Below are 114,320 nucleotides of genomic sequence, written 5' to 3' on the forward strand. Positions count from 1 at the left end.
ATTAGGCCTGCCGCTAGCGTTCATCCTGAGCCAGGATCAAACTCTCCATTGTAAAATGTTTTGTTTGTATCCAGACCCTATTATAATAATAGAAATCTGTTTTTTGATGTTATTGTCAGCCGAAGCCGACCATCGTGTATCTTTATACAGATCCTGTTCGTTTTGTTAATATAACCATCGTACAATTGTGCGATCGTTACACTACATGATATCCATTACTTAAAAGAACTTTTTCGCGTCACCATCTCGGCTCGGCTTTTATGTTTTGCGGTAATTAAACCGTTAAACTTCTTATTTCAATTTCGCCTTCCGTTGCGGTCAGCTTTCCTTTTCGTTTCTTTTTGAAGTTTCCTTCGTTCGTTTCGGGAGTGCAAAGGTAGGTTTTATTTCATTCATGCCAAATATTTCTCAAATAAAATTTCAAATAATTCGCAAGGCACTCATTTACAGTGCAATATTTTTGAATGAATTTATAGGCGCTATCAGCTACAGATCCAAAAACTCCTTTTTATAATCGTTAGGCCGTTTTTTCATCACTTCTTTAAAAAGTTTATTGAAGTTAGACATGGTACCAAAACCCGACCTTTCGGCTATAACCGCTATGCTCAGATCCGTTTCAACAAGCAATTTGCAAGCGTATTTCACTCTTAACTCTGAAATGAACTTAGAGAAACCCTTATTAGTAGCCGTAGTAAAATACCTGCTGAATGATGTGGGTGTCATATATAACATATCGGCAAGGTCATTCAAACGGATCTTTTTGCGATAGTTCTTTAATATATACTCGTAAACGCTGCTCATCCGGTCGCTCTCCTCCTTCTTTACCGGGTCAGCGTATTCGGTGTGGGACAGGTATTGATAGTCTTTAGTGGTCGACAATAGGTTCAGTATCCTTAATAGATGTATAAAGGAATTCAGCCCGCTTAGCTCAATTAGTTCGTGCATCAAGCGGATCACCTCCTCTTTAACATCACCATAAAAACTCAATCCCCTACCCGACCGCTTGAACAATTTTTGCAATTGCAGCATTTCTTCTTTAGCCATCAGGTGCTCTCCTAATAAGCTTTCCTGCAGGTAGATCACCACCCCTTTTACTTTAAGGTTACTTCCTTTTTCAAAATAAGCTTCGTCGCTCCGCCAAAGGTGTGGCAGATTAGATCCGGTCAATACCAACTCGCTCGGACCGAACGATCTGATGCTATCACCTATAAATAAAGTGCCTGTACCTTCCAGCGGAACGAATAGCTGATATTCGGAGTGCGAGTGCCATACAGGGTCAAAATGTTTATCCTCCAGATACTTCACCATAAACACTTGCGACTCGGGGATGGATGATTTGTGTATGGCGGGCTTCATACTCGTTATTTTTTGCAGCGATAGCCGACCAAATTACAAGATCAATGATAAAATACAGTCAATATCTGATAAAAAACAAAAAGCGTTGCCCTGCATATTTGTATATCCCATCGCCAATAATGGGACAGAACCTCTTTAAATTGCTTTCATGAAAAAATACGTTGCTATAGCGGCCGTTTGCCTGGTCGCCATTATTAGTTTTAACGGCATCTACAAAAAGGCCGAGGGGCCGCACCGTTTGGAGATATTGCTGCTCGGCCATAACTCTGAGCATCATAACTCCGAAAAATTTGCCGAGATCGTTCAGCAAGCTTTTTTTAAGGACGGTATCAACATTAGTTACACTACGGATCCTAATGACCTGAACGACGCCAATCTTGCGCATTACGACGGTTTGATGATCTACGCCAATCACGATACGATCACTCCGTCGCAAGAAAAAGCACTGATCAACTATGTAAAAAGCGGCAAGGGATTTATCCCGGTACACTGTGCATCTTGGTGTTTCCGTAATTCTGAAGAATACATTAAGATGGTGGGTGGACAATTCAGTACGCATAAAACGGATACGTTCACTACGGTCATCGTCGACAAAAAACACCAGATCATGAAAGGCATCACGCCTTTTAATACTTGGGATGAGACCTATGTACACAGCAAGATCAACAAAGACATACATGTACTGACCGAACGTGTAGAAGGCGACCATCACGAACCTTACACCTGGACCAACCAATATGGTAAAGGCCGCGTTTTCTACACCGCTTACGGTCACGATCAACGTACCTGGAAAAACCCGGAGTTTTTGAAACTTTTGGAGAACGGCCTCGTTTGGGCTGTCGGCAAAAAAGCAGCTAAGGACTTAGCAAAACTGTCAAAACCAACCCCGGCTTACACCGATGCCGATATCCCTAACTATGAGAACCGCAATCCAAAGCCGAAATTACAAGCGGCACTCTCCCCCGCCGAATCGCAATTGCTAACGCAGATACCGGTAGGTTTTAAAATGCAATTATTTGCTGCTGAACCGGATATTGAAAAACCGATAGCCATGGCTTGGGACGAAAAAGGCAGGTTGTGGATATTAGAAACCATCGATTATCCAAATACTGTTCGAGAGGATAAAGGACAGGGTTTGGATCGTATTAAAATATGTGAGGATACCAATGGCGACGGCAAAGCTGACAAGTTCACCATTTTTGCCGATAAACTTAATATCCCTACCAGCATTGTATTTGCTCGTGGCGGTGTGATCGTATCCCAAGCACCGGACATGATCTTTTTAAAAGATTCCGACGGCGATGACAAGGCTGACGTACGCGAGAAGATCGTCAGCGGCTTTGGCACTTTCGATACGCACGCAGGCCCGTCTAACTTAAAATATGGCTTTGATAACAAAATATGGGCTACCGTAGGTTATTCAGGATTTAAGGGTACCGTTGGTGGTCAACGTTTTGATTTCAATCAGGCCGCATTCCGTTTTACTGCCGATGGTAAATGGATGGAACATTTAGGCACTACCAGCAATAATACCTGGGGCTTAGGTCTGTCAGAGAAGAATGATGTCTTTATCTCTACAGCTAACAACTCGCATAGTGACTATTTGGGTATACCATTTTCGTATCTTAACCGTGTAGGAATGCCGGGATGGGAGTCAGTTAAGAAAATAGAAGGCCATTACGGTATGCACGTAGTGACCAAAAATTTAAGGCAGGTAGACGTTTTCAACGGCTTTACCGCTGCCGCCGGGCACAACTTGTACACCGCAAGGAATTTCCCTCAAGAGTACTGGAACAAGATCGCCTTTGTGAACGAGCCTACCGGCCGTGTGATCCACCGCGCTGTGCTCGAACCTGACGGCGCCGGTTTTAAAGAAAAAGATGGTTGGAACTTTTTAGCAAGTGCCGATGAGTGGTTGGCACCCGTACAAAGCGAAGTTGGCCCTGATGGTGCTGTTTGGTTAGCTGATTGGTATAACTTTATCATCCAACACAACCCTACCCCGCGGGGATTTGAGAACGGTAAGGGTAACGCCTACATCAACCCGCTGCGCGATCGTACGCACGGCCGTATCTATCGCATCGTTTACGATGGCGCTAAGCCTTCAGCTATAACCAAGTTGGATAAGAACAACCCGGAAGAACTATTGGCTGCGTTAAAGAACGATAATATGTTCTGGAGGATGACAGCGCAACGCCTGATCGTTGAAGGTGGCTACAAACAGTTAGCCGCCCAGCTATACGCGATGATACAAAATAAAGACCTTGATGATATTGGCAATAACCCTGCTGCGTTGCACGCCTTATGGACCTTACATGGTTTAGGCTTGATCAACGCAAACAATGCGGAGGGAATGAGGGCTGCCGAGCAAGCATTAAACCATACTGCCCCTGCCGTACGTAAAGCCGCAATACAGGTTCTGCCTTTGACTGCGTCATCGGCCAATAGCATTGTGAGCGCAGGTTTACTAAATGATATTAACCTTAACACCCGCCTTGCAGCGGTATTAGCAATTGCTGATATGCCGGCATCCGACGCGATCGGAGAGCGCTTGTTAGCCGCACAAAAGGTACCGCAGAACATGAACGACTATTGGTTGACCCGTGCTTTTAAAATTGCGATCACCACACACGTAAAAGGTGCTTTGGAAAAGTTGAGAGCTGCCACTGCTGAAGCTGCCAGCAAAGCTGACCTCGCCCGTACAAGACCGGACCAGATAGTTAAGATCAACGTGGTACAGAATGCCATGAAGTATGACATCAAGGAGTTTACGGTAAAAGCCGGCAGCATGATCGAGGTAGAGTTCAAAAACCCTGATTTTATGCAGCATAACTTATTGATATTGCAAAGAGGTAGTTTAGAGAAAGTTGGCCTTGCCGCTGATAAATTAGCACAAGACCCTAAAGGCCTGGAGCAAAACTACATCCCTAAAATGCCCGAGGTTTTATTTGCCACCAAGCTGATCAACCCTCAGGAGACCATTAAACTCAAATTCAGGGCACCGGCCGATGCGGGCGACTATCCATTCATCTGCTCTTTCCCGGGTCACTGGAGGATCATGAGCGGTGTAATGAAAGTGACTAAATAAAGATCAGCTATGCCATCAAACATAACCTTCGGGGTGAGCACATGGCTGTTCACCTCTCCTTTCCAAACATCATCAATAGACGAACTATTCCCTAAAATCAAAGCCATGGGCTTTGACACAGTTGAGATAGCAGTAGAAGATCCCGCATTGATAGACGGACAAACCGTTAAAGAGGCGTTGGATAAATACCAGTTAAAAGCGATCGTTTGCGGAGCCTTTGGACCAACACGCGACCTGACGAGTGAAGATCCGGCTGTGCATGCTAATTGTTTCAACTATATAAAAGAATGCATGGACCTATGCGCACTTTGGGATACCAAATTCTTTGCCGGGCCAATGTATTCGGCAGTGGGCAAAGCAAGGATGTTATCGCCCGAGAAGCGAAAGATGGAATGGTATTTGGCCGTAGCCAACTTGCGCAAAGTTTGCCAAATGGCTGCCGACCGAGGTTTGGAGATCGCGATAGAACCGCTGAACAGGTTCGAGTCGGATCTGGTCAATACCGCTGCCGATGCCTTACGGATGGTAAATGATATCGACCATTCGGCTGCTAAGATATTGTTGGACGGTTTCCACATGAATATCGAGGAACCAAGCATCGAGCAAGCCATCAAAACAGCGGGCGATAAACTGATCCACGTACAAGTAGCCGAGAATTATCGCGGCACGCCTGGAACGGGGCAGGTTAATTGGGATGCTTATAAGCGTGGATTGGACGCTATCAATTATCAAGGCACTATCTCGATAGAAAGCTTTACACCCGATAATAAAGAGTTGGCACAAGCGGTATGTATTTGGCACCCGTTAGCCGAGAGTCAGGATAAATTTGCCTCGGAGGGATTAGCGTTCCTCAAACAACAATTCAGTTAGACCATCATTCAAAACATTCGATATGGAAAATAAAAAGATCAACATAGCCATCGTGGGCTTAGGTTTCGGTGCGGAATTTATCCCGATCTACCAACGTCACCCTAACGCAAATATGTACGCCATTTGTCAGCGCGACCATACCAAGCTGCACCAGATCGGCGATAGCTACGGTATTGAAAAACGCTACACCGACTTCGATGAGTTATTGAAAGACCCTGAGGTTGACGCGGTACACATCAATACCCCTATCCAAAACCACGCCGAGCAATCATTAAAAGCTTTGCGTGCAGGTAAACATGTAGCTTGTACCGTACCCATGGCTACATCGGTAGAAGATTGCCGCCTGATCGTTGAGGCGGTTAAAGAGACCGGCCTCACCTACATGATGATGGAGACGGTGATCTACAGCCGCGAGTTCCTTTTCGTAAAAGAGCTTTACGAAAATGGCGAATTAGGCCGATTGCAATTCCTCCGTGCATCACATCAACAGGAAATGGCCGGATGGCCGGGCTATTGGGAAGGTTTGCCGCCCATGCATTACGCCACCCACTGCGTCGGCCCAGTATTGGCTTTGGCTAAAGCTGATGCGGAATATGTGTCATGTTTTGGATCGGGACGTATTGATGAAGAGCTGATACCTAAGTATGGATCACCATTTGCTATCGAAAGTTGCCATATCAAATTTAAAGATTCTGACCTGTCCGCTGAGGTGACGCGCTCGCTATTCAATACTGCTCGTCAGTACCGCGAGAGCTTTGATGTTTATGGTTCTAAAAAGTCTTTCGAGTGGACATTGGTAGAGCATGAACAATCAGTGATCCATACCGGGGAAACGCCTGAAAAAGTAACTATTCCAGATTACGCGCATTTGCTACCTGCCGAGATACAAGCCTTCACCACCGGCGGTGTTTATAACGATGATGAGAACCAGCACCTTTCATTTATCCAAGGATCCGGTCACGGCGGATCACATCCGCATTTGGTCAATGAGTTTGTGATGGCTTTGGTGGATCAGCGCCAACCGTTCCCGAATGCGCGGCAGTCGGCTAATATTACCTGTGTGGGGATCTTGGCGCACGAGTCGGCTATGGCGGGTGGCGAGAAGATCAGTTTGCCGGATTTTACCTTGGTCGACTGACAGCACATACAGAAGGTCATCTACTCTAAACACAATATTGTTAAAAGCCATCCCTTAAACGGGGTGGCTTTTCGTGTTGGATCACTGGCGTTCGATCAGTAAGCCATAATACAGAAATACACTTATCGTTCAAGGTAAAAATTTAAAGTAAAAACATTCCCAAAAGATGTTTTTACTTAATTTTAGGCGGACAAATTTTATTGGGACCATTGCACGCATCTAACTATTTTCTGAAGCTAAAAAAGATCGTTGCCGGTCACCCGGAAAAGTTCCCGCTTACCGATCGTATCTTCCATTCGTTGCTGGCCATTAGTATGGCGGCGCTGATCTACAATATCCCGCTCAATATATTCGTCGGTCTGCCCTTGATCGCAGTTGCGAGCGCAGTATCGTGTGGGTTGGTGGCTTTTATCTACTACCTTTCCCGGTATCGCCACAAAACTGCCGTTGCCAGGCTATTGTATTGCATTACCGGCACTACCTTATTTTTCATCAATTACTTTCTCAACTCAGGTATCGACGGACCTACGGGCTATTTCTTTATCCTCATTATGGTGGCCAACGTGGCTATTGCCCCGGTTAAGGAATACTGGTTTTGGGTCGGCGGCAATATCCTGATCGTTGCGGGTTTGCATGCTATACAATACTATAACCCATCATCAGTCCCGTACACCTACCCTGCCAAGATCGACAGGTATGTGGATAACGCCTCTGCCTATGCTACCGTAGTGCTGGTGATACTTGCCTGCTTTTACGCTATCCGTAAACATTATGATGCAGAGCGTTTAGAGGCCCAGCAGAACGCGGCCAAACTAAGCCAGCTGGATGCGGAGAAGAACAAGCTATTCTCTATCATCGGTCACGATCTGCGCAGTCCGCTGGCGCATATTCAGGGATACCTGGAATTGTTGGCCGAACATGACCTGACCGATGAGGAACGTCGCGACATCAAAGCCCAATTACTTGCCTCTACCCGGGGGACTTTGGATATGCTTAACAACGTCCTCAACTGGTCTAAGAACCAGATGAGCGGGGTGACATTCCTTAAAGAGCAACTGGATGTTAAGCAGTTATTGGAACAGCAAATGCAGTTGGCAACCAACATTGCTATGCGTAAGCATATCGATCTGATCACAGAGATAGAACCACATGCCGGTATTTGGGGTAACGCGGATATGGTGCAGCTGATCGTACGCAACCTGGTAAACAATGCCATCAAATTTACCCTGCCCAACGGTTGGATCAAGCTTAACGTCACTACCAAAAAAAGTAAAACGCTTATCGCGATATCAGATAGCGGCACCGGCAGCCCCGAGCAATTTGGCGAGCAGGTATTTCAACTAAGCGGGCGCAGCAGTGTAGGCACTGCTAACGAGAAAGGCGTAGGCCTGGGTCTGGTACTGTGCCGCGAATACACCTTAGCGCTGGATGGTAAGATATGGTTCGAGCATGATGCATTAAGCGGGACCACCTTTTATGTAGAACTGCCTGCTACGGTTTGATCATTCACCGATCGTTCACGCGTGAACACGAGGCACCCGACTAATGCAACTATTTGACTGTCAATATCAAACTTTTTCGTCGTGAACGATCGGGGATGAACGCCAAACTTCAACTAATTGAATATTAGTTTATTATAAATAAAATGGCGGGATACACCCGTGAACAACCTTTTGCGACAAAAGAGGATTGTCAAAGTAAATGTCAGACATAAATTCGCTATGACAGAAAGTGGCTAATTTGCACACGTCGTACTTTTTCTTGATAAAAAGTACCAAAGATCAAGACAGCGCTAATGCTTCTGCGCACAGGCCTCTCCCCTGCAGCCGACCAATTGCCCGTACCGCACATACCAAATGCATTGGCCGACTCACCCGAAGCCAAACCGCTGTCGGGAAAAAGAGACCTATTCAAGCTCCCCCACTGGCTCCTTCATCGGCAGATCATAAATATCCAGCGTTTGCTGCAATTGCCGTCTGATCTGCCTGACCAAAGCCCGCGGACCTAATACCCGCATCTTGGAGCCGAAACCTAACAACTCGCGTTCCAACTCAAAATTCAGGATCACCCGGATGCTGAATATCGTACCGCTATCGTCCGCGCTTAGTATTTTTTGAGAGTGGTGCAACGGCTTGGTGATCACATAGGGCGCGTTAGCTTTGTCTATCCAAAATACCACTTCGCAGTCGCGCTGGTTAATGGTCTTGGTCACGCCGATCACGTCGTTGTAGTAATTCGCAAAGTCCACCACGGTGTTCTCGCGGTAAGGCTCATCGCCAATGGTTACGGAATGGATCCTGTCCAAAGCCAAATTAAGCAGCGGACTATTCTTTTTATGCGCCACACCCAGTACGAACCATCGGTTACGGTATTCCTTCAACAAATAGGCACTAAAACAAAAAGTACTAGCATCCCTGGCCCTGAACGATTGATAGGTAACGCAAATGCTCTGCTTAGCCACGATCAGCTTCCGGATCACCTCTATCCATTCCAGCCCCTTCAGATTGTCGTTCTTTTCAAAATCGATCACCGGGGCGCTGTGCGTTTTTTGGGTATAGATCTTATCCTCCAGCTTGCTCACCATCTCGTTCAGGTCGGTAAAGTGGTTAAAGCCTTTAAATTGTTTCAGCAGATCGGATACCTCGCCCAACACCTGCAGATCGTGGTTATTGAGGGGGATATTGGTGATACTGTAGTTCTTATCGCTATAGGTATAATACTTTTTATCGATCACCTCGATCGGTGCCTCGTAACCCAGCTTATTGCTGCGCATCATCTCGATATCGCCCTGCACAGTGCGTCGGCTTACGCCGCTATCGATACCCTGATACTCGTACAAGGCATGGCCACACGCATTGATCAGATCGTCCAGCGTCCATTTCTTGAAGCGGTTTTGCAAGCACTGGTCTATGGTGCGATAGCGAATAAGGGCGTTGCGGTTTACGGGCATACTTATAAAGGTCTATGCATTAAATACCTTAATGGCCCTGCCTTACCACCATCATGATTGGTATCCATCGGCAGAATATGATCGATCTGCCAGCCGATCATCGACATGTAGTTAAGCGCGTCCACCAGATCAAAATAATCTTTAACCTTCAGGGTCTCAGCTATCAGACCGGCGTTATCCGTAATAAGTTCTTGGTTACGCTCGCCAAAAACCACGTTGATCTCTTTATCGCCTCCCCAAAATTTATCAAAGATGAGCAAGATGCAATATTGTTGGCGTGCCGAAGCGTTGATAAAGTTCGAGGTCATTTCAAACAGTGATATTTAGATTTAGACATATGGCAGGTATCTACCGGCAAATAAAATTATAAAAAAACTTTTCACTACGCAAATACACTGCGCACTTGATGTTTCTCTTTGTACTGTCGAAAGGCTGAACGCGTTCACGAACGCCCCCTCTCCTGCTTTGGGGAGAGGGGTTTTAGCCCGGAGACACGAAATACCCCTTATCAACGCCACCGCAAGTTGCACTGCCGCTACTTTCCCCTAATTTAGGGGAATACTACCGATAGTGCTATGGCAGGGATTATAATAAGGGGTCGAATTTAAAAAGAACTAAAAACACCATGAGCACACAAGATAACACGCAAACGATCCCTCTTCAGGGGGCCGGGGGGCAAAAAGAAAAAATAAGCAACAACAACCTACAGGCCCTCGGCATTACCGAGCCGGAGGTACTGGCCAACTTTAGCCGCGTTGCTAACGGCTTGCTTAAGCACAATGTAATGAGCAAGGCCGAGATACTGGCTAACCTGGAAGCGTTGATAGACGACCCGATGCCGTACGCTATGAAAAAAGGCGGCAAGTTCAAGAACCTGGCCGAGGACGTGATCGCCCTACGTAAGGAAGGCAAATTTGTAAAGCAACAACGTACCAACTTTAAGCTGAAAGAAGAGATAGCCCAATTCCCGACCTGGGGTATAGAGAACATTGAGGTTGGCGCGCTGGCGCAGATGCGTACCGCTATACAGCTGCCCATAGCGGTCGCCGGCGCGCTGATGCCCGATGCGCACCAGGGTTATGGCCTGCCAATTGGCGGGGTGCTGGCTACCACGGCCAATACCATTATCCCCTTTGCGGTGGGTGTGGATATTGCCTGCCGTATGTGCCTGAGCATTTTTGATATGCCTGCCGAAGCCGTCGATACCGAGAACGACCTGCTGAAGAAGCTGCTGTTGGATAATAGCTACTTCGGGATCGGGGTGAGCACTAAGTCGTACTTTGATAGTTCGCTGTTCGATAGCCCGACCTGGAACGAGACCAAGGTGATCCGCTCCTTAAAGGATAAGGCCTATGCGCAGTTGGGTACCAGCGGCACCGGTAACCACTTTGTGGAATGGGGCGAGCTGAACATTGCCGACGGCGTCCTCCACGGCATCCCCGCCGGGCGTTACCTGGCCTTGCTGTCGCACTCGGGATCGCGTGGATTTGGGGGTTCGGTGGCGGACCATTATAGCAAGATAGCCATGACCAAGACCAAGTTACCGGCCGAGGCCAAGCACCTGGCCTGGCTGGATCTGGATAAAGACGAAGGGCAGGAATACTGGATAGCCATGAACCTGGCCGGCGAATACGCCAGCGCCAACCACCACGAGATACACAACAAAATAGCCCGTGCGCTTGGCCAACAACCGCTGACGCGTATAGAGAACCACCACAACTTTGCCTGGAAGGAACAACTGGCCGACGGTAGCGAGGTAATGGTGCACCGTAAAGGCGCTACCCCGGCCGGCGAGGGCGTGTTGGGTATCATCCCCGGCAGCATGAGTACGCCCGGCTTTGTGGTGCGTGGCAAAGGCGATGCCACCAGCATCAACTCGGCCAGCCACGGTGCAGGGCGGACCATGAGCCGCAGCGCGGCCTTTAAAACGCTGGACCGCCAAGTGATCGCCGCCAACCTGGTAGACAAGCGTATTACCCTGATGGGCAGCGACATGGACGAAGCCCCGATGGCCTACAAGGACATCCACAAGGTAATGGCCGCTCAGCGCGATCTGGTAGACGTACTGGCCGAGTTCCACCCGAGGATCGTCCGCATGGCGAACCCGAAGGAGAAGCCGGAGGATTGATTCATGAAGTCTTAAGTCAGGAGTCGGAAGTAAGTTTGGTTTTGACTTTTGACTTAGGGCTTAAAGATTCAGACTTAAAAATATCTTTATTTTAATTTGATTTTATAAAGAATAATCTTTATATTTGTATTTATAATATCGACCCTCCCTGGAAGCAATTTAGAGATATTATTTCATGACCGTTTGAAAACGGACGGTCTGTGGTGCTTCGGTCACGGTAGCCCCGCTATCCGCTACAAGCCCTCCTTGGGTCGGGGCTTTACGCTACTATTGGGTTTATTTGAGAACGGGCAGTGCAATAAATTAAACTATGAAACCTATACCATCTACAGCAGAAATATTAGCATTTAGAATGCTTGAACGCCCCGTAGACAAACGATGGACCGACTGGGCTTATGAGATGCTTTGCGCAGGTTTTGAGACCGAGAACATGGTTATGCTTGCCGGTGAAACGGAGCCGTATAACCAGTTTGAATTGCGGCTTTTAGCGGATAAGGTGTTTGCCGAATTTGGTTTGACTTGGGATGATCGCGAATTAGTTTATCGCAATTACATACGCTATCTTATTTCGCAAGTCATTGAAGGTGACAGGGCGCCGCTATCGGCGCTCTTGATACTTAAAGACATTTATGATGGGGAAGATATGGATGGATCGCTAACAGACTTTGCTTTATTGTATTGGGCACATGGCGATCTTGACTACAGCGATGTGCAATATTATTGGGATGGCGCTACCCGCGAGAATATTGATGAGATGACGAGAGCTTATTTTGTGGAGTGGCTGGAGAAGAATAAGAGCAGTGGCTGATCTGGATAGTTGTCCGAACGCGGAGACGTTCGGACTTCAAATAGTGGGAAACGAGTAAACAAAAAAAGATTAAACATGGAAAATTCAGAAGACAGGTTTTATAAATTCAGGACACTATTCGAAACGAGTGACAACAAACAAATGCACGATCTTCTTTTCGAGAGGTTTGATAATACAATGCCCAGTGGGGCTTTCGGCGTCGTAAGACATGAAATTCGCAATTGCTTGATATATGGTATGTTTCAAGCAGCTTTAACACTTACAAATCACTATATGGAAAGGTTTCTGAAAGTTGCATTGATTAACTCAGAAGTATCCGTCATGATGACTGAATTTCAATTATTCAACGACCAACGTAAAGCAGCTATAAAGAAATTTGGTGACAAGAATTTAGGCGAAATATTACATCGGCTTATGATAAAGGCCTGATCACTGAAAATGAAAGAATTGCGCTGATCCAATTCAAGAAATTATATCGAAACACATTTTCTCATTTCGACCATCAATCTCTAATTGAAGACAGTGACGTCCAACTTCATCAATTCAGCTTTACTCAGCCCGGCGAAGTGTCCCAAGGGAAAATTAGTGCCAAAAACCTCCTTTTTGATATGGGCTATCATGACGCAGACTTTGCTAAACAAAACGCATTATTGTATTTTCTGGCAATCGATGATATTGCGATGCGCTATGAATTGAAACAAACTCCAGAGATGGTAGATATCTTGCTAAGACATGGATTTGACGCTGTAAAGATTTTTAATCAAGTAAAATTTCTTGGCAGACAAGTATAGCCCCCAACAATAGTTATAACAATTGTAAAGTCACCGCAAATTCTCCCATGCCCACTCAACCCTACCACTCTCTCCTCCAAGTCTTCTACTTCGGCTTAGTACGCGGCATTGTGACCAAACAGGAGATAAGTGCTTGGGCCGATAGCATCATCATCGCCCAGGAGGAGCCCGAGTATTTCTTTATCGAACTATCTATAGCAACGGACATTAACGAGTTGTTCACAGCCATTAACAGCGTTGGGGATACGGCATTAACGCCGCTTTCGGCAAGGGCGGTGTTAGGTTTGATCTGGCATCGGCTCGAGGCTGGGGCTATTGATATTGAAGAGGCTATCAGCTTGTGTTCAACACTTACGAGTTTGGATGTTTTAACATGGGCGGAAACTTCGGAGATTTACGAGTTTGAATGCGATCTTTATCCTTACATATTTATAGATGAGGAATCCGATGAGATCCGCAGAGAAAGCGGTATCCGGTTCTTAAGTTCTTATGCTGCTTTCAGCCTGGACAATTATCCCGAATGGGAAGAAATACACACTCGCATATCCCGCACCCTTGCCGACGTGGAGGCGGACCATCAGCTGAGGTTAGCTGAACGGCGTGTCGAACAGGAACAGGAACATATAGCATCCGAACGTAAAACCAAGGCTTTCTCTGTGATTAGTTATAGTTTGGGCGCGGTCACTTTTTTCTTCGCGGCTATTGGGCCATCACTACTGGCCAGCGAGCAGACTCCGTCCAACCTGTTTATATTTATCTGGATAGCATCTGCATTATATTTCATGTTTTTTGTGTGCTACCATATCGTCTTGGCAATCAGATTTGTGTTGCGCAAACTATTCCCGGATTATTTTTGAGCCATCTGGTAAGTCACGAGTAACCGGACGCCCAGTCTCCACTATATACTTGCCCCCCACCTGGCGCGAGTATGTAGCGGTGGGATGCGGGAAGCGTACTCGTGCCTATTGTTGACCTCAGTAGACCCCGGACCTTGCATGGACATCGATCTTTAATATCCCAAAAAGACCGCACAAGGTCAAGACCTTCAATATTTTATTAAATATTTTTGTTAAAATAAACTAACATCCTAACTTCATAGCATAAACTTTAAACGTTACAAAAATGAAAAAGAACCTGTCACTTGCACTCTCATTAATATTGTTGCTATTCGCCGCTTGTAAAAAAAATGCTCCGGTAGCTTCGGGAGAATTAGCCTCTACGTCCGGCGAGCTAAAGATCACAAGTGTAATAGCTGAACTTAAAAATTTGCCGACCGCACAATTAAGAAGACTCGCTTACTCAACTTTGTCACCTAAGGAAAAATACGCTGCATGGAAAGATAATGCAGTTCAATTGTCTACATCGTTTACCGCGGAGCAAAAAGTGGTAGCTGCCGAACTGACCAATTTTATCTCGCCCGATCTGTTCGTCTCATTCTCTCCGTTAAAAACCATGCTGTTCATAGATCAGTGGTTGATCAAGGCAAAAAAAGTTTTCACTGACGCTCAGATCCGTTCGTTAGCTTTTGACCTATATGCGAAACCCGATGTTGTGGCTGTAAACGAGGCAGAATTAAGGGTGAACACCGAAGACGGCGGAGGTACCGAGTGTAATTGCAGCGAAGCCTCTAATTTTTGTGGGGACAAGAAAAAATGCGACGCAAACAGCAACTGCAGGGAGCCATCAAGCCACTGTGGTGCCTTTTGGCAATACAAATGTGATAATGTTTGCGCCGCGAGTAATCCCGAATAAAAACAAACAGCGTGGATCACTTTTAATTGCCTTTGCGGGCACATTTATTTCCTCTTTTAGAATTTTCACTGCTAAATATCCGATCTAATTACAGATCTACTGATCATGAAAAAAACCTATTTTATTATCACGATCATCATCATTTCTATCGTTACCGAGATAATAGTATCACCTGTTCGGGCTTTCAGTGTAATAGTATCCAGCGTGACAGGGTTTTGCGCCTTCTTAGCGTTAACTTATTTCCTTTTAAAGAAATATGCGCCAACACAGCCGGCCTACCTGATCTGCTTAGCGGTACTGACCGGTTTACTGGCACTTAATTTACCGATAAGGATATACTCCCGATCTACCGATGGGACTTTGTTAGATTTCCTGACGCATGTTTTGGGGATCGCTGCCGGCTACTTCACCTTCTACCGGCAAAAGGCGGTGCATAAGGTGAACTTGTCGGTCTCGGTTCTTATTGTGCTGTTCGTTTACTTTTACGGGTACGATCGCTGGTTGTTCAAGCGTAATTATGGCACCTTTACTGGCGAGGCCCACTTTAAAGCACCTACATTGAACCTATTGAAAGACGCGAACGGACAAACCGTAACTTTGGCCAAAAACAAAGTTACCGTGTTGGACTTTTGGTTTATAGGCTGCGGCGCCTGCATGGCCGAATTCCCGCAATATCAAAAGTTATATGATCAATATAAAGATAACAAAAACGTACAATTCTATTCGATAGATGTCCCCACCATGCGCGACAAGGGTGCCAACCCTATCGCTTACCTAAAAAGTTTTGGTTACACTTTCCCTATGCTGATATCTTTGGATAAGAAAGTTGCCGAGGACATGACGATAACCAATTACCCAACCATTTTCATTATCGATGCTAAAGGCGATATCATTTACAAAGGCGATATCGAGACCGTGAAACAACGTTTAGAGAAAATGCTCTGATCGGTTGAATTTCTCCCCCTGCTACCGCAAGCCCCACAACTGGCGCGAGTATGTAGCGGAGGGATGCGGGAAGCGTACTCGTGCCTATGGTCAGTCACGAGTAACCCAGGCTTGGCCTTTCGCTTCATACTCGCGCCAGTTGAGGGAAGCATCCTCGTGCCGATGGTTGTACCCAGGATTGGCCATGCCGCAAACTCGTGTCAATTGGAAGCAAAACACTTAAAACTAAATTTGCAGTTTTAAAAAGGATGATTTATTTTGCTCATGCCAACCATCATAAACTTTCATTTATGCCTGCCCCATACAAAAACTCGTTGCTCATCCCTGCTTTGCTTTTGTTCTTTGGAATAAACGCGTCAGCACAAAAACTACCTAATAAACAAAAGGAAAATTTATGGACATCAAACGTTAAGGTTGATGGTAAGTTAACCGAAGCCGAGGCTGGTTTCAGGGCTTATAATACGGCCGTCGAGGCGTTTTACACGTTAGCTAATGACGATGCTAATTTGTACCTCACGGTAAAGTCGGGCCATGGGGCCATTGTAAAGCGGATACTTAATGGCGGCCTTACGCTAACCGTGAAACCAACCGGTGAAAAGAAAGGCACCGGCGTTGCGGTAGGCTATCCCTTCTATGAAGGTATCAACCGGATGACTTTTTATAATTGGGTTTTGAAAGACAACCGCATGGTTAGTCCGGAGGGTGCAGAGTTGGATTCATTGATGAAGTTGAATAACGATCGAATGTCGCAACGGGCAAAAGTAATTAGGGTTGCCGGTATAGTTGGAGTAGATAGCCTGATCTCCGTTTACAACGAGCATGGCATTAAGGCTGTGGGTGGTTTTGATGGTCAGTTGAACTATGTTTACGAGGTATCCATTCCCTTGCGATACCTTACACCGTTATTGAAAGCGGATACAAAGTTCGCGTACCAGATAAAGATCAATGCCACAAAAGATGCAAACATTGTATTCACGTATCATCCTGACGGTAGTGTTGCAAGCATGACAAAGAAAGCCGGGGCAGTAGGCGCACAGGAAGCTACAGATCTTTGGGGCGAGTACGCATTAGCAAAGAAGCTTTGACAGGCGATGCAAGTTGCTAATTTATCTCCCAAGTGGCGCGACTATGCAGGGCTGGAATGTGTGAAATGTACTCGTGCCTATCATGTCACGAGTACCTCTAAGCTTAAGCCAACGCTGCATAATCAAGTTGAAATGAGTATTGCTATTTGCGGTCTTTAATGTTGAGCATATATATATCTCCTTTAACGCCTCAAACTAAAAGCATCCTGATCAGTTGAATATCCATGAAGATAAAAGTGGTCATTTTGCTGGCACTAAGCATTACCTGTCAGTTCGCGGTAGCGCAGAACGCAAGCTCTATCATCCCGGATAGCGTGAAACGCCGGGATACTATTAACCAGACCGACCTGATCGACATCGCTAAGACCATTATTCATATTAAAGGCAAGCGACCGGAGGAGGATCGTGATAAGCGATTCACATTCTCTTTTCTGCCTGTCAGCACTGTGCCCGGTGGTACGGGACGCGCATTAGTCACCAGCACTACGGCGGGTATTTACCTGGGGCCTAAAAAGACCACAAATCTAAGCAGCGCAACCTTTGCTCCTTACTGGAATTTTGGTAGCCGTTTTGGTCTGCCATTGCGTAACAGTGTTTGGCTTCCCAATAATACCTGGACCATTCAAGGGGACATTCGTTTTCTGCGATACCCGCAATTTACATGGGGACTTGGAACAGCTAAAGGGCAGGACGACGGGATCTTGGTCAATTACAACTACATCCGTTTCCATCAGGCCGCGTTAAAACAGATCCGGCCATACTTTTTTGCCGGTGTTGGTTACGCGCTCGATTTTAGATCAAACATCGGTGCTGATGACGAGGCGATCGATCTGGAGCAGTTCACCGGGTACAGGCACGGCACAAGCGGCAGCTCTTTAGCTTCCGGTGTGACGTTCAATTTATTATATGATACGCGCAGCAGCGCTGTTAACCCAATGCCCGGCAGTTACGCTAACGTGGTCTATCGCCTAAATCCTACCGTTTTAGGTAGCAATAATTTTTGGCAATCGGTTTATATAGACCTGCGAAAATATATTCCCCTTGACCCTTCGCGGCCACGCCGACAAAACACATTGGCTTTTTGGAGCTATCTTTGGACCGCTTTTACAGACAAAGCACCTTATCTTGATCTGCCAAGTATTGGATGGGACCCTTACAACCGATCCGGAAGAGGCATCGATCAGAACCGTTACCGTGGGCAAAGTTTGTTCTATTTCGAGACCGAGTACCGCCGGGATATCACTAATAACGGGCTTTTAGGATTTGTACTGTTCACTAATATCAATACTGTTAGTGGATCCGGAAATATGTTTACTTCCTGGCATCCGGCGGCCGGTAGTGGCATGCGGGTAAAATTCAATAAAGCAAGCCGGACCAATTTAGGTGTTGATTATGGTTTTAGCAAAGGATACAGCGCCTTCCAACTCAATTTGGGGGAGACGTTTTAAATACCGTAAACTGTTCGTGCCTATCGTTGGTCACGAGTACCATTGTGATCTAGCCAACGATGCATACTCGCGCCGGCTAAGGGATGTGTGAAGCGTAACTCGTGACTACGTCAGCCGCGAGCAGACAATTTATAGATAAGTGTTCAGCGCCAAATTTACCGCAGCGCGGACTGCCAAAAAATACCTATAGATAGGTGTTTTTTTGATGGTTTTGATCGGCAATGGACTCCCAGCCGGCGCACATGCCGCGTGTGCCTTAACTCATAAGGCACGCTCCACGCCTCTTCACAAACCAAAAGTGCGGAACGCGCTATGTTGGCAGACACACGCCACATGTGTGCCAACAAGCGCTTTTGTTCATTTAACGATCACACCCCTATAAACCGGATCGAACACTACTTTTGAAATTTCCGCACTAAAACATCTAAAACCAGATAAAGTTTTAATTTTAAGTTATCTTAATGTCACAATTTAAATAAAAATTATATTTTTGCGCTAATGAACGCCCCCTACGTTTTGCAAGGTTGGTGTTGGCCGTCGCTAAATTTAACGGTAACACTATCCTACATTTTGCGTAACAAGCTTTATTATTGGTTAAACTCATTCACAAAAAACACTCAATGAAAAAACTTTTACTTTTTCTGTTGCTTTTTGCCGCCGTTAACCGGGTGTCAGCGCAAAAAGCCCCTGTTGATACCGTCAGCAGGCACCAGCAAACCATCAGCATCCAGTTAGGTACCCAGGGTATCGGCGCGGAGTACCGTTATGGTTTATTTAGTCAACTGAACCTGAGAGCGGGTATAGCTACCCTGCCTGTAGATCAAAAGAACGTTTTCGATATCGACGACGTAAACTCTAAGAACGACCTATCGGCCAAGTTCACCAACATCCACTTGTTAGCCGAGGTTACACCTTTTAAAAGCTTTCAATTTTTACGTGTAATTGCCGGCGCTGCCAGCATCCTTAAAGGTAATGGACACATTGACATTACCCCTACCGATACTTACAAGTATGGCGACATTACCCTTACGCCCGAGCAAGTTGGTAACCTGCAAATGGATATTAACTGGGATGGTATTTGCCCTTACTTTGGTTTAGGTTTGGTTAAGGCTTTCCCTAAAAACAGGTTCAACATTAACGTAGATCTGGGTACTTATTACTTAAACAAACCTACCGCCACGTTTGCAGGCAGCGGCATTTTTGCAGGTAACTCATCGCAGTCGGCCCAATTACAAAAAAACGTTGAAGATTACAGGTGGTTACCGGTGGTTCAACTAAATTTCAACTTTAAGTTATAATACATAGTAATGATGAAAAAGCTTTTGAACTTAAAAACCATATTGCTTGCCGTGATGGTGCTGGGCGCATCGGCCTGCAAAAACCCTACTACCGATATTAAAGTAACGGTAGATATGAATATCATGAAATACTCGGCCCTGGTACGCGTAACCGATAATAACGGTATGGTGATCCCGGGTGTTACTTTGGCTGTGAGCGGCACCAACGCTGCTTCGGTTTACGAAATTTCGGGCAAAAAGAACTTCACCGTTAAGGACGGTATCGTTACTTTAGGCCTGGATCCTGCATTTAACATTAACGGTGGTAACGCTGCATTTGCAGTAACGGTATCAGCACCGGGTTATAAGTCTTTCACGCAAAATGTAACCTTTACTAAAGGTACTTTGCAGCAAACTATTAATCTTGGTTTGGCACCAACCATCTCAACATCGCCGGGTGGTACTTATACGCCACCTGTTCCGCCAAAAACCAGCACTCGTTTTGTGTTAGATTTTAACGGACGTTGCGCTAACAAAAGTAACCTTAACGTTAGGCCAAGTTTGTACCTGTTCTTTAGAGAGAGCACTGCCAACAACAGCAATCCTTTTGTGATGTTAGGCTACATGGAGAACGGCCACATAGAGACCGATTACCTTGCCTTAGGCAAAAAATACGATTTCCAGATCACTTACGCCGGCGAATCATACACTGTTACTCAAACTATTGATGTTGCCAGCTACACGCTGACATTTGATATGGGTACTTCTATCTGTAACTCTTTCTAAAGAGCGGCCGATATACTTATTTTAAAAGGGGCATGACCGATGGCGGTCATGCCCCTTTTTTGTTGCGGGGCTCAGCCACACAAAAGCTCTTCTTTACAACTCCACTTTAAAGTTGATGTGCAAATGATTCGTAAGGCTGTGTGACTTATTGTAGTCGGCAAGCAGGATATAGATCATGCATTTGGGCGTGTATTCGTAATCTAATTTCGATACACGCATGGTGTACACCGCGTAATAATTGTCAACCTCCATGATCTTAAAATCGTTGCCGGGATTTTTCACATTGTACAAGTACACAATGCCGTCCAGCAGCTTTGCCTCGTAATTATTGGCTGTTGCAAATTGCACAAAGCTGTTCAGGATATCCATAGCTGTTGGTTCGTTTTGTGTTAACACAAGCGCCCAAACGGCCGATAGTTTCATATAAACGATAATAAAAAATAAGCAAGCGGGATACATTTCAAATAGCCATTATTTGACCTATTATAACCCCGATAATTGACTATTATCATTTGTAAACATTCGTTGCAAGTATTATCTTGTACCCACAATACAACCCTTTAACCCTTATGCCAATTTACGACCTTGTTTTTGTAGGCAGTGGCTTGTCGTCGACAGCTACTATTACCAATTTGTTGACCAGCCTGCAAAACCGCCCCATTTTAGCCCAACCTTTACGTATTGCCGTGATAGAAAAAAGCGGCGAATTTTGGACCGGTATCGCCTACGGTAAACGCACGTCGGTACACTCGCTCACCATTAACCCTGTTAAAGACTTTTTTCAGGACGCGGATAAACCCATTTTTTTTGACTGGCTCACCAACATGCGCAACCAGGGCTGGCCGGGCCTGACCGACGAGAAACGCGGCATAGCCGAAACCTGGTCGACAGGTAATTCGGATAAAATCACCGCATCCGACCTGGAGGGGCTTTATATCCCGCGTTTCCTTTACGGTGTATTCCTTACACAGCATGCCGAAAAATTGGTAGCCGACTGCGCCACAGCCGGCATAGCCACCGTTGATCTGATCACCGGAGAGGCTGTTGACGCTGATAAAACAGATGACGGTTATCTGCTATCGGTAAACAATGCAGGACCGATCATTCAATTACACACCCGCGATCTGGTGCTGGCGACAGGTAGCTTGGACGCGCGGCTCATCAACAATGGCCTGCAGCATAATTATGTTTGTGTGGATGACGTGTACGGCCCGTCACTGAAAGACAATTTGGACAAGATATCCGAAGGCCTGTCAAAATTAGAACCCGGTAAGCGAGATATCCTCATTATTGGATCTAACGCCAGCGCATCCGAAGTGGTGCATATTCTGGCTAAAAACATCAAGACCGATGCTGATGGCTTTGATAAGATCTATATCCTATCGACCAGTGGTTTGCCGGACAGATTGCACGTTAACTCGGACTATGACCACCTGATGCATAACCTAAAAGCGTTGGACGAGAGCGGCACTTACGATGCCGATAAACTGATAGCCGCCATTCAGGATGATGTTAACCATGCCGCTACCCAGGGCTTATCTGTGGGTAAGATCCACTACAGCCTGGGCGAACGTGCGGTTAAGATCCAGCAAAAACTACCCGCCGATGAAGCCCTGAAATTCTTTAAAGACCACGGCTGGACCTTCACCCGCATTACCCGCCGCACCAGCGAGAATTATTACTTCACCGAAAAAGAACTGGCTGATGCCGGTCGATTAGAATTCATCAACGGACGTTTTGTAAGATTCGCTGCTGAGCAGGATGACCCTAACGGATTGACTTTCATTTATACCGAATGCAAGCAGGGCGATCCAAAGCCATATCAAGGCGCATTTGCCGTGGTAGTAAATTGCTCGGGCGCCGAACACATTACCGAGACCACCTCAAAACTGATCCGCAATATGTTGGACAAAAGCATTGTCAGGATAAATGACACCAACATGGGTGTAAGTGTGAATGAACATTTTGCCGCTAACGATCACCTGTATATCATTGGTCCGTTGATGGCGGGGATATATAACAGTAAATTTAAATTCTGGCATTTAGAGAATGCCAAGCGATTGAATAGCTTGGCGCCCATGTTGGCGAAGACGCTGTTGGCAGAGAGGTAAATATGTCCTTTTCCCTCCTTGGGGAGAGGTGTCCCGGAAACGAGCGGTAGCAGGGAGGGGTTTAGCCACAATGCAAAGCGGCGAACCCCTCCCTGCCATTTCAACACAAAGCCAACGCGCCCCTCCCCGAGGAGGGATTTAAGAATAACATCATAATTTACTTTCCGTTCCCTCCTCACCTACGTCAACTGCCTTTTCACCTTACTGAACACGATACCAACCTTTTTGAACAAGCGGCGCATCTCGCTGATCTGTTTGGCATCGGCCCAGGCGGTTTGGTTAAGGTAGCGGAAGAATATCTCTTTAAATATCTCTTTACCGGCATAGGTGGTATGTATAGGCTTGCGCGATATGTAATGGATAATGCCCTGCTCGCCCTGGTATTCCTCGGTCGAGAAGTAGTTCCATTTTTTATCCAGCTGCAGCCATTTGATGCTGGGCAAAATGGTGTTCATAGCGTATTGCTCGGCGTATTGGGCAAACTTTTGGTTATCGTTAATAGCCTTGATCACGCGCTCGGCCATTTGGGCTTCGCGGTATTTCTCTACGTTCATGATCTGCAGGCCGCTGTTCACATAGGGGTGTTTACCATCCAAACCTAAGGCTTGGTAGTTAAGTACGCCACCCCAATCATTATCAAGGGTGGTTACGCGGCAGTCTACCACGGCAGCGGTAACGTAATCGGTTACGTCGGTGTTCCAAATGTTGCTGATATCTTCCAGACAGATCATGTCTACATCAAGGTAAAGCACCTTTTTAACATCGGCCGGCATAATGTATGGCATAAACAGGCGCATGTAAACCGTAGCCGGGAACAGGTTACGGTCGTACGGCAACGCCATCCCTTTGGGGATCATCTCCTTCAGCGTTTTCCAGTGTATGGTGAACATTTTTGGATCTATCGAAGCAAGCATTTTCTTTTTGCTCTCTTTGGTGATGTTGGGGCCGGCCATATATACCTCAATATGTTCGCCACTTTTGTGATGGACCTCAATAGATTTTAACAAAGCCGCCATGAGTATGATATAATCGTTATCACAATTCATGGTGAGGATAATGTTGTTATTAATTGCCATGTATATCAGGGGTTATTCAAGATCAATTGTATTGTTGTACACGTAACAGGATGCGGCAGATCATATCTATCTCCTCGTCCTGTAGTTTATGGTAAAGCGGCAGGCAGAGTATGCGGCTGGATACCTCGTCGGATATGGGCGTGTCGCATTTTTTAACATACGGCAGCACGCTTAACGACGGGTAAAAATACCGACGTGGCACTACGTATTGCTCCTGCAATTCGTTAATGCTTTTCAGCAGCAGGGCCTCGCTCTCAAAATAAAGGGGAAAGTAGGCGCAATTAAAATCGGCATCCTTGTTTATGGTCAGCTGAATGCCTTTATGCTGTCGCAATTTTTCTGTATAGCGGGCGTATTGCCCTTTACGGCGGGACATGATCTCGTCGATATGATCGAGATTGACCAGCCCGAACGCGGCATGGAACTCGCTGTTCTTGCCGTTAATGCCTACGCCAAAATAATCAACCCGGCCATCGTGCCCAAAATTTCGCATATAGGCCATGGTCCGCAAAACGTCGGGGTCTTTGGCAAATACAGCGCCACCCTCTACCGTGTGGTAGATCTTGGTGGTATGGAAACTGGTGGTGCTCACGTTGCCGTGATCGAAAACGCTGCGGCCTTTATAGGTAGTGCCAAAACAATGCGCGGCATCATAGATCACCTTTAGGTTATGTTTTTTAGCAATGGCGTCTATCGCGTCAATATCGCAGGGGTTACCGTAAACGTGCGTGGCAATGATGCCTGTTGTCTTGTCGGTTATTGCCGCCTCTATTTTAGTTGGATCAATATTGTAGCTATCCGGCTCGATGTCTACAAAAACGGCTTCGCAGCCCTCCCAAACAATGCTTGATGTGGTAGCCACGTAACTGAAAGGCGTGGTAATGATCTCGCCCGTCAGGCCCAAAGCTTTAATGGCCAGCTGCAGGGCAATGGTACCATTATTAACGTATAGCAGGTGCGATATATTGAGGTAGCTTTTCAGCCGCAACTCCAGATCGTTCACAAGCGGGCCATTGTTGGTAAGCCAGCCACGTTCCCAAATACCGTCTAAATACTTCACATATTCCGACATGTCCGGAATAAAAGGTTTACTAATATTGATCAAGGTGCAGGAGTATAATTGTGTTACAGGTTTTAATTTATGGGATGAAAATTATTAAAAACAACATGTATTTACAAGTCCCGAAATAAAGGTTACCTAATAATCACAATTATGTTACAAAATAAACCGAACAAATTCCGCTTTCCTACGTAAGGGACCCCGGCATTAAGCTACAATTTCGCCAATAGCCAATATTTAACGATATTTATCACCTTTATCTCCGTTGCCTAATGGCGCTTTCGCTGCAAACGGGATGATACGCCTTACATGACAAAAAACTTGATACTGGGTACGGGTACCAATTACAAATACGAGGATCTGCAAAACTTTGTAGTGTCGTTAAAGCGTATCCATTTTGATGGGGAAGTGGTCATTCTGGTCAGTTCGGGCATTGATGAGTACACCAAAACCAAGCTACAGGCAGATGGCGTACACCTGATCTACGCGGGAGATAACTACCTGAAATTTTCTAAGCGATATGCCAACTCGCGTTTGTGGAAGGTCCACTATCCTATCCATAAACTTATTTTTAGTTTACTGAACAAGCGCAAGGACAACCTACGATCGCTGAACAATTACGTAAAACGTTTCCACCTGATATCCGGTTCCCGTTATTGTTTTTATCACGACTTTTTAGCCGCCAACATAGCCCGGTTCGATAACGTTTTGTTGACCGATGTTCGGGACGTGGTATTCCAGTCCGACCCATTTAAAGACCTGCATGTTGACCAAGCACTTAAATTTTATTGCGAGGACAAAAGCATCGGGGATAGTTTTTACACCGCCTATTGGATAAAGCATGCCTTTGGGGCTAAAGCCCTTGCTCAAATTAAGGATCATACCAGTATCTGTTCGGGTACAACCATGGGATCGGCAGGCAACATCCTCTTCTATTTAGAGCAGATGATCCGTACCCAGGCCCGCATCACAGCCGGCCTGACCGGCCTCGGTGGCTTTGACCAGGGTGTACACAATTACCTCATCTACAATAATTATTTCCCTAACTCCACTGTGCTGACCAATATCGAGGGCGAAGTAGCCACCCTGTCCGACCCCAGGAGCGTCAGCTTAAATACCGAACAGGAACTGACCGACAGCATAGGCCGCGTTATCCCTGTCATCCATCAGTACGACCGCATGCCCGAACTTAAATTTAAGGCGATAGCTCGCTGAGAGTATCATTCTCGACCGGTTATCTCCTTACCCCGCACAATACCCGTTTTATCTCTGCCTCGGTCTTCACTTTCAGCAATTTATATTGCTTGGATGCCGGCCCGAATTGACATTTACGGCATTTGGCAACCGACCTGTTTTTCAGGTATCTGATCACTTTGCTGTTGTAGATGTAAGATCGGTATTCGTTCTTTTTGATGCAGCCTTCGCAAGCGGGGCCACCTTCTACAAACTCGTAAACAAAAATGAGTTTACCGTTCTGATAATAATGATCCTCGCAGGCGTACACATCGCCGATGGTGCCATAGTCGAGAGATATTTTTACGATCTGCCCTTTGTCGTAGTAATAGTCAACCTTCATTTTTTCGTCGCACATAAACTCGTAGTGCTTGCGTTGCAGCTGGATGGTATTGACACGGGTGACATGTTTGCTGATGTTGGCTATCTGCTGAGCAGTGGTTTGCGCGGACAGTTGGCCGAATGAAAGAAATATAATGGCGATGGTGATGCTCAAATGCTTTATCATAACCATAAGCAAGCAATAAGCAAGCCACCGTGGTAAATAACCACCGATCGATATGAGGAACCCCTTAAACCTAAACCCGATAGAACGAAAAGCTTTTGCGAAGCGTAGGCCTGTGCGGGAGGGGCACAACTTGCAGGGATAGCGGGGCTACCGTCCGCCAAAAATCACAAACCGTTCGTTTTCAAAAATTGATCAACCGATCAGCCACTTACCCTTAGGCAGGTACGACAGCATTTTAACCAGCAATGTCGTGCCGATGAAAAAGGCCACGGCTATGACGGGGATCTTGACAGCGGCGGTGCTAAATTCGGTGTCTATCAGTTCGTAAACGGTATTCAGTACGATGATGTGGGCCAGGTAAATGCCGTAGCTTTTGGCGGCAATGTCGGTCATGATGCGCATCCACCAGCTGTCGGGATCGCCTAATTTGATATTCTTTATGATGAGCAGCACCCCGGCGGTCATCATGGCTACGTTGACGGTATCAAAACCCCAGGATAGCTCCAGCGTTCAAACTTTTTCTGATATAGGCAAACGCCATTGGAAAGTTAAAGCGGTAATGAGGTAACCAACAATGATGAGTGCGGCGCCCAAATAATAGTTCCATTTGCGGGCCGGCATGTGGAACCTTTTGATGTAAGCAGCCAAGATCACATACCCTAACAAGCCCGAAAAGTAATATAACAAGGGTGTCCGGTTCCACCAAACCTCGCCCCAAACTGCGGGGAATAACAAGTGGATGTAAGGCAAACTACAGGCAACGGCCCAAATGACCAGGTAAAACTCCATGCCCTTGCGAGTGGCCGTTTGTACCCACGGCGATATAATGGGCGCGAAAAGGTACAGGCCGATCAGCATATACACATACCACAGGTGCCCCACTTCTGATCCGTAATTTATGGGAATATGGGTTAGGTTGATCAGGGTCTCCTCAATGGTGGCATTCTCGCGCACGTAATGCCCGGCGGCGTAAATGCTGCACCAAAGCACAAAGGGCACCAATACCCTGCCCAGCCTTTTCTTAAAAAATTTAGCACTATCGCCCACGGGGAACATGAAAAAACCTGTCATGGCAACAAAAAGCGGCACACAGATACGGAAGAGTGAATTATACCAACCCACTATCGAGGCATCGGCTGTGTGCAGCACATCGCCATCTTTATGGATATAGTAAAATTCGCCGGCGTGTACCTGAATTACCATGTAGCACGCCAGTACGCGTAACAGATCCATGCCATAGTTGCGGGTGGGGGTGTTAATGGCCATATCAGTGTTAAAGCGGCAAAATAGCCTGTTTGTTATAACTTTGGGGTAAGGTTATACCCTCTTTTATACGGCGTTTACAACCTTATTGTTTAGGCGCTGCTTCAATTATCCATTTATTCAGCGTGTTATACTGCCCCTCTAATACCACTTTGTAAAATGCCGATGGATACTTTATTACGTCTATTAAAACGTGGCCCTGCTGCACGGGGACTTCGGCCATCAACTGATATTCGTCTTTACCCCCGGTCTTTACGTTGTTGGTGGTGGCCAGCCATACTTTTACGTTCTCTTCGCCTGCCAAGGGAATCCAGCTCACATCTATCTTATCCTGAAAGTGATTTACCACCAAGTTAGCTACAGATATTGGTCCGGTGAGTGGTGTGCCATCTACCTCGCGCAGCACATCTATCGGGATATTCACCTTCATGAAGCGGGCTATGGTAGGCATAATATCTACAATGGCCGGTTGATAGTGCCCCGCATAACTGTTCAGGTTGTGTTTATTGGTCACCATCCAGGTGGTACGTTGACGCTGGCTTTGCCCGCCGTGGCCTTTACCAGTTCGCTCATCGCGACCGTGATCGGTAGTGATCACCATCAGCCAATCTTCTTTAAAACGTGTTTTGCGGTAGGTGATGGCATCGTACAGTTTACCCATCTGCTCGTCCAGCATTTTTACAGCGGCTTCCATTTGGCGGCTATCGCCATACATGTGGCCCATATCGTCGGTATATTCCAGGTACACCCATGATAGGTCGGGCGCATCCTTACGGATGGTGGCGGTAGCGTCGGCTATTACCTGCTCATCTATGCGATGCATGTAACTTTTCTCTTTATCGTGCTTAAAGCGGATGGTATCCAACTCGTAACCGTCAAAATGGAAGTCGGTCTTAAAACCACCCACTTGCGGCAAACCATCGGCCAGCAGCTTGGTGCGGTTATCTAACCAACTCGAAAATATGGCGGTCTTTTTATCCGGGTATTGTTTCTTAAGCAGACTGAAAATATGCGGATAGTTATAGTTCGGTTCTTTAATATCGTTATCGGGCACGTTGTGCTTGTTGTACCAAACACCCGTCAGCAAACTATTATACCCCACAGCAGATATGGTCGGCGTTTGATCGTAACCACCCTTGGTACCGCCCACATGCATGCGGGTGTAAGCCCCCGCGCTGATGATCCGCTTGAAGTTCGGCAGATCCAAGCGTTCCAACACATCGGCCGGGATACCGTCGGCGATCACATAAACAGTTTTGGGTTTGCCTTGGGCGAATACGCTGGTACAAATAGCTATAAAAAGCAGCACAAGGATAAGTTTACGCATAAATAGATGAAAGTTTTAAAGGTGCCACCAAGATAAGGCTTTGTGCGTGGACTATTAAAAAGAATTAGAAAACGAGCGGCAGTAGTGCTTCGCAAGCAGCAGCCCCGCTATCACTGCAAGTTTTGCCCACACGCACAAAGCAGATGCTTCGCAAAAGCTTGTCGTTCTATCGGGTTCAGGTTGAAGGGACGGTTAACGATAACTCCGGTCGCTTGCGCGAGCGACAGGCAACCCTTAAGATCTCTGATCGCTAAACATAAGGGCAAAACAACTGTATTACTTATAGGAGTATCTTTTCAACTTACGTTGTACACAAATAATGGCTGAGCAGGACAAAAAGGACTGGCAATTTCATCTTCACGAGATCATTTACGAATCGAACACCAAAGCCGGCAAAGCCTTTGATGTTGGGTTGCTCATCGCCATTTTTACCAGCGTTATTGTGGTAATGCTGGACAGTGTTCAAAGTCTACATGGCCAATACGGTGTACTGTTTAACCGGCTGGAATGGATCTACACCATCGTGTTCACTGCCGAATATATACTCCGCCTCGTCAGCATTAAAAAACCATGGCGTTACGTCTTCAGCATATTAGGTTTGATAGACCTTATTGCGCTTATTCCATCTTACCTAAGCATCTTTTTTGCCGGCGCCCAGGCGTTGTTGGTATTTAGGGCCTTACGTTTATTGCGCGTGTTCCGCATATTTAAGTTAGGTGAGTTTTTGAGCGAGATCAACTTTATGACCACCGCATTAAAAGGTAGCGTCAGAAAGATCAGTATATTTCTATTGACCGTGCTTACGCTTACAGTTATCCTGGGCTCGATCATGTATCTGGTCGAAAAGCGAGAGAACGGATTCTCCAACATCCCCGAAAGCATTTACTGGGCCATAGTGACCATTACTACAGTAGGTTATGGCGATATTTCGCCCATAACGCCCATGGGTAAATTCGTAGCTTCTGTAGTGATGCTGATCGGTTACGCCATCATCGCCGTACCTACCGGGATAATAACACATGATATTGCGGTTGCCGCCCGACAAAAAAAGGAATTGCCTGAATCCTGCCCCAATTGCGGCCGCGAAGGGCACGATAGCGACGCGCTTTTCTGCAAACATTGTGGTGCATCGCTATTGCTTTGATCGCTCATGGCGTAATTTATGCCGATCATCGATACATCATAAAAGCCTCTTCCTCGCTCCCCACCCATTGATACAAATGCAAAACAGTTTGCTGCTGCCCGTCCTTATCTTTCGAGTTGTGCGAGATGTAGAATTTACCGTCGCCCATAGGGCACAGCCTTGTAGACCCCCATTCAAAACGCCAGCCACGGATCCCCGTTGCAGGGTCTTTTAGCCCGGCGGCTGATAGTGCTAACATCTTCACCTGTTCGCCGTCCGGTATCAATGTACGTTTGACAGGCTTTTGCCGACCATCTATCATAAACAGATCGTAATTGGGGTAGCGCGACTTTTTACCCTTATAAACCGCTGCGAAGAAATTACCTGTCGATGCATCATAGGCCAAATTTTGGATGCCATAGTTGGTAGCTCCTGTGCGGATAAAATACTTATCCAATGGCTTTGCAGGCCCGGCGGTATGCAGATCATCCTGACTCAGTGGGCGGGCGTATCTGCCCCAATCTTTAACATCGTAACGTAAGATCACCTGGTGATCGTTATCGGTCCGGGTAGTGTCCCCATAAATGCCGTAAGCCACATATAAATATTGTTTACTGTCTTTAATTGCACCGAAGGCCGGACCAAAGGTCAGCCCATCAATTCCCGAACAGGCATATCGGTGCGCCAGCTTTTTACCGTCGACGATAACGCTATCCTTATGATCCTTCACCGCTTCCCGAATGCAGACTGTTTGCAACAGGTCCTCCTTTTGGGCATCCATATTGGGCCGAACGATGCGTGCGGCATCAAATATCGCCACGTAAAAACCTACCTGATCTTTCTTTTCGGCTACGCCCAGTTTATTACTGATGTTTTTGCCGATGGCATCGTTCTTATATTCCAGGGATCCGTAGATCTTGTTCTCGTCCACCTTCAGATCAATATCGCCCAAGTGGCCGGTGAGGCCGGTAACACTGCCGATCAGGTTGCCTTGGCGGTCGGTCTTGACCAGTTTATCCGTGAACGAGAAGTAAACAAAACCATTCACCTTATCTATCGCCACACCTTGCACATGGAATTGCCCCTGCTTGCCGCTTGGGATGTTTAACGGAAAGTTGAAAGGTTGTGCGTACACACCAAAACTGAGTAAGATGCCAAGCAATACAAGGCCAAGCTGTTTTTTGCTAAGCATAGCAGTCGATAATATCTTCTATCAAACGGTAACGGAATTACTTTGACCAGCGGGTCAAAAAATGCTTGCAAGGCCTCAATTAGGGAGACCTTGCAAGCATTAAAAATAAAGCGCTTAACGTGTTTCTTGTTCTGTTTCAGCAATAGTTGTTTCGGCCGATGTATTTTCTGCCACGATCGGTTCAGTAGAAACATCTTCGGCCGCGCCGTTACCATCAGTTCCGTCCTCTGCCACGGCCTCCTCTTTATCTTTTTTGCCGGTAAAGAACTTTTTAATAAAGCTAAAAGCCGCGATCACACCGATCATGATGAATTTCCAAAACTTCACCAGTAACGCAAAGAAGCCCACCTTGGCCAGTATTTTACCGGCCACCAAACCCCCGATCGTCCAGGCCGCTACATTATCAATATCGGGGTTAAAATCGTTGTAATTATAGCCATCGGTAAAGTTAACGATGTTCAATACGTGAGGTATATCGGCTTTAACGATGCTGAGGTCGCGCGTGGTGGATATGGCGTTGAGCACCAGCACACCTTTACGGCCAAGCACACGCACATTATAGTTGAGTGTGTTGATGCTATCGGTGCCAAATTTTATCTCTTTTGCCCAATGCAGGATATGCCGCTGGCCATCATAAAATGGTTTAGATGCCCAGCCAACCAGCGTCATTGGCGGGTAGCCCGCCTTTTCGCGTTCGGCATTAGCCTCGTTAGTCTCTTTTTGCATATTGGTGAGCAGCTCCTCATAATCAACATCCTTGGCATCATCGTCTTTTACGTAACCAATGGGGTCGTATTGGATGTTAAATACGTAGCCGCGTTCGGCCAGTACACTCTGCTTCTCGGGCAGGATAAAGCCCAGCGTCATGTTGGGTTCTTTAGGGTTATTCCAGATATGGGTAAGTACTTTTAAGGCCTGTACCGAATCCAGGTACTTAAACCCGGCCGGGACAGTGATGGTACCTATGCCATTGCCGATCTTGACGGTGCCATGCTGGTACTTGAACATTTTATCGAGCGAATCGATATTAAAAGCTACCGAAGAGGTGTCTTGCGCAGAAAGGCGCGCTAAAAAAATGATTGTAAAAAGGACAAGGGTAAAAATTTTCTTCATTGCGATGATATGGTTTTTGTCCTATAAATATATAAAAGGATCCGGATCGTTCGCCATCTTTTATCAGATCTTTTTCGAACGATAGCATTACGAGCGGACTGTGACTACCAATAGACCATAGTCATTGTACGCGCCCATATCATGTACAAAGACTACCCTTAAGGTCGGCTTTTTTATTTATTTTTGCCGGCACTACTATGATCAAACACATCCATCGGCAGGTACGCAAGGCGCGATACATTGTCTACAAAGAAACTCTTGTAAATTACCGCGAGCATTTTTGGACATTCATTGGCTCATTTGTCGGTATTGGGTTGATCGGGCTGATCAGCAGCGAGTATTTTACAGCTTACGATAATTTGTTCATGGTAGGCTCGTTCGGGGCATCGTCGGTGCTGATCTATGGGGTGATCAATAGTCCGCTGGCGCAGCCAAGGAACCTGATCGGCGGGCATGTGCTGTCGGCCATTGTGGGGGTGACCATGTTTAAACTCTTCGGAACCGAGATCTGGTTGTCGTCGGCACTGGCGGTATCTGCATCCATCGTGGTGATGCAAATGACCAAGACCCTGCACCCGCCCGGCGGTGCGACCGCGCTGATAGCCAACGTAGGTTCGGCTAAGGTGCATGCGCTGGGGTATTTTTATGTGATCAGTCCGGTTTTGAGCGGTGCGGTGATCCTACTGATCGTCGCTCTGATCTTTAATAACATGACCAAACACCGCCATTATCCCAACAACAAGCACTGGTATAAAATATGGCGAAGATATAAGCGAACAGCAAGGCATCAAGCCGGGCAATAGCGGAGGGATCTGTTCCATCACGATGATCCACCGATAAAATAGTGCCGTTGACCGACTTCTTACCACGGTTCGGCTTTGTCGTCTTTGCCAAACATCCTTAGCGCGCTACCTTTGGGTACATTTTAAAAAGATCACCAAAAACTAACAGCCATGGACGCTAAAGACGCTTATATGAATTTCCCGGGAATGACATCGCAAGAACTGACCATGCTGCAACGCGCAACGGCCGGACTTACCGCTGAACAGGAAGCCTATTTCCTGAACATCTACGCCACCAAGCGCAAAAACCCCGAGGATATTAAGATGTATTGTATAGCCAGTATCCTTGTGCCCGGCTTGCACCGTTTGATGTTAGGACAGACCACCTGGGCAATTATGTATTTCTTTACCGGCGGTTTCTTTTTTGTGATGACCGTGATGGACCTGATCAATTACGAACAATTGACCATAGACCATAACGAGGACGTAGCTTACGAAGCTTTCGCCATCACGCAAAACTCTTTTAGCGCGGCGGTTTAATGTTATTCCGCCCCCGTTGTCTGTGTCCCAACAGGCAACTATAACACCGTGTCAATGGTCGTTTGTGAGGACACCAACGACGGGAGCAAAATTAATTTAGCGCGGCGGCTTGGCTACAACAACCCATTACGCTCAAAAAATTTTTGCAGTGTATCCGGCGCGGTCATCAAAAAGGTCTGTATCCCCAAAGCCTCTGCCCCTACCAAATGTTGCGGACTATCGTCTATAAATAAGGTTTCGGCAGCTACCAGTCCGTTCTCATCCAGCAATTGCTGAAAAAAGGCAGTATCAGGCTTGCGCTTGCCTACCAGGTGCGAGTAATAGGTCCGTTCGAACAAATGATCGTTACCCTCGAATTGGAAATCGCGACGCAGGTAATTCATGATGTGCGAGTAATGGATATCATTGATATTACTCATTAAGAATGTGCGGTATTTATCTTTCACCTTCAATAACAGATCGTGGTTGCCTTCGGCGATGCCAAGGAGCATACTGTTCCAGGCGGCATCGATCTGTTCGTCGGTAATAGCGGGGTTAGCGGCTATCTCGCGGATGCGATCGCGGAATTGGGCGGCGGTTATTTCGCCTTTGTCAAACGCGTCGAAAATAGCGTCCTGCTGACGGTGGCCGAAGAATTGGTCGGCGTTGCCGATCCCCAAGTCTGTGAAGGCCTGCTGGGCCAGTTTAAAATCGATGCTAAAGATAACGTTACCGTAGTCGAATATGATGTTTTTGATGTTTTGCATAACCAATATGATGTTGGCGCAAATATAACATATCCGGCTACGGCTATGGTCGGTCAAGCTTATTTATTGCCGGCCATTCTTTTGATATCGAAATGTAGTCCCGGCGTTAACCAATACAACAAGATCACCCTCGAATACCTAAAACTAATGGGCGATGCAGCAAAGGCCGGGATCAGCAAAGTGGCCAGATATAACCAAGGGTTCTCGCTATGGGTCAATATATAGGTACCTACACCCATCGTAACCAATAGGGCAACATTCATGGCATAGCTAACGAACATGGCCACGTAAAAGTAACCCGGCTCCACTTCAAAACGGTAGTTGCAGTGCGGGCATTCCTTATGCATCTGCTGGCCCGAGAAGCTATACATGCCGTTAGCGAACATATTCCCCGTGCGGCATTTAGGGCACTTAGCGTGCAGAGCCGACTTAAATTCGCCGGGAACTAAACTCAGCTGTTTATTGTTGTTGGATACGGTATTCATATCGTTGCGTTTTTTATTTTATTCCTAAATTCTTCGGGCGATAGGCCGGCCTGCTTTTTAAAGAACTTGCTGAAGTAAGAATTATCTGCAAAGTTCAGCCTTTGGGCTATCTCGGTTATCGTCAGATCGAAGTTGATAAGCAGGCGTTTAGCTTCCAATGCTACCCGTTCGCGGATCACCTCTCCCGCCGGTTTTTGCAGCAAATTATTGCTAAGAGCGTTCAGGTGGTTGGGCGTGATGAACAACAGTTCGGCATATTGCTTAGGCAACTTCAGGATATGATAATTGGCTTCTACCAGCTTTTGAAAGTTCTTTAATAAGGTATAATTGTAACCCGTAACCGAAGGTGTTTGCCTTGGACCAACGATCCTGCCTACCTTAATAAATAACTGCAGCAACAGCGTACGGACCATATCAGTAGTTTGTTGTTGGGGTTGGGCAGCCTCTTGCAGGATATTTTCGAACAGATCAATAATCGATGCACGAAATGCCTCCGGGATGTTGATCACGGATCTATCGGGGATACCGTTGAAGAAGGAATACTGCTCCAGATGATCGTGTTTCAACAAAAAGCTTTCTAAAAACGGTACAGAGAAATTGATCACATAACCATCTACATGCTCCTCAAAGCTCCAGCTATGCGCCTGCCCGGGTATCATAAAATAGATCTGATATGGCAAAACCGGATATTGCTCGAAATCGATAGCGTGCGTACCACCACCTTCGGTAAATAATACCAGGTGGTAAAAATTATGCTTGTGTGGTAATTTTAAATTTTGATGCACCTGCAAATAAGGCGCAAAGCGGCTGACCAGAATGTCCTCGTCCTGAGCATCGGACAGGGAACATATATCATATACAGGGAACCGCTTATTCATTGTACTACAAAGGTACGCCAAGTGTTTTTACACACCATGGCATCAATTGTAGTATTTGTGGCACTTTTTACCGATATGGTATTTATTACTTAACCGATGCTTCCTTTACCTCGCTTTGCTCGTCTGCAAAAACCATATCAGGCCTGTCCTTGTGGCGGACACTGTAAATTAGGTAATAGTATATCAGGCAACTTAATCCCAAAAGGAAAGGGACCAATGTAAGTTGTTTATAAGTTACTTTGCCAATGGCCTTTACCTCGTCCAGTTCTAAAAACTCCATGCACATCCAGTAAGAGTTGGCGCTTATCCAAAAAGCCATGGCCAGGTTGTGGTACAATTCGGCCGCCATTTCGCGCGTACGCCAGGCGATCACCAGTGCAATGATCAGCGTAGGGAAGATCATGACTATGCCCAGCGGTTTACAGATCAAACACCAACCGATATCCTTTAGCAACCAAAAAACGATGTGGAGGTTCTCCATTTTACGGTACTTGAGTGGGATGCGGTATTCGGACATGGTGCTACAATTAAGGCTACTAAATTAATGGAATTTGCCAATAATACGGTAAGATATCCAACATCCGCCCTGCCCCTTCTGCCGTATATGTGGTTTGCAAGATCATTACGTAAATGCTATCTTGTCACACAATAATTACGCGATCAAACCCTAATGCAAACTGAACTGAGGCTTTATAAAAATATAGCACCGTTGGCCGGCCTTGGTATTTGGGAGCACGACCTTGTAAAAGACGTGATATATTGGAACGATGTAGTACGCGTGATATTAGAATTAGGTGAGGTGGCTTACCCTTCTGTCGATGAAGCTTTGTCATATTACAAAGATCCCGTAAAAGCGAGGCATTTGATAGACAGGGCCGTATTATCCGGGTCGCCTGAATCTGCTGATCTTGAACTTATCGGGGCTAAGGGTACGCATAAATGTGTCAATATCCGCATTCAGGCTGAGTACTCAAAAGGTAAATGCGTGCGGATCTATGGCACTATACAGGACATTACAGCGCATAAAAAATTATTAAAAGCACTTGAAGAGCGTGAGCAACGCTTTGCCAACGCTTTCGACCACGCCCCTATAGGGATGGCGCTGGTATCATTAACGGGCGGATGGATCAAAGTGAACACGAGTTTATGCGAACTATTCGGTTACGCCGAAGAGGACTTTTTGCAACACACATTTCAGGATTTTACTTTCCCGGCCGATCTGGATGCCGACCTTAAACAGTTGCAGCAACTAATAGCCGGCAAGATCAGTACATACAGCATGGAGAAACGCTACTACCATGCCGATGGCCGTTTGATCTGGGCGCTGCTCAATGTATCGTTAGTACGCAACGATCTGGGCGAACCGCTATATTTTGTATCGCAGATAAAGGATGTTACTGAGCGCAAGCGTAATATGGAGATCATCCGCGATCAAAATGGCCGCTTGCTTAACTTCGCGCATATCGTATCGCATAACCTCCGCTCCCACTCGGGCAATATCCGCATGCTCACCAGCATGATCCAGCAAGAGGAAGACGAGGCGGAAAAAGACCAGATGTTGCGCCTGTTGGATGACAATGCCGCTAATCTTTTAGAGACATTAGAACACCTGAACGAGATCGTACGCATACATGCCGGCGAAGAAAAAGAACGCCCCGAACTACCACTGACCCGCGAGTTGGACCGTGTGCTTACCATACTATCGCCAAGCATTATGGCCAGTCAGGCTAATATTATTAAGGACGTTCCGGATGATGTTAAGGTGGCTTTTGACCCGGCTTATCTGGAGAGCGTATTGGTCAACCTCATCAGCAACGCTTTAAAATACCGTCATCCCGATCGCCGGCCCGAGCTGATCATCCGCACTATATTTTGCGATGGTGTTCCGCTGCTATCTGTAGCCGACAACGGCTTGGGTATAGATCTTAAACTGCATGGCCATAAGCTATTTGGCATGTATAAAACCTTCCACCGACACCCGGATGCACGCGGCATGGGCTTGTTCCTGGTCAAGAACCAGGTAGAGGCTATGGGCGGCCAGATCTGGGCAGAAAGCCAGCCCGGTGTTGGCACAACCTTCTTTGTACAATTCAACCCTGTCTACGTATGAAAAAATTCGACATCGCCTGTCTTATAGACGACGATAAGATGTTCACCTTCCTCATGTCCAAGCAAATGCGGCTGATCGATTTTTGCGACAGCATACTGGTATTTAATGATGGTGACGAAGCACTGCGCTACCTTAAACCGATCATGCATTCGCCCGAGACCTTGCCTTCCGTAATCCTGCTGGATATCAATATGCCGGTGCTGGATGGCTGGCAGTTCTTAGATGAATTTGTTAAATTCGATATCCCTAAAAAGATCACTGTTTACATCGTCAGTTCTTCTATAGACCATGCCGACCGCATAAAAGCGGCAAGCTATCGCGAGGTATCTAACTTTTATGTAAAGCCCATCACCAACGCCAATTTAGTCGAGATGCTGAACGAGATAGAGGTTTAAAATAGTGACGAAGGTCATTTTAGGGGATGACCGTAGTTGCCGGGTACGTTTTGATCAACGCGGATATTTGTATTAACAAAAGCCACAAGATCATGAATATCGCCAACCATCCCCACGACCCCGAACTGACAAAAGAACTACAGGAACTTTACTTTACCGGCCAGCACTGGCTGAACGAACTGGCCCATACCGAGGACGAAGCCATGGCTTTACTAAAGGCCATTCCCGACGTCAACCTGGCCGACCTTTATAACAATGCCTGCCACGACAGGGCTTTGCTTAGGCGCAACATTGCCATCTTCATGAACAAAGTTTGCCTGTTGCTGGTTGATGAGGAAGAGGCTGTGGAAGTTGGCCTGATCGAGACATTTATCGGTCTGCAAACAAAGATCGGGCTTATACTGACCGAATTAAATGATATTAAATTTACGCTAACGGGGCGCACACAGGCCGCCTGATGCGTACCTTTGCAACAAACTCGCTACTGTGACAAAAAGCATCTTCATTTCTTCTGCCGAACCGTATAGCGGTAAATCCATGATCGCGCTCGGGCTGGTAAACATGCTTTTGGGCAAGGCCCAAAAGATAGGTTATTTTAAACCCGTAGTTAACGGCGACGAGCAAAAGGATAGCCACATTGATACCGTACTCACCCATTTCCAGCTGCCGCAAACTTATGATGATGCCTGCGCCTTTACCCGGCAAGAGGCGTTAGACCTGCTGCAACACCAAAAACAGGGCGAGATGCTGGACACTATCATCAGCAAGTTTAAGGCCTTAGAAGCCGCGTCGGACTTTACGGTGGTAGAGGGTAGCGACTTTGCAGGCCAGGCTACCGCTTTTGAATTTGAGACCAATAAACTCATCGCCAAAAACCTGAATGCGCCTGTGATACTACTGGTATCGGGACAGGATAGCAGCATAGCCGAAATTATGCAGCAGGCCATGAACTTTTGGCAAGCTTATCATCAGCAGGATATCCAAGTGGTAGCGCTGATCGTTAACCGTGTTAAGCCTGAACAGGCCGATGATATCCGCGCTTTGCTTACAGCCCAATTGCCGGATACGGTGTTAGCTTCGGTGATCCCAACGGATAAGTCCTTGGAGAACCCTACCGTTGCCGAGATCTTTGAACATTTGGACGGCCGTGTATTATTTGGCGAAGCCCAACTGGAAAACCCGGTAGATAACTTTGTGACCGGGGCCATGCAGGTGCCTAACTTTTTAAATTATTTAAAAGAGAACGTATTGATCGTCACCCCCGGCGACCGTGGCGATATCATCATAGCATCCCTACAGGCCAATATGTCGTCCAGCTATCCACGGGTGGCCGGTATCGTACTAACGGCAGGTAGTGTACCCGAAGAACCAGTAATGCGTCTTATCGAAGGTCTGCAACATATCGTGCCGATCATGTCGGTAGGGACAGGTACTTTCGAGACCACTAATCGCATTGCCTCCGTTCGGTCAAACATCCGCCCGGGGAATACAAAAAAGATACAACTGGCGATAGAGACCTTTAACCGCTATGTAAATGTGGAGGCTTTGAACAAGCAGATCATGACCTTCCACTCGGATGCCATGACCCCGCACATGTTCCAGTATCAATTGACACAGTGGGCCAAGCGTCAGAAAAAGATGATCGTACTGCCTGAGGGCAACGACGACCGCATCCTGCAAGCATCAGCCCGCTTGATCGCTCAAGATCTGGTAGACCTGACCATCTTAGGCGACCCGACCGAGATAGCCGCATCGGTAAAACGTTTGGGCTTAGATCTTGACCTTAATCGGGTGCGCATCGTGAATCCGGCACAATCCCCGCAATACGAGGACTATGTGAACACGCTTTACGAGTTACGTAAAAACAAGAACGTGAACATGGAAATGGCCCGCGATATGATGACCGACGTGTCTTACTTCGGTACCATGATGGTACACAAAGGCGAAGCCGATGGCATGGTATCCGGCGCGGTACACACTACCCAGCATACCATCCGTCCTGCATTACAATTCATCAAAACACGCCCGGGCATATCTACGGTATCATCCATCTTCTTTATGTGTTTAGCCGATCGTGTTTCGGTATTCGGTGATTGCGCTGTAAACCCAGATCCAACATCCGAAGAACTGGCCGAAATAGCCATATCATCTGCAGATAACAGTAAACGGTTCGGTATCGAGCCAAGGGTGGCCATGCTCTCCTACTCATCCGGCACATCAGGCTCTGGCGAAGATGTGGACAAAGTACGCCGCGCAACTCAGATCGTTAAAGAAAAACGTCCGGATATTCATGTAGAAGGGCCGATACAATATGATGCGGCGGTAGACCCTGTCGTTGGCAGGCAAAAGCTACCGGGATCGGCTGTGGCAGGTCAGGCCAGTGTATTGATCTTCCCCGACCTGAATACCGGTAACAATACTTATAAAGCAGTTCAGCGCGAGACCGGCGCTTTAGCAATTGGCCCAATGCTGCAAGGCTTGAACAAACCCGTGAACGACCTGAGCCGTGGTTGTACTGTTGACGACGTATTTAACACGGTGATCATCACCGCCATCCAAAGCCAGGGGACAGAACTTTAATTCTTACACTACCACATGTACATACTTGTTATCAATTCCGGAAGTAGTTCCATCAAATATCAACTCTTTAAAGGCGACTCGGATACGCCGATCTGCAAAGGACTTGTAGAGCGTATCGGCTTAGACGGTAGTCGCGCCGTGCACGAGGTAACCTTGAATGGTGAAGACCAAAAGATCATTGCCGAACGATCTATAGCCGACCATCAAGAGGGCATGCAGGTACTTGCCGCCTTATTGGTACGCGAGGATATTGCCGTGTTGGCAGACCCGGCACAGATAACCACCGTTGGCCACCGTGTGGTACACGGCGGCGAAACGCTTACAGCTACAACCAGCATTACTGAGGAGGTTAAGGATAAGATCAAAGCTTTATACTCATTAGCCCCGCTGCATAATCCCGGCCACATCAAAGGCATCGAGGTTTCCGAACAGATGTTCCCGCAGGCAATCCAGGTGGCGGTTTTTGATACCGCCTTTCACCGCACCATCCCCGAAAAAGCTTTCCGTTACGCCATCCCCGAAGAATTTTATACTGAAGATCATCTTAGGGTTTACGGTTTTCACGGTATCAGTCACCAATATGTTTCTGCACAAGCTTCAGCTTACCTTAATAAGCCGGATGCCAAGCTGATCACCATACATTTGGGTAACGGTTGCAGTATGGCGGCTGTGGATGGCGGTAAGTGCATTGACACCAGCATGGGCCTCACCCCTTTGGACGGGCTGATCATGGGCACACGCACCGGAACTATCGACCCGTCGATATTGATCTGGCTGATGGAGCGCAAAGGATATTCGTTGACCGAAGTATCGGACCTGTTGAACAAAAAGAGCGGTATGCTTGGCCTTACCGGATCCAGCGATATGCGCGACGTTGGCAAACTGTACAACGAGGGCAATCACGCAGCGGTTACTGCCTACCAAATGTATGCTTACCGCGTTAAAAAGTTCATTGGTGCTTATGCAGCTGCGTTGAACGGTTTAGATGCCATCATCTTCACCGCCGGTGTTGGCGAGAACGATTCCTTTGCCCGCGAACTGGTTTGTACTGATATGGACTTCTTCGGTATCGACATCGACAAGGAAAAGAACGCCACCCGTGCCCCCGGCATACGCGATCTAAATATCGCCGGAACAAAAACCAAAATATTGGTGATCCCTACGAATGAGGAGCTGGCTATCGCGCAGCAGTGCAGGGAATTGTTAGATACTCAGTAAATAGTTACTGTTTGCGTGATAATGAGCGGTAAAACAAAAAAGCAGTTACTTCTCAGGATATTCATGGCGCAATTTAGCGAAAGGGAAAATGCTGTTCAAATCGCCAGGGACCATCTAAATAGGTCCATAGGTCCAAACCTGTCGCCCGAAATGTAAAAGGTTTAAAATCATCGGACAATTCCGCTATTAAAGCACGTGCGGCTTCCGGCGTGGTTTTATTCATGATGGTTACATGCGGCCGAAAACCTTGGCGGTCTTGCGGGATCAATGTAAACTGTTTGCTCAAAGACCGGTGTAATAAATTCAGTTCCTCGCTTTCGATCCGGTACGCGACGCCTGCGCCTAAGTTCATCAGGCCGGTAACCGCCAATGTAAATGGCACCTGATTTACACTGGTCAAAACATGATAAGTGGCCGCTTCATTCGGCAACTGGTGAAAAAGCATGATGTGCGCCGCCAAATAATTCCGTTCCGGCGGAAAGTTTAATTTACGCTGCGCATCAAAAAAAGCTTGGCTTTCTTCATCCATCCGTAAGGTCAGTATTAGCGGTTGATCCTGCATTTATCCGAACAATATTTAACTTCTTCCCAAACCTTTTCTCATTTCTTGCGCCAGGTGAACGGCGGGCTGCAAACCACGCAGATCTTTTGTGGCAGGTTCTGCTTGTTAACCCCTTTCATGCGTCCATTGTTTTTTCCTCGCCGCATAGGTCTCATTCGCTTCATCGACGATCCAAAATAATTATCTAGTCGTACATCTATTGGGAACCGTTCGCGGAAGCGCGGCAATACTATGAAGCTGCACTCAACGCAGTAGTCAAAACCGGGGAAGCCTATCATGCCGATGAGGTCGAACTGAAGCTGATCCGCCACGGCAAGGAAGAGCATATCGATGTCACCTTTGTTTATGCACCAGTTAAGAATGCGGATGACCGGGTGAGCAAGGTGGCCGTTTGGTTTTTTGAAAATACCCGGCAGGTGAAGGAACGCCAGTTCATTGCGGCCAGTGAAGAACGCTTTCGGGCGTTGGCTACGGCCACCTCGGACGTGGTTTACAGCCTGAATGCTGATTGGGAAGTGATGCGCCCGCTGGACGGGCGCGGTTTCTTACTGGACACCCAGGAGCCGATCTCCGGTTGGCGGGAGCGCAATATATTTGCGGATGATCTGGAAATGGCCAATGCCGCGATCAAAGAGGCAATAGCTAAAAAGCAGATCTTTGAACTGGAACACCGGGTCAACAGGGCTGATGGCTCCACCGGCTGGACCTTCTCGCGGGCCGTACCTATCCTAAATGCCAAGGGCGAAATTACAGAATGGTTCGGGACGGCCAGTGACATTACGGAGCGCAAGCGAACCGCGCAGCAACGTAAGGACGAACAGCAACAATTGCAGTTGATCATCAATATGCTGCCGGCTTCGGTAGTGGTGATCCGTGGGGATGACCTGATCGTTGAAATGATCAACCAGGCCAACCTGGACTACTGGCATAAAACCGCAGCAGAAGTGGTCGGCAAACCATTTTTAGAAATATTACCTGATCTGGCCGACCAACCATTTGCCGGGCAATTACGCCAGGTAATGGCGACCGGCGAGATCATTGATGTCAAGGAAAGCCCGGTGCTGTTTGAAAACGCCGACGGTTCCATCCGCGAAACTTTTGTGGACTATACCTATCAACCCTTAACGGACGCAAGCGGTCAGCGCAATGGCGTATTGGTCATGTCCTTTGAAATTACCGAACGGGTGGCCGCGCGCAAGCTACTGGAAGAAACTAATGCCCAGCTGGCGCGCAGCGAAGCCCGCTTCAAATACCTGATCCAAGACGCACCGGTAGCCATTGGTGTCTTGCACGGCCGGGAACTGCTCATTGCCTCGGCGAATAAGATGATCCTGAAGGTCTGGGGCAAGACCAGATCGATCATGGGACTTCCAGTGGCCGTAGCTTTACCGGAGATACAAGGGCAACCCTTTTTGCAATTATTGGATGAAGTGTTCACCTCCGGTCGCCCTTATTTCGGCAGCGAGGTCAAAGCACTGCTGGAAAACGAGGGGCAGTTGCAGGAGATCTATCTGAACTTTGTTTACCAGCCGATCACGGATGGCGGAACGGACACCACGGATATACTGGTCGTGGCCGTGGACGTCACTGCCCAGGTGAACGCCCGCGAGGAACTGCAGCACATCAACGAGGAAATGGCAGCGGCGAATGAGGAACTGGCGACCACGAACGAAGAATTGACCGAAATGCAGCAGCTTTATCAGGCTGTTAATCGCGAGTTGGAAACCAGCGCTTCCAGGCTGCGCATGGCCATCGAATCCACCAGCCTGGGCACTTGGGAATATGACCCGCCAAGTGGCGACCTTTACTGGTCCAAGGAATGCCGCGAGGTTTACGGCATCGCCGAAAATGAAACGCCCACCTATGCCGACTTTGCCGAACATATCCACCCGGGTGACCGCACACGCGTCGAAGCCGTGATAGCGCAAGCGATGGACCCGGCCGGGCAATGGCTCCTATGGCCTCAATTACCGCATCAAGCGTTTTGATACCGGGGAAACCCGCTGGATCGAAGCGCAGGGCAGCGTTTATTTCGAGCAGCAGCAAGCCGTGCGGTTTATCGGCACAGTGGTGGATATCCACGATCTGAAAGAAGCCGAAGAGAAAAGCGCCAAGCTTGCTGCCATCATTGAATATTCCCATGACGCGATCATCAGTAAAACGCTGGAGGGCGTGATCACCAGTTGGAATGCCTCTGCCGAACGGCTGTTTGGTTTTACAGCGGAAGAAATGATCGGCGAAAGCATTTATAAACTGATCCCAAAAGAACGCCATGCAGAAGAACCGCGCATCCTGGCCACCATCGCCCGGGGTGAAAGTATCGATCATTTTGAGACCCAAAGGCAGACTGGCGATGGCAGGCTCATCGATGTGTCGGTGACCGTTTTTCCCATCCAGGATAAGACCGGCCGTATTATCGGGGTTTCCAAGATCGCGCGGGATATCACCGAAAAAAAACTGGACGAAAACCGTAAGAATGATTTTATCGGTATGGTGAGCCGCGAACTGAAGACACCGCTAACTTCGCTGGGAGCGATCATACAGGTGGCCAACGCCAAATTAAAAACCAGCGAGGATACCTTTCTGGCCAGTGCAATGGAAAAAGCCGGTATTCAGGTCAAGCGTATGACCGCAATGATCAACGGGTTCCTGACTATTTCCCGATTGGAATCCGGTAAGATCCATATTGATAAGCAAGTGTTCGATATTATTGACCTTATCACGGATGCCATTGAAGAGGCCAGCCTGACCGCGGGTAACCAGGAGATCCAGTTTAAAGGATCCTCGCCGATTCAAGTATTGGCAGACCGCGACAAAATAGGTCCGGTGATCTCCAACTTGCTCAGCAATGCGCTCAAGTATTCGCCTAAAGCAACCCGCATCGAAGTCAGTTGCATGGTAAAAGACGGGGCGGTGGTTATCAGTGTGTGGGATCATGGGATGGGCATCGCCCGAGAGGATCTGGCTAAAATATTCGACCGTTATTACCGGGTGGAAGCCGCGCAAACGCAACACATTGCCGGTTTTGGCATCGGACTCTACCTGAGTTCCGAGATCATCCAGCGCCACAATGGCAAAGTATGGGCGGAAAGCGAACCGGGTGAAGGATCAACTTTTTATTTCAGCCTACCGCTTGGTGATTAACCAGTTGCACAACTTTGCCGATCATATCTTCCAGATCAAAAGGCTTGCGCACGTAATCATTGGCTTCGCATTCCGTCGCGATCAGTTCGATATCATTTGCGGTAGACAGGATAATGACGGGGATAGCTGCCAGTGCCGGGGTCTGTTTGATCTTTCGGCATAAACGGTGGCCATAGTGGTTATTAATAAACTCATCCAGCAGGATGAGGTCGGCATTAAAAGTGATGAGTTCGCTGATTTCCTGCGGCTCGGGAATACTTAAAGTTTCAAAACCCTGGTTATCTAAAATGTACGTTACGATCTGACGGATATCCTGGTCGTTCTCTATGATCAACACGCGCTTCTTTTCCAATATCCTATAATTTGCGATAAATGTAAGTCTTTTAAATTCAAAAACATAAACGTCATCTCGGCTAAGCCACCAGCGCCTTATCCAGCAACTGCTGAAGATCGCGATGATCATTAAATGGCTTCAGCAAATACCCATCCGCCTCACAAAGCGAGGATAATTTGCATATTTGATCGAATCATTTTTTTCTAATTTCACCTATAAATTAGCAGTTATTCAGTCATAAACATCAGTGGGAAATAATTGCAGACAGTTACTTTGAAACAGATGGTAACATTGGTATGGAGTCTGTAAAACATAGCCAGGTTACGTGTCAAAAACGCGACATGATAGCCGATAAGGTAGAGCACCCTACGTACGGGACCAAGATCACCTTGATAAGCGCCGAAACTTCATCTTACGTATCAGCTATTCCAACACCAAACTCTTCTGAAGAGGTCTCTAAAAAATAGTTTTTGACCCGACAAAATCCGATGGAAGGCCATGGAAATTACTATACGTTTCGACGTTGCGATATCTGCGATGGCGACTAAGAACGGAAAAAAAAAGGGAGCTCGATGGTTCAAAATGCCGTTAGGAACGATATCGACTTGGTATTCTCGGACCTGAAACAGTATTAAATAGCAGAAAAAAACTATAAGCCGCTGGCCAGCTTGTGCAGGTCGTCACGATCACTGACCACCCGGTCCTGATGGATCGGGTGATGGAAATCCTCCAGCTTTTGCAGCAGGTGTTGGAGGACAAGTTTTTCGGCGAAAGTGAGTTTCCCGGTCACGACCTTGCCAACATCGCTCGTGTGCTGAAAGATGCGGTATAATAACGCCCGCCCGGTTTCCGAAATGGCGATGCGCTTGCTGCGTCTATCCGAGGCGTGGGCACTTTCAATGATCAGTCCGCTGGCGATCAGGCGCCGGATGACCTCGGTGCCGGAGGTCTTCTCCTGGATATTCTTTTCGATCAGTTCGCTTTTGGTCAAATGTTCGTGGGTGAGCAGGATAGCCAGGGCGGTGAACTCTTCGGGGGTACGCAAAGGCGTGCCTTCCAGGGCCTTTTTCAAGTAATGGCGGGCGTAACGGTTCATGAAGATCACCAGTCGGCTGATATTGTTGTCCAGTTGGAAAGCTATCTCCTGGGCAGGGAACTCGACCTGTCCGAAACGGACCTCGGTGCCGGTAGCAACGGTGTTCTGCCGCTGTAGATCGCTCAGCAGAAAGGCCGCGAAATCGCTTAGCGAGACGGCCTTTTCGGGCTGCCCCTGGTCGAACCTTTCCAAGAGGTCGATGAGCTGGCGTAATAAATGATAGGACCTCATTCGTGCTTGGTTAGTGAGCGATAGATGACCACATTGCCTAGGATCAGCGCCATACCGTAGAAAACGTCTTCGAACGGGATCGTCAGTATCCTAATGCCGAGGTTCTCGGCATTGTTGTACCATACCACGGGCTCATCGGGTCCGGTGCCGGTCAGCAGACCATTGACGATCAAAAAGGGGATCAGCAGGACAAGGTAAACCTGGTAAAAGCGGGCTAGCCAGGTCACCTTTAGTACGTATCTTACCAAGGTAAGGGTCAGTGCCAGAGCGGAGAAAGCCCAGGACGTATACATTCGGTCATAAAAGCAAATAGCGGTGAAGACACTGGCGCCTATCAACAGCGGCGTGATCAGCCTTTCCATGGGCGCAGTGATCCCGAAATTCAGGTAGCGATCCAGACAGAAATATGAAAAAACGCAGGCATAAGGTATGCAAATGAAGAAGAGTACCTCTTCCAAGGGTAAGTTCAGGACCTTAATGCCTAACAAGTATTTCGGGTTGAAGCCCCAGACCCCGATATGCGTAAAGTAAGCATCCCAGGCTAAGAAGAGGACGCTAGTGATCAGCATGGCTGGCAGCAAAGCCCGCCAGGTTCTGTAAAAGCTCAGTCTGGGATGGAAAGAGGCCAGCAAAGGCACAGAAAGCGATCCCAGATCGATGAAAAGGTAAGTGTACTGCCTCATACGCTGTCTTTCGCTTTTTTCGCTTCCCGGTAATATTTGAGCGGCACCCAAAGCATGCCGAAGCACTCGCCGTCATGTTTGTGCAGGTGTTTATGGTGCATCTTGTGCGCGCGGCGGATCGCTTTCAGATACCAATGCTGCGAGTTGCGCAGCACCTTGATGCGTTGGTGTATGAAGAGGTCATGGATAAAGAAGTAACACATCCCGTAGAGCGTGATACCCAGCCCGGCCATCAGGAAAAAACTTTTGTCCATGTAAACACCGACAAGCAGGCAGGCGATACCCGGTGTAGCGAAGATGAGGAAGAAAAAGTCGTTCTTTTCCAAAAAACCATCCTGCTCTTTCTGGTGATGGTCCGCATGCAGAGACCATAGGAGGCCATGCATCAGGTATTTATGCGCGAGCCAAGCTACCGCTTCCATGCCTACAAAGAAAGCCAGTACAATACCGATATCGATGAAGATCCTGTTCATCATTTGACAAATTTAGTATAATGTTCTTTAACCTGCCCAAAACAGATCGCCAGCCAGGCAGTGTATCGTTCCGGGTAGGCCTCCATATCTTTGGCCAGCTCGTCCATGCTGAGATAGCGGTAGCCCACAGCTTCCGCCGGGTCAATGGACGGAAGGGCATCGCTACTACCGAAAAACACATGATCGAACTCGTGCTCTATCAATTCCTCGGAGACCTGCGCGTGGTAATAGAAAGAGAAGGTGTGATTTAAGATCGTGCGCATGCCCATCTCCTCCCATAGGCGGCGTTCCGCCGCTGCCGCGACCGGCTCCCCTAAGCGGGGGTGGCTGCAACAGGTATTGGTCCATAAGCCGCCTGAGTGGTATTTTCCCATGGCACGCTGCTGCAAAAGCAACTCACCATCAGAATTAAAAATAAAGACGGACAAGGCCCGGTGCAGCGTGCCGGTCCGGTGGGCCGCCATTTTATCCATGGTGCCTTGCATCCGGTCCTGCCGGTCAACGATCATAACGGCGTCCTTCATCTTTCTAGGTATTTCGTGATAGCCGATTGAAGGGCCGGATCTTTTAATTCCTTTAACTGCGCTTTTAAAAAGGCCCGGTCTTTAGCGATGGCGGCCTTATAATTCAGGATGGCGGGCAGGTTCTCTTGGATGGCCAACCGAATGTAACGCATTTCGGCCTGGCTGGTATCGGCCGCGATCGCCTGCTCTATCCAGTCTTTCCCCTTACCGAAATAAGCCAGTTTCGTGAATGGATCTTTAGCATATTTGGCCTCCAACATATTGGCAGCGCCTTTATAGCAACGCATTAGGGGTGTGCCGTCAACGGTCACCGGCGATAAAAGTTGGGTCAGACGCAGAGATGAGTCGCGCCGGAAAGCGGCAGCCTCATACAAGACCCGAACGCGCTGCGGATCGGGTTCGCTTACCTGCAATAAACTCAGGAGGATCATCAGTATCATAGCACGTTCAGTTTGTAGCGGACCATCGAATCGACCATCAGCCAGCATTTATGACCGTTGGAAATGCGTATCCTTTCGGAGAGCACATGGCGGGCGGAGATCCGCTTGATCTTCTGAAATAATTTTTGATAATAGATATAGGCCAGATAGACCCCTTTGCGGCAATTCCGCGGCAGGCGGCGGATACCGGCGAGCGCGTCCGAGAATTCCCGATCTATCTCTTCCTCTATCGCGCGCTTATCCCGGTCAGAGAAAGCGTCCAGGTCTACCCCCGGGAAATAGGTCCTGTCAAGATCCCGGTAGTCCGCATTGGCATCCCGCAAAAAATTGACCTTTTGAAAAGCAGAGCCCAGCATCATGGCCGATCGCTTTAACTGTTCATAAGCGGTCTTATCACCTTCCGTAAATACCTGGAGGCACATCAGCCCGACGACCTGCGCCGAACCGAGGATATAATCTTCGTAGCTTTCCGGCGTGTAGGTCAATTGTTCCAGGTCCATTTCCATGCTTTTCATAAAAAGGTCGATGAGTTCGTGGTCGATGCCATAGGTGTTGACTACCTGCTGGAAAGCGTTCAGCACCGGGTTCAAACTGATGCCCATCGCTATCGCTTCGTAGCAATCGCTTTTGAACTTGGCGAGCAGATAGGCCTTGTCGTGATCATGGAAACTATCCACGATCTCATCTGCCAGGCGTACGAAGCCATAGATGGCATAGATCGGCGCGCGCATGGGTCTGCTCAGCAAACGGATACCCAGCGAAAAACTGGTACTATACAGCTGTGTCGTGGCTTTACTGCAGGCGGCCGAGAGTTCGTCGAATCTTGCTTTCATCTGGAGTGCTCTAAATAGTTGGAGACCTGTTCCGCGGCCACTTGGCCGGAAATGATCGCCGGGGGTACGCCCGGTCCCGGGACGGTCAGTTGCCCGGCGTAGAACAAGTTCTTTAAATGCTTATTGCGCATCGAGGGTTTTAAATGGGCTGTCTGCATCAATGTGTTGGCCAGGCCATAGGCGTTGCCTTTGTAGGAATTGTAGTCATGGACAAAATCGCTGACGCAGTAACTGCTCTGGTAGTCGATGCTGTCCCGTATAGCGCTACCGGCGTATTTTTCCAGGCGGTCCATCATCAGGTCGAAGTAGCGCTGCCGGGTCGCTTCGTCGTCCCGGATCCCGGTAGCCAGCGGCATGAGCAGAAATAGGTTTTCGTGTCCTGCGGGTGCGACGCTGTCGTCGGTCCGCGACGGGCAGCAGACATAAAATAGCGGCTTTTCCGGCCAGTCGGGTGTTTTATAGATCGAAACGGCATGCGCTTTCAGGTCCTCGTCAAAGAAGAGGGTATGGTGCTGTAACTTGTCCAGCTTTTTGGTGACACCGATGTAAAATATCAGGCTGGATGGGGCCATGACCCGCTTGTCCCAATACTTTTCAGAATAATTTCGATCTTTTTCGCTCAACAGAGCCGATTCGATATAATGATAATCGGCCGCGCCGACCACAGCGTCATAATGTGCTTCGCGCCGGCTGGTGACCAGCTCAGTGACCTTGCTGTTCTGTGTACGTACGGCAGTAACCGGTTCATTGAAATAAAATTTAGCACCAGCCTTTTCGGCAACCGCCTGCATCCCTTTGACCACGCTGCCAAAGCCGCCTTTTGGATACCAGGTACCCAGTTTAAGCCCGGCATAGTTCATCAGGCTGTATAACGCCGGGGTCTCTTCGGGCATAGCACCTAAAAAAAGCACCGGAAATTCCATCAGGGCGATGAGTTTCGGGTCACGGAAATACTTGGCGACATGGTCGCTGAAGGGGGTAAATACCTGTAGTTTGAACAGACCTCGCAGAAGTTCAAGATCGAAAAGTTCCCATAAGGACAAACCGGGCTTATAGACCAGCCTTTCCATCCCGACCCGGTATTTGAATTCCGCTTCAGCAAAAAAGGTATCCAGCTTCGGGCCACTGCCGGCTTCGACCGACTCGAATAAAGCCTTTAAATCCGCTAGTTTTGCAGGAATATCCAGTTGACCATCAGGATAGACCACGGAAAAACCCGGATCGAGCAGTTCAAGTTCGTAATGTTCAGTTACGGAACTGCCATGGTCCTTAAAGAATTTTTCAAATACCTCGGGCATCCAATACCAGCTCGGTCCCATATCAAAAGTATAACCATTAGCGGTAACCTTTTGCCGGGCCCTCCCGCCAGGCTCACCGTTCTTCTCGAAAACGTCGACCTGATGACCTTGTTGGGCGAGGTAAGCTGCCGCACTTAATCCGGCAAAGCCAGAACCAATGACGGCGATACGTTTTTGTTGATGCAGCATATCGTTGCAATGTAGTACAAAATCATACAACATTTGTTTAAAATATACCCACTTTGTACTTTTTACTGATAATCCATTAGATCCGTTGGGGTATTCCTAATATCCGATCTTTGGCGAGCATGTTGGACCGTCTGATCATACGAGGTCAAATTTTTGAAATAAATTAGCTGGAACCAGTGATCTAACAGGTATTTGTTGGTCAGAACTATAATGTATGAACAGAAGGTGGCGAAGACGAACGTCGCAATAAAAAAGGACCTTAAATATGCAAAGTACTAATGTGTGTTCTTTTATCTACATCCAAACAATTTTTCGCTGGCCGACTTATTAGGTCGATCTATGAAAACAAAAACTACCTCAGTTGCCGGGATGGGTGCAACAACGCTAACCAACGGTGTACATTTTAGGGTTTGGGCACCAAATGCCCAGGCCGTTTTTGTTATTGGCAGCTTTAACGGTTTTGATACCGAGGCTAACACGCTTCAAAGTGAGGAGAATGGCTTTTGGGCAGGTACCGTGGAAAACGCGAAAGCTGGCGACGAATACAAATATTATTTAAAAACGCCGTATGGCGACCTTTACCGGAACGATCCTTATGCCAGGCAAATGACCAATTCGGTCGGGAATGGCGTGATCTATGATGCCGGGCAATTTGAATGGGGCGAGACCAATTTTGAGACCCCATCGTGGAATAAGCTGGTGATCTATGAATTGCACGTAGGCACATTCCATGTCAAAGAGCCGGGTAAACCGGGCGATCTATATGGTGTGATCGACAAATTACCTTACCTGAAAGAATTAGGCATTAATGCCATTGAAGTGATGCCACCGTTCGAGTTTCCGGGTGGTTTTTCCTGGGGGTATAATCCTTCGCAGCCTTTCGCCATCGAATCTGAATATGGCGGTCCTGATGCTTTTAAAAGCTTGGTAAAGGCCGCTCACGAACAGGGGATCGCAGTGATCTTGGATGTGGTTTACAATCACTTCGGTCCAAGCGATCTTGACCTTTGGCAGTTTGACGGTTGGGCCGAAAATGGCAAGGGGGGCATCTATTTTTATAACGACTGGAAGTCAGAAACGCCCTGGGGTGATACCCGGCCAGATTATGGCCGTAACGAAGTAAGACAATATATACGTGATAACGCGCTGATGTGGCTGGAAGAATACCAGGTAGATGGTTTGCGGATGGATATGATCCCCTATATCCGCAACGTTCACGCCGATGAGAACCCGGGCAGCATACTGGCCGACGGTGAAAGTTTACTACGCTGGATCAATAGTGAGATCGCGGAACGGTTTCCGGGTAAGTTGACAATCGCCGAAGACCTGCATGGTTTGGATAGTATCACGAATGGTACCGCTGATGGCGGACTGGGTTTTGGGGCGCAATGGGATGGCGATTTTGTACACCCGGTGCGTTACGCGCTGATCGCGCCGGATGACAATGAACGGGATATGCACTCGCTGGAAGCTTCGCTGATGCGACAATATAGCGGTAACCCTTTTCACCGGGTGGTCTATACCGAAAGCCATGATGAAGTAGCCAATGGTAAAGCCAGGGTAGCGGAAGAGATATCGGACGGCGACGTGAATAACTGGTACTCAAAAAAACGTGCTTCGTTGGGCATCGCTATGGTGCTGACCGCGCCGGGCATCCCGATGATCTTTCAGGGGCATGAAATGCTGGAGGACCAGTGGTTCTCGGATACCGACCCGCTCGATTGGCAGCGTGTGACAGCATTCAACGGTTTTGTTAAACTGCACCAAGATCTGATACACCTGCGCTTGAATCACTGCGGACAAACCGAAGGTTTAAGTGGAGCGCATACCGAAGTGATACGGGTAGATAATGAAAAGAAATTGCTGGCTTACCAGCGCTGGCAGGAAGGAGGGCCGGGCGATACGACCATCGTGGTCCTGAATTTCTCCGGTCAGGCCTATAACGACTATCAAATAGGCATGCCTGATGAAGGCTTATGGAAGGTTCGCTATAATAGCGACTGGGAAGGTTATGATGAGGAATTCGGCGATCTCTCGTCATTTGATACTCAGGCCGAAGCAATGGAATGTGACGGATACCCGCATTCTGCTAATATTGCTATTGCCCCCTATTCAGCTATTATATTATCACAAGAAAAAGCACAAATATAAAAGATCAGATCAAAATTATTTTACTGGGATCGGTAAAATCAATATAGAAAATGCACTCGAAACCCTATTAGCTAAAAGACTACTGCACAGATATTCCTTAGCTGGCGAGGTGCTTTTAGGATATCCGCGATTGCAGCCCGGGTAATGTCTGCGGAATTCAAGGTAACGCTGCGCGGCGGTTTTTGAGAGATTGGACGTTACTCGTCTTTGGAACATAGCAAATACGTTCCGGGTAAGTATCCGGAAAAGGCGCTCTAATTTCGTTACTTGGCTAAAAGCCGTTCCAGATCTGGTAAGGTGAAGCAATATAGTTTTGGATCCTACAGCGCCTGGATGGTATTGGTGGCTGCCTTCGCCTTTAAAAAAATCACGGGTGTTCTTTTTTCCAGTCTACGTAAGTACTTTTCGATACAAATTTAAAGCACTTGATACCTTGTATTAAAATGCGTTAACTCATAAAAGCGACCAAATTTAAAAAACGATATCTGGTCGCCGGATCGGTCGCCAAAGCTGTGCATTTGAAAGGATCGGAGAGCATCGAAATAAAATAAATAACCCTGTAGATCAACGATTTACAGGGTTATTAGAAAGCAGATCTTGCTTATTTGTGCGCCCACTGGGCTACACTCATATCTCTATTTCGTGCTGAATTTCAATCAATTATGAAGTGAATAAAAAGCCTGGTGGCCGTTTTGGGGTTTCACCTCGCCGGTAGATATAAAAGTACCGTTTTGCATCCAAAAATACTAAGAAATACAACAAAAATAAGTTGCTAAAATATTGGGACACAGGTTCGAGCCCAACCATGCGCACCTTCATCGACCAAGTCTATTGCCGAATTAACCAGGGCGTTACTCTTTTAGGCCCATACCATTCAAAGGTGCTTAAAGTCGTTGTTATGCGGGCTCCTGCAAAGTCGTACGCGTCAACATATAATATCTTCCCATCGCTGGAGAGAACGCCATAATAAGGAATAATGGTGACTAAGGGCGCGGCAACATCCGGGTTTATACCAGCGAACCTAATGCGTGAGCCATCCTGTTTATAGTTCTCTCTCCAAAGGATCTTATCATCATAAACGTAATATACAGGTTTGCCACCCTGGGTATAATTGGTTTGCCCGTTTTTGTCAAATGCGATCACATTCACATCCGGAAACCAGTCCGGATGCTGGGGTTGTGACCATACTCCAACAATACTTGGGGCATCTTTCGGGAATAGATTCATATCGACCATGGAGATAATAGGTGAAGAGCCACCTGTGATGGTTTTCTTATCTGCAGAAATGGTATAAACCTGCGGTGAGTTGAATTGCTCATCCCCGAGCAGATCAAACAGGATCGTAACGGTGGTTTCGCCCTGAGCACCCTCTTCTACCTTTGCTATTTTGCCGTGTACATCGCCCCGGCGCCATACGGAAAGGGTAAGGTGCGACCAGGCCGAAACACTATCCTTTGCCCCAAACCGTAAAGACAGCGGACGGGGAAAATAATGATTGCCAACGTTCGCTATGCCGGTATATTCCGTATTCGAGAAACTGTAAGTTCCTTTGGTGTCTTTATTCGGATCTTTTTGCGTTTTATCCTTCTTACAACCTATACTTAGAAAAAGTAGGTAACATGCCGATACAGCGATCAGCAAATGATTTGCTTTTTTCATAATGGAGAAAATTATGGTCTAAATTGCTTTACTTCACATCAATAATGGTGGCCTTCCGTGCAATGATCTTCCAGCCTTCCTTTTCTTTTAACCAGAGGTTTGTGTGCCGGCGGGTAACTTTCTTCCCTGCGTTATCCGTTGCTTTTTCAGGCTCATTTTCTTCATAACCCATCGTTACCGCTATCGGGCCGGTGATGGTTACTTTTTCCGTCACACGGCTGAACGTTGTATAGGCGATTTTGCCTTCTTTCATCAGCTGCCGTATCTGCTCGGCGTTGACAACCATGTTTGCCGGATTATTTACCACAAAGCCGGGCGACCATAGCTTTTTCAGCGTGATGGTATCACCGCTGATAGTAGCCTGTGCTTCCAGTTGATCCAGCTTGCGGATCTCGTTTTCGACGGCGCTCTGAGCCATAGAGAATTTGATAGCGAGTAACAGAAAAGCTGTCAAGATGACAACTTTCATGATCGTGTTTAAGTTATTTACTATTTAGCGGAAATAAGTTCTCGTCAACCTGCGTGCCCTGGCCGGCCACACGACACCAGTTGCCAGCGGTTTTGTGGTAAACCTCTAACCGGCGTACTTTAATATTCAAGTCGCGGCCATCCACAATAATATTTACATTGATCAGCAGATTGACTACTGCAGTTGTGCCGTCATAAATGCGGATGAACTCATTACCCGGTATCGGCCTCACGGACTTGAATACCAGTTTCTCTTTTTTCTGCGCGTCGATCCATTGCTGACGGGTGAAAGAAATGTCGCCCTTGGGCCCGACAGCGATCATGTCAGCGCAGTCAATATTTGTTCCGGGGCCCTGGCTGCGTAAAAGCAGGCGGATCTCCCGGCGCTCCTTTGGGAAGCTCGTCGTATCGATCTGCGCAAAGGCAGCAAACGATAAAGAGGTTAAAAAAATTAAGGTGAATAATGCTTTCATAGTGATCGTTTTTATTCAAATATAGTGACGTTGATTATATGAAATCTGGAAAGTGGCCCGGCGTAGCCAATTTGAAAACATACAGCGGATCTTTGTCTATCAGATCATTTCGTCGTCGACGAAATGATCTGATAGACTGTTTAATTGCGTTTGTCGAATAAGTCGCCGGAAATATTTCGCTTTGATAGCCTATGTGTATCTTAGTATGATAATTACGTTCGATGCAGCAAATACCATTTATTTATTCCAACAGTATCAAATGGCGGTTGTCGCGGCATCTCAGCTTTTGGTTACTCTGGTTCCTGTTCCAACTTTTGCTATACTCGTTCTCGCCATCGCCTGCATTGCAGCAACAACCATTTTTCCGTCGCCTGCTCATCACTTCGCCGGAAACCTTGATGTATTTGATCCCAAGTATGTTTTTAGCTTACACACTGATGTATTTGGTCATTCCTAAATTGGTGTTGCCAGGCAGATATGGCTTGGCTACTATAAGTGCGGTCCTTTTAGTTTTTTTAACGGCCGCATTATCAGCGGTCTTATCCATGACAGTGATCGACTACTTTCGTCATCTCAATTCGGATAAGATATCGCCACTCGTTGCCCGTGAGCCTCATCCGGCATTTTATGTACAATTCGGTGTAGCCATGCTGGCTGGTCTGCGGGGGAGTATTACGGTAGGCGGTGTAGCCGCTGCGATCAAGTTGATGAAGTGCTTCTATGAAAGGCAGCAAGCTGCCCTGATACTGGAAAAGGAAAAAGCGAATGCTGAACTGCAAATGCTAAAAGCACAGCTACACCCTCATTTCCTGTTTAACACGCTTAATAATATTTACTCGTTCACACAGGAAGTATCCGAGAAGGCATCCGGAATGATCATGGGCCTATCTCAACTACTCCGCTACATCCTTTACGATTGTAGCAAGCCGTTAGTGCCGCTTGACAAAGAGCTGAAAATGATCAAAGATTATTTTCAGCTGGAGTCGACCCGCTATGATGACGGTTTGGACCTATCGATTCAAATGCCAAAATTTACCGATCATTTGATCGCCCCATTATTACTTTTACCCTTTGTTGAAAATGCCTTCAAACATGGTGCAAGCCAGGTAACCGAACATCCCTGGATCAGTCTCGCTGTTCATATATATAATAACGAACTGTCGATGAAACTAATCAATGGCAAGCCAGCCACCATTAGCAATATGAACCCCGGTATCGGGATCGCCAATGTTCACAAACGTCTGGAGCTCTTGTATCCCGGTAAACATAAACTGGTGATCAATGATGAAGAAGAAATGTACGTTGTCAATCTGACGATCACGCTGGCAACCGCACCTGCTCAAGTGGTCAAAAATGTTTATCATGCAACCGAACAAGAAATACAACTGCCTCATCGTTGATGATGAACCGCCCGCGCGCGAGGTTTTGCGGCGTTATATCAGCCAGGTACCAATGCTAAATCTTATTGGAGAATGCGGCAATGCGGTGCAAGCCATAAGCATGCTCAAACAACACCACATCCACCTGCTGTTCCTGGATATCCAAATGCCGCAGATTACAGGATTGGATCTGATAGGCACGCTCGTTGATGCTCCAAAAATAGTTCTGACTACGGCGTTCGAACAATATGCTGTAAAGGCTTTTGAACTGGATGTGACTGACTACCTGGTTAAGCCTGTGCGCTTCGATCGTTTCCTGAAAGCAGTCATGAAGGCATTGCCGGAGCAGTACGCCCGCTATGATGACCAATCTCCCTTTAATGCCCAAGATGGTGCTGATCATGCTTTTCTTTATTTCCGCGCCGACCGAAAAATGGTAAAGGTCATGTTAAATGAAATTCTACACATCGAGAGTTTGAAAGACTATGTTAAGATAAACACTACCAGAGGTCCGGTCATTACCAAGTACGCCATCACCTCACTCGAAGCTATGCTTCCGTCATCATCATTCATACGGGTCCATCGTTCTTATTTGATAGCCCTTGATAAGATTGATTCTTATACGCAAGACGAAATTAACATAGGGATCGATGTAATCCCCATCGGCAAGATTTACCGGATGCAGGTTTTGAATATTTTAGCGCAGGGCAAGGGTTAGAGCGGCCTAAAAACGAACATCTTTAAAGACATTCCCGACCATTCGTAAAAAAGTTCATTCACTTTTATTAGCGAAGCTATATGTAATAGCCAGTGTAGTGCACTCCAAATGCCGAAAGCTTTGCTTTCGGCATTTGGAGTGCACTTAGCAAATCTGCTGCCAGGATGGATCAATACAACTGCATCCAATGCCTTTTTGGGCGAGATCGCGAGAAATGCCAACAGCACAGTCGAAGAAGCTCAGCAAGGCGTTATGGATGCATTGGGTGACATACCTTACGGCAGGCCGGCCGAACCGGAAGAAGTAGCCGAGCTGGTCGGCTTTTTAGTTTCGCCAAGAGCCAGTTACCTGACAGGAACGAACTATGTCATTGACGGCGGAACGGTACCGACCATTTAAAGATCCAACTCCATAATTACTTATAAAGATCATGGAATTACCACAATTGATAGCGCAGTTTGTAGAAACACAGAACACTTACGACAGCAGGACTTACACGGAGTGTTTTACCGAGACCGCCATCGTTCATGACGAAGACAGGACCCATACCGGCAAAAAAGAGATACGGGCATGGATCGAAGATGCTAATGATAGATAAAGATCGACCATGAAACCCCTTCAATACGATGAGTCGGGTTCGGACGGCGTGTTAACAGCGGAGGTATCGGGTACATTCCCCGGAAGCCCTATCGTACTGAAATTTCATTTGGTATTCAAGGATGAGCTCATTGATTCTTTGATAGTGACCGGCTAAATCTGGATCTGCAAGGCAATACTTATCTAGCTTATTAAGAGAACCGCCGGTCGGTCAACGGCGGTTCTGTATCAATAAAGAAGATGATCCCCTGTCAAAGCGATCAACCAGAAGTTGGTTTGCTGAACAACAGATCTCATCAAAGAGCCTTTTGTATTTTTCCAACTGCGCATCCTGTTTACAGATCCTGCTTACACGTCCATTTTTAGACATGCTGATAGGCAGTTTTAAATTCTTCAGCGAACTGTTCCAGTTTGATCAGCCCGGTTACCTTTGCACCGCTGGCAAAAAAGTCTTTGGTAATGATACCTGCCCTGACACTTTGACCCATCTCTATGATCAAACCGGCCAATTCAGGCGGTAAGCCCCCGGCGAGCATGCCTTGCTTCAACTGCTCATCAGGGATGTTTGTCCAAACCAGTTCCGGTTTACCAATGGCCTGACCGAATAAATTGGCTATCTCGTCTCCTGTCGAAACATCGCTCACAACGTACTTCACTTCAAAGCCGTTTCCTTCAGTTTGCAATTCTGCTGCAAGTGCTGTAGAAAGATCTTCCGGGTGTGTAAGGGCCAACCGGTCACTGCCCTTATAATTGTTACCGAAGATGCCCTTGCTTTTGATTAATGGGATATCTCTCAAAAAGTTAATAAAGAAGAAGCCCGACCGCAAAACGGTCACATTTACGCCGTCCAATGTTTGCAATATCTGTTCAACGCGGTGAACCCCTTGCACAGGGCCGGTACCTTGAGCGGCATCCGCCCCAACACTGCTCAGCATGACCACGCGCGTTACGCCTGTCGCCTTAACTGCATTTGCGTAAGCTTGCCCGGCATCGGCAATATTTTGTATCATATTACCTGGCCCCATAGATGGCGGCAACATGACATATACCGCATCTGCTCCGGTAAAAGCTCCGGCTAAAAAGGCTTCGTCGCTGATAGAGCCGATGACTGCCTTTGCGCCTAAAGCCTCAATTTCGTTTGTGCGATCATCTTTGGTGCTGATCACGGTAACTTCATGTCCGGCTGCGATCAGCTTTTTTACTAATGGTTTGGCTACATTTCCTAATGAGCCTGTAGTTGTAATTTTCATCTTGATAATTGTTTTAAGAGATGATGAAGCTGTCAGCTAAGCTGACTGTTTCATTTTCATGTTTTAATGGGAGCTGTTAATTAATTTAATTCGGGGTAATCGGTATAACCCTCTTCGCCGGGGATATAAAGCGTGTTATAATCCGGCTCATTCAGGGGGGCGTTTTTTTCTATTCTTTTCATAAAATCGGGGTTGGCCAGAAAGGTTCTGCCAAAGGCGACCAGATCAGCTGACCCATCCTGTAATTTGGCTTCAGCGGTCTCAGCCGTGAAGCCGTTGCAATAGATAATGGTGTTCGCGAAAACCTCCCGAATGTCCTGATGCGTATTTTGGGGAATGCCCGGATTATTTGAGATGTGCAGATAGACGACACCTAATAGGTTTATTTCCCGCGCGAGCTGAACATAGGTTTCATGTACGTCAGCTTCTTCATACGAAGGCATATCGTTGGATGTTAAAAAAGGTGAAATGCGCAGGCCAACCTTATCAGCGCCGATGGAAGCTGCTATTTTTTGTACGATCTCCAGCGTCAAACGGCTGCGGTTCGCTATGGATCCGCCATAGCTATCCGTACGGTTATTGACGTGCGGATTTAAAGACTGCTCCAGCAAATAGCCGTGTGCGCCGTGTAATTCAACGCCGTCAAAGCCCGCGGCTATGGCATTTTCAGCAGCCTTAACATGATCTTCTATAATACGGGCTATGCCTTCTTCATCCAATGCAGTTGGTGCCGAGTATTCGAACATGCCGGTATCGGTGTAAATTTCTCCTGCGGCCTTAACGTCTGATAAACCCGCCACCTGATGGCCTTCCGGCAAGTTGGAGCTATGGGCAATTCTGCCGGTATGCATCAACTGCAGAAATATTTTGGAACCTCCTTCATGAACTGCACTGGTCACCCTTTTCCAGCCTTCTATCTGGGCATCCGTAAAAATACCTGGGATGCGCGGATAGCCTAAGCCCTCAGGGCTGGGCGAAGTGCCTTCGGTGATGATCAGTCCGGCACCGGAACGTTGTTTGTAATAAGTGGCCATCAGATCATTGGGCACATTGCCGATGGCACGGCTTCTGCTCATAGGTGCCATCACGACGTGGTTCTTCAACTGAAGTGTGGCTTTGCTATAGGGCGTGAATAACTTTTTCATTTTGCTTATCTTTTATTTGATATAGCAAAGTTGCGCCTAATAGTAAGCTGATAATAGCCTGAAAAGGCAAAAAATCAGTCCGATACGACGAAGTGTTTAAGCTTGTGAAGAATAGCGCTTGGGTGTAAAACCGTAATGTTTTTCAAACAACCTGCTAAAGTGGCTGAGGTTGGTAAATCCAAGTTCATAGCCAACCTCCGCAACAGACCGCTTACCCTGTTTCAACAAAAATGCCGCTTCCTCCATGCGGGCGCGCTGGAAGTAATTGTAAACCGTATCACCGAAGGCCTGTTTGAAAAGTTGTTTGAGTTTGGTTTCGCTCATGGCGGCAATTTGTGCCAGCTCAGGCAATACAGGCGGTGTACTCAGATCGCTTATAACTTCGTTACGGATATGCAGAAGCCTGGCTGCATCCGCGCTGTTAATGTTCTGGTGCGTTAAGCTTTCACGTTTCGATAGCTTTTGAAAAAGCAGGTACAGCAGTTCCTGAACTTTGATTTGCATGTAGAATTGACTCAATTCATCGTTCATATCCACCGAGCTCAAGTTTTTAAGCAGCAGTTTGGTCTCAGCGGTCATGTTCTCAAAATAAAGAAATGTATGTCCCGGGCTGGTTATCGTTTCAATCGTAGAATTCAACTTATTAAGAGCCAGCAGGGTTTTCAGATAGGATGGCATAATGGCTATCACCGCATAACGTATCGTGTGACCTGCCGGGAAACGGATGGTCGAGCTCAGATCATTAGAGGTAACCTGGATAGCGGATTCATCGCGTTCGGAAAACTGAATATTGGGATCATTGTCGAATGCTATGCCGAGCGTTTGTTCGTTGCTGTAAAAAAAAATGGTGATCAGCTCATTACCCTGGCCGGACGTGTTGCGTTTGATGATCAGGTCTTCCTTTAATACATAATGATGAAGGGTGATCTTGAATTCAGGGCCAAAGGATAGTTTACGAATGTACCCGTTGCCCAGCTCGGCAGGAATGACCAATAGCCCATCATTTATCGTTGCCCCGATGTGCCGGGCAAAATAGGTCATGAAATCAAACTCCGGCGTGGCGGCAAAACTAAAGATCATTGATTTTTATGTGGTCTCAATAATCGAAATTATGCATATTACCGGAAATTTTTGCACTGCTATCGTTCTTATAAGCTGATCAATGAAAAGGATCATGTCTATGACGTATAAATCTGAATCATCCGGTCAAGATCAAAGTGTTTAAGCTAATTGAGCCGTACAGGTACATCGTATGAGCTGTATAAGCAAATGCCGGACATTTTAAAACCTGACCTTTACATCATGAAAAACATCACGAAAATTCAATTGGGTCAAAATGGACCCCTAGTTTCCAAACTGGGCCTGGGATGTATGCGCATGTCCTCTATTTGGGGCGGCCCCACACCCGACGAAACAGAAAGCATCGCTACGATCCATGAAGCTTTGGATCGCGGCATCAATTTTTTAAATACTGGCGACTTCTACGGTGCCGGGCATAACGAAATGCTGGTGGGCAAGGCCATCAAAGGAAGACGCGACGATGCTTTTATCAGCGTAAAATTCGGCGCTATCTTTCACAACGGACAATGGCTGGGATTGGATCTGCGTCCCATTGCCATCAAGAATTTCATCAACTACTCGTTGACCCGTTTGGGTATCGAAACGATCGACCTCTACCAGCCCAGCCGCATGGACGACAGCGTGCCGGTAGAGGACATCATCGGTACCGTCGCTGATTTGGTCAGAGAAGGCAAGGTTCGCCATATTGGTGTATCGGAGATCACGGCTGACCAACTCCGAAAAGCCAATAGCGTTCACCCGATAAGCGCGCTTGAGATCGGCTATTCACTGGCTGAGCGCGGGATAGAAAGTGACCTGCTGCCGGCGGCAAAAGAATTAGGTATTGCTGTGGTGGCTTTTGCTAATACTGCCGAAGGTTTACTGAGCGGTGAAATGAAGGCCCCGCTTGCCGAAAATGATTACCGTAACCATTTCTCCCGTTTTCAGGGGAAGCACTTAATTCATAACCTGGAAAAGGTGGAAGTCTTGAAACAGTTAGCCAGTAATAAAGGCTATACACCAACACAGGTTGCCATCGCCTGGGTAAATGCGCAGGGCGGTCATATCATGCCTTTAGTTAGTATGAGCCGCAGGTCGCGCCTCCCCGAAAATATGGCAGCGATGGATATTGTATTTACACCGGAAGAAATACATACCTTAAACACTACTTTTGCAACAGGCGCTATACAAGGCGGCACTTATTTACAACGCTAAATGATCAGTCCAGCAGAGATCCTTCCGGGTGTAATATTCTATTCTTACCTTTCTGCGGAGCGGAAGGAGAAGGTATGTTTCTGGAACCACCATACCCTGATCTTACAGGTGTCCGGCCAGTTTACGCTGGAAACCTCCGCGCAAACGATTTCCATGACCGGTGGAGAAATGCTGCTGATCGGCAAGAACCAGCTGGGTACAATTACCAAAACACCGCTGCCCGGCGCGAACTATGAAACCATTGTGATATCCCTGCAGGAAGACCTGCTGCGCAGGATCGTGCTGGAAGATAAGCTGGAAGCGGACCGGAAATACATCGGTCCGCCAAATATATTAATTCCTTCCAACGAATTCCTGCAGGGTTATTTTCAATCCATTGTTCCTTACGCCCGTAGCTCCGGCGCGGAGATGACCGATGAAATGGGCATTCTCAAAGTAAAGGAAGGTGTTAAGTTGCTGATGCTTGCCATGCCGGTGCTTCGCAACTTCCTTTTCGACTTCTCAGAACCTCACAAGATCGACCTGGAGAAATTTATGCTTCATAACTTTCATTTTAACGTCCCCATCGAACGGTTTGCACAGCTGACCGGTCGCAGCCTGGCAGCGTTCAAACGGGATTTCCTAAAGATATTTGGCGTTCCGCCGCGTCATTGGCTGCAGGATAAACGGCTGAACGAGGCGAAGCACCTTATCGAAACCAAACATCAAAAGTCATCGGCCTTTTACCTTGATCTGGGTTTTGAAAGCTTGTCGCATTTTTCCCATTCGTTCAAGAAAAAGTTCGGTAAGGCGCCAACTGAAGTTACGCCGCTCAATTCGCAGATCGATCAGTAGTGTTCAGGTAATCCGGAAGCGTGATCTCCTGCTTTGGCGCCTTTTTGTCTTTCCCGAAAAAACTAAAGACCCACTTGGCCGGCCTGCTGCCGAAAGCAGACACCACCGTATTCAATAACCCTACGCCTATCTTCGTTCTCGGATAGACCAGTCCGGGAATACCCGGAGGTAACTGCTGGCATTTCTCGACATACGGACGCATCTTTTGCTCATAAACTTCGAAAGCTTTTTGATAAGTGCTGGCTGTATATAACTCGCCGGCCAGAATATATGCGCCGGTCATGGCCAGGTCGGTTCCCTTACCGGCGATAGGCGTTGCGCAATAAGCTGCGTCACCAACGATCGCTACCCGGCCTTCACTCCATTCAGGCGCTTTCACCTGGCTGATCCTGTCAAAATAGAGATCGCTCGTTTTGTTTATTTCCATGATCAGACGCTCTGACTCCCAGCCGCTCCCCCTGATGCGGCCGATCAGCGCAGATCTTTGTTCTTCAAGAGAAAGTCCTTTGTATTCGTCTTCGGTTGCCGTAAAAGTGATGGAAGCCCTTGTTTCACCGTGATTATCAGGGCGCAGAAGGAATACGATACCGTTCTCTGCATTGCACCATCGTGCCCAACTGCTGTCTGTAGCTGATCTGGTAATGGTCAGATAAGCGGTATATAATCCAAGAAACTTAAACTCCGGGCGCTTCGCAAAAGCTAATTCGCGTGTCTTTGATCCAATCCCTTCAGCAGCGATCACCAGGTCGAACAATTCAGATCTGCTGCTTGAAAAGGTAACGTTAACGTTTGCATTCGTTTGTTCAAGTTGGGTAATGTGCTCTCCAAAGCGATACTCAACATCGACCTTCGTCAGATCGTACAGTATCCGGACAAGGTCGCCGCGAAGGATCTCCAGTTCCTGGGTCATACTCAGCGAACTCTCTACAGGGAATTCAGCTACGGTTTTATTACGGGTATTTACAAAACGTAAGCCCACCTCGGTTGTGTTCTGAGCACGAATTGCCTCTTCTATGCCCATTTTGCGGGCTATCTCGGCTGCCGGCCCTTTAACGTCGATGTTCTGACCGCCTAGTCTGAGTTCAGGCGCACGTTCAGCGACCGTTACGTTAAATCCATACCTGTTAAGCCAATAGGCCAGCGTGGGACCGGCAATACTTGCGCCTGTCACTAATATTTTCTTATCTTTCATATCCTCGATCTCTGTCATTAACCTATTTCTTCACAGGTGTAACCACCGGTTAACAGGACCTGCCTGATACGTTCCGGATGAGCCTCCCGGCCTTTTACTCTTAAAATGTTATCACGATCTTCCAGATCAAAGCTTACCTCATATTCCGGATAGAGGTTCCTGATCGAATCAACAAGATCATCGGCTATGTCCTTGCCCTGAACGCTGGTCCTGAATACGAGCACTTCGGGTTGTGGAGCAGGTTTTTGCTGTTCAGTTTTCCTGAAGCCGGAAGGCGGCCGTCCAACCACCCTGGTAAACAGGCGGGTGAAGTATTTATGATCAGCATAACCCAGACCGAAAGCGATCTCTTTAATGCTTTTAGTGGTATATCTGAGTGTTCGCTGCGCTTCGCCGGTGACCACCTGTTGTATCAGATGAGTCGCTGAATAGCCTGTGTTTATTTTCACCGTATCGTTCAAATGGCTTACGGAGATGTTCAGCGCGTTGGCATAATCTGCAGGCCGTTTCCAGATCTTAAAATTCCTTTTGATCAGATCCTTAAATTGCTGCACGATCAATGAACTCCTTGATGAAGAAGCTTCTTCAAGGGACTCAAGCAGCAAAAACAGATCAGCAGCTTTATAATAAAGTGCATTGATGAGGGCATGCAGCATTTTAGTTTGAAACTTACCCGGTCTCTTTTCCTCAGCCGCCTGGTAAATGGACAGCAACAACTGCTGAAAAAACAAAGATCCTTCGTTGTCAAATTTTAATAAAGCGATAGTTTCTATGGTTCGTTCAATGATGATCCGGATACCAGCGTCCAGGAATCTGCCGTCGAAAAACATGACCCAGCCTGAGATCGCCTGAACGTTCAGGCATTGATGCACCTGACCAGGCTGTATAAGCATTAACGAGGAGGGCATCATGACAACTTTACGCCCTTCCACCATCATCGTCATTTGGCCGGACGTTAACAGAAAAAGGCCGTGTGTATCATGTCTGTGGGGCGTGATCGCTTTGAGACCGTCATCTTCAGGGATAAAAGATGCCAGCATGGGAGAAATGATCAATCCATGAGGGTTTGCTGACAGTTCGTATAAATATATCTCTTCTTTGGTCATGGATACTCGCCCGTTAATATATCAAAGTTAACTGAATATTATCAGGCATTTATCCTACAAATGAAGGCAATAGGGGGACAAACAGCGGAAGCTCTCCCGTTATATTTACTTTTACTTGCTTGCACCAGCGCGGCCTCGGGCACGCGCAACCGGATAATGATTGGCGCTGTTCTGCTGCGATCAAAAAAGAGCAGCCATTATACTTTGCATCTCATCACAAGAACAGGTGAATTCCATATGTGTGACCAGGAACAGCTTATTCAGGAGGCGGGTACAAGAGGCCTGTCCTTTAGGTGCGCTTCCGGTATGATCCGGGAGACTTGCCGGTCGTTTTCTTAAATAACCGGCTAAAATATTTGTCATCCTCAAAACCCAGGTCGTACGCAATTTCCCTGACGGTGCGGCTGCTGTAGGTGATCAGTCGTCGTGCCTCACGCATGAGTTCCTGCTAGATATGATAGGTCACACTGAAGCCGGTGACACCTATGACCGTGTCATTGAGGTGGCTTAGGGTCATGTGCATCCGCTCCCGCATATTGAGATGCTTTTCGTAAAGACATGAAATCCCGACGCAAATGCTGACGAAATAATTTGGTGATCTCTATATTCCTGGCCGAATGACCGGACATTGCCTGCCTCTCCTGAATAAAATACGATCCCGCTATTTCGTAAAGACATACCGAGAGCAATGACTTCAGTATAGCTGCCTGAAATAGTTGTCCTGGACTCGAGTAAACCGAGAAAAGATGTTTCATCAGCTCATCAAAGTGTCCTGACTCATCGGGCAAGATCGATCAGCATGACCTCGGAAAGGCACTGATTAAGCAGGTCTTTGATCTGCTGATCCAGCAGGCCCGGATCAAATGCCAAGAACCAGCCCCGCCCAAGTTCTGCGGAAGTGATACTATGGATCTGTCCGGGAAAAGATAAGAACAAGGACCTGTCGGCCAATTCATGCGAAGTATGATCGACCTCCATCGCCATGGACCCCTGCGCTATCAGCACCACGTAATAAAAGTCATGCCGGTGCGGCTCCGATCTTGCGTAATGGAGCCGTTCACCAACATTTGTCTCTACCGGCTTTATGTACATCCCTGAACTCCATCGTTCCATTCCGTAGACCGGGATCTTTTTGCTTTTAGCCATCGGGCAAAGTTAATTCATGCCGCGCTGATATTCGCTATGCAGCTCCGCTGCCGTCCGGGATCCGAAAAGATTATTCAGGCGTGCGCGCGCCGTCATTTGTTTGAACGTACCATGACGGGCGGGATCGCCGGCATCATGCATGGTATCTGCCATCCACATCGCAAAATCCTGATAGTTGTCGCTTTTCCTTTAGGTGTATTAACCAGCGTTACCGGTGTATCCGGTTCCGGCAAAAGCAGCCTGGTCAGCCAGGTCCTGGTGGAACTGATGGCTGAGCATTTAGGCCTGCAGGTGAATATTGCCGACGATATTGAAGCTGATCCATTGGAAGACACGCAAGTACAAACACTGGGCGGTCGGATCACCAGCGGAATGAAGCATGTCAAACGATTGGTGGTCGTTAATCAGAAGCCTATCGGGCGTACACCGCGTTCTAACCTGGCCACTTATACCGGCCTGTTCGATCATGTCCGTAAACTATTCGCTGTTACACCAATGGCCAAAGCGCGCAAGTTCGATGCCGGCCGCTTTCGTTCAATGTCGTCAAAGGGCGCTGCCCGCATTGTGAAGGTGAAGGCATGGTCATGGTCGAACTGCTGTTCCTGCCGAGTGTATATACGCCTTGCCCGACCTGCGGCGGAACCCGTTATAACCCCAAAACACTGGAGGTGCTGTATAAGGAAAAAAATATCGCGGAGGTGCTGGGCCTGACCGTAGACGAGGCGGCAAAATTCTTCGATGAAGAAGCGGCGATCAGCCGCGCATTGGAGGTCGTGCGTGAAGTTGGCCTGGGGTACCTGCGACTGGGACAGCCCGCGACAGAGCTTTCCGGCGGTGAAGCGCAGCGGATCAAACTGACAACAGAACTGCAGCGCGCCCAGCATGGTCGAACGCTGTATGTGCTGGACGAACCGACCACGGGACTGCATCCGTCAGACGTGGAGCGCCTTTTAGTCCAATTGAACCGCCTGGTCGATGCCGGCAATACGGTCATCCTGGTAGAGCATGATATGGAAGTGATCGCGGCCAGCGACTGGGTGATCGACATCGGACCGGGCGCAGGTGAATCAGGCGGCCGGATCGTAGCCGAAGGCGAGCCGGCAGCGATCGTCAAAACGAAGAGAGCCGCACCGCTCCCTACCTGGCCAAACACTTATGAAAGCAGATACCCCATCTTACTTAAATTTCGATAGCGGCAAATATGCCTGGAAGCCGGACATCTATTATAAAAAACACCCTGAGCTCTATCGTGTGGGTAAAGGCGAACAAGGCGTACTGATCTGCGAACCCTACAAGAGCGAGATTGGGCCGAACTGGCGTTTTAAGACCGAAGAGATCGCTAAAGAAAGCAGCGCGAAGATCTATGCGCAGTTCCAAAACTATCTCGACCAAGGTGATTTTGTCGGCGCTGATATGGCGCGTAAATACCTGCAGATGGGTTATACCCGGGCAAGACGCTATGCGAATTACAAGGGCGGCAAAAAGTATAATGCTGCAAAAAATTACGCCCTCCTGGCTCGTGGTACCGGCGAGGAGGAAAAAGCGAAGGCAGCCGCTGTATTTTACACCTGCTGGAAAGCCGCGGAAGCGAATGAGCGTTACCAAACGGAGAAGCTGAACTGGAAAAAAAACAGGGGCTGATCATTTCGTCCGCAAAAACCTACATCAGGCGACCGATCAAATAACTTTCAAAGTGGTTCCGGCTTTGGCATCATATTTATATCATTACAGATATGAAAACATCGCCAACTAAAACAACTGACCTGGTTAAATCAATCGACAAACAATTAAAAGCGATCCTTACCGAAGATATCCGGAAGATCGATGATGTCAATGTCAGAAGTGCGGCATTCCTGCAACTCATAGCAGCTTAATATTATCTTATTCTACTATTAAGCTCTTATATAAACCATCTACCCATGGATCTATGCGTTCAGATTTTGAACGCTTTTTTTTGTTTCATGCTATCAGTCGTCCGGTAGAACGCGACCTCCACTTAGGCTTACCGCAAAGTAATAATTTCCAACTTTTTTGCAATTCGCTTGTTAAGGTCGGATGCAACAAGAAAATCCTGTCAAAACAAAATATAACGATACCGAGCTGGAAGAATTCAGAACACTTATAACAGAAAAGATCAAAGCAGCAAGAGAAGAACTTACCGACCTGGCCGGTACCCTGAGCGCTTCAAATTCCAACGGGGATGATGCGGCCATTGCCGGCAAACGCTGGAAGACGGTTCCGCTACCATGGAGAAAGAGCAGATCAACCAACTGGCCATCGTTTGACTGTTTAGTTAAGACTTTTCGTCCTTTAAGCAGTCCGATTTTTAAGAGGGGTTACAGTTGAGATGTCGGTACATATACTAACTTACGATAGCATACCTGGCCATTTGCTATGTTGTACCTATGTTGTACCAAAACAAAAAAGCCCGTTACGAATCCTCGTAACAGGCTGATTTAGAAGTAGCGGAGCAGGATTCGTACCTACGACCTTCGGGTTATGAGGTAAAAAGTATTAATTACAGCACCCATTTATTCAAAAAAGCATTAAAATCTTCTTTAAACTGTTCGCTGACGGCTATCGTCGTAGTCCCTACCTGAACGGATGTTTTGGTTGCTGATTTAATAGCGGCGGTCGCGACTATGAAAGAGCGGTGCAGGCGTAAAAACATGTCGACCGGTAGCTTTTCCTGAAGCCGTTTCAGGCTAGTTAGGGTAAGTAAAGGTTTATCCGTTGATCTCAAAAACACCTTTACATAGTCTTTTAAACCCTCGATATATAAAATATCCTCCACATCAACTTTCACCAACTGGTGCTCTACTTTTAGATAAATATATGGCCGTTGCTCCAATATCGGTTTAAATTCATTGGATCCCGCTTGCAAACTATTTTCATACATAAAGAAATAATCCCTAGCCTTTTCCGCAGCTTTTGAGAAATCTACATAATTGAATGGTTTAACCAAATAATCTAAGGCATCTACCTTAAACCCGTCAATAGCGTATTGATCGTAAGCCGTAGTAAATATTATACGCAGGTTTTTCTTTTTATCCGATTGACTAATAATACGGGCCAATTCAATACCACTAAGGTCTGCCATTCGGATATCCAAAAAGATAAGTTGAAGTTGTGGACTTTGATGAACCTCTTGTAGCGCAGCTATCGCGTTATTATATCGGCCTATCAAATTCAAATAGGGAGTTTGTTCAATATAAGAAGAGATCAGATCAAGCGCAGCCGGTTCGTCATCTACAGCGATACAGTTAATACTCATTGGTATTCAAAGTTAAAGTGACCACAAACTCTTTCGCAAAATCATCCGGCTCGGCTATCAAGTCATACTTGCCCGGATATATTAGATCTAACCTGCGTCGGGTATTAGCTACTCCGATGCCTTTGTCATCATCCAACTGCTTTGCTAAACCATTGAATAGTGAGTTTCGCACTTCAAACGTTACCAATTTATCTTTCTCGGATATGCCGATGTAGACATAGCTTGGATTAACAGCACTGATCCCATGCTTAAAAGCATTTTCGATGAAAGGTAAGAATAGCATTGGAGCCAAAGGAAGGTCGCCCAAACCCGGCTGTTTATCAAAAATGATCTGTACATCTTCCGCGATACGTACTTTCATTAACGCGATAAAGTCTTCTATAAACTCAATTTCTTTAAATAAAGAGGTTTGCTCATTCTTGGTTTCATAAAGCACGTAGCGCATCATGTGTGAGAGGGAATATATAGAGGTCTTAGCAGAAGCCGGGTTGGTATCCATCAAGGCGTAAATGGTATGTAGCGTATTGAATAAAAAGTGAGGATTGATCTGTGCTTTTAAAAAAGCCAATTCGGCACCGATGCGTTCCTTTTCAGACACCTCGAACGCCAGTTGCTTCTTTTGCAGCCTTTTGGCTATCACAGAAACATAGCTTAAGGCGAGTGTCAATACCGAAAGTGCTGTGATCCAGGTTTTGGTCCAGTGATGATTAGGAACGTAAGGGTGCCCCGGCTTAGAATATAATTTGATAAAAATGTTATCAATACCCAGCAAGTTGGCAAACATTAAATTAATCCACACCAGTAAGCATACGGCTAGGATAAGGCTGATCACATAAAGGACACCCCAATATTTATGGGATAGCTTTGGAAAAAGCAGGTAGATGTTGCAGAAATAAAGCGCGGCGATAGAACAGTTTTCAAAGACCTGTTTCAGCCAAAACTCCCAGGGCTTATCTGCATAAGTATTTAACTGCGAGATTAGCAAACCCAGTAATGCCGCCATCACAACGAAATCAATTGAAAATATGGCTTTTAAGATCCGCTTATTCATCTGCTGCAAAATCGCTGTTTTATTTGATTTGGCAACTACTAATATACAGATCGGGCAAAATCATAGATAGTTCGGGCATTCCGGTCGGTTGAAAACCGCAGACTGTCGGGGATATTCCCCGAACGGTCTATTAAAAATTAAAGCTTCGCCGATAATGCTTTGATTTGGATAAACGTAATCCCATGAAAACAACATTTTTTGCTTTAATCCTGCTTTTTGCCGGAGTTCAATTTGCAACTGCCCAGGCTAAATTACCTAATTCGACCGCCAAAACTTTCACAAAGGAGGAGCAGGCCGTACTTGATATTTCCAAAAATAAATGGGCCTGGATGGCCGATAAAAATGTCGATTCCTTAAATGTGCTTTTTAAAGAATCCTGCGTATTTGTGCACATGGGTGGCAGCTGGGGGAAAACCCAGGAGATCAATACGATCAAAGGTGGCAATATCTGGTATAAAAAGGCAGACGTTTATGGCGCATCGGTTAATATTATTGGTAACACTGCTATTGTATTGAATGATATCGATCTGCTGGCCGCTGTTGGCGGCAACGAAGTGATCCATGCATTCATGGTGACTGAAGTGTATGTCAAAGAAAACGGAGCATGGAAAATGGGCTCACTTACTTTCGCAAATCATGCGTCCCGTTAAAATGGTGAAACAGTAGTAATGGTAGGTATTCCAGTGATTGGTATAAGCTTATACCAGTTTAAAGGCATCAACTTTGTATGATCAAATTATGCAAAAAGTTAAATTAAATAATGGAGTGGAAATGCCGATCCTGGGGTTCGGCGTTTTTCAGGTGACCGATCCGGCCGAATGTGAAAGAAGCGTATTGGATGCCATTGAATCGGGCTATCGCCTGATAGATACAGCGCAGTCATACGGTAATGAAGAAGCAGTGGGCAAGGCCATAAAAGCCAGCGGCGTGCCACGCGAAGAATTGTTTATCACTACCAAGCTTTGGATACAGTCAGCTGGTTTTGATGGCGCGATCAAAGCATTTGAAAATTCGCTTGAACAACTGCAACTGGATTACCTTGATCTGTATTTGATCCACCAGCCCTATGGTGATGTTTATGGGGAATGGCGCGCCATGGAAAAATTATACAGCGACGGCAAGATCAGGGCCATTGGTGTAAGTAATTTTCAGCCGGATAGGTTAATTGACTTGATCATTCACAATAAGGTAGTGCCTGCTGTAAACCAAGTCGAAACGCATCCATTCCATCAGCAACACGAGGCGCAACAATTTATGGTGGAGAACAATGTACAGATAGAATCTTGGGGTCCGTTTGCTGAAGGTAAAAATGACCTTTTCCACAATGGGTTATTGAGATCTATAGGTGACAAATACAATAAGTCAATTGCACAGGTCGTATTACGCTGGCTAATTCAGAGAGGTGTAGTTGCCATTCCGAAATCCGTCCGTAAAGAACGCATGGCCGAAAACTTTAATGTTTTCGACTTTCAATTAAGCGGCGAAGACATGGAGACCATAAAGGGCTTAGATACTAATGCTAGCAGTTTCTTTGATCACCGCGACCCAAAAATGGTTAAATGGTTGGGTGAGCGAAAATTGAATAGTTAACATGGAAAATTCAGAAAGCAACATATCAAAGATCAATCGTCGTAACCTGCTTAAAGGCGGCCTTGCTTTGGCAGGTAGCACTTTATTAGCCAGTAATTCGTTAGCTGCACAAGTATCAAATAATGACCGCGCGGTTACCGGCAAACGCAAGTTGGGGAAACTGGAGGTATCGAACATTGGCCTTGGTGTGCAGAACATGAGCCGTACTTATCAAACTACCATTCCGTCGCGGCCGGAAATGATCAGGATAATTCAAAAGGCGTTCGATAATGGTATAACCCTATTTGATACGGCGGAAGCTTACGGTCCCTGGGAATGTGAGAAAATATTAGGTGAGGCGACATCGTCTTTTAGAAATAAGATCGTGATCGAAACTAAGTACGGTTGGAATATTGACCAAAAGACCGGACAACGTTTGCCTGGCCTTAACAGCCGCCCGGAGCATATCAAAGTAGTGGTGGAGGCCATGTTAAAACGGCTTCGCACAGATCGTATTGATCTGTTATATCAACACCGCGTAGATCCGGCTGTACCCATTGAAGATGTTGTCGGTGCTATCAAAGATCTAATTAAACAAGGCAAATTATTGCATTACGGGCTGTCTGAACCCGGAGCGCAAACTGTTAGGCGAGCACACGCCGTTCATCCGGTTACTGCCATACAAAATGAATATTCGTTGCTATGGCGCGGGCCGGAAGAAACAATCCTTCCGCTTTGCGAGGAACTTGGTATTGGCTTTGTTTGCTGGAGCCCGCTGGGTGTAGGTTTTCTAACGGGCGCAATAGACGAAAATACTCGCTTTGCACCCGGGGATATTCGTGCTATTGAAGGCCGGTTCTCCCCTGAAAATATGCCAAATAACCTAGCACTCGTAAAATTACTACAAAGCTGGGCGGCACGCAAAAAAGCTACACCGGGGCAAATATCATTAGCGTGGCTTCTTGCAAAAAAGCCATGGATTGTGCCAATACCCGGGACAACACAGATGGTGCACATGCTGGAGAATAGCGCGGCAGATTCGGTTAAATTCAGTGTCGATGAGTTAAATCAGTTCAATCAAGAATTATCCGGTATTTCCATAAAGGGTTTGCGCCTACCGCAAGCGGTCTTAAATTATTCTGCTGTAGAGGCGCCCACGAAACCATAAACACTTAAAAAGATAATGAAAAAAATCCTGTTATCCGGCATTGCGGTGCTTACCTGTACAACGCTCATGGCTCAGCATAGCCTTGAGAAATTGTGGCAATCAGATTCACTGACCCTAAGGTCGCCTGAATCAGTGCTTTATGATGCTAGATCCAATTCCTTATACGTATCCAGTATGGGTTCGGGCACCATTGTGCACATGGGGATCGACGGAAAGACAATTAAAGCCGATTGGGTGACTGGCTTGCGGGGCAATATGGGATCGGCCATTTACAACGGTCTGTTATATACCAAAGAAGGTGCCGGTGTAGCAGTAATAGATGTAGAGAAGGCGACAGTGGTCAAACGGATACCGATCGAGGGAGCCGGAATGTTGAACGATCTTGCAGTGGATGCTAAATGGATCATATACGTTAGTGATACACGTGGCGGTAAGGTTTACAGGATCGAAGACAAAGCCACAATTTATGTAGAGAATTTACCGGGCGCTAACGGGCTATTAACCGCAGGTGCCGATCTCTACATCATCACCTCCAATAGCCTGGTTAAGGCTAATGCAAACAAAGAGATCACCAAAATAGCCGACGGATTTGATAACGGTATGGATGGCGTTGTGATGATCGGAGATAATGAATTTATCGTCAGTAACTACCAGGGGATCTTGTACTATGTAAACCCAAATTCCACTAAGCAAATATTATTAGATACCCGTGCATCCCGTATAGGCGCTAACGATATCAGCTATGATAGCAAGTCGAAAACCTTGTTCGTTCCCTCATTTTTCACCAATCGTATCATCGCATATAAAGTAAAATAAAACCATGAAAAAACTGTTGACCACCTCTGTCGCCCTGCTTATCACCGGCGCGCTATTTTTAGGAAATAAAGAAAAAGATCATTTCACCGCAGCCATAACAAAAGCAAGCGCAGCATTGCCTTTAGACCAGATAAAAATGCCCGCTGGTTTCTCTATCAGTGTATATGCCGAGGTGCAAGGTGCCCGTTCCATGGTCATGTCGCCAACAGGAACGCTATTTGTGGGAACACAGCGACCAGGCAGCGTGTTTGCCGTGAAAGACACGGACGGAGATAATATAGCTGATAAAAAATGGACGATAACCACGGGGATGAACAACCCTAATGGCGTTGCCATTAAAAATGGCGCGTTATATGTAGCCGAGATCAGTAAAGTAACCAAGTTTGCAGATATAGACAAGAATCTGGAAAGTCCGGGTAAGGGCGAAGTTATTAACGACAAATTCCCGACAGAATGGGCGCATGGCTGGAAGTACATCGCATTCGGGCCTGACGGGAAACTATATGTGCCGGTAGGCTCTCCTACTAACATTGGCATACCTGACGACCGTCACGCGGCTATCTTTCGCATGAATGACGACGGCACCGGGCTTGAAAAGTTTGCCAGCGGAATCCGTAATTCGGTTGGCTTTACCTGGCATCCCACTACTAAAGAGATGTGGTTCACGGATAATGGCCGCGATCAGTTAGGTGATGATGTTCCTTTTTGCGAGCTAAACACCGCACCAAAAGCTGGCATGAATTTCGGCTTCCCATATTTCCACAGCGGTACCATTAAAGATCCGCAGTTTGGGGGTACGCACGAAGCATCTGAATTTACCGCGCCTGCTCAAAACCTTGGAGCGCACGTTGCCCCACTTGGACTAAAGTTTTATACGGGCAAAATGTTTCCTGCACAGTACAAAGATCAGTTGTTTATAGCTGAACACGGTTCGTGGAATCGTAGTAAGAAAAATGGTTACCGGGTTAGCTTGGTGAAAATAAAGGATGGCAAAGCTGCCGGTTACGAAACTTTTGCAAGTGGCTGGCTGGATGAGGCGGCACAAAGGGCATGGGGCCGACCAGTAGACGTGCTTTTATTGGCGGATGGATCAATGCTGGTTTCAGACGATGTTGCCGGAGTGATCTATAGAATTACTTATAAAAAATAGTTGATCAATACCCCTATTGAAATACGATTTAAGTTAAAAATAAGAGCCTAATAAAATTCAAATGACAATGACCCGCTTTTTGATGATCGCATTGCTGTTAAGCTTGATGACAAGTTGTTCTAAAGCGCAGCAACCATCTACATTAGCGGGTAAAAAAATCTTGATCGTGTATTTGACCCGGACGAAAAATACTTTTGCTGTTGCTCAAATGATTCAAAAAAATGTAGGCGGAACGCTGTTAGGCTTGGAATTAGTGAAGCCCTATCCCGAAAATTACCGGCAACACGTGGCACAAATGGTGCAGGAAAACAGGGACAATTATTTACCTCCGCTAAAAACGCGGGTTGATATGGAGAAATACGACATCGTTTTTGTGGGTTTCCCTACCTGGGATATGAAAATCCCGCCACCCATGAAAAGCTTTTTAAAGCAGTACGATCTGAAGGGTAAAACAATAGCGCCATTCAATACCAATGCCGGTTATGGCGTGGGCAGCGGCTTTGAAACGGTAAAAGAATTTTGTCCAGATAGTAAAGTGCTGGAAGGATATTCTACCACAGGCGGTATTGAACGTGACGGAGTGTTATTCGTAATGAAGGGGGAAAAGGAAACGCGGACAAGTGCTGAGGTTAGAGAGTGGCTACAAAAGATAAAGGTGATCCATTAACGGACTATAAAAACAAAATCGATGAAAAACTACCTTGTCATTTTAAGTACCGGTTTATTGCTGATGATCGGATCGTGCAAGAAAAAAGGGAATTCGGTGGAAACACCCGACCCGCCTACCACGATTCCTCCAACAACAACGCCAACTACCACGCCCGTCGAAACAAACCCTCCTAATTCCAGATATTCAGCGGCGTTTACAGGGCAAACACGCATTAGCGCCGTTAAAACCACAACCAGCTTTACCGCTCAGGTGTTGACCTCATCATTAACGGCACCCTGGGGAATTGCAAGCTTACCCGACGGTCGTTTTTTAGTAACAGAAAAAGGCGGGAATATGCGTATTGTTACTGCAAGCGGACAAGTCAGTGCCCCCTTGAGCGGAGTACCCGCAGTAAATGGCGGCGGGCAGGGTGGATTATTAGGTTTATGCCTTGATCCGGCATTTGCAAGCAATAGGATGGTTTACTGGTCCTTTTCAGAAAGGTTAAGTGATGGAAATGTTACTGCTATAGCAAAAGGCAGACTTTCCTCTGCTGGGACTGCGATGGAGAATGTAACGGTTATCTACCGAGCTACACCTGCTTATAACGGAGTTAACCATTATGGAGGTCGTGTCACTTTCGATCGTGATGGAAACCTGTTAGCTAGCATTGGGGAAAGGGCTGACAACGCGACAAGACAAATGGCCCAATATTTTACGGCCACTTTGGGTAAAGTAATACGCATCAATACTAACGGACAATCGGCAGCCGGTAATCCCTTTTTACAAACTGGTCCGCGTACAGAGATTTATACGATAGGGCACAGAAATCCTCAAGGACTTGCCGTTCATCCGGTGACCGGTGACATTTGGCAAAGCGAGCATGGGCCGAGAGGCGGCGACGAGATCAATCACCTTAAAGCCGGAGGGAATTATGGCTGGCCGATCATTACTTATGGCCTTGAATATTCGGGCCAACCAGTAGGCGAAGCGCAGCAGCAACGCGAAGGTATGGAACAACCCGTTTATTATTGGGATCCTGTAGTATCACCCAGCGGGATGACATTTTATAAGGGCAATCGTATTCCGGAATGGGAAAATAATCTTTTTATTGGTGCATTAAGCGGACAACATATCGTCAGACTGGTGATTTCTGATGATCGGGTTACGGGCGAGGAACGACTGTTATCCAGCGAAGGACAGCGCTTTAGAGATATTACGCAAGGAACGGATAACGCTTTATATGTCATCACTGACGGCGGGAGATTATACCGCATTGACCGAAATTAAGTTATGAAGATTAAACTCTTTTTAGCCGTTATAATTTTTTCACCCCTGCTTAGTAAAGCACAGCAAAAGCCAAATGGCAAAGCGATATACACGCAGCGCTGTATGACCTGTCATCAGGTTGATGGGACTGGTGCCCAAAATATGATTCCGCCGCTCATCAAGACCGAATATGTGCTTGGCGATAAAACGACGTTGATCAAAATACTACTGAATGGCCTGAGCGGTGAAATAAAGGTGAATGGCGATGTATATGCTGGTGAAATGCCATCGCAAGCATTTTTAAAGGATAGTGAAATAGCAGCGGTACTCAGTTACGTCCGTAATAGTTTTGGTAATAAAGCGGGTTTGGTGACTAATGCAGAGGTAAGGAAGAGCCGGGCCGCGAACAAAAAAGTAATTGATTAAAAAATTGAACTGTCCTTACCGGAAAGGCGGTTCCCCGTAAAAGAGACGTTGGTTTGCAGAAATGCGACCAGCGGATCTGGTCGGGCAATGACCCAAGTTAAATTAAAAACGATATGAAAAATTGCGCAGTTAATGTTTTGATGATAGTATTCATCTTATTGTTTGCAAGTGTTGCGAATGGTCAATCATCCAATGGCGGTTTTTTTACCGGAGGCACGGCAACGGTAGAAAGATTGTCTACACCTGTTGAGTTAAACTGCGGGGCGGCTAAAGTAACCTTCCAGCCAAAGGCGCGCACTATTTGGCATTCCCACGCAGGCGGTCAGTTTATAGTAGTTACTTTAGGCACGGCCTGGTACCAGGAAAAGGGCAAGCCTAAACAAGTCATTAAACAGGGCGAGGCAGTTGTATGTCCGCCAAATGTGCTGCACTGGCATGGCGCATCGCCTGATGGGCCGATGTCGCACACCGTAGCTACGCCAAACTTAGACAAGGGCGGGGCAACTATGGGCGCAGCGGTTACCGATGAGGAATACAACGGAAAATGAAGAACTAAAATATTACAAATCAGTGGCTTTGCTAAGTATAATATGTATATTAGCTAACCAAGAAAACCTGTTCAATAACTACCAAGCAATAAACCAGAGATTTCACATCATGGCAGCCATCAACTTAACCGTTAACGGTAAAAAGCAAACCCTGAATATAGACCCAAATACGCCCATGTTATGGGTATTGCGGGACCATTTAAACCTCGTAGGAGCCAAATACGGCTGTGGAATAGCAGCTTGCGGCGCGTGCACGGTACACTTAAACGGAACGGCGGTTCGGTCGTGCCAGTTGCCGGTTTCGGCGGCAGCGGGTAGTAAAATAACGACCATCGAAGGATTATCGGAAAAGGGAGACCACCCGGTGCAGAAAGCCTGGATAGAGCACGATGTGAGCCAATGCGGTTATTGCCAGGCAGGCCAGATCATGAGTGCGGCCGCCCTTTTAAAAACAACCCCAAAACCTACTGATGAGCAGATTGACAATGCTATGAATGGAAATATTTGCCGTTGCGGGACTTATTTACGCATTCATGCAGCTATAAAAACAGCATCGAAGTCCTAAACCTTTAACGATAGCAACATGAAAACTGAAAAAAACACCATAGACAGGCGTTCGTTTTTAAAAAGCACAGCGCTGGCAGGCGGTGGCCTAATGATTGGGTTTAGCTGGTTAACATCGGCCAAAGCGGCAAGCGCAAATGCTGTTGTGGCACCTGTTGAACTCTCCGGGTATATAAAAATAGGCGCAGACGGTGTAATCACACTAATGGCACCTAACCCTGAGTTCGGGCAAAACGTAAAAACTTCACTACCAATGCTCATTGCTGAGGAATTGGATATTGACTGGAAAAAGATAGTGGTTGAACAGGCCCCCCACGACCGTAAATACGGCGGACAGTTCACCGGAGGCAGTAACGGCGTCCGGTCTGCCTGGCGCTCGCTGCGTACAGCAGGCGCTACCGCACGGCAAATGCTTATTGAAGCGGCCGCACAAATTTGGGGTGTCCCGGCTACCGAGATCACTACCGGGGCCGGCGTTGTTTATCATAAGATAAGTGGAAAGTCAGCGCCTTATGGCGACCTTGCCGCGAAGGCTGCTACACTACCCACACCTACAGGCTTGACCTTAAAGGGTGTAAAGGATTTTAAAGTTATAGGTACTTCGACAAAGAATGTGGACGGCGTAAAAATTGCGACCGGTAAACCGCTATTTACAATTGATATTAAACACGAAGGGATGCTGATCGCTATGATCACCCACGCGCCAGGTTTTGGGCTTAAGCTAAAGTCGCTGGACGATATGGCAGCCAGGAAAATGCCCGGTATTAAAGATATATTTACCATTGATACCTACGCCGAGGGCACAAGGGTGGGAGGGTTTAATGCAACTACTTTCAATAATTTAGTGGTAGTTGTAGGCAACAGCACCTGGGAGGTTATGAACGCTAAAAAGGCCCTAAAAACCGAGTGGGAACCAATGCCGGGAGCGGTATTGGAAAGCACTGTTACGCAACGCCAAAAAATGGAAGAGATGTCTAAGCAACAGGTAAATGCCGCCCGTAAGGACGGCGACCCTGAGGCAGCTTTTAAAAGCGCGGCTAAAGTGATAGAGCGTACCTACACGGCACCATTCCTGGCGCACAACCCGATGGAACCGATCAATTTTTTTGCTAACGTGACTGCTGATAAAGCCGAACTGGCCGGGCCTCTACAAGCACCGGGTATGATCGAGTCGGCCATTTCCGCACGGATAGGCATCCCGGCAGATAAGATCGATATTCAGTTAACTCGTATGGGCGGCGGATTTGGTAGAAGAGCCTATTCGCACTACGCTGTTGAGGCAGCTGTTATATCGCAAAAAATGAAAGCTCCTATAAAACTGGTTTACACCCGTGAAGACGATATGACCGGAGGTGTTTACCGTCCGCATTATACTGCAACTTATCGCGCGGCACTGGATGCTAATAACAACCTGATAGGTTTCCACGTTCGTGGTGGCGGTGTGCCTGAAAGCGCTGTGGCTGCTAACCGCTTTCCAGCGGGCGCTGTGGATAATTATTTGGCCGAGAGCTGGACGATTCGCTCTAATGTTACAGTAGGCGCATTCCGTGCGCCGGGTTCAAATTTTATAGGCGGTGCCGAACAGTCTTTTTTAGATGAAGTAGCTGAAGCAGCCGGTAAGGACCCGATAGAGTTTCGTTTAGAATTACTGGAACGCGCCAGGACGAAACCTGTAGGGCAACGAAACGACTATGATGCGGAACGTTACGCGGGAGTTTTAAAACTGGTGAAAGAAAAATCTAACTGGGGCCAGTCTAAACCGGGCATAAGCCGTGGTGTGGCAGCTTATTTTTGCCATAACTCCTACGTGGCCCAGGTGGTTGATCTGGTGATGGTGAAAAACGAGCCTGTGATACAGAAGGTTTATAACGCTGTAGATTGCGGTGTCGTAGTAAATCCAATAGCTGCGGCCAACCTTTGCGAAGGCGGTTGTGTGGATGCTATTGGTAACGCTTTATTCGGCGAAATGACGATCAAAGATGGTCGGCCGGAGAAAAGTAATTTTGATAAGTATAGAATGATACGCCACAAAGAGGCACCGAAGGCCATCGAGGTACATTTTGTAAAAAGCGAGAAAGATCCAACCGGGCTGGGCGAACCGCTGTTTCCGCCAATGTTCGGCGCATTGGCTAATGCATTATATAAAGGAACTAAAAAAAGATTTTATCAGCAACCCTTTAACATTAAAGAGCGATTAGCCGAGGGAAAACCGGCTGTGTAGAATATTAATGCGCAGTGTTGTTTAAAATTGCAATTGAAAGGTTAATTATTGGAAAGTCGTGTTTCAAAGCAAGATAACCTACTTGACCACTTTGATTATAAAACAATATAGCCGTTAAAAAGCCCTCTCTCTCGTAACCGCCTCTTGATGAGATAGAGGGAAGTAGGATCGAACTGCCGACCTACGGTTACGAATTCTATTTTAGCTAAATCTGGCTATAAAAGCACAGTATTTCCTACGATTGTGTTTTCATACCTATTTCGTACCAAAATTTTTATAAAACAAAAAGGCAGTTACAATTTACTTGTAACTGCCTGAAAATCAGCTGATTTTCTGTGCGCCCACCTGGGCTCGAACCTATTTCTAAAATGTGCTTATTATCAGCTATTTACAAAGAAAGTCAATCTTCAGGTGCTTAGTTAGGTGCCCACTTTATTGACTATTCAAATTTACAAAAAGGGAGATGTAATCAGCGCTCTTTTTCATTTAAGTTGAAAATTTTATACGGATTGTGTGATTCAACGATGAGTAACCTAGCATCAACACAGCCCGATTGATGATGGTGTTAAATCGAAATATTATAACTTTTCCACAAAATCCTGTAAAAATGATCACTCCACACTACACGATATTTGTAACGTAAAATAAGAAGTTTTATGAAGACGTCAGCGAATATAGAGACTCTTTCTTTTCCCGTTCTGGGCATGACTTGCGCAGCCTGCGCAGGAAGTGTCGAAAGTATGATCGGTGCTCAGCCAGGCGTAGACAAAGCCGAAGTTAATTATGCTACGCAATCTGTTAAAGTCGTCTACCACCCTGATCAGGTACAGCCGCCTACATTACAACAAGCGGTTCAGTCCATTGGTTACGACCTAATACTTGATACAACGACAGGTAAAGAAAAACAGGAGGAAGTGCAACGCACTAATTATACGGCTTTGAAAAAGCGTATGATTGCAGCCGCAATTTTAACGATACCGGTTGTAATTATCGGCATGTTCTTTATGAACATTCCTTTCGCGAATTACTATATGCTGTGTTTAAGCACCCCGGTTGTCTTTTGGTTCGGTAAAAACTTTTTCATAAATGCGTTCAAACAGGCTCGTCATGGCCGTGCGAACATGGATACACTGGTTGCCTTAAGCACAGGCATTGCTTTTTTATTTAGCCTATTCAATACCTTCTATCCTGAGTTTTGGCATCGCAGAGGCCTACACCCACATGTTTACTTCGAAGCCGCCGCAGTAGTGATCGTCTTTATCATGCTCGGTAAACTTTTGGAAGAGCGTGCCAAATCGAACACCTCTTCGGCCATCAAAAAGTTAGTTGGCTTACAGCCCAAGAGCGTAATGATGATAACTGACAGCGGTGAAAAAGAAATTCCCGTATCCGATGTACAAATCGGTGACCGGCTGCTTGTACGCTCCGGTGAAAAGATACCTGTAGACGGTGAAATCTATGATGGCAGTTCTTTTGTCGATGAAAGCATGATCACCGGCGAGCCTGTCGCCGCTTCTAAAAGTAAAGGAGATAAAGTATTCGCAGGAACGATCAATCAAAAAGGCAGTTTCAGATTTACCGCTGAGAAAGTAGGTGGAGAAACAATGCTCGGCCAAATCATTAAAATGGTACAGGATGCCCAAGGCTCTAAGGCGCCCGTTCAGAAACTGGTCGACAAAATAGCCGGGATATTTGTGCCGGTGGTGATAGGCATTGCATTATTTACGTTGGCCACCTGGGTTATGGTTGGTTCGGAGAACGCCTTTACCCAGGGCCTGCTGGCCATGGTAACGGTGCTGGTTATCGCCTGCCCATGCGCGCTTGGCTTAGCAACGCCTACCGCAATCATGGTCGGAATCGGCAAAGGGGCAGAAAGCGGTATACTGATCAAAGATGCAGAAGCCCTGGAATTGGGGTACAAAGTGAATGCTGTGGTGTTGGATAAGACAGGTACGCTAACCCAAGGCAAACCCGAAGTAACTGATTTGATCTGGCAAGAAGGGCTAAAAATCGATAAGAAAACCTTATCAGGCATCTTGCTTGCTTTGGAACAGCAATCGGAACACCCCCTTGCAGCCGCTATTACTGCCCACTTGAAAGCTAATGACGTTCAGCCGATTCGCGTTGAACAATTTGAAAGCCTGACCGGCAAAGGTGTTTACGGCAGGTCTAATGGACAAACCTATTGGGCGGGCAGCTATAAAATTTTGAAGGAGGAACAGATCAGCATTAGCAAAGAACTGCAAATCAAAGTAGCGGCCTTACAGGAACAGGCCAAAACGGTAATTTATTTCGCTGAACAATCCGGAGTGCTGGCCATTGCCGCTATTGCCGACCAGATCAAAGAAAGTTCGGCTAAGGCAGTACAGGAGTTGAAAAGCCGTGGAATTGCGGTTTATATGCTGACCGGAGATACAGCCCAAACAGCCGCTGCGGTTGCCGCACAGGCCGGAATTACAGATTATCAGGCAGATGTATTACCTGCTGATAAAGCCGAGTTCGTTAAACTGTTACAATCCCAGGGAAAGGTTGTAGCCATGGTGGGCGACGGCATAAATGACAGTCACGCACTGGCGCAGGCAGATGTTTCTATTGCTATGGGAAAAGGCTCTGACATAGCTATCGACGTAGCCAAGATTACATTGGTATCGTCAGATCTGATGCAGATACCCAAAGCTTTGCGCTTATCAAAACTGACCGTTCGAACCATTCGTCAAAACCTATTTTGGGCATTTATCTATAATCTGATCGGTATTCCGATTGCGGCAGGGATATTATACCCGTTCAACGGTTTTTTATTGAACCCGATGATCGCCGGTGCCGCGATGGCCTTAAGCTCTGTTTCGGTTGTCAGCAACAGCCTTCGTTTAAAATTTTCTCAACTAACACTTAATAATTAAAAAATGGAAACCTTGAAATTTAAAACCAATATCAAATGCGGCGGCTGCATAGCTGCGGTCACCCCATCACTCAACGGCCTGGCTGGTATCGAAAAATGGGAGGTTGATACCGCAAACCCGGAAAAAATTCTTACCGTTCAGGCGCAAAGCGAAGTAACTCCTGAACAGATCGTAGGCACTTTGAAGGAAAAAGGATATATAGCAGAAAAGATATCGTAAATTAGCCTTGCCGGAACCGGCAAGGTATACCCTTATTGCTTTATGGAGCAGTAAGGGATTAAGCCTTAAAGGAATCGAACAATAAGCCAATTTCAGTGTTTAAAAACAAATGAGAAAGATAGGTGCAATAAGCATGGCTGCATTTTACCTGTTGTTAACAACAGGTGCTTTTGCGTGCCTTCTACATTGTACGGAAATGTATCTTTTTCAACCGAAGGTTGCCATGGAATCTCACCATGATGAGGCCAGGGAAAAGCACAACGATAATAGTGAACATTCCAAAGGTGGCAAAGAAGCCAAAGACGATGATTGCGGCCCCGGTAAGGACTGCAATTGTTGTGCAAAAGACCACGGGCTATACCTGGTCAAAGAAAACCTGAAGGATAACTTCCGGCTTCAGCTTACAACGCTTACTTTGAGTGTCGTACCAACGCCTTATGTTTCTTTGCCCGAAAGGCTACTTAGTGCACGAGAACTCCATAGCTGGCCCCATACGACTGGACCTCCACAGCTTAACCGTCCGCCATTATATTTATTTAACCGAACTCTTCTTATTTGATTCAAGCTTTGCCGCTCTTCTTTTTTGCGGCCAGACATTCCCATGGTCTATTTATAAGCTTGAATTGAAAAAATGATATTACATATTAAAAATATGGTATGCGACCGTTGCATTATGGTCGTAAGCCAACTCCTGGAAAACCAGCGCCTGTCGGTTTCTGCTATCGACCTGGGCACGGCAGAGGTTCAGCCCGAACCGACGGATGAACAATTGCAACAGTTATCAGCTGCACTGAAAACCCTCGGGTTTGAACTGATCGACAAAGAGAAGAACAAACTTACGGAGCGTATCAAAAATGTGGTGGTAGAGCTGGTTCATCATAGTGACCTCAGTGAATTGCACCAAAACCTTATGACGGTGATTGCTGAACGGCTCCATAAGGATTATGCTTATCTCAGCCGCCTTTTTTCTGAGGTGGAGGATATCACCATTGAGAAATTCGTCATCCAGCAAAAGATCGAAAAGGTTAAAGAGCTCTTACAATACGGGGAGTTAAACCTAAATGAGATCGCCTGGAAGATGGGCTATAGCAGCAGCGCTCATTTATCCAATCAATTCAAAGCACTTACCGGCATTTCACCACGGGAGTTTAAAGCACTTGATGCCAACGGTAGGAAACCTCTTGACAAGATTTAATTCTCATTACTTAATAAATGTACATTATGAAAAACAGGTTCATTCTGTCATTAGTTGCCGTAGCGGCAATTTTTGCAAGCTGTCAAAACCAGCAAAAAAATAATCAGACGGGCGATTCAACCATGAACGCTGACACTCCGGCACACACAATGACCCCTGCCGCGGGTGAGGCAGATTCGGCGATGAAGACTTCGATGAGTAAGATGATGGAAAATATGCATCAGTTAAAGAAATCGGGTAACGCAGATCATGATCTTGCAGTCGCCATGCGGGAACATCATAAGGGGGCAGTTGATATGGCATCTGTCGAACTGGAAAAGGGATCAGATAGCGAACTCAAGAAGATGGCGCAAAAGATCAAGGATATGCAGGGAAAAGAAGTTGACGACCTGGATAAACTGATCAGTAAATACAAGGATGCACAAAAGAACTATGACCCGGAAAATACGGATCAGGGCCTGGGTAAAGCAATGTCCGATAACATGATGAGCATGATGCAGATGCCGCAAGAAAAAGCGGCAGGTGTAGACCATGAATTTGCCATGATGATGGCCAAGCACCATGCAGACGGCATTAAAATGGGTCAAGCGATCTTACAATACGCAAAAGATCCGATGTTTAAGTCCATGACCGAAAAAATGATTGCCGACCAGCAAAATGAAATAACTGAGTTTCAAAAATGGATGGCTGCAAACAGTAACCAATAATCAGTTTACCCTTTAATTAAGTCGAATTATGTCACACGCAAAATTTCAGGACTGTATTCAGGCATGTGTAGCCTGTGCGGTCGCTTGTAGCCATTGCGCTACCGAGTGTTTAAAAGAAGAAGACGTAAAGATGCTTGCCAAATGCATCCAGCTTGACCTGGAATGCGCGGCGATCTGCCGTTCAGCAGCAGAGCTCATGAGTCTGGGTAGCGGTCTTAGCCAGGAACTTTGCCGCCTCTGCACCCGTATTTGTAACGAGTGCGCACAGGAGTGCGAGAAACACGCAGCAATGGGTATGGAACATTGCAAGGAATGCGCGGAAATGTGCCGTAAGTGCGCGGCCGCCTGCGAGCAGATGGCAACAGCCGCATAAAAAGAAATAACAATTAACAGTAAAAATCCAATAAAAATGAAAAAGCTAATTTTAATCCTTACGCTGATCAGCAGCGCCATAACTCAAAACAGTTTCGCACAGCAAGACCATGCGGCACATCAAGCGCAGTCCACATCGCTGTTGCCGTTATATTACAGCGTGAAAGACGCCTTGGTAAGCGGCGATGCAGCCTTGGCAGCTTCTAAGTCCGGCGAACTGGCAAAAGCGATCAAAGATACAGATGTCAAGGTAATCACCAATCGTGATGCCTTACTGGAGCATGCAGGGAAAATTGCAGAAAGCAAAGACCTAAAAAGCCAAAGGATGCATTTTGCAGGGTTGTCAACCGATATGATCACACTGGCTAAAACTGCCAAGCTCTCTGCGGAGCCGATCTATCAACAATATTGCCCGATGAAAAAAAGCAATTGGTTGAGCAGTGAGAAAGCTATTAAGAATCCTTACTACGGCAGTTCCATGCTTACCTGCGGACAGGTGGTTGAAACTATTAAATAACGAACAAGTATCTAATGGCCTAAGCCTCTGGCTTAGGCCATTAGATACTTCACTACACACAAAATAACATGAAAATATTCCTTTTAGGTTTGGCGATGTCCGGCCTCTTATTTACCGCATGCAATAACAATCAAAAGGCAACTGCGACAACCGGTGCTGACACCAGCAGCAGGCAAGCAGCAACTGCGCCTGAACCAAAAGATTCGGGGAAACCGCTTGAAAAAGTTTTAAACGGGTATCTGCAATTGAAAAATGCTCTGTCTAAAGACGATGATAAAGATGCAGCGGAAGCTGGTAAAGGCTTGGTTGAGGCTATGGCTTCTTTAGATAGTAAATCACTTTCTGGTGAACAGGCCAAAGTATTTCAGGATGTTGCTGATGATATTAAAGAACATGCGGAACATATCGGGGCTAATGCCGGAAACATCAAGCATCAGCGGGAGCATTTCGAAACCCTTAGCCAGGATATGTATGATCTGGTGAAAGCAGGCAACCCTACCGGTGACAAGCTTTATTATGACCATTGCCCGATGTACAACAAGGGAAAAGGTGCTAATTGGGTGAGTGAGAAAAAGGAGATTGAAAACCCTTATATGGGGAAGGAAATGTTGGGTTGCGGTACCGTCAAAGAAGAAATGAATTAAGCATGCGTCCCATCAAATTAGGCTTGTTATTAGGGTTTATCGTAGTTGTAGGTATTCAATTTCTACCGCAGCAACGTAATGAAAACAACGAGTCTGCGGGACATGATCTGTATCGGACTTTGCCAGTGCCCGAACGCATTGGTATTATTTTGAAACGATCCTGCTATGATTGTCATAGCAACTCTACCCGTTACCCGTGGTATGCTAAAGTACAGCCTATTCGTTGGTGGCTGGACGGACACATTAGGGATGGCAAGAAAGAGTTGAACTTCGATGAGTTTGGCAACTATTCCCGGCGACGACGGCAAAGCAAATTAGGCGCTGTTGCAAATAGCGTCGAAGACGGAACGATGCCTTTAAGCACTTATACATTGATACATCAAAGTGCGAAATTATCCGATACTGAAAAGCAGTTGATCATTAGCTGGATGCGCAATAACAAAGACAGCCTTTCCCGAATTAAATAGAAAAATGAAAAAATTAATCTTATATATCTTGTTAATGGGTCTTATCGGCACCTCGAAAGCGGCGCACGGTACCGGCACCAACCACGCAGGAGAGATACTACAGCAGGTTTCCTATACATGCAGCATGCACCCGGAAATCCACAGGAGCAAACCAGGAACGTGCCCAAAATGCGGTATGGCATTGGTCAGGGAGAAGGCGAAGACTGCGGCTCCTGTTGCTGAACAGACACAGCAGGCCGTCTATACTTGCAGTATGCACCCAGAGGTTCAGCGCAGCAAACCGGGAACCTGTCCAAAGTGCGGTATGGCGCTGATCAAGCAGCAATCCCAGAAACCTGCGGCATCTAAGAGCAGTTCCCCGGCGGTTGTTCCCGTAAAAAAAGCGCCCATAAAACCGACCTCGCCACCAAAGCCTATCGGAAACGTCCTGTCACCTACAAAGGGCGGGCAGAATATCCCGGTAGAGAATAAAAAAGCACAGGAAGAAAGCGCCAAAAAAGGCGGGCATCCGGCAGAGAACCCTGGTCCGACCCATAAGCCGAAAAACGTGCGCTATGATCTGTATATTAAGGATACGACCGTTAATTTTTCAGGAAAGCCGAAACGGGCAATTGCCATAAACGGCAGTATTCCGGCACCTACGCTAACATTTACTGAAGGTGATACTGCCGAGATCTATGTCCATAACCTGATGGACGAAGAAACCTCTATTCACTGGCATGGGGTATTCCTTCCAAACGCAATGGATGGTGTACCGTACCTTACGCAAATGCCGATCAACGGCCATGCGACCTACCTGTATAAATTCAAAGTGATACAGAACGGTACCTATTGGTACCATAGCCACACCAGTGTGCAGGAACAAAGCGGTATGTATGGCGCATTGATCTTCAATAAAGTCAATGAGCCTGCAATTCCTACCATACCGGTGGTGCTAAGTGACTGGACAGATATGAACCCTAAGGAAGTAGACCGCAGGCTTCATAACGCCTCAGATTGGTTTTCTATCCGTAAGGGCACCACGCAAAGTTATGCCGAAGCGATTGACAAGGGTTATTTCAAAACTAAGGTCGCCAATGAGTGGAAACGAATGAATGCGATGGATGTCAGCGATGTTTTTTACGAACGCTTCCTGACCAATGGCAAGCAAACCAATGAAGTTAAACGCTTTAAAGGAGGTGATAAAGTTAAACTTCGTATCGTAGACGGTGGCGCTTCCACGTATTTCTGGCTTACCTGGTCAGGCGGAAAAATAACCGTTGTCGGAAATGATGGGAATGATGTGCAGCCAGTGGAGGTAGACCGGCTGATCATTGCACCGGCGGAAACTTACGATGTGATCGTGACTATCCCGGAAAACATGAGCTATGAATTTTTGGCTACCGCCGAAGACCGAACCAAGTCAACTTCCCTGTGGCTGGGTCAAGGTATGAAGATGCCGGCAAAACCTTTAGGTAAGCTCAAATACTTCGAGGGGATGAAGATGATGAACGGCATGATGAAAATGAACGGTGACATGGAACCGATGGGCATGCAGATGAGTAATCAGCAGATGGACATGAACGCTGTGATGTATCCGGAAATTACCGGTACCGATTATGGTCGTAAGAAAAAAGAGCCCGCTGCACCTGAAAAGAAAGCTGCTATGCAGGGGCACGAGGGGCATAACATGCAAAGCTCGAATAACAACAGTATGTCGGGCATGAATATGAGCAGCGATGATGCGGACATTGTGACCCTGAATTACGGCATGTTGAAAGCTACGGAGAAAACCACGCTGCGCCCCGGCCCCCTAAAGGAGATGCGTTTTGAGCTTACCGGAAATATGAACCGTTATGTGTGGACGATTGATAACAAGACGGTATCTGAAAGTGATAAGATCCTGATCAAAAAAGGGGAAAATGTCCGCATTGTATTATACAACAATTCCATGATGCGGCATCCCATGCACCTGCATGGCCATGATTTCCGGGTGTTGAACGGCCAGGGTGAATATGCGCCACTGAAAAACGTTCTGGACATTATGCCGATGGAAACTGATACGATAGAATTTGCAGCCACAGAGAGCGGGGACTGGTTCTTTCATTGCCATATCCTATACCATATGATGAGCGGAATGGGTAAGATTTTCAGCTACACTAATTCACCACCTAACCCCCAGTTGCCCGATCCGAAATATGCGCAGCGCAAACTGTTCGCAGACGACCGCATGTTTCATGCTATGGGAAATATTGGTCTGGAAAGCAATGGCAGCGATGGGGAGTTTATGATTGCCAATACCCGTTACCGGTTGTCCACAGAATGGCGCTTAGGCTTGCAAGCACATCATGGTAATGAAAGTGAAACTTACTTTGGCCGCTATTTCGGTAAAATGCAGTGGCTGTTTCCCTTCATCGGCTTTGACTACCATTATAACAAAATGGAAAATGAAACGGAGAAAAACCTATTCGGGCAGGTAAGCAACCAGACCAACCGCAAGGCCGCGGTAATTGGTGTGCAATATACGCTGCCCATGCTGGTCACCGCGGAAGCGAGGCTCGACAGTAAAGGCAAACTGCGGTTTCAACTCATGCGGGAAGATGTTCCTATCAGCAGCAGATTACGCTTTAATATCATGGGAAATACAGACAAAGAATACATGGCCGGTTTAAGATATATTGTCACCAAGTACTTTTCCTTTTCTACGCATTATGATAGCGACATGGGATATGGAGCTGGGATAACACTGAATTATTAATAACTATAAAGCCCTTTACAGATCGTAAAGGGCTTTATAGTTCATGCACTTCAAAATATGTCAATCGAAGAGAACAACCCCAATTAACATATTTGCCAACCGACAAACGTTGGAAAGCTAAACGACAATGTTTCAAACAATAAAACTTCAGTTAGGAGAACTACAACTTCATTCGTTGTATCCTTACGGCATTCAGAATCGCAAGCAACGCCACACCTACATCAGCGATCACGGCTTCCCACAAATTTGCAACACCACCCGCACCTAATACCAGCACAATAACCTTCACGACCATGGCGATTGTGATATTCTGCCAAACGACACGGTTTGTGATTTTGCCGACCCGGATTGCTGTAGTTATTTTAGATGGCTGGTCATTTTGGATGACAATATCAGCGGTTTCAATGGTGGCATCACTTCCCAAACCGCCCATGGCAATTCCTGCATCAGCCAGGGCAACAACCGGTGCATCGTTCACCCCGTCGCCCACAAAGGCAATACGGCTGCCTGCATTCTTAAAGCCCTGTACCTTTTCAACTTTTCCATCAGGCAGTAAATCACCAAAAGCTTGATCGATACCTAACGTTTTGGCGACCTTATCAACAACGGCCTGCTTGTCGCCTGAAAGCATGACGGTTTGGAGCTTCAGGCTGTGCATCCGCTCAATAGCCTCTTTTGCATCTTCCTTAATCTCGTCGGCAATCGTGATATAGCCTGCATATTGGTTATCTACGGCCAACACGACAACCGTATCTACCAAGTTGTCTACCTCCGACGGATACTGAACATTGAACTTCTTCAACAGCTTTACATTTCCGGCAAGTACCGTCTTGCCATTCACCGAACCCTTTAAGCCGTGTCCCGAGATTTCTTCAACGTTTTCTGCTTTGACACTTTTGTCCTGATTGCCTGCATATTCGACTACCGCCTTAGCAATCGGGTGTGTCGAATTTGCTTCAATTGCCGCAGCCAGGCTCACCAATTCTTCTTTACTTAAGGCAGCGGTTTTTATCTCCTGAACCTTGAAAACCCCTTTGGTGAGTGTACCCGTTTTATCCATGATCACGGTGTTGATCTTCGTCATCACGTCTAAAAAGTTTGAACCCTTAAACAGGATGCCGTTTCGGGAAGCAAGACCAATACCGCCAAAGTAGCCCAGTGGGATGGATACCACGAGAGCACACGGGCAACTGATCACCAGAAACACCAAGGCGCGGTAAAACCACTGGTGAAAGTTATAGGCGTCCACAAAGAAGTATGGCGCAAAGCATACCAGTAAGGCTAGTGCAAAAACAATGGGCGTATAGATTTTTGCAAAGCGGCTGATAAAAAGCTGTGTCTGCGATTTACGGGCGGTGGCGTCCTGAACCATTTCCAATATCTGGCTCAACTTACTGTCTTTGAATAGCGCCTTGACCTGTACTTCGCTTACCTTGTCCAGATTGATCATACCCGCCAGTACCTTTTCACCTTTACGTTTAGTATCGGGTTTGCTTTCTCCGGTCAGTGCTGCGGTGTTAAAACTCGCTGCATCGTAATAAAGTTCACCATCCAATGCTACTTTCTCTCCGGCTTTAACCTGGATGATCTCATCCACTTTTACCGTTTTTGGGTCTACCTCGCTGTTCTTGCCGTCCCGGATTACTGTTACCTTATCTGGTCTGATATCCAAAAGCGCCTTGATACTTTTCTTGGCCCTGTTAACGGCTGCATCCTGAAACCATTCACCAATGGAGTAAAATACCATTACGGCAACGCCTTCGCTATAGGAACCAATACTGAACGCACCGATAGTTGCCACGCTCATCAGGAAAAATTCATTAAAGAAATCAAAATGCTTAGCCTTGCGCCATGCCATGCCCAATACATTATAACCAGCTAAGCCAAAGGCTACCAAAAAGATGATCAAGTTAATGGGAAACGGCGGCTGGTATTTGAAGCCGTATTCCAGCGTCAGCATGACGATCAATATGACAAGCGCGGTCAGCAACGGCCAGTGGCTTAGCCAGGTCTCTTCTTCTTCCGCTTTCCCAGTGAGATTCAATGCTTCATCTTCATCATCGTGCTCATGTTCACCTGCTGCATGCTGATCAGCATCATGTACGTCCTTCTCGTTCAGTGAAGAGGTGTTATCCTCAACAGCTTGCCCTTTTGCTTCCCGGTTTGCTGCTTTATTTTCGTTGTTTTCCATTATATTATTTTAAGTAGTGTTTATCAAATATGTTTTAAATCAGGCTTCGGATGTCATTATAAAATACGAAGGCCAATATTCCCATGAGCAGGAAAAACCCTGTTACCTGTACCATCTCCAAAGTTTCAGGTTTTGTGGGTTTTCCCCGAATACCTTCTATAGCTACCATCAATACCTGCCCGCCATCCAGTGAGGGAATGGGTAACAAGTTGATGAATGCTATTCCGATAGACAGCAAAGCGATCAATCCCCAAAAGCGTTTCCAGTCCAGGTGATCGCCGAACATGGTGGCAATTCTTACCGGCCCATTCAGTGCTTCCTTTAGCGGAACTTCTCCTTTTAAGATCTGCGTGAAGCCTCTGGCATTGTTTGCAATGGCCGTCATTGTCCTCTTTGCGCCGTTTCCCGCTGCATCGGACACACTTACCGGATCATTCACTTTCCCGGAAAATGCAGTAGTCATGCTGAATCCGATGTCCCCGTCTTTTTCACGATGCGCTTTCACCTGCCTGGTCTTGCCATCATGCACAATAGTCAGCATCAGTTCTTTGGTCTTATTCTTGTGAAGTTTAACCAAAAACTCTTCATAAGAATGCACAGAATCGCCGTTTAAGGCAATTACAGGTTCTTTTTGAAACAGTTTTTTACCACGCAAGTCTACATTGGTGTAAATGGAATCCATTTTATATCCTGCGTTGAGCGTAAAGAATTGCGTTAGCCCCTTATCGGCAACCGATTGCATGATCTTAGGGGAAACATGAATATGCAGATGCACACGCTCCCGGCCGTTGGAACGAATTACCGACAATAGTGTCTTACCTCGCATCAAACGCGTACTTGTTAATTCATCAACATCTAAGAGGGAATCCTGATCAAAAGCTACAATCTGATCACCAGGCTTCAAGCCCGCTTCTTTACCTAACTGGCCCGGTATGATCCGGTACCCATCCTTCAGTGTGGTAACATAACCCTTCCCATAATGCAGGGTAAGGCCTGAATAGATCACCGCCGCTAATATCAGGTTCATTAAAATGCCGCTCAGCATAACAATGACCCGTTGCCAAACTGGTTTATTATGATAACGACGGTGAGCAAATGAGCCTTCGTTCCCTTCTTCATCGTCCCGGTTACTCAGCATGCCCGCCATCTTCACATAGCCGCCTAAAGGCAACCAGCCTATACCATATTCGGTGCCCTTAAAATGAAATTTAAACAACCGAAATCCCCAGGCATCAAAGAACAAATAAAATTTTCTTACCCGTATACCGAAAGCTTTTGCGGCCAGAAAATGCCCAAGCTCATGCACCAGCACGAGCAGCGACATTCCGGCCAGGAATTGCAGTGTCATCACTATTATGCGCATCTTCTTTAATCCTTTAATTAATCTTCGTCACCGGTAGCACTTTCAGACGATAGAATGTAAAACGCTCCTTTTGTTACTATCCGAACATCTTTAGGCAATTCGCTGACCAGTTTTATCTCTGTGTACCCAAGATCGCTTACACCTGTTACCACTTCTGCCTTTTCAAAAACATAGGATTTGCCGGACGGACCTTCTTCATCACGTTTACTGTCTTGCTTCTTTTCAGAAGCGTCGTTTACCCTAACCAGGTAATAGATGTATTCCTTACCGCCTGATTTGACAAGCGCTTCACTGGGAACGGCTGTCGTCGTTTGCCTGCCAACATCGATCAAAGCAGATACGTACATGCCCTGGATCAGGTTATTTTTTGCGGCTTGCTCGATCACTGCATGCGCGATAATCGCTTTACTTTCGTTCTCAAAAGACTGATTCACACCGTATATCTTGCCAGTGATCTCCCGGTTATTCTGATTAGTGAGGGTAAAATACACTTGTTGTCCTGCCTTAACCTTAAAAAGGTCTTTCTCATAAACCACCAAATCACAATGTACTTTGGAATTATCTATAATGCTCATTAAGGGCCTCGCGGGTTCTGCGTAGGAACCAGTTTGAATAACGATCTTGCCGATCGTGCCACTTATAGGCGCATAAACAGGTATTTCGGTAATAAAGCGTCCGTGAGCGGCGCTTTCGGGGCTTACACCGACCTGCCTAAGCTGTCTGCTCAACGCAGCCACCTTTGCCTTTTCAGACCTGAGCGTGCTTTCCGCTTGCTGAAATATTTTTCCAACCCCTGCATTGGCGTCGTTTAGTTCTTTCTGACGTTCATATTCTTTGATAGCGTAGGACAAGCTGCTTTGTGCAGACATGTAATCCTGCTGCAACTGTATCAATTGATTATTTTCAATGGTCGCCAGTTTCTGTCCTTTAACCACGTGCTGACCTTCCAAAACGAACACCTGGTTCACGACGCCACCCATGAGGAGCGTCACTTCTGCTTTATTCTGAGGCGGTACTTCCAACTGGCCGCTGGCTTTAACGACCGATTTTAAATTCTTTTCTTCAATGGTGCCTAAACGGATGCCCACGGCATCAATCTGGCTTTGGGACAGGCTTACGCCTTCAGCTTCTTTTTTCGGCGCTTCTTTTTCTGTTTCCTCTTTTTCTTCCTTAGGTTGCTGCGAACAGGCCGTCAATATGAGGGATCCGATCAGCAGATATGCCAATCTTTTATAGTGTATTTTCAAAAAGTTACAATTCATTTCTGATTTCCTCCTGTGGTAAGGTAGTCTAGTTCAATAATGGTTTTGTTGTAATCACGTAATGCTGCAAGGTAGGCCAACCGGGTATTTACAGCCTGGGTCATATTCTGTATAAACTCCACATAGCCGATCTCCCCCTTACTATAGGCGAACTGGGCGATCCGTATCTGCTCCGAGGCTTGTTTTAAGCCGCTGTCTTCATAGTAAGTAACCGCTTCCTTGTATTTGGTTAATTCCTGTAACGTTTGGTTGTATCGCTTGGCGAGTAATAATGCGGCGTTCTGCTGGTCTGCCTGTGCGATCTGCTGTCCGAACTGGGCGGCTTTTACTTTACTTTTTTGTGCACCGAAAAACAGTGGAACAGCTACGCCGATTTCGAAACCGCCCACACGTGTTCCCGGAAAATAATTGCGGTTGATGTTGGCCGGATTAAAGGCGCCTACCAATAATTGCTGGCGATAACCTAACGTCAGGTCTGGCAAATAGCGGCTTTTTTCAGCTTTTAGCTGTGCATCAGCTAAGGCGCTGCGCTGCTGATAATACGCCAGTTGCGGATGACTGGCGACGGTGTTGCTGCTTGATGTATCCGGCTTCAATTTGGTTAATGGTGTGGACACTATTACCGGAAGATAATCTACCGCTAAGAGCTGTTGCAGTTCCTGTCTGCCGATTAATACGTCCGCTTCTGCCTGTTTTCTTGCAACTTGTATTTCTTTATGCGCATTTACAGCCGATAACTGTTCCAGGTAAGATGTTTCCCCAGTCTTGTAGCGTAAGGCTGCCCGTTCGGAAAAACGTTTATACAAGCTATCCTGACTGCTGAGCTGGCTGAGTTTGTTTTGCGCATAAAGCAACTCGTACCATGCTGTTTTTACCTGCCTGATCAGATCATTCTGATTGATTTGCCTTGTTTTCTCGCTAAGCCCTGTCTGTGCATTCAGCACCTTTCGTTGTGCGGTGTAAACGGTAGGAAAAGCGAACGTTTGCGTAATGCCTAAGCTGTTATCGATGTTACCGCCGGAGGTAGGGTCCTGGGTAATTGTCAGGTCGGTTTTGGCAGGATCAAAAGCAGTTCCCTGCAAAGCTCTGTTTTGGCTAACCTCTAATGCCAACCGCCGAAGCTGCGGGTTGTTTTTGATCGCCATCTCAATGCTTTCGTTCAGCGTTAATGGCTTGTTTTCCTGTGCTTTCGTTGAATTGCTAAACAGCAAGCCTCCGGCGATAACCAACAGGATCACCGGTAATTTTCCTGAAGTCTGCATTTTAGGGGAGTGATTTTTAGTGAACAGGATATATAATACCGGCAGTACCAGCAAAGTCAACAAGGTTGCGGATATTAAGCCGCCGATAACCACCGTGGCCAAAGGTCTTTGTACTTCGGCACCTGCCGTACTGGAGATCGCCATAGGCAGGAAACCTAAAGAAGCTACCGCTGCGGTCATCAAGACGGGACGTAACCTGACCTGTGTGCCTTTCTTCACACGTTCAACAATGTCGGTTATTCCTTCTGCCGCTAACTGGTTAAAATAGCCGATCAGTACGATGCCGTTGAGTACAGCAACGCCGAACAGTGCAATGAATCCAACACCCGCAGAAATACTGAAGGGCATTCCCCGCAGGTAGAGGGCAGCAACGCCGCCAACGGCTGACAAGGGTACCGCTGAAAAGATCAGCAAGGTCTCCCTTACGGATCTGAAAGTGAAATACAACAGCATCAAGATCAATAAGAGCGCTACCGGCACGGCAACGCCGAGACGTACTTTAGCTACCTGAAGGTTCTGGAACTGGCCTCCGTAGGTGGTATAGTAACCCGCAGGCAGTTTCAACTTTTGACTGAGTAATTGCTGAATTTCCTTAACCGTACTTTCGATATCCCGGCCGCGTACGTTAAAACCCACATATATCCGACGCTTGCCGTCTTCGCGGCTGATCTGCGAAGGAGCATCTTCTATTTGGATGGAAGCCACCTGGCTAAGCGGCACTTTATTACCGCTGGGCAGCGGGATATACAGGTTCTCAATGTTCACAATATCTGAGCGAAGTTTTCTTTCCAACCGTAGCACGATCTCAAAGCGCTTTTCACCTTCAAAGACAACGCCCGCCACACGGCCTGCGAATGCGGTACTCAGTGCGGTATTTACATCTTCTATGTTCAATCCATACTGCGCGATCTGGTGCCGGTCATAAGTAACAGCCACCTGCGGTAAGCCGCTGACCTTTTCGACAATGGGTTCACTTACGCCATTTACGGTGCTGATCAACTTCGCTGCTTTGTCCGCTTGCGCCGATAGAACATCCAGGTCATCACCAAAAATCTTGATCGCAACATCCTGCCGGATACCTGTCATGAGTTCGTTGAAGCGCATTTGCATCGGCTGTGTCACCTCTACATTGATTCCCGGTATATCTTTTAAGGTTTCCTCGATCTTTTCCATCATTTCCGCGCGGTCGGCTGCTGATGTCCACTCATCTTTGGGTTTCATGGAGAGCATCATATCTCCGCGTTCGAACGGCATAGGATCGGTAGGAACTTCTGCGCTGCCTATTCGCGTCACGGCCTGCTTAATTTCGGGAAACTTGCTTTTCAATAGTTTTTCGGCCTTGCCAAACGTTTCTATCACCTGGGATAAGGAAGTACCCTGCATCATTGCGATCTCGACGGTCAGGTCACCTTCTTCAAGCGTAGGAATGAACTCGCCGCCCATTTTGGCAAATGCCCATACGGCAAGGGCCAATAGGCAGACAGAAAGAAACACAGTAAGTTTCTTTGCCCGTAATACGGCATTTAACGCAGGTATATAGATACGGTGCATTGCATCAACCAGCCGGTCCGATATATTTCGTTTGTGGTGCGTGTTCTTGCTTAAAAATAACGCACTTGCCATCGGCACATAGGTCAGGGAAAGAATGAAAGCGCCCAGGATAGCAAAGGCCACGGTTTCCGCCATTGGTCGGAACATCTTACCTTCGATACCCACCAGCGCAAAAAGGGGCAGATAAACGATCAGGATGATGATCTCACCAAAAGCTGCGCTGTCACGTATCTTTGAGGCCGCTTCATACACTTCACCATCCATTTCCTGCTGGCTTAGTTTTGGTTTACCCGGAAAGCGATTGCCTTCCGTGATCCGGTGCACGATGGCTTCCACGATAATGACCGCGCCGTCTACAATGAGCCCAAAGTCAATGGCACCGAGGCTCATGAGGTTTCCCGAGACGCCAAAGATGTACATCATCGTCACCGCAAACAGCATCGCAAGCGGTATGACGGATGCAACTACCAAACCGGCCCGAAGATTACCTAACAACAAAACCAGAATGAACACAACGATCAGGCCGCCTTCAATGAGGTTTCGCTCAACCGTGCCGATTGCACGGCCTACCAGTTCTGTGCGATCTATGAAGGGTTCAATGACCACGCCTTCCGGCAGCGACTTTTGAACTTGCGCCATACGCTCTTTAACACGCTTAATCACCTCGTTAAAGTTTTCGCCTTTCAGCATCAATGCCACCCCGGCAACTACTTCCCCTTGTCCGTTACGGGTGACTGCTCCATAGCGGTTAGCACTGCCGTATTGCACTTTGGCCACATCGCCGATCACAACAGGGGCATCTTCCCGGTTCTTCACGACAATGTGTTCAATGTCGTCAAGTGACTTCACCTGACCAAGACCGCGTATGAAATAAGCGTTACTCCGTTGTTCAATATAGGAGCCGCCTGTATTTTGGTTGTTCTTTTCCAGTACGGTGTAGATGTCACTTACGGTAATATTCAGGCTGTTCAGCCTTTCATTGTCAATAGCGATCTCGTACTGTTTTACATAGCCGCCCCAGCCGCTGATCTCGGCAATTCCTGGTGTTCCGGCCAGTTGTCTGCGAACAATCCAGTCCTGCATGGTTCTGAGGTCGGTCGGACTGTATTTGTTTTCGTAGCCTGGCTTGGTATGGATAACATACTGATATATCTCACCAAGACCTGTGGTGATGGGTGCAAGTGTCGGTTCGCCGGTGTCTTTCGGTATCTGGCTTTCGGCTTCTTTCAGACCTTCGCTGATCTGTTGCCGTGCCCAGTAAATATCTGCGTTATCCTCAAAAACCACCGTAATAACGGAGAGGCCGGAGCGGGATATGGAACGCTTTTCGATAACCTTCGGCACATTGGCGATGGCAAGCTCTATGGGGGCAGTGATATACTGCTCCACTTCCTGCGCACCCAACGTAGGTGCTTGTGTGATGATCTGTACCTGATTATTCGTGATATCAGGCTGTGCATCGATAGGTAGCCGGGAAAGGGAAAATATACCTGCTGCTATCAGGATGATGATAAATGCGCCTACCACCAGTTTATTGCTGATGGAGAACGCAATGATTTTGTCAAACATGAAAATTTAAGTTAATACCAAGATTTCCTTACGGCATAGCAAGGGTGCTATCCAGTAAGGATTAAAAAAAAAGGAAGGTATTAACTGATTTGAGGGGGTTGCCAAACAGACAGGCTTTGCTCCAAAAGAGCTGGCACTTCAGGCCGACCAAACTTTTGTTTCACCTCCTGAACGCAAATACTGATCGTCGGGTGATAGGGCGTTATAGTACGAACGGTAGAACAGCAAGCACAAGTGCAGAACGGTGTACATGTTTCTTTACCGGCTTTTTCGTCAGCAGAATGGCTTTTAGTAATTGTAGTAAATGTTTTCTCACTACCTCCAAAATCATCCATATCCCTGCATGGCAGCACTGCCAGCAAGATCATGTAGAAACTGAAGAGGATAGCCAAACACTTCATTATTTACAAACTTAGACTTTATTACCGAAAAAACATAACAGGTTGTATCAAGGCAATGTTAATTTACTTTATGAACGTTGACGCTACCTACAACAAACCAGTAAAAAGGTCAGCAACTCAATTGCCCGCTGGAATAACAAAAGACTACAGCATAATGAGCCAAATTGAATAATTGGTGCACAACCTTCGTACGTAATCCGTTTCCTTTTGCCGGACTAAGTCACCCGCTTTCTTTTTTCCGATTTTCTTTTATAAGTTCAAAAACATTTTCAAGTCTAAACTTCTAAAATGAAGAAATATACCATAGAAGAGATTTATATATTAGTTGGCCGTGAAGATAAAACGGCATCCGTACAATTTATTCCAGGCACCTCGTCCTATCAAAAGTATGGCCCATATATTACCGTAACATTTCTTTATACCCAGGATGAAAGGGAAAAAATGGACGAAATGATAAAGGAAGAACCGTTTACGCATTCAGGAATAGTTAAAGCGGAGTACCTTCTCAATGATATCGCACCTGAACTCATTAAAGAGTTAAAAGAAACAGGTATTGATACTGAGCATATATGGTCGATCAGTTACTTTACAGCTGAGCCCAAAAATACTTTTCACTCTGTTGAGTTGAGAACGATCAAGAAGATCCAGATACCTCTGGAAGTAAAACCTAAAGGAGGCGATTATGATTGGGTGTATGGTTTCAATAAGAAATTAGTAAGAGAAGGCATAGGGATAACACCTCAGCAACGAAGCCTCTACTTGGCTCTTAAGCTGTATTATGAGGAAGCGGAACTAACTGATCATGAAAGACAAGAAATTTATGTAGCTGAAAATCAATTAGTGGAGCAAGTTGAATGGGAATTTCTTCAAATAAAACTTCATAGGGAAGAAATCAGCGAAAAGGAAATTGAGCGCTTAGGTCAAATGATCAATAAGAAGAAAAAAGCTAATATGGCTGTCTTAGATAAGTACCTACAACAGGTTGGCAGTAGCTTAAAGAAGTTAGCAAAGGACAATATCGATCAGGCTGTGAAGCTCCTTATGGAGGTTGAAAAATTCAAAGACCGTAAGTTGAACGTAATGGGTAAGATCCCAGTGTACCTGGACATTGATGGATTTTTACATGTTTATATGCGACACGTGGAAGAAATGAAGGTAAATGATCGATTTGAACATAAAGATAATTTTCAATGGGCAACTGAAGATGTGCTAACTGTGATGGAAAAGGTTATTCAGGCAATAGATAAGGAAGTACAGACATTTTTTGTAGAACGTCCAAACACACGATACAGCCGCTATGGCAGGGAATCAATTTATTTTGAGGGAGATTATTACACTCTTCATATTGAGCCTGATGGCAGAATAAGTACTTTTCATAAAAACCGAAAAAAGAAAGCGGTTGCAGTCGAGGGCCAAGAACAGGCTTGAACGAATTCTAAAAAACTTTGTCTAAAAATAAAAGTCCCTTAACACTCGCTGCAAGGGACCTTCAACCTAAACCTTATCACAATTAGCCGTAAGTGCGGCTAAGAATTGCGCAAGCTAACAAAATTTTCCATTTTTTAATTGTGGTATGCTTGGAGATACCCGCTTCGGAGATTAACATATCATATTTAATCTACCGCCCCCTGTTTTCACCAAAAATCATCAGCAATACGAAAACAGGGGGCGTCCTAAACGGGCGGGCGATAGCCCGCCGTCCGGCAATTTTGGAAAACAAGGGGGATTGCTCCCCCTTGATAGCTTTAGTTAAAAATCAGTGCCTCGCTGCCTTGGTTTGCAAAATCACGGCATAAATTAAAGGCGGTTTGTGCCCGTTGTTTAGCTGTGCCGTCCATGATGGATTTAAATTTCGCTTCTTCACTTTTGAAACTGCGTACATTCTGAAAATAACCTGTTACTGCATTGTACGCACCGAATACCGTTCCTGCAGTCGTATCGATCTGTTGCGTCGGGCTGGCTAACGCATATTCATAAACGCTGTCTACAATGTTGGTGTAATGCGTTGAAAGCTGTTCAAACTTGCCTTCGGCTAAATGGTCTAATACCTCTTTATTAGGTGCCATAGCAATCTGTACCAGCTTTTTAACTTCACGGTCTGTAATGCGGACTTTTGCCCATTGATTAAATAAGCCTTCCATCTCGTGGCTCAACTCTCGGCTGATACCCATGAGCGTATGCGCTTGTTTTAACCGCTCAGCAGCAGATGCGGTATGCCGTATCTTAATTGCTCCAGAATGATTGCGCATAGCGGCATTAAGCGTGTTATTACATACAATTCTGATCGGCGTAAAAGCTGCGGTAATACTGCCTAAACCATCGTGGGAAGTGGTCAAAAACAAATATTGCTCTATCCAGTCCTTGACACCTACGCGGATATAATCGGGTAGCTTTGCGGTAATAAACACCCGTTCGCCGTTGCCTAGTGCGCCTGCGGTCTCGTACAGAATACCTTCGCCACCGCCGACAATTGCGTCAAAAAATGAAAACGCATCACGGTTTTGCACGACTTCGTAGTCATTGCCGACTACGCCTAAAACCTGCTCGGTGTCTGCCCGTACGGTGGCGAAGAAATTAGGTACTGCTATTTCAGGGATGATGATATCGTCGCTGCCCTCACCTAAGTGGTTAGCGGTGTCGTACGTAAACAAAGGACGTTTTTCTACAATATAGTCTAAACCTGCGTGCTGTATCGCTTCACTGCTGGTCGGGTAGCGGTCAATAATCTGCCCTAAACCGTGCCAGGCTTTTTCCTTTACGCTCATAAAGGAGTGTTTGCCTGTTTTCTGATTGAAATTGATCTGATGTGCCATTGCTTTAATTTTTAGCGTTTCGTGTATTCATGGGAATGATCTCGGTACGCAGCACCCGTACATTGTCGGTGCTCGTAATTATTACGTCGCTGTTTTGCAGTTCTGCAATAGCGTCGTGTATGTCAGGGTGCGTGGTCTTTATGGTCACTTTCACCAGTAAAAAAATCTTGTCTTCCATAACCTTAATATTGATAGGTGTTCAAAAAATCACGGAATTCCATTTGAAATTGTGCGGGGTTCTCCTGCGCCAGTTGTTCGGCGTAACCTTCCCAAAAAAGCTGGTCGGTCAGTTCTATAAATTGCTCGTACATGGGAGTAGCTGTTTTGATGAAACTTAAAAATGCCCCCGGCTAAACGCCGGGAGCAATAATTGTTCAGGCGTTCGGAAAAACGATGTTCGCCTCAATGTCGGTCAATTTTTCATGGCAGGCATCAAAAATGAATTGCGCTACCATGCGGATAAGGTTCGGCGTATTGGTCACGAATTCACGGCGTTTATCATCCTGAATGATGAGTTTGCAGCCTTGGTACGGGTTGCTTTCCAGTTCGTCGTTCTCTTCCTGTAATTGTACCTCAAAATCTTCTAAGGTCTTAATACGGGCAATCAGGGCTAAACGCTGGATGGACAAGCGGTGCAGGTCGTTCACCGATTTTAAAGTTTGCTCTAAGTTGAGCGCAAATTTTTTAGGCTCAAATTTCACTTCTTCCGTTTTAGCGGGCTCGGCCTGTGCTTCGGCTTTCACTTCTTCGGTGGCTGGCTGGTTTGCAGCGTTAACGGGTTGGTTATCCACTGTAGCGGTGCCACTGGTCGCAGCCTGGGCAGGCGCAGCTTCCGCAGCCTGTGAATTTTCGGCGGGCTTTTCATCGGTAGTGTTTGCATGTTCTTTAGCTTCTTTGCCTGTTAAGCTTGGGCGGTTTTGAGTTCTGTTAGCTTCGTTTGCTTTTGCTGCTGCACCTTGTACACCGTTTGCATTTTTTTCTGCTGTTTTCATCTTAAAAGATTTTAAAGGGTTAAAAAATTTGTTTTTCGTTTCCCTCTTTTCCCGAAGACTTCCCTTAAAAAGCTATTTTTCAAAAGAAAAAACGGTAAAAAAGAAAGTCAAAAGAGCGGTCGTAAGCCAGAGCGGGAGAACTATAAGTCCCGGAGGGTGGCCGCAGCGAAGCGAAGGACATTATGCGTTCGTACGTGAAGGCTGACCGAGATTGACGCCGCTTTTGTCCGTTTTCGTTGGAAAATAGCAGCTAAAAGAAGTCCCTTAAATCAAATCAGCAAGGGCAGGAATGCAGGCAAGCGAAGCTTTTCCCGGCGAAGGGTAGCGGAGCGGGTAAACGAGTGAAGTCCGGAATGATGCGCTTGCAGGACGTAGCCGGTCAACTGGTTTCAGAGGATGCTTTTGCAGCGCAGCAAAAATGCAGGAGCGGAATGAAAGCAATGGATATTGGAGAAGTTAGCCTGTCAAGGATTGCAACGGCATCCTTTTCATGGAAAAGATATAGTGAAAAGCCTGGCCTTGGGGACAGCCAACGAGCTTTCAATTTATATGCTTAAATAATGTCTCGTTGTTTACCCATAAAATTTCACATAATAATTCTAATTTGTAAACAGCGCAGCTATGGTCTGCATCGCCAGAAACATTTTCCCGGAGTCCAGTTTAACAAAGTCATATTTTAAGTAAAAGGCTTCCGCATCGGCGTCAAGCGGATCAACGATCACAGCCATTGCCCCGACGTGAGTTAAAGAGACATTATAGCATTTCTTCAACGCATCAATTAAAAGGTATTCACCAAGGCGTTGTCCTTTATAGTTTAGATCCAATGCCAGCCTTCCTAATAATATCGCGGGGAGGTTATGGTAAGAAGGCGGCATTTTCTTTTGCACTTGTTCCGGCACCAGCTCGTGGGGTATGCTCGTACTTGATAGCGTATAGTAGCCGATGATGCGGTCACCATCCAGCATGACAGACACGGTACTCAATCGTCGTTTGATATCCTGGCTCGCCTGTTTGTGCAAGTAATTATCGAGCATTTCCTTGCCGCAGGTAAACTCTTTTTTGTTAAGTCCTGAATGCAGCGGTTCTATCGGATAACTCATTAAACTTCCGTTGACTGATTATTGAATTCACGGTAGCGCTCAGCAGCCTGTTGTAAGCGTTTGCCAGGCTTCGGCGGATTCATGATCGCCTCGAAAAAAACATTCCTGTCCCTTTCTGTAGCCAGAACTGCTTCGTGCTGTTCCACAATGAATTTTGCCTTTTCCTGAACAGTAGATACCACAAAGTCGGTAAGCGTACGGTAACCGCCCAATTTAGCTGCCCGTTCAAATAATGTTTTCTGGTCTGTTGTCAGTTTGGTATCGAACCTTGTCTTTTCAGCTTTGATCACTCGTTCCATAATTATTGCCTTTCCAAACAAATATACGGAAAAATTCCGTACGAAATAAAAACTTGCAACAATCAATCCAGTTTCATTGTAGCGATAAAGCTAATTAACATTCTACGATATCGGCTGTTAACGAGAAGGTGGCTGCTTCTTAATTTTAGCGGTATGGGTGCTTTCGAGTCGCAACGCTTGTTTTCGCAAATCTTCGAGAGAAAGTTTAGGTTGACCGATTTTAATTTTCGTAGCTAGCCGGTTCATCTCTGCAAATGACACGTTGTAACTCATTGTTAAATGGATTAAATTAAACAAGATAATTAAGTAATACAATATTGCCTATCTGTTCATACTGTAGTGATGTAAATTGATCAAGCAGCGTCCTTGCCCTCTAAGCTCAGGAAACGTCATTGCATATCATAGCAGCAAGCAGGGCGGCTGAGAAACTCAAGCCGCCTGCCGCTACTACTGGCCGGTACTTAGTGGAGCGGATTTTTCTTTAACAAACTGCTGATAGATCTGCTCTATCTTAGCTATCAGCAGTTCAACTTTATCTTTTAACAGCTTTACAGATTCTTCATCGGGATTAAACTGGCTTTTATATCGTGCTTCCGAATATCCTGATTGCAGCAAATTGAATAGCTGAATGCCTTCCGTCGTGTCTAACTGCAAAACCCGCTTAATTTCTTCGGTAAACAACAAAGTTATCCTAATCTTTCTCGACAAATTATGCACCGATAAGCGGTAACCTAATACCGCCCGAATAATAGCAATCAAACTGCTTTCAGCTGCCTGGTGAAGGGAAAAAAGAGCCAGTGAATAATTGTTATCTTCAATGTAGCGAAGAGCGCCTTTCATGAACGCTTTACCTTGAACACCCCATCTGTTCCAGTCGTGCCCGGCTCTTTCAAGCCACACACCATTATCAATGGAATGCGCACCTGTTAGCTCAACATCAGGAGTTTTATAAACATTAATACTTTTGAAAAGTGTGTTGTGCCAGAAGCGCTTATTGTTTGCTAATGCATCTTTGGCACTGGCCAGTTTATGCACAAAGGCAAAAACGGATGCGAGGTGACGACAGTTATCCTCAATTTTATTAGCAATTTCATGTTCAGGCGTTTTCTCCTTGTCGTCTATCAATATCAATAAGTAATACGTAAATGGATTGGGATGTGTACCCATCAGGTAGATCATGCGAACTGATGATATACGCTCAACAATCAGGTTCTTTACTTTCTCAACGCCTGACTTTTCAGCTTGATTTAATACCGGATGAAGGTCTTTTAATGGTGCTAATTTATCATTAATGCTTTCTGTTTCCGACGCATTCCGGTTTCTGCCCCAACCTTTATGCGTGATCGTTTCTTCCGTCTCACGCTGGTGAATGAGCCATGCTGCGGAATAAAGTTTACGAATATTATCATATACATCAATGATCTCCCCAGCGATGAGTGTTTCGTCAGCAGCACTTTTATACAGCGCGCTATGCAGCCATTCGTGCAAGTAGTCGCGATAATCCTGCGGGCTGATCTTCTTGAAGCATTTCTTTACTGCCTTGTACGGGTTAGCCAGTTCCTTCGCTGAAAGATTCTTCGGAAAATATACCCAGTCCTTTTTTTCCTTTTCGATCTGCTCTTCGGTCACGTCCTGTAAGCGTGGCCACCTGTCGTAATTTTTAAGCAGTAATAAATGCAGAGCTTCGATCAACTGTAGGGTTTGATCATAAATAAATAGTACGTGTCCTGGCCCGTGCCGGTCTTTATAAAACTTGTCATTTAATACGTAAAAACGCCATTCTTTCAAATCCTCCCGGTGATCTTTCGGCCATCCCGTACTGAAAAAGTCGGTAATAACTTTTAAAGGGTTCATGACCTCGCTAAAACGCAAATGTTTGGGGTACTGCTCCCACGGTGCTATGTTGCCTAAATACATCGTCATGGTCTTGATGCCGTCATTGTTGCCAGCAAGACAAATGACCGCAGGAACAGATTTCTAACCTATTCTAAAGCTTTCTATCGAAGTAGCAAACCCGTATAAATTATGCTTGCTTTAGGCCGATAAAACTGGTAACTTGAAACTTCAAATTTTCATACATTTGCTTAAACAACCATTTCCATCATGAGCACAGCTACCGATTCGCCAAAAAATATTCATCAGGGACGCAATGTGAAGCGCTTTCGGGAGATGCTTGGGTTGAAGCAAGAAGCCTTGGCTTTAGCATTAGGAGATGATTGGAGCCAAAAAAGAGTATCGTTACTGGAGGGGAAAGAGCTTATTGAAGAAGATATTCTTGCTCAGGTGGCTGCTATACTTAAAGTTCCCGTTGAAGCCATCAAAAACTTTGATGAGGAAAAGGCGATTTATAACATTCAGAACAATTACGAGGGATCATCAAGTAATTACAGTGGACTATACCAATGTACTTTTAATCCTCTTGATAAACTTATAGAGCTTGTTGAAGAGAACAAAAAGCTTTATGAGCAACTTCTCGCAAGCGAACGGGAAAAAGTAGAAATTCTTAAAGGTAAATCCAATTCATAAGATCATGACAGTGGAGCAGCACGAAAAGCCATACAGAGAAAGGATGTTCAGTCTTGTTGCAGACCCCGAACTAAAAGCAATGGAAACCAGGTACGAGCCGTATCTTGACATTCATGCTATTGAGGACGTCTTAGAAGGATGCGACATTATACAAGCCCGTCCGGGTGAGGTGCCTACAGGCAAGCTAATATGGAAAGAAGGTTATGATCTGCCGTTGGAACTCAAACGAGATATCATCAACTTATACAACAAGCACTTCATTGATCAGGAAGCGGGTTAAGCTCAAACAACGTTCTCCAGGTATCTTCTACAGGTTTTTCAATTTCTTCAAAAGGCACATCATCCCATAGATGCAGTTCCTCGTTGATGAACCGATATAGCTTCCTTATACCAACTTCGTTACTGGCAAACACATGGTTGATACCTTCTTTTTCCAGATAGTCTTCCCAATAGCCGTCTGAACTAAGGGGTTCAATATATACGTCATCATCAATATCCTGGTCAAAGGCAAACCGGAATCCGGATATTTGTGGTAAAGGGTTACCATCAGTCGGATCATCTAAAATAGTCGTTAAACGAAAATGCATCGCCGGATAATGGCCGACGCTATACATGATCTCTACTTTTGCCAACGTGCGGGCATTCAGCTCTAACACGCCATAGGTAAGCATCTCGACGAGTTTGAGCCATTGCTCGTCTGATACGCTCAATAACACATTTTGTGCCTCATCTAATGTTCTCATAGTAAAGTATTTTAAGATAAATAGCAACAGGTCAATGATGACCTGTTGCCTGAAATGTTAAACACTCATTTTGCTTTTACGAGACTGCTTTTTTTTTGGCAGCTCCTCCGAGGACTGCGCACGAGACTTCAAGTTTTTCGTTGCCTTGGCACTTGTACCTAACAATTCCTCCCGCTTGATCTTCTTCATCTGATGGTCGTAAAGATCGACGGTCTTAAACTGCGGGTTAGCTGCAATGAAATACTTTTTTTCGCCTTCACCGGTTGCAACGGTGATCTGCTGCGCATTTCCCTTTTTCAAAGAACGATATAAATCTTCTTTTGCTTTCGGGTCTTCCAGCTCTTTGATACCTTTTCCGGCAATGACCTTTTCAATATCATAGCCGTAATTCTCGTGGTAATGCTTGATCTTCTTATTGCCACTTTCGGTCAGGTTCTGGTCGTCCAGCGTTAGCCACGCCTGATATTTTTGATTTTCCAGGTTCGTTAGCTGTTTATGAACAGAACGTCCCTCCATCAAATTGAAGGCTTCCTTAGCTGTAACGCCATTTCCTTTATTAATAAAAAAAGTTTGGCTTACCTCTTTTGCAGCGTCTTCATGCCGGATATGCGCATCGTACTTATTGAAAAAGTACATGTCCTGGTTGTCGCCTGCTTTAAAATGAAGGGTGTAATCGACGGTCTTATGATTGAACTCGTGGCTTAAGCCTAACCTGAATTCCGGCGTTTTCGCTTCCATTTTCTTGTCAAGTTCCGCATTGACCTTTTCTCCAAAACCTAAATTCAAAAGGTTTTTTTTCAGGAATTCTGAATTTTGTGTGTTCATAACTGTATGAATTAAATGGTAATTAGATGATTGTTAATTAGCGGCCAGCGTCAGCGCAGCCCGTGATGGTACAGCAAGGACTTTGATATCATCCAGATCATCCTGCCTGATCTGTAAATAAAGGTGCCGGTTACCCGAACGCTCGTAAACTTCGATGAATAGCGCCTCGTCGTCTGAGAGAGAAAACCGTTTAAAGGCAAACACTTTGGCAACTTCATGGTCTTTCGTCACGGCTGTGCGACTTCGTAAAGTGCTGTAAAGCGGCACGATCTCCTGTTCATGAGTAGCCATCCGGTCTACGGTTTTGCGGTCACGAATATAGAAACGGACAAAATCAATCCCGTAAGGCAGGTTCGAACGATTACGCAGATCAAGCCGCAAATAGACCCGGTTACCCGCAAGTGAAACTTTATTGATCCAGGCCTTGATACCGCCCGATTTCTCATGGGTTGCGACGTCAGCACGTTTTCCCAACGCTAATTGCTGCGCGATAGCCTCTTCGGTATTTTCCGGCCTGTTATTTACCAGGGTACGTACAAGCGTCGTACCATACCCGATCCGTCGTCCTGCTCGTCCATAAGAATACACCACCGGGATGCTGTAGACCTTTTTGGTGCTTTGGTCCTGAATACTGAGCGTAACAGTTTTAAAATTCGCCGCGACTGCTTTGATCGTCAGCACCCCATTGCCTTTGTCCGTAATCACGTATTTGCTGCTTTGGCTGCCGAGCACTTTAACCAGCCCCGGAAAAAACAATGCTGTTGCCTTGTCCTGGCTTATATAGGCTGTATCCTGTGCAAACGCTATTTTCCCTATTAACGCAAGGAAAAATATTACTGTTAGTCTTTTCATACCACCTCCTTAATTATCCCGGTCATTACTGTCCTTAAGCAGAACTTCATACCCGGCTTTAACTTTGACCTTAATCTGTTTTACCTTTTTGCCGAACAGTCCTTTGGCCGCTTCAATACCGGCTCCGGCTGCTTGCGCGCCCAAGGACTGATCCATGGTCATCAGCTGCATGGAGCTAACGGCGTTGCCCATTCCGTTCTTAGCAGCGTCGCGGCTGATGGAACCTGGTACATACAAGCCTTCCAGACCATCCAAGTCATACACAGTCAAGGCAACTGGTAAGATGTTATTCAGGTAGCGTATACTGGCAATCTTAATGTCTAGGCGTTCGTTGTTCAGCGCACACGTGCCGTAAACGAAGCTGCCTTTAGGAATCATTTTGCCTTTAACATAAATCCCGTCCACCAGCCGCAGTTTAACCACCGCACCGCTGACCAACGTTTGATCTTCATGAATCACGGCCTGAATGGTGTTCCCTTCCGCATTTTCACCCTGAGCAGTTTTGTTGCTCGCATACCTAACGTTGGGCCCTTCACCATATTCGTCGCTATCATCGCTTACGGCAGTTACCGCATAGACACGGTTGCGATTTTTCAGGGAGCGGGCGCGAAGGACGTTATCGGAGTTGCCGGGATTTTGAATATCATTGATTTGCTGAAGCATGCGGCTGAGCTGTTTCATTTCCGGGTCTTCACCACTGCCGCTGTTCATGGCAGCCATCATCATTTGCAGTCGCTTAACCTCTGTACCGGAATTTGGCTGCGGCTCATAACCGCCGGTTTGTACAGGTGACGAAGACTGATTGAGCTGCGTATTGATCTGCGCAAGTTTCGCCTGAATTTTGGCTTCATTAGGATCGTTCGCCGTTAGTTCGCCTGGTAACGAAGAGGTGTTTTGCAGTTCTCCTTGTGAAGCCTCCTGTTCAGCAAAGCCCATCGAACTAACGAAGTTTTGGCTTACGCTGACCGCAGTGGAACTGTCTGAGTTCTTCGCAGATGTTTGATAGACACCCATTTTATCCTGATCACTACCATTTTTAAATTGAGCTTGAGGTAAAGTAGTATTCAGCCCTTTGACCGCCGTCTGTTCGCCGGTCATATGGCTACTGTTCCGTCCGCCACCCAACGCCCAAAAGGCCATCGTCAGGAAAGGAAAGATCAGTACAGGTATCATCATTAAGAATTTACGCTCTTTCAGAAATTCGGGAGCGTGTGCAGGCAGATTGCCTGGTTTGCGTGTTGCTTCCATGATCTAATCATTTTTTAGTTAATGAATCTGTTAATTGTGCATCCTTTCTCACAAAGAGATTGACGTCGGATGCCATGCCGATATGTGTTGCGGGTCTATAGGATTGATGAAGTGCAGGTATCGTATAAGAGTTGGTAAACAGCCCGGTTAAAAGGATGGCGATTGTGATGGCTACAATACTCACCAGCACGAGCTTTTGCTTACCGGCGCTATAAGCATTGAACCGTTGGCCGATTGACGCTGCTAACTTAGCCTGAACGCTTACAATAAATACCGAGACCACTTTTGCTATTTGGTCGTTCATCGGAGTGGATGAGCTGTTATCATTACGATGTGTTTTCATGGCTATTGATGTTGAAGGGTAGTATCCCTGTTGGCTAATGTTTCCCAATGCTGTATCAGGAATCCGTGCGGGTTGTTATCTGAACGCGCCACGTTTCGTAGATAACCCTGGGTAACCAGACTGCGGTTAATGGTTGATGTTGCCCGGATCAGCTTT

Annotated in this window: 121 protein-coding genes and 1 pseudogene (1 of these 122 running past the window's edge); 65 read left to right on the forward strand and 57 right to left on the reverse strand. The window is 46.5% G+C overall.

The window, feature by feature from the left end:
• Positions 1–486 precede the first annotated feature (486 nt).
• On the reverse strand, positions 487–1,356 hold the full coding sequence (locus IRJ16_RS13435) for an AraC family transcriptional regulator (protein ID WP_194112131.1): 870 nt from the start codon (positions 1,354–1,356) through the stop codon (positions 487–489).
• A gap of 148 nt (positions 1,357–1,504) precedes the next feature.
• On the opposite strand from IRJ16_RS13435, the gene IRJ16_RS13440 reads away from it, so the two are divergent.
• The 4 genes from IRJ16_RS13440 to IRJ16_RS13455 all read left to right on the forward strand — a co-directional run bounded on the left by IRJ16_RS13440 (position 1,505) and on the right by IRJ16_RS13455 (position 7,954).
• Positions 1,505–4,444, forward strand: a complete 2,940-nt coding sequence (locus IRJ16_RS13440) for a PVC-type heme-binding CxxCH protein (protein ID WP_194112132.1) — start codon at positions 1,505–1,507, stop codon at positions 4,442–4,444.
• 9 nt (positions 4,445–4,453) lie between these two features.
• On the forward strand, positions 4,454–5,314 hold the full coding sequence (locus IRJ16_RS13445; RefSeq protein ID WP_194112133.1) for a sugar phosphate isomerase/epimerase family protein: 861 nt from the start codon (positions 4,454–4,456) through the stop codon (positions 5,312–5,314).
• Positions 5,315–5,336: 22 nt separating this feature from the next.
• Complete coding sequence (locus IRJ16_RS13450) at positions 5,337–6,452, forward strand: Gfo/Idh/MocA family protein (RefSeq protein WP_194112134.1); 1,116 nt, start codon at positions 5,337–5,339, stop codon at positions 6,450–6,452.
• A 200-nt stretch (positions 6,453–6,652) separates the two neighbouring features.
• Entirely contained in the window at positions 6,653–7,954 is a 1,302-nt protein-coding gene (locus tag IRJ16_RS13455; RefSeq protein ID WP_194112135.1) for a sensor histidine kinase, read from the forward strand.
• A gap of 404 nt (positions 7,955–8,358) precedes the next feature.
• Here IRJ16_RS13455 and IRJ16_RS13460 read toward each other — a convergent pair whose 3' ends face one another.
• Both IRJ16_RS13460 and IRJ16_RS13465 read right to left on the reverse strand, forming a co-directional pair.
• Positions 8,359–9,402, reverse strand: a complete 1,044-nt coding sequence (locus tag IRJ16_RS13460) for a helix-turn-helix transcriptional regulator (protein ID WP_194112136.1) — start codon at positions 9,400–9,402, stop codon at positions 8,359–8,361.
• 2 nt (positions 9,403–9,404) lie between these two features.
• Entirely contained in the window at positions 9,405–9,710 is a 306-nt protein-coding gene (locus tag IRJ16_RS13465) for a hypothetical protein (RefSeq protein ID WP_194112137.1), read from the reverse strand.
• 317 nt (positions 9,711–10,027) lie between these two features.
• Between IRJ16_RS13465 and IRJ16_RS13470 the strand changes: the two genes are divergently transcribed.
• The 11 genes from IRJ16_RS13470 to IRJ16_RS13520 all read left to right on the forward strand — a co-directional run bounded on the left by IRJ16_RS13470 (position 10,028) and on the right by IRJ16_RS13520 (position 20,422).
• A complete protein-coding gene (locus tag IRJ16_RS13470; protein ID WP_194112138.1) occupies positions 10,028–11,530 on the forward strand; it encodes an RtcB family protein in 1,503 nt (500 codons plus the stop codon).
• A gap of 310 nt (positions 11,531–11,840) precedes the next feature.
• The gene (locus tag IRJ16_RS13475) at positions 11,841–12,338 is read left to right on the forward strand and encodes a hypothetical protein (protein ID WP_194112139.1); all 498 of its coding nucleotides are present in this window, start codon (positions 11,841–11,843) and stop codon (positions 12,336–12,338) included.
• Positions 12,339–12,413: 75 nt separating this feature from the next.
• Positions 12,414–12,767 carry a hypothetical protein gene (locus tag IRJ16_RS13480; RefSeq protein WP_194112140.1) on the forward strand — a complete coding sequence of 118 codons (354 nt, stop codon included), beginning with the start codon at positions 12,414–12,416 and terminating at the stop codon, positions 12,765–12,767.
• A 137-nt stretch (positions 12,768–12,904) separates the two neighbouring features.
• Positions 12,905–13,129, forward strand: a complete 225-nt coding sequence (locus tag IRJ16_RS13485; RefSeq protein WP_194112141.1) for a hypothetical protein — start codon at positions 12,905–12,907, stop codon at positions 13,127–13,129.
• A 47-nt stretch (positions 13,130–13,176) separates the two neighbouring features.
• Entirely contained in the window at positions 13,177–13,986 is an 810-nt protein-coding gene (locus IRJ16_RS13490; RefSeq protein WP_194112142.1) for a hypothetical protein, read from the forward strand.
• A 265-nt stretch (positions 13,987–14,251) separates the two neighbouring features.
• Positions 14,252–14,881, forward strand: coding sequence for a bacteriocin fulvocin C-related protein (locus tag IRJ16_RS13495; RefSeq protein WP_194112143.1), 630 nt, complete (start codon positions 14,252–14,254; stop codon positions 14,879–14,881).
• Positions 14,882–14,986: 105 nt separating this feature from the next.
• Complete coding sequence (locus tag IRJ16_RS13500; protein WP_194112144.1) at positions 14,987–15,826, forward strand: TlpA family protein disulfide reductase; 840 nt, start codon at positions 14,987–14,989, stop codon at positions 15,824–15,826.
• 290 nt (positions 15,827–16,116) lie between these two features.
• Positions 16,117–16,911 carry a hypothetical protein gene (locus IRJ16_RS13505; RefSeq protein ID WP_194112145.1) on the forward strand — a complete coding sequence of 265 codons (795 nt, stop codon included), beginning with the start codon at positions 16,117–16,119 and terminating at the stop codon, positions 16,909–16,911.
• A gap of 224 nt (positions 16,912–17,135) precedes the next feature.
• Positions 17,136–18,359, forward strand: coding sequence for a BamA/TamA family outer membrane protein (locus tag IRJ16_RS13510; RefSeq protein ID WP_194112146.1), 1,224 nt, complete (start codon positions 17,136–17,138; stop codon positions 18,357–18,359).
• A gap of 620 nt (positions 18,360–18,979) precedes the next feature.
• Positions 18,980–19,657: a hypothetical protein gene (locus tag IRJ16_RS13515; protein ID WP_194112147.1), complete on the forward strand. Its 678-nt coding sequence runs from the start codon at positions 18,980–18,982 to the stop codon at positions 19,655–19,657.
• 9 nt (positions 19,658–19,666) lie between these two features.
• Positions 19,667–20,422 carry a carboxypeptidase-like regulatory domain-containing protein gene (locus tag IRJ16_RS13520; protein ID WP_194112148.1) on the forward strand — a complete coding sequence of 252 codons (756 nt, stop codon included), beginning with the start codon at positions 19,667–19,669 and terminating at the stop codon, positions 20,420–20,422.
• A 93-nt stretch (positions 20,423–20,515) separates the two neighbouring features.
• Here IRJ16_RS13520 and IRJ16_RS13525 read toward each other — a convergent pair whose 3' ends face one another.
• A complete protein-coding gene (locus IRJ16_RS13525) occupies positions 20,516–20,845 on the reverse strand; it encodes a hypothetical protein (RefSeq protein ID WP_194112149.1) in 330 nt (109 codons plus the stop codon).
• Between the two features lie 146 nt (positions 20,846–20,991).
• Between IRJ16_RS13525 and IRJ16_RS13530 the strand changes: the two genes are divergently transcribed.
• Positions 20,992–22,533: an FAD/NAD(P)-binding protein gene (locus IRJ16_RS13530; protein ID WP_194112150.1), complete on the forward strand. Its 1,542-nt coding sequence runs from the start codon at positions 20,992–20,994 to the stop codon at positions 22,531–22,533.
• Between the two features lie 179 nt (positions 22,534–22,712).
• On the opposite strand, the gene IRJ16_RS13535 is transcribed toward IRJ16_RS13530, so the two are convergent.
• Entirely contained in the window at positions 22,713–23,609 is an 897-nt protein-coding gene (locus IRJ16_RS13535) for a glycosyltransferase family 8 protein (protein WP_194112151.1), read from the reverse strand.
• 22 nt (positions 23,610–23,631) lie between these two features.
• Complete coding sequence (locus IRJ16_RS13540) at positions 23,632–24,714, reverse strand: DegT/DnrJ/EryC1/StrS family aminotransferase (RefSeq protein WP_194112152.1); 1,083 nt, start codon at positions 24,712–24,714, stop codon at positions 23,632–23,634.
• A 264-nt stretch (positions 24,715–24,978) separates the two neighbouring features.
• Here IRJ16_RS13540 and IRJ16_RS13545 point away from each other — a divergent pair, with 264 nt between their 5' ends.
• Positions 24,979–25,884, forward strand: coding sequence for a hypothetical protein (locus IRJ16_RS13545; RefSeq protein WP_194112153.1), 906 nt, complete (start codon positions 24,979–24,981; stop codon positions 25,882–25,884).
• A 19-nt stretch (positions 25,885–25,903) separates the two neighbouring features.
• Here IRJ16_RS13545 and IRJ16_RS13550 read toward each other — a convergent pair whose 3' ends face one another.
• The 4 genes from IRJ16_RS13550 to IRJ16_RS13560 form a co-directional block, all read right to left on the reverse strand.
• Positions 25,904–26,416, reverse strand: coding sequence for a hypothetical protein (locus IRJ16_RS13550; RefSeq protein WP_194112154.1), 513 nt, complete (start codon positions 26,414–26,416; stop codon positions 25,904–25,906).
• Positions 26,417–26,602: 186 nt separating this feature from the next.
• The gene (locus IRJ16_RS22870; RefSeq protein WP_228080120.1) at positions 26,603–26,878 is read right to left on the reverse strand and encodes a hypothetical protein; all 276 of its coding nucleotides are present in this window, start codon (positions 26,876–26,878) and stop codon (positions 26,603–26,605) included.
• A 42-nt stretch (positions 26,879–26,920) separates the two neighbouring features.
• Positions 26,921–27,676: an acyltransferase gene (locus IRJ16_RS13555; RefSeq protein ID WP_228080122.1), complete on the reverse strand. Its 756-nt coding sequence runs from the start codon at positions 27,674–27,676 to the stop codon at positions 26,921–26,923.
• An 82-nt stretch (positions 27,677–27,758) separates the two neighbouring features.
• A complete protein-coding gene (locus IRJ16_RS13560) occupies positions 27,759–29,000 on the reverse strand; it encodes an alkaline phosphatase family protein (protein WP_194112155.1) in 1,242 nt (413 codons plus the stop codon).
• Between the two features lie 319 nt (positions 29,001–29,319).
• Between IRJ16_RS13560 and IRJ16_RS13565 the strand changes: the two genes are divergently transcribed.
• Positions 29,320–30,144, forward strand: coding sequence for an ion transporter (locus tag IRJ16_RS13565; RefSeq protein ID WP_194112156.1), 825 nt, complete (start codon positions 29,320–29,322; stop codon positions 30,142–30,144).
• Between the two features lie 25 nt (positions 30,145–30,169).
• Here IRJ16_RS13565 and IRJ16_RS13570 read toward each other — a convergent pair whose 3' ends face one another.
• The gene (locus tag IRJ16_RS13570; protein WP_194112157.1) at positions 30,170–31,315 is read right to left on the reverse strand and encodes a hypothetical protein; all 1,146 of its coding nucleotides are present in this window, start codon (positions 31,313–31,315) and stop codon (positions 30,170–30,172) included.
• A gap of 114 nt (positions 31,316–31,429) precedes the next feature.
• Positions 31,430–32,428 carry a DUF2167 domain-containing protein gene (locus tag IRJ16_RS13575; protein ID WP_194112158.1) on the reverse strand — a complete coding sequence of 333 codons (999 nt, stop codon included), beginning with the start codon at positions 32,426–32,428 and terminating at the stop codon, positions 31,430–31,432.
• 197 nt (positions 32,429–32,625) lie between these two features.
• On the opposite strand from IRJ16_RS13575, the gene IRJ16_RS13580 reads away from it, so the two are divergent.
• Both IRJ16_RS13580 and IRJ16_RS13585 read left to right on the forward strand, forming a co-directional pair.
• Entirely contained in the window at positions 32,626–33,231 is a 606-nt protein-coding gene (locus IRJ16_RS13580) for an HPP family protein (RefSeq protein ID WP_194112159.1), read from the forward strand.
• 150 nt (positions 33,232–33,381) lie between these two features.
• Positions 33,382–33,750, forward strand: coding sequence for a TM2 domain-containing protein (locus tag IRJ16_RS13585; RefSeq protein WP_194112160.1), 369 nt, complete (start codon positions 33,382–33,384; stop codon positions 33,748–33,750).
• A gap of 113 nt (positions 33,751–33,863) precedes the next feature.
• Here IRJ16_RS13585 and IRJ16_RS13590 read toward each other — a convergent pair whose 3' ends face one another.
• From IRJ16_RS13590 to IRJ16_RS13605, 4 genes are all read right to left on the reverse strand, one after another.
• Positions 33,864–34,496: an HAD family hydrolase gene (locus IRJ16_RS13590; RefSeq protein WP_194112161.1), complete on the reverse strand. Its 633-nt coding sequence runs from the start codon at positions 34,494–34,496 to the stop codon at positions 33,864–33,866.
• 59 nt (positions 34,497–34,555) lie between these two features.
• On the reverse strand, positions 34,556–34,981 hold the full coding sequence (locus tag IRJ16_RS13595) for a DUF983 domain-containing protein (RefSeq protein WP_194112162.1): 426 nt from the start codon (positions 34,979–34,981) through the stop codon (positions 34,556–34,558).
• The gene (locus IRJ16_RS13600) at positions 34,978–35,859 is read right to left on the reverse strand and encodes an AraC family transcriptional regulator (protein WP_194112163.1); all 882 of its coding nucleotides are present in this window, start codon (positions 35,857–35,859) and stop codon (positions 34,978–34,980) included. Before IRJ16_RS13600 ends, IRJ16_RS13595 begins: the two co-directional genes overlap by 4 nt.
• Before the next feature lie 85 nt (positions 35,860–35,944).
• Positions 35,945–36,376: a hypothetical protein gene (locus IRJ16_RS13605; RefSeq protein ID WP_194112164.1), complete on the reverse strand. Its 432-nt coding sequence runs from the start codon at positions 36,374–36,376 to the stop codon at positions 35,945–35,947.
• Positions 36,377–36,529: 153 nt separating this feature from the next.
• On the opposite strand from IRJ16_RS13605, the gene IRJ16_RS13610 reads away from it, so the two are divergent.
• The 5 genes from IRJ16_RS13610 to IRJ16_RS13630 are packed head-to-tail and all read left to right on the forward strand — an operon-like array spanning position 36,530 to position 42,162.
• Complete coding sequence (locus IRJ16_RS13610; protein ID WP_194112165.1) at positions 36,530–37,969, forward strand: sensor histidine kinase; 1,440 nt, start codon at positions 36,530–36,532, stop codon at positions 37,967–37,969.
• Positions 37,966–38,364 carry a response regulator gene (locus IRJ16_RS13615; protein ID WP_194112166.1) on the forward strand — a complete coding sequence of 133 codons (399 nt, stop codon included), beginning with the start codon at positions 37,966–37,968 and terminating at the stop codon, positions 38,362–38,364. The genes IRJ16_RS13610 and IRJ16_RS13615 overlap by 4 nt, the downstream gene beginning before the upstream one ends.
• A gap of 26 nt (positions 38,365–38,390) precedes the next feature.
• Positions 38,391–38,822, forward strand: coding sequence for a hypothetical protein (locus IRJ16_RS13620; RefSeq protein ID WP_194112167.1), 432 nt, complete (start codon positions 38,391–38,393; stop codon positions 38,820–38,822).
• A gap of 28 nt (positions 38,823–38,850) precedes the next feature.
• Positions 38,851–40,944, forward strand: coding sequence for a phosphate acetyltransferase (gene pta / locus IRJ16_RS13625; protein ID WP_194112168.1), 2,094 nt, complete (start codon positions 38,851–38,853; stop codon positions 40,942–40,944).
• 15 nt (positions 40,945–40,959) lie between these two features.
• Entirely contained in the window at positions 40,960–42,162 is a 1,203-nt protein-coding gene (locus IRJ16_RS13630; protein ID WP_194112169.1) for an acetate/propionate family kinase, read from the forward strand.
• Between the two features lie 73 nt (positions 42,163–42,235).
• Here the strand turns inward: IRJ16_RS13630 and IRJ16_RS13635 are convergent, their stop codons facing one another.
• A complete protein-coding gene (locus tag IRJ16_RS13635; protein WP_228080124.1) occupies positions 42,236–42,691 on the reverse strand; it encodes a 2'-5' RNA ligase family protein in 456 nt (151 codons plus the stop codon).
• Between the two features lie 14 nt (positions 42,692–42,705).
• Positions 42,706–43,050: pseudogene (locus IRJ16_RS23125) on the reverse strand (DUF2256 domain-containing protein).
• A gap of 48 nt (positions 43,051–43,098) precedes the next feature.
• Here IRJ16_RS23125 and IRJ16_RS13650 point away from each other — a divergent pair.
• Positions 43,099–44,712, forward strand: coding sequence for a PAS domain-containing protein (locus IRJ16_RS13650; protein WP_290246103.1), 1,614 nt, complete (start codon positions 43,099–43,101; stop codon positions 44,710–44,712).
• A gap of 61 nt (positions 44,713–44,773) precedes the next feature.
• On the forward strand, positions 44,774–45,868 hold the full coding sequence (locus tag IRJ16_RS13655; protein ID WP_194112171.1) for a sensor histidine kinase: 1,095 nt from the start codon (positions 44,774–44,776) through the stop codon (positions 45,866–45,868).
• Here the strand turns inward: IRJ16_RS13655 and IRJ16_RS13660 are convergent.
• The gene (locus IRJ16_RS13660; RefSeq protein WP_194112172.1) at positions 45,846–46,331 is read right to left on the reverse strand and encodes a response regulator; all 486 of its coding nucleotides are present in this window, start codon (positions 46,329–46,331) and stop codon (positions 45,846–45,848) included. The genes IRJ16_RS13655 and IRJ16_RS13660 overlap by 23 nt on opposite strands.
• Before the next feature lie 167 nt (positions 46,332–46,498).
• On the opposite strand from IRJ16_RS13660, the gene IRJ16_RS13665 reads away from it, so the two are divergent.
• Positions 46,499–46,669 (forward strand): hypothetical protein, encoded by a 171-nt coding sequence (locus tag IRJ16_RS13665; protein WP_194112173.1) that lies wholly within the window; start codon positions 46,499–46,501, stop codon positions 46,667–46,669.
• Between the two features lie 182 nt (positions 46,670–46,851).
• Here IRJ16_RS13665 and IRJ16_RS13670 read toward each other — a convergent pair whose 3' ends face one another.
• From IRJ16_RS13670 to IRJ16_RS13700, 7 genes are read right to left on the reverse strand one after another with little or no spacing between them, the layout of a single operon-like run.
• Positions 46,852–47,529, reverse strand: a complete 678-nt coding sequence (locus IRJ16_RS13670) for a MarR family winged helix-turn-helix transcriptional regulator (RefSeq protein ID WP_194112174.1) — start codon at positions 47,527–47,529, stop codon at positions 46,852–46,854.
• Positions 47,526–48,212, reverse strand: a complete 687-nt coding sequence (locus tag IRJ16_RS13675; RefSeq protein WP_194112175.1) for a lycopene cyclase domain-containing protein — start codon at positions 48,210–48,212, stop codon at positions 47,526–47,528. The genes IRJ16_RS13670 and IRJ16_RS13675 overlap by 4 nt, the downstream gene beginning before the upstream one ends.
• On the reverse strand, positions 48,209–48,688 hold the full coding sequence (locus tag IRJ16_RS13680) for a sterol desaturase family protein (RefSeq protein WP_228080126.1): 480 nt from the start codon (positions 48,686–48,688) through the stop codon (positions 48,209–48,211). The genes IRJ16_RS13675 and IRJ16_RS13680 overlap by 4 nt, the downstream gene beginning before the upstream one ends.
• Complete coding sequence (idi, locus tag IRJ16_RS13685; protein ID WP_194112176.1) at positions 48,685–49,209, reverse strand: isopentenyl-diphosphate Delta-isomerase; 525 nt, start codon at positions 49,207–49,209, stop codon at positions 48,685–48,687. The genes IRJ16_RS13680 and idi overlap by 4 nt, the downstream gene beginning before the upstream one ends.
• Positions 49,206–49,649 carry a hypothetical protein gene (locus tag IRJ16_RS13690; protein ID WP_194112177.1) on the reverse strand — a complete coding sequence of 148 codons (444 nt, stop codon included), beginning with the start codon at positions 49,647–49,649 and terminating at the stop codon, positions 49,206–49,208. The genes idi and IRJ16_RS13690 overlap by 4 nt, the downstream gene beginning before the upstream one ends.
• Positions 49,646–50,482, reverse strand: coding sequence for a phytoene/squalene synthase family protein (locus IRJ16_RS13695; protein WP_194112178.1), 837 nt, complete (start codon positions 50,480–50,482; stop codon positions 49,646–49,648). Before IRJ16_RS13695 ends, IRJ16_RS13690 begins: the two co-directional genes overlap by 4 nt.
• Positions 50,479–51,969 (reverse strand): phytoene desaturase family protein, encoded by a 1,491-nt coding sequence (locus IRJ16_RS13700; protein ID WP_194112179.1) that lies wholly within the window; start codon positions 51,967–51,969, stop codon positions 50,479–50,481. The genes IRJ16_RS13695 and IRJ16_RS13700 overlap by 4 nt, the downstream gene beginning before the upstream one ends.
• 339 nt (positions 51,970–52,308) lie before the next feature.
• Here IRJ16_RS13700 and IRJ16_RS13705 point away from each other — a divergent pair, with 339 nt between their 5' ends.
• On the forward strand, positions 52,309–54,120 hold the full coding sequence (locus IRJ16_RS13705; protein ID WP_194112180.1) for an alpha-amylase family glycosyl hydrolase: 1,812 nt from the start codon (positions 52,309–52,311) through the stop codon (positions 54,118–54,120).
• An 828-nt stretch (positions 54,121–54,948) separates the two neighbouring features.
• Here the strand turns inward: IRJ16_RS13705 and IRJ16_RS13710 are convergent.
• From IRJ16_RS13710 to IRJ16_RS13720, 3 genes are read right to left on the reverse strand one after another with little or no spacing between them, the layout of a single operon-like run.
• Entirely contained in the window at positions 54,949–55,779 is an 831-nt protein-coding gene (locus tag IRJ16_RS13710) for a hypothetical protein (RefSeq protein WP_194112181.1), read from the reverse strand.
• Between the two features lie 28 nt (positions 55,780–55,807).
• Positions 55,808–56,248 (reverse strand): nuclear transport factor 2 family protein, encoded by a 441-nt coding sequence (locus tag IRJ16_RS13715; RefSeq protein WP_194112182.1) that lies wholly within the window; start codon positions 56,246–56,248, stop codon positions 55,808–55,810.
• Between the two features lie 13 nt (positions 56,249–56,261).
• A complete protein-coding gene (locus IRJ16_RS13720; protein ID WP_194112183.1) occupies positions 56,262–56,720 on the reverse strand; it encodes a nuclear transport factor 2 family protein in 459 nt (152 codons plus the stop codon).
• A 344-nt stretch (positions 56,721–57,064) separates the two neighbouring features.
• On the opposite strand from IRJ16_RS13720, the gene IRJ16_RS13725 reads away from it, so the two are divergent.
• The 5 genes from IRJ16_RS13725 to IRJ16_RS22885 all read left to right on the forward strand — a co-directional run bounded on the left by IRJ16_RS13725 (position 57,065) and on the right by IRJ16_RS22885 (position 59,571).
• Entirely contained in the window at positions 57,065–58,120 is a 1,056-nt protein-coding gene (locus IRJ16_RS13725) for a sensor histidine kinase (RefSeq protein ID WP_228080128.1), read from the forward strand.
• Positions 58,083–58,817, forward strand: a complete 735-nt coding sequence (locus tag IRJ16_RS13730) for a LytR/AlgR family response regulator transcription factor (protein ID WP_194112184.1) — start codon at positions 58,083–58,085, stop codon at positions 58,815–58,817. Before IRJ16_RS13725 ends, IRJ16_RS13730 begins: the two co-directional genes overlap by 38 nt.
• 138 nt (positions 58,818–58,955) lie before the next feature.
• Positions 58,956–59,216: an SDR family oxidoreductase gene (locus tag IRJ16_RS13735; RefSeq protein WP_290246104.1), complete on the forward strand. Its 261-nt coding sequence runs from the start codon at positions 58,956–58,958 to the stop codon at positions 59,214–59,216.
• A 31-nt stretch (positions 59,217–59,247) separates the two neighbouring features.
• On the forward strand, positions 59,248–59,415 hold the full coding sequence (locus tag IRJ16_RS22880; RefSeq protein WP_228080132.1) for a nuclear transport factor 2 family protein: 168 nt from the start codon (positions 59,248–59,250) through the stop codon (positions 59,413–59,415).
• Between the two features lie 9 nt (positions 59,416–59,424).
• The gene (locus IRJ16_RS22885; RefSeq protein ID WP_228080134.1) at positions 59,425–59,571 is read left to right on the forward strand and encodes a hypothetical protein; all 147 of its coding nucleotides are present in this window, start codon (positions 59,425–59,427) and stop codon (positions 59,569–59,571) included.
• A 205-nt stretch (positions 59,572–59,776) separates the two neighbouring features.
• Here IRJ16_RS22885 and IRJ16_RS13745 read toward each other — a convergent pair whose 3' ends face one another.
• From IRJ16_RS13745 to IRJ16_RS13755, 3 genes are all read right to left on the reverse strand, one after another.
• The gene (locus IRJ16_RS13745; protein WP_194112185.1) at positions 59,777–60,664 is read right to left on the reverse strand and encodes an NAD(P)H-binding protein; all 888 of its coding nucleotides are present in this window, start codon (positions 60,662–60,664) and stop codon (positions 59,777–59,779) included.
• Between the two features lie 80 nt (positions 60,665–60,744).
• Positions 60,745–61,809: an alkene reductase gene (locus IRJ16_RS13750; RefSeq protein ID WP_194112186.1), complete on the reverse strand. Its 1,065-nt coding sequence runs from the start codon at positions 61,807–61,809 to the stop codon at positions 60,745–60,747.
• Positions 61,810–61,905: 96 nt separating this feature from the next.
• Positions 61,906–62,889 carry a helix-turn-helix domain-containing protein gene (locus tag IRJ16_RS13755; RefSeq protein WP_194112187.1) on the reverse strand — a complete coding sequence of 328 codons (984 nt, stop codon included), beginning with the start codon at positions 62,887–62,889 and terminating at the stop codon, positions 61,906–61,908.
• A 222-nt stretch (positions 62,890–63,111) separates the two neighbouring features.
• Between IRJ16_RS13755 and IRJ16_RS13760 the strand changes: the two genes are divergently transcribed.
• Both IRJ16_RS13760 and IRJ16_RS13765 read left to right on the forward strand, forming a co-directional pair.
• Positions 63,112–64,083: an aldo/keto reductase gene (locus tag IRJ16_RS13760; RefSeq protein WP_194112188.1), complete on the forward strand. Its 972-nt coding sequence runs from the start codon at positions 63,112–63,114 to the stop codon at positions 64,081–64,083.
• Entirely contained in the window at positions 64,084–64,917 is an 834-nt protein-coding gene (locus IRJ16_RS13765) for a helix-turn-helix domain-containing protein (RefSeq protein ID WP_194112189.1), read from the forward strand. It abuts the gene before it with no gap.
• On the opposite strand, the gene IRJ16_RS13770 is transcribed toward IRJ16_RS13765, so the two are convergent.
• From IRJ16_RS13770 to IRJ16_RS22895, 4 genes are all read right to left on the reverse strand, one after another.
• Entirely contained in the window at positions 64,895–66,127 is a 1,233-nt protein-coding gene (locus tag IRJ16_RS13770) for an FAD-dependent monooxygenase (protein ID WP_228080135.1), read from the reverse strand. The genes IRJ16_RS13765 and IRJ16_RS13770 overlap by 23 nt on opposite strands.
• Entirely contained in the window at positions 66,127–67,215 is a 1,089-nt protein-coding gene (locus IRJ16_RS13775; RefSeq protein WP_194112190.1) for an AraC family transcriptional regulator, read from the reverse strand. Before IRJ16_RS13775 ends, IRJ16_RS13770 begins: the two co-directional genes overlap by 1 nt.
• 289 nt (positions 67,216–67,504) lie before the next feature.
• Positions 67,505–67,654: a helix-turn-helix domain-containing protein gene (locus IRJ16_RS22890; protein ID WP_228080137.1), complete on the reverse strand. Its 150-nt coding sequence runs from the start codon at positions 67,652–67,654 to the stop codon at positions 67,505–67,507.
• Positions 67,655–67,992: 338 nt separating this feature from the next.
• Positions 67,993–68,328, reverse strand: coding sequence for an AraC family ligand binding domain-containing protein (locus IRJ16_RS22895; RefSeq protein ID WP_228080139.1), 336 nt, complete (start codon positions 68,326–68,328; stop codon positions 67,993–67,995).
• A 69-nt stretch (positions 68,329–68,397) separates the two neighbouring features.
• Between IRJ16_RS22895 and IRJ16_RS22900 the strand changes: the two genes are divergently transcribed.
• The 5 genes from IRJ16_RS22900 to IRJ16_RS13800 all read left to right on the forward strand — a co-directional run bounded on the left by IRJ16_RS22900 (position 68,398) and on the right by IRJ16_RS13800 (position 70,707).
• Positions 68,398–69,072 (forward strand): hypothetical protein, encoded by a 675-nt coding sequence (locus IRJ16_RS22900; protein WP_228080141.1) that lies wholly within the window; start codon positions 68,398–68,400, stop codon positions 69,070–69,072.
• Positions 69,030–69,554 (forward strand): AAA family ATPase, encoded by a 525-nt coding sequence (locus IRJ16_RS22905; protein ID WP_228080143.1) that lies wholly within the window; start codon positions 69,030–69,032, stop codon positions 69,552–69,554. Before IRJ16_RS22900 ends, IRJ16_RS22905 begins: the two co-directional genes overlap by 43 nt.
• Entirely contained in the window at positions 69,517–70,002 is a 486-nt protein-coding gene (locus IRJ16_RS13790; RefSeq protein WP_194112191.1) for a DUF4385 domain-containing protein, read from the forward strand. The genes IRJ16_RS22905 and IRJ16_RS13790 overlap by 38 nt, the downstream gene beginning before the upstream one ends.
• A 92-nt stretch (positions 70,003–70,094) precedes the next feature.
• Positions 70,095–70,235, forward strand: a complete 141-nt coding sequence (locus IRJ16_RS13795) for a hypothetical protein (protein WP_194112192.1) — start codon at positions 70,095–70,097, stop codon at positions 70,233–70,235.
• A gap of 181 nt (positions 70,236–70,416) precedes the next feature.
• On the forward strand, positions 70,417–70,707 hold the full coding sequence (locus IRJ16_RS13800; protein ID WP_194112193.1) for a hypothetical protein: 291 nt from the start codon (positions 70,417–70,419) through the stop codon (positions 70,705–70,707).
• 172 nt (positions 70,708–70,879) lie between these two features.
• Here IRJ16_RS13800 and IRJ16_RS13805 read toward each other — a convergent pair whose 3' ends face one another.
• Complete coding sequence (locus tag IRJ16_RS13805; protein WP_194112194.1) at positions 70,880–71,635, reverse strand: LytR/AlgR family response regulator transcription factor; 756 nt, start codon at positions 71,633–71,635, stop codon at positions 70,880–70,882.
• Positions 71,625–72,638, reverse strand: a complete 1,014-nt coding sequence (locus IRJ16_RS13810) for a sensor histidine kinase (RefSeq protein ID WP_194112195.1) — start codon at positions 72,636–72,638, stop codon at positions 71,625–71,627. Before IRJ16_RS13810 ends, IRJ16_RS13805 begins: the two co-directional genes overlap by 11 nt.
• A 230-nt stretch (positions 72,639–72,868) precedes the next feature.
• On the opposite strand from IRJ16_RS13810, the gene IRJ16_RS13815 reads away from it, so the two are divergent.
• The 16 genes from IRJ16_RS13815 (at position 72,869) to IRJ16_RS13890 (ending at position 88,087) form a co-directional block, all read left to right on the forward strand.
• Complete coding sequence (locus IRJ16_RS13815) at positions 72,869–73,336, forward strand: nuclear transport factor 2 family protein (protein ID WP_194112196.1); 468 nt, start codon at positions 72,869–72,871, stop codon at positions 73,334–73,336.
• 88 nt (positions 73,337–73,424) lie between these two features.
• Positions 73,425–74,276, forward strand: coding sequence for an aldo/keto reductase (locus tag IRJ16_RS13820; protein ID WP_194112197.1), 852 nt, complete (start codon positions 73,425–73,427; stop codon positions 74,274–74,276).
• A gap of 1 nt (position 74,277) precedes the next feature.
• Positions 74,278–75,423 carry an aldo/keto reductase gene (locus IRJ16_RS13825; RefSeq protein ID WP_194112198.1) on the forward strand — a complete coding sequence of 382 codons (1,146 nt, stop codon included), beginning with the start codon at positions 74,278–74,280 and terminating at the stop codon, positions 75,421–75,423.
• 15 nt (positions 75,424–75,438) lie between these two features.
• Positions 75,439–76,239, forward strand: a complete 801-nt coding sequence (locus IRJ16_RS13830; protein WP_194112199.1) for an ATP/GTP-binding protein — start codon at positions 75,439–75,441, stop codon at positions 76,237–76,239.
• 4 nt (positions 76,240–76,243) lie between these two features.
• Positions 76,244–77,389: a PQQ-dependent sugar dehydrogenase gene (locus IRJ16_RS13835; RefSeq protein WP_194112200.1), complete on the forward strand. Its 1,146-nt coding sequence runs from the start codon at positions 76,244–76,246 to the stop codon at positions 77,387–77,389.
• 82 nt (positions 77,390–77,471) lie between these two features.
• Positions 77,472–78,056 (forward strand): flavodoxin family protein, encoded by a 585-nt coding sequence (locus IRJ16_RS13840; RefSeq protein WP_228080145.1) that lies wholly within the window; start codon positions 77,472–77,474, stop codon positions 78,054–78,056.
• Between the two features lie 21 nt (positions 78,057–78,077).
• A complete protein-coding gene (locus IRJ16_RS13845; protein ID WP_194112202.1) occupies positions 78,078–79,328 on the forward strand; it encodes a PQQ-dependent sugar dehydrogenase in 1,251 nt (416 codons plus the stop codon).
• Between the two features lie 3 nt (positions 79,329–79,331).
• Positions 79,332–79,733: a c-type cytochrome gene (locus IRJ16_RS13850; RefSeq protein WP_194112203.1), complete on the forward strand. Its 402-nt coding sequence runs from the start codon at positions 79,332–79,334 to the stop codon at positions 79,731–79,733.
• Positions 79,734–79,846: 113 nt separating this feature from the next.
• Positions 79,847–80,281: a cupin domain-containing protein gene (locus tag IRJ16_RS13855; protein ID WP_194112204.1), complete on the forward strand. Its 435-nt coding sequence runs from the start codon at positions 79,847–79,849 to the stop codon at positions 80,279–80,281.
• A gap of 109 nt (positions 80,282–80,390) precedes the next feature.
• Entirely contained in the window at positions 80,391–80,846 is a 456-nt protein-coding gene (locus IRJ16_RS13860; protein ID WP_194112205.1) for a (2Fe-2S)-binding protein, read from the forward strand.
• A gap of 18 nt (positions 80,847–80,864) precedes the next feature.
• Positions 80,865–83,066 (forward strand): xanthine dehydrogenase family protein molybdopterin-binding subunit, encoded by a 2,202-nt coding sequence (locus tag IRJ16_RS13865; RefSeq protein ID WP_194112206.1) that lies wholly within the window; start codon positions 80,865–80,867, stop codon positions 83,064–83,066.
• Positions 83,067–83,722: 656 nt separating this feature from the next.
• Complete coding sequence (locus IRJ16_RS13870; RefSeq protein ID WP_194112207.1) at positions 83,723–85,966, forward strand: heavy metal translocating P-type ATPase; 2,244 nt, start codon at positions 83,723–83,725, stop codon at positions 85,964–85,966.
• Positions 85,967–85,969: 3 nt separating this feature from the next.
• Positions 85,970–86,185 carry a heavy-metal-associated domain-containing protein gene (locus IRJ16_RS13875; protein ID WP_194112208.1) on the forward strand — a complete coding sequence of 72 codons (216 nt, stop codon included), beginning with the start codon at positions 85,970–85,972 and terminating at the stop codon, positions 86,183–86,185.
• A 109-nt stretch (positions 86,186–86,294) separates the two neighbouring features.
• Positions 86,295–86,744, forward strand: a complete 450-nt coding sequence (locus IRJ16_RS13880; protein WP_194112209.1) for a hypothetical protein — start codon at positions 86,295–86,297, stop codon at positions 86,742–86,744.
• 72 nt (positions 86,745–86,816) lie between these two features.
• The gene (locus tag IRJ16_RS13885) at positions 86,817–87,380 is read left to right on the forward strand and encodes a helix-turn-helix domain-containing protein (protein ID WP_194112210.1); all 564 of its coding nucleotides are present in this window, start codon (positions 86,817–86,819) and stop codon (positions 87,378–87,380) included.
• A gap of 26 nt (positions 87,381–87,406) precedes the next feature.
• Complete coding sequence (locus IRJ16_RS13890; protein ID WP_194112211.1) at positions 87,407–88,087, forward strand: DUF305 domain-containing protein; 681 nt, start codon at positions 87,407–87,409, stop codon at positions 88,085–88,087.
• A 57-nt stretch (positions 88,088–88,144) separates the two neighbouring features.
• On the opposite strand, the gene IRJ16_RS22910 is transcribed toward IRJ16_RS13890, so the two are convergent.
• Positions 88,145–88,285, reverse strand: coding sequence for a hypothetical protein (locus IRJ16_RS22910; protein ID WP_228080214.1), 141 nt, complete (start codon positions 88,283–88,285; stop codon positions 88,145–88,147).
• Between IRJ16_RS22910 and IRJ16_RS13895 the strand changes: the two genes are divergently transcribed.
• The 5 genes from IRJ16_RS13895 to IRJ16_RS13915 all read left to right on the forward strand — a co-directional run bounded on the left by IRJ16_RS13895 (position 88,284) and on the right by IRJ16_RS13915 (position 92,824).
• Entirely contained in the window at positions 88,284–88,460 is a 177-nt protein-coding gene (locus tag IRJ16_RS13895) for a four-helix bundle copper-binding protein (protein ID WP_353959041.1), read from the forward strand. The genes IRJ16_RS22910 and IRJ16_RS13895 overlap by 2 nt on opposite strands.
• Positions 88,461–88,496: 36 nt before the next feature.
• The gene (locus IRJ16_RS13900) at positions 88,497–88,976 is read left to right on the forward strand and encodes a DUF3347 domain-containing protein (protein WP_228080147.1); all 480 of its coding nucleotides are present in this window, start codon (positions 88,497–88,499) and stop codon (positions 88,974–88,976) included.
• 68 nt (positions 88,977–89,044) lie between these two features.
• Entirely contained in the window at positions 89,045–89,620 is a 576-nt protein-coding gene (locus tag IRJ16_RS13905) for a DUF3347 domain-containing protein (protein ID WP_194112213.1), read from the forward strand.
• 2 nt (positions 89,621–89,622) lie between these two features.
• Entirely contained in the window at positions 89,623–90,087 is a 465-nt protein-coding gene (locus IRJ16_RS13910) for a heme-binding domain-containing protein (RefSeq protein ID WP_194112214.1), read from the forward strand.
• Between the two features lie 4 nt (positions 90,088–90,091).
• Positions 90,092–92,824 (forward strand): multicopper oxidase domain-containing protein, encoded by a 2,733-nt coding sequence (locus tag IRJ16_RS13915; protein ID WP_194112215.1) that lies wholly within the window; start codon positions 90,092–90,094, stop codon positions 92,822–92,824.
• A 160-nt stretch (positions 92,825–92,984) separates the two neighbouring features.
• Here the strand turns inward: IRJ16_RS13915 and IRJ16_RS13920 are convergent, their stop codons facing one another.
• The 5 genes from IRJ16_RS13920 to IRJ16_RS23190 all read right to left on the reverse strand — a co-directional run bounded on the left by IRJ16_RS13920 (position 92,985) and on the right by IRJ16_RS23190 (position 102,423).
• Positions 92,985–95,015 carry a heavy metal translocating P-type ATPase gene (locus IRJ16_RS13920; protein ID WP_194112216.1) on the reverse strand — a complete coding sequence of 677 codons (2,031 nt, stop codon included), beginning with the start codon at positions 95,013–95,015 and terminating at the stop codon, positions 92,985–92,987.
• A 34-nt stretch (positions 95,016–95,049) separates the two neighbouring features.
• Positions 95,050–96,363, reverse strand: a complete 1,314-nt coding sequence (gene rseP / locus IRJ16_RS13925; RefSeq protein WP_194112217.1) for an RIP metalloprotease RseP — start codon at positions 96,361–96,363, stop codon at positions 95,050–95,052.
• Between the two features lie 32 nt (positions 96,364–96,395).
• Positions 96,396–97,604, reverse strand: a complete 1,209-nt coding sequence (locus tag IRJ16_RS13930; RefSeq protein ID WP_194112218.1) for an efflux RND transporter periplasmic adaptor subunit — start codon at positions 97,602–97,604, stop codon at positions 96,396–96,398.
• 32 nt (positions 97,605–97,636) lie between these two features.
• A complete protein-coding gene (locus IRJ16_RS13935; protein WP_194112219.1) occupies positions 97,637–102,022 on the reverse strand; it encodes a CusA/CzcA family heavy metal efflux RND transporter in 4,386 nt (1,461 codons plus the stop codon).
• 80 nt (positions 102,023–102,102) lie between these two features.
• Positions 102,103–102,423: a DUF6660 family protein gene (locus IRJ16_RS23190; protein WP_353959039.1), complete on the reverse strand. Its 321-nt coding sequence runs from the start codon at positions 102,421–102,423 to the stop codon at positions 102,103–102,105.
• Positions 102,424–102,711: 288 nt separating this feature from the next.
• Between IRJ16_RS23190 and IRJ16_RS13940 the strand changes: the two genes are divergently transcribed.
• Positions 102,712–103,851, forward strand: coding sequence for a hypothetical protein (locus IRJ16_RS13940; protein WP_194112220.1), 1,140 nt, complete (start codon positions 102,712–102,714; stop codon positions 103,849–103,851).
• Positions 103,852–104,168: 317 nt separating this feature from the next.
• On the opposite strand, the gene IRJ16_RS13945 is transcribed toward IRJ16_RS13940, so the two are convergent.
• The 7 genes from IRJ16_RS13945 to IRJ16_RS13970 all read right to left on the reverse strand — a co-directional run bounded on the left by IRJ16_RS13945 (position 104,169) and on the right by IRJ16_RS13970 (position 109,550).
• Positions 104,169–105,236 (reverse strand): DUF932 domain-containing protein, encoded by a 1,068-nt coding sequence (locus IRJ16_RS13945; protein ID WP_194112221.1) that lies wholly within the window; start codon positions 105,234–105,236, stop codon positions 104,169–104,171.
• Between the two features lie 4 nt (positions 105,237–105,240).
• On the reverse strand, positions 105,241–105,414 hold the full coding sequence (locus IRJ16_RS13950; protein ID WP_194112222.1) for a hypothetical protein: 174 nt from the start codon (positions 105,412–105,414) through the stop codon (positions 105,241–105,243).
• A gap of 4 nt (positions 105,415–105,418) precedes the next feature.
• Positions 105,419–105,547, reverse strand: a complete 129-nt coding sequence (locus tag IRJ16_RS23025; protein WP_262707637.1) for a hypothetical protein — start codon at positions 105,545–105,547, stop codon at positions 105,419–105,421.
• Between the two features lie 63 nt (positions 105,548–105,610).
• Positions 105,611–106,228 (reverse strand): hypothetical protein, encoded by a 618-nt coding sequence (locus tag IRJ16_RS13955; protein WP_194112223.1) that lies wholly within the window; start codon positions 106,226–106,228, stop codon positions 105,611–105,613.
• 599 nt (positions 106,229–106,827) lie between these two features.
• Complete coding sequence (locus tag IRJ16_RS13960; protein ID WP_194112224.1) at positions 106,828–107,328, reverse strand: GNAT family N-acetyltransferase; 501 nt, start codon at positions 107,326–107,328, stop codon at positions 106,828–106,830.
• Positions 107,328–107,627: a type II toxin-antitoxin system TacA family antitoxin gene (locus IRJ16_RS13965; RefSeq protein ID WP_194112225.1), complete on the reverse strand. Its 300-nt coding sequence runs from the start codon at positions 107,625–107,627 to the stop codon at positions 107,328–107,330. The genes IRJ16_RS13960 and IRJ16_RS13965 overlap by 1 nt, the downstream gene beginning before the upstream one ends.
• Positions 107,628–108,074: 447 nt before the next feature.
• The gene (locus tag IRJ16_RS13970) at positions 108,075–109,550 is read right to left on the reverse strand and encodes a HEPN domain-containing protein (protein ID WP_194112226.1); all 1,476 of its coding nucleotides are present in this window, start codon (positions 109,548–109,550) and stop codon (positions 108,075–108,077) included.
• Between the two features lie 180 nt (positions 109,551–109,730).
• Between IRJ16_RS13970 and IRJ16_RS13975 the strand changes: the two genes are divergently transcribed.
• Both IRJ16_RS13975 and IRJ16_RS13980 read left to right on the forward strand, forming a co-directional pair.
• Positions 109,731–110,153, forward strand: a complete 423-nt coding sequence (locus tag IRJ16_RS13975; protein WP_194112227.1) for a helix-turn-helix transcriptional regulator — start codon at positions 109,731–109,733, stop codon at positions 110,151–110,153.
• 4 nt (positions 110,154–110,157) lie between these two features.
• Positions 110,158–110,433 carry a hypothetical protein gene (locus IRJ16_RS13980; protein WP_194112228.1) on the forward strand — a complete coding sequence of 92 codons (276 nt, stop codon included), beginning with the start codon at positions 110,158–110,160 and terminating at the stop codon, positions 110,431–110,433.
• On the opposite strand, the gene IRJ16_RS13985 is transcribed toward IRJ16_RS13980, so the two are convergent.
• The 6 genes in view from IRJ16_RS13985 to traK are tightly spaced (at most 57 nt apart) and all read right to left on the reverse strand, a layout consistent with a single transcriptional unit that may run on beyond the window.
• A complete protein-coding gene (locus IRJ16_RS13985) occupies positions 110,411–110,896 on the reverse strand; it encodes a hypothetical protein (RefSeq protein WP_194112229.1) in 486 nt (161 codons plus the stop codon). The two genes, IRJ16_RS13980 and IRJ16_RS13985, sit on opposite strands and share 23 nt — an antisense overlap.
• A 57-nt stretch (positions 110,897–110,953) precedes the next feature.
• Positions 110,954–111,721, reverse strand: a complete 768-nt coding sequence (locus tag IRJ16_RS13990; RefSeq protein WP_194112230.1) for a hypothetical protein — start codon at positions 111,719–111,721, stop codon at positions 110,954–110,956.
• A 33-nt stretch (positions 111,722–111,754) separates the two neighbouring features.
• The gene (locus tag IRJ16_RS13995; RefSeq protein ID WP_194112231.1) at positions 111,755–112,573 is read right to left on the reverse strand and encodes a DUF4138 domain-containing protein; all 819 of its coding nucleotides are present in this window, start codon (positions 112,571–112,573) and stop codon (positions 111,755–111,757) included.
• Between the two features lie 9 nt (positions 112,574–112,582).
• On the reverse strand, positions 112,583–113,821 hold the full coding sequence (gene traM / locus IRJ16_RS14000) for a conjugative transposon protein TraM (RefSeq protein ID WP_194112232.1): 1,239 nt from the start codon (positions 113,819–113,821) through the stop codon (positions 112,583–112,585).
• 7 nt (positions 113,822–113,828) lie between these two features.
• Complete coding sequence (locus tag IRJ16_RS14005; protein ID WP_194112233.1) at positions 113,829–114,164, reverse strand: hypothetical protein; 336 nt, start codon at positions 114,162–114,164, stop codon at positions 113,829–113,831.
• A gap of 2 nt (positions 114,165–114,166) precedes the next feature.
• On the reverse strand, positions 114,167–114,320 hold the 3' end of the coding sequence (gene traK, locus IRJ16_RS14010) for a conjugative transposon protein TraK (RefSeq protein WP_194112234.1). 464 nt of this gene lie beyond the right edge of the window; the window shows 154 of its 618 coding nt (coding positions 465–618); its start codon lies off the right edge, out of view — the gene reads right to left on this strand; its stop codon occupies positions 114,167–114,169.

The organism is Mucilaginibacter myungsuensis (assembly GCF_015222005.1).
Lineage (GTDB): Bacteria > Bacteroidota > Bacteroidia > Sphingobacteriales > Sphingobacteriaceae > Mucilaginibacter > Mucilaginibacter myungsuensis.

Coding starts and splice junctions, on each gene's coding strand:
- IRJ16_RS13460 (WP_194112136.1), bottom strand. CDS start 9,402: ATGCCCGTAAACCGCAACGCCCTTATTCGCTATCGCACCATAGACCAG.
- IRJ16_RS13860 (WP_194112205.1), top strand. CDS start 80,391: ATGGCAGCCATCAACTTAACCGTTAACGGTAAAAAGCAAACCCTGAAT.
- IRJ16_RS13525 (WP_194112149.1), bottom strand. CDS start 20,845: ATGAAACTATCGGCCGTTTGGGCGCTTGTGTTAACACAAAACGAACCA.
- IRJ16_RS13865 (WP_194112206.1), top strand. CDS start 80,865: ATGAAAACTGAAAAAAACACCATAGACAGGCGTTCGTTTTTAAAAAGC.
- IRJ16_RS13580 (WP_194112159.1), top strand. CDS start 32,626: ATGATCAAACACATCCATCGGCAGGTACGCAAGGCGCGATACATTGTC.
- IRJ16_RS13605 (WP_194112164.1), bottom strand. CDS start 36,376: ATGTCCGAATACCGCATCCCACTCAAGTACCGTAAAATGGAGAACCTC.
- IRJ16_RS13675 (WP_194112175.1), bottom strand. CDS start 48,212: ATGAGGCAGTACACTTACCTTTTCATCGATCTGGGATCGCTTTCTGTG.
- IRJ16_RS13635 (WP_228080124.1), bottom strand. CDS start 42,691: ATGGATGAAGAAAGCCAAGCTTTTTTTGATGCGCAGCGTAAATTAAAC.
- IRJ16_RS13775 (WP_194112190.1), bottom strand. CDS start 67,215: ATGACCAAAGAAGAGATATATTTATACGAACTGTCAGCAAACCCTCAT.
- IRJ16_RS13495 (WP_194112143.1), top strand. CDS start 14,252: ATGAAAAAGAACCTGTCACTTGCACTCTCATTAATATTGTTGCTATTC.
- IRJ16_RS13690 (WP_194112177.1), bottom strand. CDS start 49,649: ATGATACTGATGATCCTCCTGAGTTTATTGCAGGTAAGCGAACCCGAT.
- IRJ16_RS13745 (WP_194112185.1), bottom strand. CDS start 60,664: ATGAAAATTACAACTACAGGCTCATTAGGAAATGTAGCCAAACCATTA.
- IRJ16_RS22880 (WP_228080132.1), top strand. CDS start 59,248: ATGGAATTACCACAATTGATAGCGCAGTTTGTAGAAACACAGAACACT.
- IRJ16_RS13820 (WP_194112197.1), top strand. CDS start 73,425: ATGCAAAAAGTTAAATTAAATAATGGAGTGGAAATGCCGATCCTGGGG.
- IRJ16_RS13720 (WP_194112183.1), bottom strand. CDS start 56,720: ATGAAAGCATTATTCACCTTAATTTTTTTAACCTCTTTATCGTTTGCT.
- IRJ16_RS13600 (WP_194112163.1), bottom strand. CDS start 35,859: ATGAATAAGCGGTTCCCTGTATATGATATATGTTCCCTGTCCGATGCT.
- IRJ16_RS13900 (WP_228080147.1), top strand. CDS start 88,497: ATGAAAAAGCTAATTTTAATCCTTACGCTGATCAGCAGCGCCATAACT.
- IRJ16_RS13755 (WP_194112187.1), bottom strand. CDS start 62,889: ATGATCTTTAGTTTTGCCGCCACGCCGGAGTTTGATTTCATGACCTAT.
- IRJ16_RS13890 (WP_194112211.1), top strand. CDS start 87,407: ATGAAAAACAGGTTCATTCTGTCATTAGTTGCCGTAGCGGCAATTTTT.
- IRJ16_RS13475 (WP_194112139.1), top strand. CDS start 11,841: ATGAAACCTATACCATCTACAGCAGAAATATTAGCATTTAGAATGCTT.
- IRJ16_RS13590 (WP_194112161.1), bottom strand. CDS start 34,496: ATGCAAAACATCAAAAACATCATATTCGACTACGGTAACGTTATCTTT.
- IRJ16_RS13535 (WP_194112151.1), bottom strand. CDS start 23,609: ATGGCAATTAATAACAACATTATCCTCACCATGAATTGTGATAACGAT.
- IRJ16_RS13560 (WP_194112155.1), bottom strand. CDS start 29,000: ATGCGTAAACTTATCCTTGTGCTGCTTTTTATAGCTATTTGTACCAGC.
- IRJ16_RS13810 (WP_194112195.1), bottom strand. CDS start 72,638: ATGGCGGCATTACTGGGTTTGCTAATCTCGCAGTTAAATACTTATGCA.
- IRJ16_RS13750 (WP_194112186.1), bottom strand. CDS start 61,809: ATGAAAAAGTTATTCACGCCCTATAGCAAAGCCACACTTCAGTTGAAG.
- IRJ16_RS13905 (WP_194112213.1), top strand. CDS start 89,045: ATGAAAATATTCCTTTTAGGTTTGGCGATGTCCGGCCTCTTATTTACC.
- IRJ16_RS22900 (WP_228080141.1), top strand. CDS start 68,398: ATGCAGCTCCGCTGCCGTCCGGGATCCGAAAAGATTATTCAGGCGTGC.
- IRJ16_RS13800 (WP_194112193.1), top strand. CDS start 70,417: ATGCAACAAGAAAATCCTGTCAAAACAAAATATAACGATACCGAGCTG.
- IRJ16_RS13970 (WP_194112226.1), bottom strand. CDS start 109,550: ATGACGATGTATTTAGGCAACATAGCACCGTGGGAGCAGTACCCCAAA.
- IRJ16_RS13660 (WP_194112172.1), bottom strand. CDS start 46,331: ATGATCATCGCGATCTTCAGCAGTTGCTGGATAAGGCGCTGGTGGCTT.
- IRJ16_RS13950 (WP_194112222.1), bottom strand. CDS start 105,414: ATGGAAGACAAGATTTTTTTACTGGTGAAAGTGACCATAAAGACCACG.
- IRJ16_RS13920 (WP_194112216.1), bottom strand. CDS start 95,015: ATGGAAAACAACGAAAATAAAGCAGCAAACCGGGAAGCAAAAGGGCAA.
- IRJ16_RS22895 (WP_228080139.1), bottom strand. CDS start 68,328: ATGGAACGATGGAGTTCAGGGATGTACATAAAGCCGGTAGAGACAAAT.
- IRJ16_RS22885 (WP_228080134.1), top strand. CDS start 59,425: ATGAAACCCCTTCAATACGATGAGTCGGGTTCGGACGGCGTGTTAACA.
- IRJ16_RS13595 (WP_194112162.1), bottom strand. CDS start 34,981: ATGAATACCGTATCCAACAACAATAAACAGCTGAGTTTAGTTCCCGGC.
- IRJ16_RS22870 (WP_228080120.1), bottom strand. CDS start 26,878: ATGATGACCGCCGGGGTGCTGCTCATCATAAAGAATATCAAATTAGGC.
- IRJ16_RS13940 (WP_194112220.1), top strand. CDS start 102,712: ATGAAGAAATATACCATAGAAGAGATTTATATATTAGTTGGCCGTGAA.
- IRJ16_RS13790 (WP_194112191.1), top strand. CDS start 69,517: ATGAAAGCAGATACCCCATCTTACTTAAATTTCGATAGCGGCAAATAT.
- IRJ16_RS23190 (WP_353959039.1), bottom strand. CDS start 102,423: ATGAAGTGTTTGGCTATCCTCTTCAGTTTCTACATGATCTTGCTGGCA.
- IRJ16_RS13765 (WP_194112189.1), top strand. CDS start 64,084: ATGATCAGTCCAGCAGAGATCCTTCCGGGTGTAATATTCTATTCTTAC.
- IRJ16_RS13615 (WP_194112166.1), top strand. CDS start 37,966: ATGAAAAAATTCGACATCGCCTGTCTTATAGACGACGATAAGATGTTC.
- IRJ16_RS22910 (WP_228080214.1), bottom strand. CDS start 88,285: ATGAGCTCTGCTGCTGAACGGCAGATCGCCGCGCATTCCAGGTCAAGC.
- IRJ16_RS13445 (WP_194112133.1), top strand. CDS start 4,454: ATGCCATCAAACATAACCTTCGGGGTGAGCACATGGCTGTTCACCTCT.
- IRJ16_RS13760 (WP_194112188.1), top strand. CDS start 63,112: ATGAAAAACATCACGAAAATTCAATTGGGTCAAAATGGACCCCTAGTT.
- IRJ16_RS13975 (WP_194112227.1), top strand. CDS start 109,731: ATGAGCACAGCTACCGATTCGCCAAAAAATATTCATCAGGGACGCAAT.
- IRJ16_RS13715 (WP_194112182.1), bottom strand. CDS start 56,248: ATGAAAGTTGTCATCTTGACAGCTTTTCTGTTACTCGCTATCAAATTC.
- IRJ16_RS13695 (WP_194112178.1), bottom strand. CDS start 50,482: ATGAAAGCAAGATTCGACGAACTCTCGGCCGCCTGCAGTAAAGCCACG.
- IRJ16_RS13830 (WP_194112199.1), top strand. CDS start 75,439: ATGAAAAAAATCCTGTTATCCGGCATTGCGGTGCTTACCTGTACAACG.
- IRJ16_RS13845 (WP_194112202.1), top strand. CDS start 78,078: ATGAAAAACTACCTTGTCATTTTAAGTACCGGTTTATTGCTGATGATC.
- IRJ16_RS13885 (WP_194112210.1), top strand. CDS start 86,817: ATGATATTACATATTAAAAATATGGTATGCGACCGTTGCATTATGGTC.
- IRJ16_RS13835 (WP_194112200.1), top strand. CDS start 76,244: ATGAAAAAACTGTTGACCACCTCTGTCGCCCTGCTTATCACCGGCGCG.
- IRJ16_RS13980 (WP_194112228.1), top strand. CDS start 110,158: ATGACAGTGGAGCAGCACGAAAAGCCATACAGAGAAAGGATGTTCAGT.
- IRJ16_RS13910 (WP_194112214.1), top strand. CDS start 89,623: ATGCGTCCCATCAAATTAGGCTTGTTATTAGGGTTTATCGTAGTTGTA.
- IRJ16_RS13530 (WP_194112150.1), top strand. CDS start 20,992: ATGCCAATTTACGACCTTGTTTTTGTAGGCAGTGGCTTGTCGTCGACA.
- traM (WP_194112232.1), bottom strand. CDS start 113,821: ATGGAAGCAACACGCAAACCAGGCAATCTGCCTGCACACGCTCCCGAA.
- IRJ16_RS13470 (WP_194112138.1), top strand. CDS start 10,028: ATGAGCACACAAGATAACACGCAAACGATCCCTCTTCAGGGGGCCGGG.
- IRJ16_RS13875 (WP_194112208.1), top strand. CDS start 85,970: ATGGAAACCTTGAAATTTAAAACCAATATCAAATGCGGCGGCTGCATA.
- IRJ16_RS13915 (WP_194112215.1), top strand. CDS start 90,092: ATGAAAAAATTAATCTTATATATCTTGTTAATGGGTCTTATCGGCACC.
- IRJ16_RS13555 (WP_228080122.1), bottom strand. CDS start 27,676: ATGGCCATTAACACCCCCACCCGCAACTATGGCATGGATCTGTTACGC.
- IRJ16_RS13665 (WP_194112173.1), top strand. CDS start 46,499: ATGGAGTCTGTAAAACATAGCCAGGTTACGTGTCAAAAACGCGACATG.
- IRJ16_RS13630 (WP_194112169.1), top strand. CDS start 40,960: ATGTACATACTTGTTATCAATTCCGGAAGTAGTTCCATCAAATATCAA.
- IRJ16_RS13995 (WP_194112231.1), bottom strand. CDS start 112,573: ATGAAAAGACTAACAGTAATATTTTTCCTTGCGTTAATAGGGAAAATA.
- IRJ16_RS13730 (WP_194112184.1), top strand. CDS start 58,083: ATGCAACCGAACAAGAAATACAACTGCCTCATCGTTGATGATGAACCG.
- IRJ16_RS13440 (WP_194112132.1), top strand. CDS start 1,505: ATGAAAAAATACGTTGCTATAGCGGCCGTTTGCCTGGTCGCCATTATT.
- IRJ16_RS13805 (WP_194112194.1), bottom strand. CDS start 71,635: ATGAGTATTAACTGTATCGCTGTAGATGACGAACCGGCTGCGCTTGAT.
- IRJ16_RS13620 (WP_194112167.1), top strand. CDS start 38,391: ATGACCGTAGTTGCCGGGTACGTTTTGATCAACGCGGATATTTGTATT.
- IRJ16_RS13825 (WP_194112198.1), top strand. CDS start 74,278: ATGGAAAATTCAGAAAGCAACATATCAAAGATCAATCGTCGTAACCTG.
- IRJ16_RS13680 (WP_228080126.1), bottom strand. CDS start 48,688: ATGATGAACAGGATCTTCATCGATATCGGTATTGTACTGGCTTTCTTT.
- IRJ16_RS13520 (WP_194112148.1), top strand. CDS start 19,667: ATGATGAAAAAGCTTTTGAACTTAAAAACCATATTGCTTGCCGTGATG.
- idi (WP_194112176.1), bottom strand. CDS start 49,209: ATGAAGGACGCCGTTATGATCGTTGACCGGCAGGACCGGATGCAAGGC.
- IRJ16_RS13610 (WP_194112165.1), top strand. CDS start 36,530: ATGCAAACTGAACTGAGGCTTTATAAAAATATAGCACCGTTGGCCGGC.
- IRJ16_RS23025 (WP_262707637.1), bottom strand. CDS start 105,547: ATGTACGAGCAATTTATAGAACTGACCGACCAGCTTTTTTGGGAAGGT.
- IRJ16_RS13465 (WP_194112137.1), bottom strand. CDS start 9,710: ATGACCTCGAACTTTATCAACGCTTCGGCACGCCAACAATATTGCATC.
- IRJ16_RS13550 (WP_194112154.1), bottom strand. CDS start 26,416: ATGGTTATGATAAAGCATTTGAGCATCACCATCGCCATTATATTTCTT.
- IRJ16_RS13840 (WP_228080145.1), top strand. CDS start 77,472: ATGATCGCATTGCTGTTAAGCTTGATGACAAGTTGTTCTAAAGCGCAG.
- IRJ16_RS13515 (WP_194112147.1), top strand. CDS start 18,980: ATGAAAAAACTTTTACTTTTTCTGTTGCTTTTTGCCGCCGTTAACCGG.
- IRJ16_RS13850 (WP_194112203.1), top strand. CDS start 79,332: ATGAAGATTAAACTCTTTTTAGCCGTTATAATTTTTTCACCCCTGCTT.
- IRJ16_RS13500 (WP_194112144.1), top strand. CDS start 14,987: ATGAAAAAAACCTATTTTATTATCACGATCATCATCATTTCTATCGTT.
- IRJ16_RS13770 (WP_228080135.1), bottom strand. CDS start 66,127: ATGACAGAGATCGAGGATATGAAAGATAAGAAAATATTAGTGACAGGC.
- IRJ16_RS13965 (WP_194112225.1), bottom strand. CDS start 107,627: ATGGAACGAGTGATCAAAGCTGAAAAGACAAGGTTCGATACCAAACTG.
- IRJ16_RS13700 (WP_194112179.1), bottom strand. CDS start 51,969: ATGCTGCATCAACAAAAACGTATCGCCGTCATTGGTTCTGGCTTTGCC.
- IRJ16_RS13870 (WP_194112207.1), top strand. CDS start 83,723: ATGAAGACGTCAGCGAATATAGAGACTCTTTCTTTTCCCGTTCTGGGC.
- IRJ16_RS13575 (WP_194112158.1), bottom strand. CDS start 32,428: ATGAAGAAAATTTTTACCCTTGTCCTTTTTACAATCATTTTTTTAGCG.
- IRJ16_RS13670 (WP_194112174.1), bottom strand. CDS start 47,529: ATGAGGTCCTATCATTTATTACGCCAGCTCATCGACCTCTTGGAAAGG.
- IRJ16_RS13955 (WP_194112223.1), bottom strand. CDS start 106,228: ATGAAAACAGCAGAAAAAAATGCAAACGGTGTACAAGGTGCAGCAGCA.
- IRJ16_RS13990 (WP_194112230.1), bottom strand. CDS start 111,721: ATGAACACACAAAATTCAGAATTCCTGAAAAAAAACCTTTTGAATTTA.
- IRJ16_RS13945 (WP_194112221.1), bottom strand. CDS start 105,236: ATGGCACATCAGATCAATTTCAATCAGAAAACAGGCAAACACTCCTTT.
- IRJ16_RS13570 (WP_194112157.1), bottom strand. CDS start 31,315: ATGCTTAGCAAAAAACAGCTTGGCCTTGTATTGCTTGGCATCTTACTC.
- IRJ16_RS13985 (WP_194112229.1), bottom strand. CDS start 110,896: ATGAGAACATTAGATGAGGCACAAAATGTGTTATTGAGCGTATCAGAC.
- IRJ16_RS13710 (WP_194112181.1), bottom strand. CDS start 55,779: ATGAAAAAAGCAAATCATTTGCTGATCGCTGTATCGGCATGTTACCTA.
- IRJ16_RS13505 (WP_194112145.1), top strand. CDS start 16,117: ATGCCTGCCCCATACAAAAACTCGTTGCTCATCCCTGCTTTGCTTTTG.
- rseP (WP_194112217.1), bottom strand. CDS start 96,363: ATGACACTGCAATTCCTGGCCGGAATGTCGCTGCTCGTGCTGGTGCAT.
- IRJ16_RS13815 (WP_194112196.1), top strand. CDS start 72,869: ATGAAAACAACATTTTTTGCTTTAATCCTGCTTTTTGCCGGAGTTCAA.
- IRJ16_RS13585 (WP_194112160.1), top strand. CDS start 33,382: ATGGACGCTAAAGACGCTTATATGAATTTCCCGGGAATGACATCGCAA.
- IRJ16_RS13855 (WP_194112204.1), top strand. CDS start 79,847: ATGAAAAATTGCGCAGTTAATGTTTTGATGATAGTATTCATCTTATTG.
- IRJ16_RS13435 (WP_194112131.1), bottom strand. CDS start 1,356: ATGAAGCCCGCCATACACAAATCATCCATCCCCGAGTCGCAAGTGTTT.
- IRJ16_RS13545 (WP_194112153.1), top strand. CDS start 24,979: ATGACAAAAAACTTGATACTGGGTACGGGTACCAATTACAAATACGAG.
- IRJ16_RS13510 (WP_194112146.1), top strand. CDS start 17,136: ATGAAGATAAAAGTGGTCATTTTGCTGGCACTAAGCATTACCTGTCAG.
- IRJ16_RS13450 (WP_194112134.1), top strand. CDS start 5,337: ATGGAAAATAAAAAGATCAACATAGCCATCGTGGGCTTAGGTTTCGGT.
- IRJ16_RS14005 (WP_194112233.1), bottom strand. CDS start 114,164: ATGAAAACACATCGTAATGATAACAGCTCATCCACTCCGATGAACGAC.
- IRJ16_RS13565 (WP_194112156.1), top strand. CDS start 29,320: ATGGCTGAGCAGGACAAAAAGGACTGGCAATTTCATCTTCACGAGATC.
- IRJ16_RS13895 (WP_353959041.1), top strand. CDS start 88,284: ATGAGTCTGGGTAGCGGTCTTAGCCAGGAACTTTGCCGCCTCTGCACC.
- IRJ16_RS13880 (WP_194112209.1), top strand. CDS start 86,295: ATGAGAAAGATAGGTGCAATAAGCATGGCTGCATTTTACCTGTTGTTA.
- IRJ16_RS13795 (WP_194112192.1), top strand. CDS start 70,095: ATGAAAACATCGCCAACTAAAACAACTGACCTGGTTAAATCAATCGAC.
- IRJ16_RS13960 (WP_194112224.1), bottom strand. CDS start 107,328: ATGAGTTATCCGATAGAACCGCTGCATTCAGGACTTAACAAAAAAGAG.
- IRJ16_RS13935 (WP_194112219.1), bottom strand. CDS start 102,022: ATGTTTGACAAAATCATTGCGTTCTCCATCAGCAATAAACTGGTGGTA.
- IRJ16_RS22890 (WP_228080137.1), bottom strand. CDS start 67,654: ATGCGTGAGGCACGACGACTGATCACCTACAGCAGCCGCACCGTCAGG.
- IRJ16_RS13705 (WP_194112180.1), top strand. CDS start 52,309: ATGAAAACAAAAACTACCTCAGTTGCCGGGATGGGTGCAACAACGCTA.
- IRJ16_RS13490 (WP_194112142.1), top strand. CDS start 13,177: ATGCCCACTCAACCCTACCACTCTCTCCTCCAAGTCTTCTACTTCGGC.
- IRJ16_RS13480 (WP_194112140.1), top strand. CDS start 12,414: ATGGAAAATTCAGAAGACAGGTTTTATAAATTCAGGACACTATTCGAA.